At 32.9% G+C, this 115343-nt stretch carries 102 protein-coding genes, 3 tRNA genes, 1 other RNA gene and 2 other annotated features (2 of these 108 cut by a window edge); of the genes, 91 read left to right on the top strand and 15 right to left on the bottom strand.

The annotated features are described in order from the left end of the window. From ACY2U7_RS05325 to ACY2U7_RS05240, 18 genes are all read left to right on the top strand, one after another. Positions 1-93, top strand: the 3' portion of a protein-coding gene (locus ACY2U7_RS05325) for a PHP domain-containing protein (protein ID WP_461816005.1). Its footprint begins 747 nt before the window's first position; the window shows 93 of its 840 coding nt (coding positions 748-840); its start codon lies beyond the left edge, outside the window; the stop codon is at positions 91-93. Between the two features lie 51 nt (positions 94-144). Next, positions 145-576 (top strand): prepilin peptidase, encoded by a 432-nt coding sequence (locus ACY2U7_RS05320; protein WP_461812166.1) that lies wholly within the window; start codon positions 145-147, stop codon positions 574-576. Between the two features lie 91 nt (positions 577-667). Then, positions 668-1882: a carboxylate--amine ligase gene (locus ACY2U7_RS05315; protein WP_461812167.1), complete on the top strand. Its 1215-nt coding sequence runs from the start codon at positions 668-670 to the stop codon at positions 1880-1882. 131 nt (positions 1883-2013) lie between these two features. Then, positions 2014-2802: a putative ABC transporter permease gene (locus ACY2U7_RS05310; RefSeq protein ID WP_461816004.1), complete on the top strand. Its 789-nt coding sequence runs from the start codon at positions 2014-2016 to the stop codon at positions 2800-2802. A gap of 19 nt (positions 2803-2821) precedes the next feature. Next, a complete protein-coding gene (locus ACY2U7_RS05305) occupies positions 2822-4210 on the top strand; it encodes a VanZ family protein (RefSeq protein ID WP_461816003.1) in 1389 nt (462 codons plus the stop codon). Between the two features lie 269 nt (positions 4211-4479). Further along, positions 4480-6411, top strand: coding sequence for a SpaA isopeptide-forming pilin-related protein (locus tag ACY2U7_RS05300; RefSeq protein WP_461816020.1), 1932 nt, complete (start codon positions 4480-4482; stop codon positions 6409-6411). Positions 6412-6485: 74 nt separating this feature from the next. Next, positions 6486-7475: an ornithine cyclodeaminase family protein gene (locus ACY2U7_RS05295; protein ID WP_461811650.1), complete on the top strand. Its 990-nt coding sequence runs from the start codon at positions 6486-6488 to the stop codon at positions 7473-7475. A 21-nt stretch (positions 7476-7496) separates the two neighbouring features. Continuing rightward, on the top strand, positions 7497-9143 hold the full coding sequence (gene ilvD, locus ACY2U7_RS05290; RefSeq protein WP_461816002.1) for a dihydroxy-acid dehydratase: 1647 nt from the start codon (positions 7497-7499) through the stop codon (positions 9141-9143). Further along, a complete protein-coding gene (locus tag ACY2U7_RS05285; protein ID WP_461811652.1) occupies positions 9137-9934 on the top strand; it encodes a TrmB family transcriptional regulator in 798 nt (265 codons plus the stop codon). Before ilvD ends, ACY2U7_RS05285 begins: the two co-directional genes overlap by 7 nt. Positions 9935-10090: 156 nt before the next feature. Then, positions 10091-11404 (top strand): Na+/H+ antiporter NhaC family protein, encoded by a 1314-nt coding sequence (locus tag ACY2U7_RS05280; RefSeq protein ID WP_461816001.1) that lies wholly within the window; start codon positions 10091-10093, stop codon positions 11402-11404. Positions 11405-11759: 355 nt separating this feature from the next. Then, on the top strand, positions 11760-13448 hold the full coding sequence (locus tag ACY2U7_RS05275) for a phosphoenolpyruvate carboxykinase (ATP) (RefSeq protein ID WP_461811654.1): 1689 nt from the start codon (positions 11760-11762) through the stop codon (positions 13446-13448). Between the two features lie 92 nt (positions 13449-13540). Beyond that, positions 13541-14488, top strand: coding sequence for an AAA family ATPase (locus ACY2U7_RS05270; RefSeq protein WP_461816000.1), 948 nt, complete (start codon positions 13541-13543; stop codon positions 14486-14488). A 3-nt stretch (positions 14489-14491) separates the two neighbouring features. Beyond that, complete coding sequence (locus tag ACY2U7_RS05265) at positions 14492-15580, top strand: DUF58 domain-containing protein (protein WP_461811656.1); 1089 nt, start codon at positions 14492-14494, stop codon at positions 15578-15580. 42 nt (positions 15581-15622) lie between these two features. After that, positions 15623-17698 (top strand): transglutaminase-like domain-containing protein, encoded by a 2076-nt coding sequence (locus tag ACY2U7_RS05260; protein ID WP_461868091.1) that lies wholly within the window; start codon positions 15623-15625, stop codon positions 17696-17698. 18 nt (positions 17699-17716) lie between these two features. Then, positions 17717-17899, top strand: a non-coding RNA gene (ssrS, locus tag ACY2U7_RS05255) — 6S RNA. Positions 17900-18272: 373 nt separating this feature from the next. Next, a complete protein-coding gene (locus ACY2U7_RS05250; RefSeq protein ID WP_461811658.1) occupies positions 18273-19562 on the top strand; it encodes a SpoIID/LytB domain-containing protein in 1290 nt (429 codons plus the stop codon). A gap of 115 nt (positions 19563-19677) precedes the next feature. Continuing rightward, positions 19678-20496, top strand: a complete 819-nt coding sequence (locus ACY2U7_RS05245) for a YihY/virulence factor BrkB family protein (protein ID WP_461811659.1) — start codon at positions 19678-19680, stop codon at positions 20494-20496. Position 20497: 1 nt separating this feature from the next. Further along, positions 20498-20968, top strand: coding sequence for an NUDIX hydrolase (locus ACY2U7_RS05240; protein ID WP_461815998.1), 471 nt, complete (start codon positions 20498-20500; stop codon positions 20966-20968). Positions 20969-21138: 170 nt separating this feature from the next. Here the strand turns inward: ACY2U7_RS05240 and ACY2U7_RS05235 are convergent, their stop codons facing one another. From ACY2U7_RS05235 to ACY2U7_RS05220, 4 genes are all read right to left on the bottom strand, one after another. Continuing rightward, positions 21139-22695: an ABC-F family ATP-binding cassette domain-containing protein gene (locus tag ACY2U7_RS05235; protein ID WP_461815997.1), complete on the bottom strand. Its 1557-nt coding sequence runs from the start codon at positions 22693-22695 to the stop codon at positions 21139-21141. A 107-nt stretch (positions 22696-22802) separates the two neighbouring features. Then, positions 22803-23060 (bottom strand): spore coat protein, encoded by a 258-nt coding sequence (locus tag ACY2U7_RS05230; protein ID WP_461811662.1) that lies wholly within the window; start codon positions 23058-23060, stop codon positions 22803-22805. Positions 23061-23070: 10 nt separating this feature from the next. Beyond that, positions 23071-23253, bottom strand: a complete 183-nt coding sequence (locus tag ACY2U7_RS05225) for a hypothetical protein (protein WP_461811663.1) — start codon at positions 23251-23253, stop codon at positions 23071-23073. A 63-nt stretch (positions 23254-23316) separates the two neighbouring features. After that, positions 23317-24024: a gamma-glutamyl-gamma-aminobutyrate hydrolase family protein gene (locus ACY2U7_RS05220; RefSeq protein ID WP_461811664.1), complete on the bottom strand. Its 708-nt coding sequence runs from the start codon at positions 24022-24024 to the stop codon at positions 23317-23319. 66 nt (positions 24025-24090) lie between these two features. Between ACY2U7_RS05220 and ACY2U7_RS05215 the strand changes: the two genes are divergently transcribed. The 31 genes from ACY2U7_RS05215 (at position 24091) to ACY2U7_RS05065 (ending at position 59141) form a co-directional block, all read left to right on the top strand. Next, complete coding sequence (locus tag ACY2U7_RS05215; RefSeq protein WP_461815996.1) at positions 24091-25056, top strand: dipeptidase; 966 nt, start codon at positions 24091-24093, stop codon at positions 25054-25056. 108 nt (positions 25057-25164) lie between these two features. Beyond that, positions 25165-25539: a GntR family transcriptional regulator gene (locus tag ACY2U7_RS05210; RefSeq protein ID WP_461811666.1), complete on the top strand. Its 375-nt coding sequence runs from the start codon at positions 25165-25167 to the stop codon at positions 25537-25539. Continuing rightward, positions 25536-26438: an ABC transporter ATP-binding protein gene (locus ACY2U7_RS05205; protein WP_461811667.1), complete on the top strand. Its 903-nt coding sequence runs from the start codon at positions 25536-25538 to the stop codon at positions 26436-26438. Before ACY2U7_RS05210 ends, ACY2U7_RS05205 begins: the two co-directional genes overlap by 4 nt. Then, positions 26413-28413 (top strand): DUF6449 domain-containing protein, encoded by a 2001-nt coding sequence (locus ACY2U7_RS05200; protein ID WP_461815995.1) that lies wholly within the window; start codon positions 26413-26415, stop codon positions 28411-28413. The genes ACY2U7_RS05205 and ACY2U7_RS05200 overlap by 26 nt, the downstream gene beginning before the upstream one ends. A 35-nt stretch (positions 28414-28448) precedes the next feature. Further along, positions 28449-29720 (top strand): polysaccharide deacetylase family protein, encoded by a 1272-nt coding sequence (locus ACY2U7_RS05195; protein ID WP_461815994.1) that lies wholly within the window; start codon positions 28449-28451, stop codon positions 29718-29720. 145 nt (positions 29721-29865) lie between these two features. Continuing rightward, positions 29866-30423, top strand: coding sequence for a LemA family protein (locus ACY2U7_RS05190; RefSeq protein ID WP_461815993.1), 558 nt, complete (start codon positions 29866-29868; stop codon positions 30421-30423). Next, positions 30420-32267: a DUF2207 domain-containing protein gene (locus ACY2U7_RS05185; protein ID WP_461811671.1), complete on the top strand. Its 1848-nt coding sequence runs from the start codon at positions 30420-30422 to the stop codon at positions 32265-32267. The genes ACY2U7_RS05190 and ACY2U7_RS05185 overlap by 4 nt, the downstream gene beginning before the upstream one ends. Continuing rightward, complete coding sequence (locus tag ACY2U7_RS05180; RefSeq protein WP_461811672.1) at positions 32243-33253, top strand: radical SAM protein; 1011 nt, start codon at positions 32243-32245, stop codon at positions 33251-33253. Before ACY2U7_RS05185 ends, ACY2U7_RS05180 begins: the two co-directional genes overlap by 25 nt. Positions 33254-33448: 195 nt before the next feature. Then, a complete protein-coding gene (locus ACY2U7_RS05175) occupies positions 33449-33880 on the top strand; it encodes a DMT family transporter (RefSeq protein WP_461811673.1) in 432 nt (143 codons plus the stop codon). An 89-nt stretch (positions 33881-33969) separates the two neighbouring features. Next, a complete protein-coding gene (locus ACY2U7_RS05170; RefSeq protein WP_461811674.1) occupies positions 33970-34527 on the top strand; it encodes a helix-hairpin-helix domain-containing protein in 558 nt (185 codons plus the stop codon). Positions 34528-34538: 11 nt separating this feature from the next. Continuing rightward, complete coding sequence (locus ACY2U7_RS05165; RefSeq protein ID WP_461811675.1) at positions 34539-35228, top strand: response regulator transcription factor; 690 nt, start codon at positions 34539-34541, stop codon at positions 35226-35228. After that, a complete protein-coding gene (locus ACY2U7_RS05160; RefSeq protein ID WP_461811676.1) occupies positions 35185-36645 on the top strand; it encodes a sensor histidine kinase in 1461 nt (486 codons plus the stop codon). The genes ACY2U7_RS05165 and ACY2U7_RS05160 overlap by 44 nt, the downstream gene beginning before the upstream one ends. 14 nt (positions 36646-36659) lie before the next feature. Next, positions 36660-37580 (top strand): GerMN domain-containing protein, encoded by a 921-nt coding sequence (locus ACY2U7_RS05155; protein ID WP_461815992.1) that lies wholly within the window; start codon positions 36660-36662, stop codon positions 37578-37580. Continuing rightward, positions 37580-39778 (top strand): DNA internalization-related competence protein ComEC/Rec2, encoded by a 2199-nt coding sequence (locus tag ACY2U7_RS05150; protein ID WP_461811678.1) that lies wholly within the window; start codon positions 37580-37582, stop codon positions 39776-39778. The genes ACY2U7_RS05155 and ACY2U7_RS05150 overlap by 1 nt, the downstream gene beginning before the upstream one ends. Positions 39779-39821: 43 nt before the next feature. Next, on the top strand, positions 39822-40808 hold the full coding sequence (gene holA, locus ACY2U7_RS05145) for a DNA polymerase III subunit delta (RefSeq protein WP_461811679.1): 987 nt from the start codon (positions 39822-39824) through the stop codon (positions 40806-40808). Between the two features lie 35 nt (positions 40809-40843). Continuing rightward, entirely contained in the window at positions 40844-42658 is a 1815-nt protein-coding gene (gene lepA, locus ACY2U7_RS05140; RefSeq protein WP_461811680.1) for a translation elongation factor 4, read from the top strand. Between the two features lie 69 nt (positions 42659-42727). Beyond that, positions 42728-43852 (top strand): radical SAM family heme chaperone HemW, encoded by a 1125-nt coding sequence (gene hemW, locus ACY2U7_RS05135; protein ID WP_461815991.1) that lies wholly within the window; start codon positions 42728-42730, stop codon positions 43850-43852. A 42-nt stretch (positions 43853-43894) separates the two neighbouring features. Then, positions 43895-44914: an alpha-hydroxy-acid oxidizing protein gene (locus tag ACY2U7_RS05130; protein WP_461811682.1), complete on the top strand. Its 1020-nt coding sequence runs from the start codon at positions 43895-43897 to the stop codon at positions 44912-44914. Positions 44915-45199: 285 nt separating this feature from the next. Beyond that, on the top strand, positions 45200-46243 hold the full coding sequence (gene hrcA / locus ACY2U7_RS05125) for a heat-inducible transcriptional repressor HrcA (protein ID WP_461811683.1): 1044 nt from the start codon (positions 45200-45202) through the stop codon (positions 46241-46243). A 27-nt stretch (positions 46244-46270) separates the two neighbouring features. Beyond that, on the top strand, positions 46271-46882 hold the full coding sequence (grpE, locus tag ACY2U7_RS05120) for a nucleotide exchange factor GrpE (RefSeq protein ID WP_461811697.1): 612 nt from the start codon (positions 46271-46273) through the stop codon (positions 46880-46882). A gap of 59 nt (positions 46883-46941) precedes the next feature. After that, positions 46942-48810, top strand: coding sequence for a molecular chaperone DnaK (gene dnaK, locus ACY2U7_RS05115; protein ID WP_461811684.1), 1869 nt, complete (start codon positions 46942-46944; stop codon positions 48808-48810). A gap of 98 nt (positions 48811-48908) precedes the next feature. Next, the gene (dnaJ, locus tag ACY2U7_RS05110; RefSeq protein ID WP_461815990.1) at positions 48909-50099 is read left to right on the top strand and encodes a molecular chaperone DnaJ; all 1191 of its coding nucleotides are present in this window, start codon (positions 48909-48911) and stop codon (positions 50097-50099) included. 1 nt (position 50100) lies between these two features. Further along, complete coding sequence (locus ACY2U7_RS05105) at positions 50101-50628, top strand: GNAT family N-acetyltransferase (RefSeq protein ID WP_461815989.1); 528 nt, start codon at positions 50101-50103, stop codon at positions 50626-50628. A 109-nt stretch (positions 50629-50737) separates the two neighbouring features. Further along, a complete protein-coding gene (locus ACY2U7_RS05100) occupies positions 50738-51493 on the top strand; it encodes a prolipoprotein diacylglyceryl transferase (RefSeq protein ID WP_461811687.1) in 756 nt (251 codons plus the stop codon). 11 nt (positions 51494-51504) lie between these two features. After that, complete coding sequence (locus ACY2U7_RS05095) at positions 51505-52914, top strand: MATE family efflux transporter (protein ID WP_461811688.1); 1410 nt, start codon at positions 51505-51507, stop codon at positions 52912-52914. A 43-nt stretch (positions 52915-52957) separates the two neighbouring features. Next, positions 52958-53335, top strand: a complete 378-nt coding sequence (locus ACY2U7_RS05090) for a Rid family detoxifying hydrolase (protein WP_461811689.1) — start codon at positions 52958-52960, stop codon at positions 53333-53335. 12 nt (positions 53336-53347) lie between these two features. Next, positions 53348-54184, top strand: a complete 837-nt coding sequence (locus ACY2U7_RS05085; protein WP_461811690.1) for a P-loop NTPase — start codon at positions 53348-53350, stop codon at positions 54182-54184. A 112-nt stretch (positions 54185-54296) separates the two neighbouring features. Then, on the top strand, positions 54297-55631 hold the full coding sequence (locus tag ACY2U7_RS05080) for a putative DNA modification/repair radical SAM protein (protein WP_461815988.1): 1335 nt from the start codon (positions 54297-54299) through the stop codon (positions 55629-55631). Next, positions 55609-56376 carry a TIGR03915 family putative DNA repair protein gene (locus ACY2U7_RS05075; RefSeq protein WP_461811692.1) on the top strand — a complete coding sequence of 256 codons (768 nt, stop codon included), beginning with the start codon at positions 55609-55611 and terminating at the stop codon, positions 56374-56376. Before ACY2U7_RS05080 ends, ACY2U7_RS05075 begins: the two co-directional genes overlap by 23 nt. 134 nt (positions 56377-56510) lie before the next feature. Then, on the top strand, positions 56511-56741 hold the full coding sequence (locus ACY2U7_RS05070; RefSeq protein ID WP_461815987.1) for an HPr family phosphocarrier protein: 231 nt from the start codon (positions 56511-56513) through the stop codon (positions 56739-56741). A gap of 60 nt (positions 56742-56801) precedes the next feature. Further along, positions 56802-59141, top strand: a complete 2340-nt coding sequence (locus ACY2U7_RS05065) for an ATP-dependent DNA helicase (RefSeq protein WP_461815986.1) — start codon at positions 56802-56804, stop codon at positions 59139-59141. A 41-nt stretch (positions 59142-59182) separates the two neighbouring features. Here ACY2U7_RS05065 and ACY2U7_RS05060 read toward each other — a convergent pair whose 3' ends face one another. Beyond that, a complete protein-coding gene (locus tag ACY2U7_RS05060; protein WP_461815985.1) occupies positions 59183-60055 on the bottom strand; it encodes a LysR family transcriptional regulator in 873 nt (290 codons plus the stop codon). 147 nt (positions 60056-60202) lie between these two features. On the opposite strand from ACY2U7_RS05060, the gene ACY2U7_RS05055 reads away from it, so the two are divergent. The 3 genes from ACY2U7_RS05055 (at position 60203) to ACY2U7_RS05045 (ending at position 65596) form a co-directional block, all read left to right on the top strand. Continuing rightward, positions 60203-60904, top strand: coding sequence for a TIGR01906 family membrane protein (locus ACY2U7_RS05055; protein ID WP_461815984.1), 702 nt, complete (start codon positions 60203-60205; stop codon positions 60902-60904). Positions 60905-60992: 88 nt separating this feature from the next. Next, positions 60993-64751, top strand: coding sequence for a phosphoribosylformylglycinamidine synthase (locus ACY2U7_RS05050; RefSeq protein WP_461815983.1), 3759 nt, complete (start codon positions 60993-60995; stop codon positions 64749-64751). Between the two features lie 137 nt (positions 64752-64888). Continuing rightward, a complete protein-coding gene (locus ACY2U7_RS05045) occupies positions 64889-65596 on the top strand; it encodes a response regulator (protein WP_461812525.1) in 708 nt (235 codons plus the stop codon). Here the strand turns inward: ACY2U7_RS05045 and ACY2U7_RS05040 are convergent. Together ACY2U7_RS05040 and ACY2U7_RS05035 are read right to left on the bottom strand one after the other, a co-directional pair. Continuing rightward, positions 65586-66230, bottom strand: coding sequence for a potassium channel family protein (locus ACY2U7_RS05040; RefSeq protein ID WP_461812524.1), 645 nt, complete (start codon positions 66228-66230; stop codon positions 65586-65588). The genes ACY2U7_RS05045 and ACY2U7_RS05040 overlap by 11 nt on opposite strands. Before the next feature lie 15 nt (positions 66231-66245). Next, on the bottom strand, positions 66246-67607 hold the full coding sequence (locus tag ACY2U7_RS05035) for a TrkH family potassium uptake protein (protein ID WP_461815982.1): 1362 nt from the start codon (positions 67605-67607) through the stop codon (positions 66246-66248). Between the two features lie 219 nt (positions 67608-67826). Between ACY2U7_RS05035 and gdhA the strand changes: the two genes are divergently transcribed. Both gdhA and ACY2U7_RS05025 read left to right on the top strand, forming a co-directional pair. Next, positions 67827-69161, top strand: coding sequence for an NADP-specific glutamate dehydrogenase (gdhA, locus tag ACY2U7_RS05030; protein WP_461815981.1), 1335 nt, complete (start codon positions 67827-67829; stop codon positions 69159-69161). A gap of 162 nt (positions 69162-69323) precedes the next feature. Continuing rightward, positions 69324-69397, top strand: a tRNA-Met gene (locus ACY2U7_RS05025). Positions 69398-69434: 37 nt separating this feature from the next. On the opposite strand, the gene ACY2U7_RS05020 is transcribed toward ACY2U7_RS05025, so the two are convergent. Further along, entirely contained in the window at positions 69435-69626 is a 192-nt protein-coding gene (locus ACY2U7_RS05020; RefSeq protein WP_461812521.1) for a hypothetical protein, read from the bottom strand. A gap of 211 nt (positions 69627-69837) precedes the next feature. On the opposite strand from ACY2U7_RS05020, the gene ACY2U7_RS05015 reads away from it, so the two are divergent. The 13 genes from ACY2U7_RS05015 to pdxR all read left to right on the top strand — a co-directional run bounded on the left by ACY2U7_RS05015 (position 69838) and on the right by pdxR (position 86402). Next, on the top strand, positions 69838-75267 hold the full coding sequence (locus tag ACY2U7_RS05015) for a glycoside hydrolase domain-containing protein (protein WP_461815980.1): 5430 nt from the start codon (positions 69838-69840) through the stop codon (positions 75265-75267). A gap of 126 nt (positions 75268-75393) precedes the next feature. After that, positions 75394-75939, top strand: a complete 546-nt coding sequence (gene ispF / locus ACY2U7_RS05010; protein ID WP_461812519.1) for a 2-C-methyl-D-erythritol 2,4-cyclodiphosphate synthase — start codon at positions 75394-75396, stop codon at positions 75937-75939. Then, complete coding sequence (locus ACY2U7_RS05005; RefSeq protein WP_461815979.1) at positions 75940-77022, top strand: GNAT family N-acetyltransferase; 1083 nt, start codon at positions 75940-75942, stop codon at positions 77020-77022. A 19-nt stretch (positions 77023-77041) separates the two neighbouring features. Continuing rightward, positions 77042-78049, top strand: a complete 1008-nt coding sequence (locus ACY2U7_RS05000; protein WP_461815978.1) for a M20/M25/M40 family metallo-hydrolase — start codon at positions 77042-77044, stop codon at positions 78047-78049. Positions 78050-78100: 51 nt separating this feature from the next. Further along, positions 78101-78318 (top strand) — a binding site (T-box leader). 45 nt (positions 78319-78363) lie between these two features. Further along, positions 78364-79056 carry a serine O-acetyltransferase EpsC gene (epsC, locus tag ACY2U7_RS04995; RefSeq protein WP_461815977.1) on the top strand — a complete coding sequence of 231 codons (693 nt, stop codon included), beginning with the start codon at positions 78364-78366 and terminating at the stop codon, positions 79054-79056. Continuing rightward, entirely contained in the window at positions 79043-80449 is a 1407-nt protein-coding gene (gene cysS, locus ACY2U7_RS04990) for a cysteine--tRNA ligase (RefSeq protein ID WP_461815976.1), read from the top strand. The genes epsC and cysS overlap by 14 nt, the downstream gene beginning before the upstream one ends. Further along, complete coding sequence (locus ACY2U7_RS04985) at positions 80434-80883, top strand: Mini-ribonuclease 3 (RefSeq protein ID WP_461815975.1); 450 nt, start codon at positions 80434-80436, stop codon at positions 80881-80883. The genes cysS and ACY2U7_RS04985 overlap by 16 nt, the downstream gene beginning before the upstream one ends. A 9-nt stretch (positions 80884-80892) precedes the next feature. Next, on the top strand, positions 80893-81636 hold the full coding sequence (rlmB, locus tag ACY2U7_RS04980) for a 23S rRNA (guanosine(2251)-2'-O)-methyltransferase RlmB (RefSeq protein WP_461812513.1): 744 nt from the start codon (positions 80893-80895) through the stop codon (positions 81634-81636). A 23-nt stretch (positions 81637-81659) separates the two neighbouring features. After that, positions 81660-82268 carry an RNA polymerase sporulation sigma factor SigH gene (sigH, locus tag ACY2U7_RS04975; RefSeq protein ID WP_461812512.1) on the top strand — a complete coding sequence of 203 codons (609 nt, stop codon included), beginning with the start codon at positions 81660-81662 and terminating at the stop codon, positions 82266-82268. A gap of 58 nt (positions 82269-82326) precedes the next feature. Continuing rightward, positions 82327-82399 (top strand) — tRNA-Thr (locus tag ACY2U7_RS04970). A 357-nt stretch (positions 82400-82756) separates the two neighbouring features. Next, positions 82757-84424, top strand: a complete 1668-nt coding sequence (locus ACY2U7_RS04965; protein WP_461812511.1) for a glutamine--tRNA ligase/YqeY domain fusion protein — start codon at positions 82757-82759, stop codon at positions 84422-84424. Between the two features lie 60 nt (positions 84425-84484). Next, positions 84485-85003 (top strand): GrpB family protein, encoded by a 519-nt coding sequence (locus ACY2U7_RS04960; RefSeq protein ID WP_461812510.1) that lies wholly within the window; start codon positions 84485-84487, stop codon positions 85001-85003. After that, positions 84996-86402, top strand: coding sequence for a MocR-like pyridoxine biosynthesis transcription factor PdxR (pdxR, locus tag ACY2U7_RS04955; protein ID WP_461812509.1), 1407 nt, complete (start codon positions 84996-84998; stop codon positions 86400-86402). Before ACY2U7_RS04960 ends, pdxR begins: the two co-directional genes overlap by 8 nt. 46 nt (positions 86403-86448) lie before the next feature. Here pdxR and ACY2U7_RS04950 read toward each other — a convergent pair whose 3' ends face one another. Further along, positions 86449-86736, bottom strand: a complete 288-nt coding sequence (locus ACY2U7_RS04950; protein WP_461812508.1) for a hypothetical protein — start codon at positions 86734-86736, stop codon at positions 86449-86451. Between the two features lie 135 nt (positions 86737-86871). Here ACY2U7_RS04950 and cls point away from each other — a divergent pair, with 135 nt between their 5' ends. Both cls and ACY2U7_RS04940 read left to right on the top strand, forming a co-directional pair. Then, the gene (gene cls, locus ACY2U7_RS04945; RefSeq protein ID WP_461812507.1) at positions 86872-88422 is read left to right on the top strand and encodes a cardiolipin synthase; all 1551 of its coding nucleotides are present in this window, start codon (positions 86872-86874) and stop codon (positions 88420-88422) included. A 148-nt stretch (positions 88423-88570) separates the two neighbouring features. Next, positions 88571-89851 carry an adenylosuccinate synthase gene (locus tag ACY2U7_RS04940; RefSeq protein WP_461812506.1) on the top strand — a complete coding sequence of 427 codons (1281 nt, stop codon included), beginning with the start codon at positions 88571-88573 and terminating at the stop codon, positions 89849-89851. A gap of 48 nt (positions 89852-89899) precedes the next feature. Here the strand turns inward: ACY2U7_RS04940 and asnA are convergent, their stop codons facing one another. After that, positions 89900-90910 carry an aspartate--ammonia ligase gene (gene asnA, locus ACY2U7_RS04935; protein WP_461812505.1) on the bottom strand — a complete coding sequence of 337 codons (1011 nt, stop codon included), beginning with the start codon at positions 90908-90910 and terminating at the stop codon, positions 89900-89902. 157 nt (positions 90911-91067) lie between these two features. On the opposite strand from asnA, the gene ACY2U7_RS04930 reads away from it, so the two are divergent. Further along, the gene (locus ACY2U7_RS04930; RefSeq protein ID WP_461812504.1) at positions 91068-91235 is read left to right on the top strand and encodes a hypothetical protein; all 168 of its coding nucleotides are present in this window, start codon (positions 91068-91070) and stop codon (positions 91233-91235) included. Positions 91236-91237: 2 nt separating this feature from the next. Here the strand turns inward: ACY2U7_RS04930 and ACY2U7_RS04925 are convergent, their stop codons facing one another. Further along, on the bottom strand, positions 91238-91453 hold the full coding sequence (locus ACY2U7_RS04925) for a hypothetical protein (protein ID WP_461812503.1): 216 nt from the start codon (positions 91451-91453) through the stop codon (positions 91238-91240). A gap of 157 nt (positions 91454-91610) precedes the next feature. On the opposite strand from ACY2U7_RS04925, the gene ACY2U7_RS04920 reads away from it, so the two are divergent. The 6 genes from ACY2U7_RS04920 to ACY2U7_RS04895 all read left to right on the top strand — a co-directional run bounded on the left by ACY2U7_RS04920 (position 91611) and on the right by ACY2U7_RS04895 (position 96691). Then, positions 91611-92111, top strand: a complete 501-nt coding sequence (locus tag ACY2U7_RS04920; RefSeq protein WP_461812502.1) for an SEC-C metal-binding domain-containing protein — start codon at positions 91611-91613, stop codon at positions 92109-92111. A gap of 70 nt (positions 92112-92181) precedes the next feature. Further along, on the top strand, positions 92182-92907 hold the full coding sequence (locus ACY2U7_RS04915; RefSeq protein WP_461812501.1) for a YdcF family protein: 726 nt from the start codon (positions 92182-92184) through the stop codon (positions 92905-92907). A 46-nt stretch (positions 92908-92953) separates the two neighbouring features. After that, positions 92954-93568: a uridine kinase gene (gene udk, locus ACY2U7_RS04910; RefSeq protein WP_461812500.1), complete on the top strand. Its 615-nt coding sequence runs from the start codon at positions 92954-92956 to the stop codon at positions 93566-93568. Between the two features lie 30 nt (positions 93569-93598). Next, positions 93599-93805, top strand: a binding site (T-box leader). A 93-nt stretch (positions 93806-93898) separates the two neighbouring features. Continuing rightward, positions 93899-94348, top strand: a complete 450-nt coding sequence (locus ACY2U7_RS04905) for an acyl-CoA thioesterase (RefSeq protein WP_461812499.1) — start codon at positions 93899-93901, stop codon at positions 94346-94348. Continuing rightward, positions 94348-96309, top strand: coding sequence for a threonine--tRNA ligase (thrS, locus tag ACY2U7_RS04900; protein WP_461815974.1), 1962 nt, complete (start codon positions 94348-94350; stop codon positions 96307-96309). Before ACY2U7_RS04905 ends, thrS begins: the two co-directional genes overlap by 1 nt. 52 nt (positions 96310-96361) lie before the next feature. Continuing rightward, a complete protein-coding gene (locus ACY2U7_RS04895) occupies positions 96362-96691 on the top strand; it encodes a DUF1540 domain-containing protein (RefSeq protein WP_461812497.1) in 330 nt (109 codons plus the stop codon). A gap of 53 nt (positions 96692-96744) precedes the next feature. On the opposite strand, the gene ACY2U7_RS04890 is transcribed toward ACY2U7_RS04895, so the two are convergent. Further along, positions 96745-97560 (bottom strand): putative manganese transporter, encoded by an 816-nt coding sequence (locus ACY2U7_RS04890; protein WP_461812496.1) that lies wholly within the window; start codon positions 97558-97560, stop codon positions 96745-96747. Between the two features lie 124 nt (positions 97561-97684). Between ACY2U7_RS04890 and ACY2U7_RS04885 the strand changes: the two genes are divergently transcribed. Genes ACY2U7_RS04885 through ACY2U7_RS04875 form a run of 3 tightly spaced genes read left to right on the top strand, consistent with a single transcriptional unit; the run spans position 97685 to position 100349 of the window. Continuing rightward, complete coding sequence (locus ACY2U7_RS04885; protein ID WP_461812495.1) at positions 97685-98935, top strand: AI-2E family transporter; 1251 nt, start codon at positions 97685-97687, stop codon at positions 98933-98935. 5 nt (positions 98936-98940) lie between these two features. Then, entirely contained in the window at positions 98941-99879 is a 939-nt protein-coding gene (gene metA, locus ACY2U7_RS04880) for a homoserine O-acetyltransferase MetA (protein ID WP_461812494.1), read from the top strand. A 29-nt stretch (positions 99880-99908) separates the two neighbouring features. After that, entirely contained in the window at positions 99909-100349 is a 441-nt protein-coding gene (locus ACY2U7_RS04875; protein ID WP_461815973.1) for an ASCH domain-containing protein, read from the top strand. A 462-nt stretch (positions 100350-100811) separates the two neighbouring features. Here ACY2U7_RS04875 and ACY2U7_RS04870 read toward each other — a convergent pair whose 3' ends face one another. Next, positions 100812-101222, bottom strand: a complete 411-nt coding sequence (locus ACY2U7_RS04870) for a hypothetical protein (RefSeq protein WP_461815972.1) — start codon at positions 101220-101222, stop codon at positions 100812-100814. Positions 101223-101610: 388 nt separating this feature from the next. Between ACY2U7_RS04870 and ACY2U7_RS04865 the strand changes: the two genes are divergently transcribed. The 7 genes from ACY2U7_RS04865 (at position 101611) to ACY2U7_RS04835 (ending at position 110839) form a co-directional block, all read left to right on the top strand. Then, positions 101611-103851, top strand: coding sequence for a purple acid phosphatase family protein (locus tag ACY2U7_RS04865; RefSeq protein WP_461815971.1), 2241 nt, complete (start codon positions 101611-101613; stop codon positions 103849-103851). Between the two features lie 52 nt (positions 103852-103903). Continuing rightward, positions 103904-105073 carry a YibE/F family protein gene (locus tag ACY2U7_RS04860; RefSeq protein WP_461811845.1) on the top strand — a complete coding sequence of 390 codons (1170 nt, stop codon included), beginning with the start codon at positions 103904-103906 and terminating at the stop codon, positions 105071-105073. A gap of 224 nt (positions 105074-105297) precedes the next feature. After that, the gene (nrdD, locus tag ACY2U7_RS04855) at positions 105298-107418 is read left to right on the top strand and encodes an anaerobic ribonucleoside-triphosphate reductase (protein WP_461811844.1); all 2121 of its coding nucleotides are present in this window, start codon (positions 105298-105300) and stop codon (positions 107416-107418) included. After that, entirely contained in the window at positions 107418-107906 is a 489-nt protein-coding gene (gene nrdG / locus ACY2U7_RS04850) for an anaerobic ribonucleoside-triphosphate reductase activating protein (RefSeq protein ID WP_461811843.1), read from the top strand. The genes nrdD and nrdG overlap by 1 nt, the downstream gene beginning before the upstream one ends. A gap of 13 nt (positions 107907-107919) precedes the next feature. Beyond that, positions 107920-108432, top strand: a complete 513-nt coding sequence (locus tag ACY2U7_RS04845) for a dCTP deaminase/dUTPase family protein (protein ID WP_461811842.1) — start codon at positions 107920-107922, stop codon at positions 108430-108432. A 110-nt stretch (positions 108433-108542) separates the two neighbouring features. After that, positions 108543-109913 (top strand): spore germination protein, encoded by a 1371-nt coding sequence (locus tag ACY2U7_RS04840; protein ID WP_461811841.1) that lies wholly within the window; start codon positions 108543-108545, stop codon positions 109911-109913. Between the two features lie 62 nt (positions 109914-109975). Further along, entirely contained in the window at positions 109976-110839 is an 864-nt protein-coding gene (locus tag ACY2U7_RS04835) for a DegV family protein (RefSeq protein ID WP_461815970.1), read from the top strand. A 49-nt stretch (positions 110840-110888) separates the two neighbouring features. Here the strand turns inward: ACY2U7_RS04835 and ACY2U7_RS04830 are convergent, their stop codons facing one another. After that, entirely contained in the window at positions 110889-112244 is a 1356-nt protein-coding gene (locus tag ACY2U7_RS04830) for a sodium-dependent transporter (RefSeq protein ID WP_461811839.1), read from the bottom strand. A gap of 332 nt (positions 112245-112576) precedes the next feature. On the opposite strand from ACY2U7_RS04830, the gene infC reads away from it, so the two are divergent. The 4 genes from infC (at position 112577) to ACY2U7_RS04810 (ending at position 113928) form a co-directional block, all read left to right on the top strand. Further along, positions 112577-113071 (top strand): translation initiation factor IF-3, encoded by a 495-nt coding sequence (gene infC, locus ACY2U7_RS04825; RefSeq protein ID WP_461811504.1) that lies wholly within the window; start codon positions 112577-112579, stop codon positions 113069-113071. A gap of 56 nt (positions 113072-113127) precedes the next feature. Beyond that, complete coding sequence (gene rpmI, locus ACY2U7_RS04820; protein WP_009460876.1) at positions 113128-113325, top strand: 50S ribosomal protein L35; 198 nt, start codon at positions 113128-113130, stop codon at positions 113323-113325. A gap of 31 nt (positions 113326-113356) precedes the next feature. After that, entirely contained in the window at positions 113357-113710 is a 354-nt protein-coding gene (rplT, locus tag ACY2U7_RS04815; RefSeq protein ID WP_461811838.1) for a 50S ribosomal protein L20, read from the top strand. 133 nt (positions 113711-113843) lie between these two features. Continuing rightward, a tRNA-Leu gene (locus ACY2U7_RS04810) sits at positions 113844-113928 on the top strand. A gap of 34 nt (positions 113929-113962) precedes the next feature. Here ACY2U7_RS04810 and ACY2U7_RS04805 read toward each other — a convergent pair. Next, on the bottom strand, positions 113963-114376 hold the full coding sequence (locus tag ACY2U7_RS04805; protein WP_461811837.1) for a hypothetical protein: 414 nt from the start codon (positions 114374-114376) through the stop codon (positions 113963-113965). Between the two features lie 154 nt (positions 114377-114530). On the opposite strand from ACY2U7_RS04805, the gene ACY2U7_RS04800 reads away from it, so the two are divergent. Then, positions 114531-115343: the 5' portion of a deoxyguanosinetriphosphate triphosphohydrolase gene (locus tag ACY2U7_RS04800; RefSeq protein WP_461811850.1), read on the top strand. The gene runs 195 nt beyond the window's last position; the window shows 813 of its 1008 coding nt (coding positions 1-813); the start codon lies at positions 114531-114533; its stop codon lies beyond the right edge, outside the window.

The following is a 115343-nucleotide window of genomic DNA, read 5'->3' as shown; positions in this document are numbered from 1 at the left end:
AAAGGAAAAGAAAAAGAAGAAAATCCCGTAGATGCAATAGATCCGATTGAAGTAGAACTTTTAGCAAAAAAGAAATTTAAAAATATATCATAAAAAGCAAAGAAGGTATGTCTTTTGGCATATCTTCTTTTATACATTAGAAGTATGAATAGGTATAAAGAAGGTGAAGATATAATATTAGATGGAATATGGATGGGTGTGCTACTTATTATCTCTATACAAGATATACGATATAAAAAAATAGAAAATAAATGGATTTTGGTTTTATTAATTTGTGATCTTTTTAAAGGGTTTTCTATGGAAGGGGTTGTCGGTGCATTGTTAGCTGGAATAATTTTTTTCATTATACTCGTGTTCGCACCATCAAGTTTTGGTGGAGGAGATGTAAAATTAAGTGTAGTAGCAGGATATTATTTAGGGGCAGAAAAATGGTTTTATAGTTTTGCAATAGCAGTGTTTTTGGCAGGAATGGTTATTTTTAGAAAATATATTTTAAGGAAAATAAATAAAAAAGAAGAAATTGCATTTGGACCCTATCTTTGCTTGGGGATAGTGATAATGAAAGTTTTTGCTTAAATAATAGTGACAGAATGATAGCAAATTGATATAATTATTAAGATTAGGCCATTTGGGTGTTTAATGCAAATAGGAGTAAGGAGATAGAATAATGGAAAAAGTAGAATTTTTACCTGTGTTGTTAGCCAGCGATATTAATGTATATAGTATGGCAAGAGCATTTCATGAAGAATATGGAATTAAATCATTAGTGGTAGCAAGAAGTTCCAGTAATATCATTGCAAACAGTAAAATTCTTGTATATAGAGAAAGAGCAGGATTGGACAAGACAGATATTTTTCTTAAAGAAATGAATGCTATATATAACAAGTATGGAAAGGAAAAGAAACTTATTCTTATTGGATGTGCAGATCATTATGTACGTTTGATTGTGGAAAATAAAGAGAAGTTAAAAGATAAATTTATTTTACCTTATACAGATAAAGAAGTATTAGATAATATTGTTTTAAAAGAAACATTTTACGAATTATGTGAGAAATATAATTTGGATTATGCCAAAACATTTATTTATAAGCCGGAAATGCAGTTTGAATTTGATTTAAAAGATATGTTGTTTCCAGTAGTATTAAAAGCGTCCGATAGTGTGAAATTTCATCGAAATAAATTTGAAGGATTTCACAAAGCATACTTTATTGATACAAAAGAGGAGTTAGTAGATACATTAAAATTGATTTATAAAAATGGTTATGATGATAATATGATTATTCAGGAGAAAGTTCCTGGGGAAGATGCAGCGATGTATGATTTGCAAATTTATGTTGGAAGTGACCATAAAGTCAAAATGATGAATCTTGGAAATGTTGTATTGGAAGAGCATACGCCTACTGCAATTGGTAATAATGCAGCGACAATTACTATGTCAGATTATAATGAAGAACTGATGAAAAAAATACAGTTTTTGATGGAAGATATAGGATATGAAGGCTTGGCGGATTGTGATTTAAAATATGATTATCGAGATGGCAAATATAAAATGTTTGAAATCAATATTAGACAAGGAAGAAGTCATTATCGTGTAACAGGTGGCGGCTATAATTTGGCAAAATATATCGTGGACGATTATGTATATCATAAAGAAATTCCAACGACATATGTAAAAGATGAATATTTTTGGCATGTTGTTCCATTAGGAGTCGTTTATAAGTATGTAAAGGATAAAGAAAAGATTGCCAAAATTAAAGAATTAGTAAAACAAGGAAAAGTTTGTGATTCGTTTTATTATAAAAAAGACATGTGTTTGAAGAGAAAAATCATGTATTGGCTTAGATGTATGAATCATTATAAAAAATATAAAAAATACTTTTAGAAAATATAGAAAATAAAAAAAGCACCAAACTTTGATGAAGTCCACAAAGTTTGGTATTTTTATTAGATATTTTATTGGGAAAGAAAAAATGATGTTATAATGTCTATAAATAATTGAAAGGAGAGAAGCGAATGAATGGGTACGAAATAATATTATGTTTTTTTATATATGGTTTTTTGGGTTGGTGTACAGAGGTTGCCTTTGCAGCGGTAAAGGAAAGACGATTTGTCAATAGAGGGTTTTTGAATGGTCCGATTTGTCCAATTTATGGTGTGGGTGTTGTCATGGTCGTACAACTTTTAATGCCATATAAGTCTAATTTGCTTTTATTGTATGTGACATCTGTAATTGTAGTGACTGCGTTGGAATGGTTGACTGGATTTGCACTTGATAAAATATTTCATAATAAATGGTGGGATTATTCAGGAATGCCATTGAATTTAAATGGATATGTATGTTTATTGTTTTCACTTATTTGGGGAATTGCTTGCGTAGCAATTGTGAAATGGATTCATCCATTTATTTATAAAGGAGTTACAGTTATCCCAGGATGGATTAGAACTACAGTCGATCTTATTTTAGGTATAGTTATTTTATTGGATCTTTATGTAACTGTTTCTAAAATTTTGAAAGTCAATAAACATCTAGAAAAAATGGAAGAGATTGCCAGAGAACTTCGTCGTATTTCAGATGAAATTGGAGAAAATATTTCAAAAGATGTTTTGGGAGTTATTGAAAGAAGAGAAGACATTTCTGAAGAAATGGCAGAGAAGATCACAGAGTTAAAGCAGAAATACAGAGAACTAGCTGTACGCAATGCTAAAAATATGAAACGACTTATGAAGGCGTTTCCTCGCATGACACCGAGAAAACATGAAGAGATTATTGAAGAATTGAAAAACTATTTAAAAAAGAAATAAATAAAAAAGGAAAGTGAATATGAGAATAGCAAGTTTAATTTCAATGGCAGAAGAATATTTTGTTTTAGGAGCAATTGGAATTTCAGTTCTTTTAGCACTTGTGTTGGTGGTATATAAATTTTTGCTTAAGGGGAATAAGAAATTGAAATTCAGTAGAATTTTTGGATGGATTTTATTGGGGAGTTACACAATAATTGTACTTGGAGCAACAATATTTAGTAGAGCAAGTATAACGAATAACCGAAGTATATTACCATTATTTTATTCTTATCGTGATGCATGGATAAATTTTTCTTTAACCGCATGGAGAAATATTATTTTAAATGTGTGTATGTTTGTACCTTTTGGAATCTTACTACCATTTATGATTAAATTTTTTAGAAATTTTTGGAAAACTTATTTGGCAGGATTTTTATTTACATTATGCATAGAAGCAGTTCAATTGTTTCAAAAAAGAGGAATTTTTGAATTGGATGATATACTACACAATACAGTAGGAATGATGATCGGTTATGGTATTTATGCGTTTATTGGTATGGTGCTCAAGAAATATAAAAAGGAAAAAGTTTCGTGGAAAAAAGTTGCAATTTTACAGTTGCCATTGATAATTTGTGTGGTTGGTTTTTCGGTTATTTTTATTTCGTATCATAATAAGGAGCTTGGAAATGTAGGAGGACAATATATTGTGACTTATGATGCGGATAAGTTACAAGTAAAGTCAAACAATAAATATAGTAAAGAGGTAAAAAAAGTTCCAGTATATCAATTTAAAAGATGGAGTAATGAAGATGCAGCTGATTTTGCAGAAAATCTTTTTCAAAAATTAGGTATTCAACTAGATAAAGATAGAAATGATTTTTATGAAGATATGGCCATTTTTTATGGAGAGAATCAGACGAGTCTTTGGATATATTATGCGGATGGAACATATAATTTAAGCTGTTTGTTTGATGAAAATGATGAAATAAAAACAAAGTTTTCCGAAGAAGAAATTCGAAAAGTATTTGAAAAATATAATATTATTATTCCAGAGAAGGCGACGTTTAGTGAAGAGGATGGAATATATACTTTTAATATAGATCCAGTAATGGGAAATAATAATCTGACAGAAGGGGAAATCAGTGTCAAGGTTAGTGAAGAAAAGGAAATAATAGAACTAAATTACGGGTTAAAACAATGTAAAATGTATAAAAAATTTGAAGGAATAAGTGAGCAGGAAGCATTTGAGCAAATTTGTTCGGGACAATTTTACTATCCGTATGGAAGGGCAGATAAATTGTCTATTGTAGTTAAAGAGTGCAAAATGCGGTATGTGATAGATTCGAAAGGATATTATCAACCGGTATATTTGTTTGCTTGTGAAATAAATGGAGAGAAAAATGAAATAAAAATACCTGTAGTGCAATAAAAACATAAGATGGGAAAGATAGTAAGAACTGTCCTTCCTATCTTATGTTTTTAATCAAAAAATTTAAGAACTATTGACAAATGAAAAAAATTGACATATGATTTATTTGCTCGTCTAATTACATATCAAATATTCAGAGGGATAATCTTCCCAAGTATTCAAAACGAGAACAATTTTATATCAGAAAGGAGGCTTAATTAATTTTATTTTAAATTTATTTAACAATAAAACAGTTTATTAAACAAGGAGGTTTATATTCATTGCAAAAAGTGAAAAAAGAGGTAACAAGTGTAGTACTATTGTTTTGTATGATGATTTCTTTTCTGTCATATCAAAAAGTTGCTCATGCACAGGATAAAGGGAAAGTATCTATTCCTAAGATGATTAGAATTACAACAAGTCCGTATAAGATTACGCAGTATGGAAAAGAAAGTCGAGGAACATTTGGAGTTATGTTTTTTGTTCAAGAAGGTGGTTTAAAAAGAATAGGGTATTGTATGGATTTCGGAAAGAAACTTCCAGTAAATAAACCGCTACAAGTCTTATCAGAAAAACAGAATGAGCAATTAAAGGCCGCAATCGAATTTGGTTATCAAACAGTAACGGAGACACCAACAGATAAACAAAAAGCACAATATGCAGCAACACAAGTAACGGTTTGGAATATTGTAGAGGGCGTTCATGGAACAGCAAAAGCGCGTAAAGCTATGGAAGAGTATAGTCATTCCTTAAAAAAGGCATCAGATGGTTTAGCATTTTACGATGAATTGAATCGTAAAATTAGTAATGTGGGGAAATTGCCAAGCTTTTTGAGTAATAAAAAAGAAAATATGGAAACCCATACATTAGCATGGAATATAGAAAAGAAACGTTACGAGATATTTTTAACAGATGAAAACAACGTGGATTGTAAATTACAAATTGTAGGAAATTCTTCATTGAAATTAGAAAGTGTTGATTCAGAAAAGAAGGAATACTGTTTATTTACAGAAAAGGATTTATTTAGCCAACAAGAAGTTGAAATAAAACGGGTAGATGAACAGAGAGGTACACGACCGTATTTAATTTATGGTGCAGGAGGTGCAGAATATCAAAAAGCAATTGCATATAATCCACAAGGGGTGAAAAGTTCGGTAGAAGGGTGGTTAAAAGTAAAAACAGAAAAAGGGCAGATAGAAATTATCAAAACGGATGCAGAAACGCAATTACCAAATAGTGTTTTTTTGGGAGCTGAATATGAATTGTTATCAGAATCAATGGAAAAAATACAATTACTGAAAATAAATGAAGAAGGACGCGCATTTTCAAAGGAATTACCTGCGGGAACATATTATGTGCGTGAAATAAAAGCTCCTGAAGGGTATAATCTTGATGAAGTGTTACATACAGTGACGATTCCTTCTGAGGATAATACGCTTTATGCAAAAGTAAATTCAAAAGAAAGCATTATTCGAGGCGATGTAGAAATTAGGAAAGTTAGTGAAGGAAGACCAATGCCGGATGTGGAATTTACATTAACGAATAAAAAAACTGGAGAACAAACAATTATTAAAACGGACGAGAAAGGTTTTGCGACGACGAAAAGTGAGAGCAGTGTTAGAGGGAACCTTGTCTATGGAATATATACACTAGAAGAAACCAAATATCCAGATGGATATATTCCGATTTCTCCGTTTGATATAGCTATTCATCAAGAAAATGTAACTTTGACATATACATTGGAAAATGAGATGATTAAAGGAAAAATTCGAATTGAAAAAAAGGATAAAGAAACGAAAAAGTTATTGGATGGAGCCGTTTTTGAAATTATTGCGAAAGAAGAAATACAAGCAGCAGATGGCAGTGTGTTGATAAAAAAAGGAGAAACCGTTGATAAAATAGAAACCCAAAACGGTATTGCTGAAAGTAAAGAATTATATCTTGGAACATATCTTGTAAAAGAAGTCAAAGCACCGGATGGATATATACTTCCGGACAAGTCTTATGAAATACATTTAAAATCTCAAGGGAAACAAAATCCTATCATTACGGAGAATCTTTCCGTAGAAAATCAAAAAGAGCAAACAGTAATTAAACCAAAAGAAGTAAAGACAGGAGATGATAGCAAATTAGGAATGTATAGCGTGATTCTTCTTTTTGCAATAGCAAGTCTACTAAATAGCTATCGGTTGTATAAACGAAAAAAGAATAATTTAGTCTAAGGAGATTGACAAAGCGATGACAGAAATAATATAATAGTTACCAAAAGGAACTACTATTTTAAAGGAGGAAAAGTATGTTATTGCTTTCAAAAGAAGATATTCGAAAAGTATTTACAATGCAAGAGGCCATTGAAGCGGATAAAGAAGCGTTTTCCATTTTTTCAGAAGGGAAAAGCGTGGTGCCTCTTCGTACAAATATTGGAGCGCCAAAACATGAAGGAGCGTTTTTATTTATGCCTTCTTATGTAGAAGACTTAGAGTGTTCTGCTATTAAAATTGTAAATGTATTTCCTAAAAATATAGAAAAAGGAATACCAACAACTCCAGCACAAGTATTGTTGATTGACGGAACAACGGGAGTGGTTATTTCTGTTTTAGACGGAACATATGTAACACAACTTCGTACAGGAGCAGCATCAGGAGCAGCGTTTGACATTTTAGCAAATAAATCTGCAAAAAAAGGAGCGTTGATTGGAACAGGCGGACAGGCAGCAACACAGTTAGAAGCTATGCTTGCAGTAAGAAAGTTAGAAGAAGTAAAAGTATATGATATTAATTTGCAAAGGACAGAAGATTTTGTGAATAGAATGAACAAAGAACTTGCATCGTATGGAACAACGATTCTTGCAGCAAAGAGTTCTGATGAAGCAATTGAAGATGCGGATATGATTGTAACAGTCACACCATCTTCTAAACCTGTGTTTGATGGGAAAAAGGTAAAAAAGGGAGCAACAGTAAGCTGTGTTGGTTCTTATCAACCACATATGCAAGAAATGGATCCTTCTATTTTACAAAGAGCAGGAAAAATTTATTTTGACTCAGAAGAAGCTGTTTTATCAGAAGCAGGAGATATTCTTATTCCATTAGAAGATGGACTAATCACGAAAGAAGATTTCACTGGAGATTTAGGGGATGTTCTTCTTGGAAAAGTAGTTGGACGAGAATCAGAAGAAGAAATCATTGTATTTAAAACTGTAGGAATAGGAACACAAGATCTTGTTACGGCAAAACGTATTTATGATAAGGCGGTTGAACAAAAGATTGGAACAGAGTGGAACTCGTAACATATAAGGAGGAAGAAAAAAATGAGTCAAGAATATTGGAATGGTGCAGAGGCAGCGCATAGAAGAGTAATGATGAAAGCGGCAGGATATTCGGATGAGGATATTCGTAAAAAACCACATATTGGAGTACCAAATTCATTTATGGAAGGATCTCCAGGAAGTGCACATTTAAGACAAATTGCTGAGGCAGTAAAACAAGGAATTTGGGAAGCTGGTGGTGTTCCAGTGGAATTTGGTATTCCTGCAACTTGTGGAAATATCGCAAATGGTGCAGAAGAGTTGAAATACGAGCAAGTAGGACGTGATATTGTTGCTATGTCAGTAGAATTTGTTACAAAAGTGCATAATTTCGATGGATTAGTAATGATAGCTTCTTGTGATAATATTATTGCAGGATGTTATCTTGCAGCAGCAAGACTTGATATTCCATCTATGGTTGTTACAGGAGGTTCTATGCAACCAGGACATCATTGTGGAAAAGCCATTGTAGAAGCGGATTTAGATGTGGCAAGATTTTCAGGAGCAGGAGAAGAATATTTAGATGAATTAGAAGAAGCAGTTTGTCCATCATTTGGTGCATGTCCATCTATGGGGACAGCTAATACAATGCAGATGTTAGGAGAAGTGTTTAATCTTGTTATGCCAGGAACAGCAACGGTTCCAGCTTCTGATAATAAGAAACTTCGTCAAGCAAGAATGGCAGGAAAATATGCGGTAGAATTAGTAAAAGCAGGAAGAAAACCTTCAAACTTGATTACAAAAGAAGTTTTATTAAATGCCATTATGTTTGATATGGCAGTAGCTGGTTCGACAAATGCGGTGTTACATATTTTAACAATGGCATATGAATTAGGTCTTGATGTTACATTGGAAGATTTTGAAAAATATGCAAAAGAAATTCCATGTATTAATGCAGTTATTCCTAGTGGTCCGTTTACGGTTGTAGATTTTCATTATGCAGGAGGAGTTCCAAATGTATTGAAAATGCTTGAATCTAAATTATATAAAGATGTTCCAATGATGACGGGAATTACTTTAGGAGAATTTTTAAGTCATTTAACTGCGAAACCAAATGAAGTTATTCATAGTTTTGAAAAACCGTTGTTTAATGAACCAGGATTGAAAGTGTTACGTGGAAATATTGCTCCAAATGGTGCCATTGTTAGACCAACAGGAGTTCCAAAAGAAGTAAAATATATCAAGGGTAAAGCAAAGGTATTTGACGGAGATAGAATGGCATTTGAAGCAATTGAAAGTGGTAAAATTGTTGCTGGAGATATTATTGTTATTCGTTATGAAGGATGCAAGGGAGCTCCAGGAATGAAAGAACTTATGTTAAGTATTGATGCGCTTATAGGTTTAGGTTTACATACAAGTGTAGGGCTTATTACAGATGCAAGATTTTCAGGTTTTAATTATGGTGCAATTGTAGGTCATGTTTCTCCAGAAGCATATGATGGAGGAGTGATTGCTCTTGTAGAAGATGGTGACGAAATTATTTTAGATACGATAAATGGAGAAGCAACATTATGTGTATCTGATGAAGAACTAAAGATACGAAGAGAAAAATGGGTATGCCCACCACTAAAAGAACAAAAAGGTTGTTTGAATTTATTTGCAAGAAACTGCCGTCCAGCAGAAGAGGGTGGTGCAATGCAACCGTGGTAAATGTAATTCCCTTATTAAATAAAATTGGTTTAACGGAAGCAGAGAGTAAAGCGTATTTATCTTTATTACGATATGGATGTTCATCAGGATATGAAGTGAGCAAAGTGTCAGGAGTTCCTCGCTCCAAAATTTATAATATTTTGGAAACCCTTGTGACCAAAGGATTTGTTCGATTCAGTGAGGGGGAGGGGACAAATCAATATTTAGCAGTTCCGATAGAAGAAGTATCTGAGAAAATACAAAAAGAAACGAAAGATACATTAGAAGAATTGTCTTTGCAACTAAAAAAATATCAAACTTCTACAGATTTAGAATATATTTGGCACATTCGAGAGTATAAAAATGTATTTGCGAAATGCAGAAATATCATTCAACATACAGAAGAAGAACTTCTTGTTCAAATTTGGGAAGAAGATTTACCGCAAGTTGAAGAAGAATTGAAAGAACTTGAAAAAAAAGGAGTGCGAATTGCGATTGTCTACTTTAGTGAAGATGAAAATTCAACTATCCCATTTAAACATTACAGCAGACACGGTATGCTCTCTGAAAAGAGAAGGGAAATGGGTGGAAGATTTATTACGCTAGTTTCCGATGAGAAGGAAGTTGTTTTTGGGCAAATTATTAATGAAACCGTTGCTGAAGTTATTTGGACAAAATCAAAGCCAATGATAGCGATGTCGGCTGAATGTGTACGTCATGATATGTATTTCTATAAAAATGTAGGGAAATTTAAAGAAGAAATGCAGGAAGAATTCGGAAAAGATTATATTAAAATTAGAGATATTTTTTAAAAATAAGAAACTTTAGTTGTATGTAGTATGACTAAAGTTTCTTTTTGTTTGATATAAAAAAATATTGACTTTTTATATCAGTATGAATTACGATAGTGCGTATAATTTTTTTGTATGACAAGAAAAATTTATTTTATGAAATAAGGAGGGAAATATATGGAAAAAAACAAAGGAAGAGCAAAAGCATTATTACCAATTGTTGTGTTTTTAATTATTTTTTTAGGATCGGGGGTCATAACAGGTGATTTTTACACTATGCCAGCAATTGTAGCATTTTTAATTGCATTATTAGTAGCGTTTTTGCAGAACAGAAAACTCACATTTGGGGAAAAAATGCAAGTAATATCGAAAGGTGTGGGAGACGAGAATATTATCACAATGAGTTTGATTTTTCTTTGCGCAGGTGGATTTTCAGGTGCGGTTACAGCGGCAGGTGGCGCGGAAAGCACAGTGAATTTTGGATTATCAATTTTACCATCTAATATTGCAGTAGTAGGATTGTTTGTTATTGGGTGTTTTATTTCGGTGTCCATGGGGACCTCTATGGGAACAATTGCAACACTAGCTCCTATTGCAGTTAATATTAGTGAAAAAACTGGATTTTCGATGGCAATTTGTATAGGTGCTGTTGTGTGTGGTGCAATGTTTGGGGATAATCTTTCTATGATTTCGGATACAACGATTGCAGCGGTAAAGACACAGGGGTGTGAGATGAAAGATAAATTTAAAGCAAATTTCTTTATTGTGCTTCCAGCGGCAATTATCACAATTGCAATCTTCTTTTTTATGACAAAACAGGGAGAATTCACTTTGGCTAAAGAATTGCCATATAATGCATGGAAAATACTTCCGTATATTGTTGTACTTGTGGGAGCATTAATAGGAATAAATGTTTTCGTTGTACTGATTACTGGAACAATACTTTCTTTGATTGTAGGCGTGGTAACAGGAAGTATTGCTTTGGGTGATGTTTTTGTAGCTGTTTCAGGGGGAACGATAGGGGATAAAACTATTAGTGGTGTAACGGGAATGTATGATATTACAATTATCTCGATTGTAGTTGCATGTATTGTATCTTTAGTAAAAGAATATGGTGGAATAGAGTTTGTTTTAAATCTAATCAAGAAAAAAATAAAAGGGAGACGAGGAGGAGAGTTGGGAATTGCGGGACTTGCACTATTAGTTGATGTATGTACAGCTAATAATACTGTTGCGATAGTTATGGCAGGACCAATAGCAAAAGAAATTTGTGAAGAATATCATATTAGTCCAAAACGATCAGCCTCACTTTTAGATATATTTACATCGGTAGGCCAGGGAATGATACCATATGGGGCGCAATTACTTTCAGCAGCAACATTGACAAAGTTGACACCATTTGAAATTATGCCATATTTATACTATCCGATTTTAATGGCAATTAGTGCAGTTTTATTTATTTTCTTTCGCAGTGAAAGGGTGAAGGAATAATTCACAAAAAGATGTTTGTACGCATGTCTTGATTTGGTTAGGTATGGGACGACAAAGGAAACAAAAGAATATTTTTAAGAATAAACTAAATAAAAAATGATAGTGAATTTTTTAACAAAGGAATTGCAAAAAAACTTTTTCAAGAATGGAAAAATAAGGGGAAAAGGATTAAAAAAACCAATAAATGCAGGATTTTAAAATAAATCCTGCATTTTTCTATGTTTAGCATTCAATTAATGCATTTTAAAACTTTTAAATGAAGTGTAAAAATAATAAACTTTCAGGAAAAATATTGACTTTTGGAAATAGAAATGAGATAATAAGACAAATTTGGAATTTCAAGGAGGAACATAATATGTCAACAAAAGCTTATTATCCACTTAGCGAAATCGGTGCTGGAAAAACAGGTTTTTCTAAAACTCGTTCTATCATCGAAGCAGCATTTTATGGAAACAATGTAGTAAAAGTGAGTACATTAAGAGAGGCATATGAATTAGCAAAAAATTCACCAGGAACAATCGTAACAGATATGCCTGTATATAGAGGAGAAGAATTTGGTCTTGATAAAGATGCAAAAGTTCTTTTATTTAATGATGGAGCAGTAACAGGACGTTATGCAGCAGCACGTCGTATCAAAGGAGAACCAGGTGTAGATGCAGCGAAACTTGATAAAGTAACAATGGATGCTGTTTATGAATCACGTTGGAAAACAATGTATCATGCAGAAGTTTATGTTGGTCTTGATCCAGAATTTATGGTAAAAGCACACCTTCTCATTCCTGAAGGAGAAGAAAATATTATGTATAACTGGATGTTAAACTTCCAGTATATGTCTGACGAATATGTAAAAATGTATAAAAACTCAAAAGCAGTTGGAGATGGAAAAGAACCAGATATTTATATTTTCTCTGATCCACAGTGGATTCCACAAGAGAGACCGGATGTTGACTATAGCTGTTTAAGCGATCCTCTTACATTATGTTATTTTGATACAGCAGAGAACTGTGCTTGTATTCTTGGAATGAGATATTTTGGAGAACACAAAAAAGGAACACTTACTATGGCATGGGCAATTGCTAACAGAAATGGATATGCTTCATGTCACGGTGGACAGAAAGAATACACATTAGCTGATGGTTCTAAATATGTAGCATCTGTATTTGGTTTATCAGGATCAGGTAAATCAACATTAACTCATGCTAAACACAATGGAAAATATCCAATTACTGTTCTTCATGATGATGCATTTATCATTAATACAGATACTTGTTCATCTGTAGCATTAGAACCTACATACTTTGATAAAACAGCAGATTATCCAACAGGATGCCCTGATAATAAGTTCTTATTATCAGCACAGAACTGTTCAGCAACTTTAGATGAAGATGGAAAAGTTCAGTTAGTAACAGAAGATATTAGAAATGGTAATGGACGTGCATTGAAGTCTAAATTATGGTCACCAAACCGTGTGGATAAGATTGACGCACCAGTAAATGCTATTTTCTGGATTATGAAAGACCCTACAATTCCACCAGTAGTAAAATTAAAAGGTGCTGCATTAGCATCAGTTATGGGTGCAACACTTGCAACAAAAACATCTACAGCAGAACGTGTTGCTGCAGGAACAGATTTAAATGCTCTTCGTATTGTTCCTTATGCAAACCCATTTAGAACATATCCATTAGTAAATGACTATGAAAAATTCAAAAAATTAGTGGAAGAAAAGAACGTAGATTGCTATATCATCAATACAGGTGATTTCATGGGCAAAAAAGTTCAGCCAAAAGATACATTAGGAATTTTGGAAACAATTGTAGAAAACAAAGCAGAATTTAAACAGTGGGGTAATTTTGAAGATATCGAAATCATGGAATGGGAAGGATTTGTTCCAGACTTAAATGATGAAGATTACAAGGCGCAGTTAAAGAATGCTATGCAGAACCGTGTAAATGCAGTAGAAGGATTTGCGACAAAGAAAGACGGATATGATAAACTTCCAGAAGAAGCTTTAGAAGCACTTCAGAAATTAGTAGAAGAAGTTTAATAAAAAAATTAATGAGAAATAGAATGTGCATCGCACATTCTATTTTTTGTGTTATAATAAAATGAAAAATAAACAATTAATAGGGAGTTAATATGGATAAATATATGGAAATTGCTCAAAACATAGTGGAAGAAGTTAAAAAAGTTGTTATAGGAAAAGACGACTGCATTCGAAAAGTTATGGCAGGAATTTTGTCTGGAGGACATATTTTGATCGAAGATATCCCAGGGGTAGGAAAGACAACGCTAGCATTGGCATTTGCGAAAAGCATGGGAATGAATTGGAATCGTATACAATTTACTCCAGATGTACTTCCTACGGATATTACTGGATTTTCTATGTATGATAAATATATAGGAGAATTTCGTTATCAAGAAGGAGCGGTTATGTGTAATTTTCTGTTGGCAGATGAAATTAATAGGACTTCTCCGAAAACACAATCAGCATTACTTGAGGTAATGGAAGAAGGAACAGTTACAGTTGATAAAGTGACAAGAAAAGTTCCGAATCCATTTGTTGTTATTGCTACAGAAAATCCAAGTGGTTCAGCTGGTACGCAAATGCTTCCTGAATCGCAGTTGGATCGTTTTTTCATTTCATTGACAATAGGATATCCAGAAATCGAGCATGAAATTGAAATTATAAAAGGAAATCTAGAAAGAAATTTGTTGAAAAATGTTCAACCAATCATTAGTGCAGAAATGCTAATTTCGATTCAAAAAGAAGTAGAAAATGTTTATATACATGATGTAATCTATAAATATATTGCTGCACTTATTACAATGACAAGAAATCATCCAATGATCGAATTGGGAATTAGTCCAAGGGGAACAATTGCGCTGACCAAGATAACAAAAGCGATAGCATATTTGTCAGGTAGAGATTATTGTATCCCAAGTGATGTAAAAGAAATATTCTACAATGTTGCAAGACATCGTATTCAATTGAATTTCAAAGCAAGAACAAATCATATACAAGTAGAGGATGTTGTAGAAGAAATTTTGAATAAGGTGGAAGAACCCACACCGAAGAGGAAATAGAGAATGAAAAAAATAATCTATTTTATAATAATGGGAATAACAATTTATTTGAACATATTGTACGAGTGGAAAGAAGGAGCATTAGTTCTTTCAGCAGAAATAGTGTTCTTCATTTTATGTTTATTAGAGAGTTATTTTGTACAATTAAAATCGACTGCAAGAATAATAATTGATAGAGAAATAATTGAACAAGGAGAAGAAATTTCAGTTTGCGTGGAGATACAAAATAAAAGTGTTTTCCCAACAGAAATTCAAGGAAGATTCTTTGTTCAATATGGGGAAGAAAAAAAGAAGAAACAACAAATATTGAAAAATTATATGCGGGGAAGAAAAGAAGAAAAAATTACTAAATATATTTCAGCAGAAAAATGTGGGAAAATGATAGTTGGACTTCCACAAATACGTGTTTCGGATTGGTGGGGAGGATTTTCTTTTCCAAAGAAAATAAAAGCGCGTGAAGAAATTCTAGTTATGCCAAACTTATGTCAAGTGAACTTGATTGTAAGTTATGGGACTAGATGGTTTTTGAGTGAAGCTGAGGAATATGCGAAAGATAAAAGCGGTGACGACAATACAGAAATTTATGAAATTAGAGAGTATAGAAATGGAGATCGTATGCAGAAAGTGCATTGGAAAATTAGTGCAAACCAAGAAGAATTATATGTTAAGGAGTATAGTTATCCTTTAGGAGCTGGAGTGATTTTTTTCTTGGTAGGCGGAACAGTAGAAAAATATAAGCGGCAAAATATTTCAATATTTTTACAAGGAGTTGCTTCGATTTCTATGGCAATGCTTGATAAAAAATGTGTCCATTATATAGCTTGGAAAATGAAAGGAGACGCATTTGTTTGTAGAAGATTGATAAAAGATGAGGAAACTTTTTATCAATTTATGTTAGAATTCTTGGAATTGCAGATAGATCAACTAGAGGAAAATGTAGTTGATCAATATTGTTATCAATATAGAAATGAGGCACATTCTAGTAAAATTTCTTTTACCAATACATTGGAATTACAGGTGAATCGGCAAGAAACATTGCAAATAAATCAAGAATTGCAGCAGTTTTTTGAAAACGTAGAAATTGTTGTTTAATAGGGGAAAAGGATGAAAAAAATAAATATAAGGGAACAAATAATGCAATTAATTTATATAATTATTGCGCAATTTGGTGTTTTGTTTTCTGTTACGGAAACATTTAGGATACGATATAATCAAGTGATAGTGTATATTTGTATTGTGGTGCTTTCTCTTCTTTTATATGCTCTGCTACAAAATAAAAAATATGGGAAAATTTTGTTTGTAGGAAGCCTTATTTTATCAGAAAGTATACTCTTTTTTTTAAAAAGGAAAAGTTTGTTTAAAGAAGTAGATAACATTGGAAACCTTATAAAAACACATATGAAAAGTTATGTAGAAAGAGGAGAAATTATACATCTATATGAGGATCAAAAATTTACAGTGGGATTATTGTGCGTTTTGATTTTAGTAGCAGGGATAATTACTTTTACTATTGTGAAAACAAAGCGATCATTAGGGGTAATGGTAATTAGTTTGGTTATTTTTTGTATACCATTTATGGCAGGAGAAGAACCAAATGGAAAAACACTCGCTTGTATAGGCATTGTTTTAGTAACAATAGGACTTTCAAGGGGAAAAGGAATTGCAGAAGCAGATAGGCATCTAGTAAGATGTTTAGGAATTGGAATGGGGGTACTATCTGTTATTATAGGATCAATATTATTTCAAACATCTATTCAAAAAGGTGTGAATTATACAAAAAAATATCAGGCAAGTATTATAAAATTTTGGAAGGATAGGACTTCGGATATTTTCAAAGAAAAGTCTGGTGTAGGAGGAGTGAACGGAGGTGAACTTGGAAAAGTTGATAGATTAGAAGATGATGATAAAATACATTTGAAAATAACTGTCGAAAAAAAAGTGAAAGACAGAATGTATCTGCAGGGATTTATTGGAGAAACTTATATAGAAAATAAATGGGAAGAAATAAAAGGATATGAAGATACTGGAATGATATACAGTATGTTGAGAAATCGAGAGGAATTCTCTTCCTCTTTAGATACAATAGAGATTGAGTATGTTGATGCAAATAAAGCGTATTATTATCAACCATATGGAAGTTCGCTGTATGGTGGGAATCGTAAGGAGTTTGGTGATAAACAGATATTAGAATATTACCCATATGATATTGTAAAAGCATTTCCAGCTTCAAATGAACTTAAAAATTTTGAAGAGATATATGGGAATAGTTATAATGATAAATATAAAAGAGTCAGTGAAAAAGTGGTTGAAAACTTTTCAAAAGAAGTTGGAAAATCTATACGTGGAACAAATGTGGATTTGGTTGCTGAAGAGATAAGAGAAGTATTGCGAAGACAAACGGAGTATTCGTTGCATCCTGGAAAAACACCGAAAGACAAAGATTTTGCAAAATATTTCTTTTTTGAAAATAGGAAAGGCTACTGTACACATTATGCAACGACAGCAACTTTGTTTTTTCGTATAAAAGGAATTCCGTCACGATATGTTTCTGGATATTTAGTTGAACCAGAAGAATTTAAAAAACAAAAAGATGGAAAATATACTGCGGTAATTACAGGAAGAAATGCTCATGCATGGGCAGAAGTCTATTATTCTGGGGGAGGGTGGCTTCCAGTGGAAACAACACCAGGTTATACAAGGAGTAAAAAAAGTTCCATGGGAAAAGAGCAGGTTCATAAAAAGATAGAAACCACAACACCAAAAACGAATGAAAAATTACCACAGACAGAAGAAAATAATAAACAGAAAGAAAAGAAAAAAGAGGAACACAAAGAAAAAACTCCAGAGATGTTTCAAATTATTATATGCATCCTAGTATGTGCAGGAGTTTTTGGGAGCAGTGGAACTATTTATTTATTGCAAAAGAAAAAAAGAAAGAAAAATCCAATGCTTAGCAATAATGAAAAAATTCAACAACTGTTTCATCAAATTTATCAAAATCTTTTGAAGAAGAAAAAGATAAGTGGAAAAGAAGAATTAAATCAGGAATTTTTGGAAAAGATATGTTATGCATATCCAGCAATTTCAAGAAAAAATGGAGAAAAGATGCTTGATCTTGTATATCGTGCGAATTATGGAAAAGAGCAATTAAAGAAAGAAGATTATTTATTATTAAAAAGCATCTTGTCAATACTTGAAAAAGAAAAATAGATGATTTATAATGTACTCATAGACCTGAAATGTTCGATAACTTCTGTTATTTTGAACCTACAATACTTTAAACGGGATTCCTATATCTCTGTAATATGTCAAGCCTCCATTCTTGCAGTGGAAGACAGAAAAGCAGATGCGGTTGCCCACCTAGCAGACTGCTAGGAGTCAAAATACAGAAACCGGCATTTTGGGGAACACAAAAGATAAGCACAGTCGTAATAAAGCCCTGTATTTATAAGGTAGTATTTTCAAACGCAATAGTTACAGGCATTACAAGATTGATTAGGCACTATTCGGAAGGATGGTGCCTTTTGTATTAAGAAAACCACGCAATAGTCGCGTGGTTTTTTCACCGAAATAGCGAAGGAAAGTATTCTTTAATGAAAACTAGAGAAGACATAAAAGATATCCTATGCACACAAACGAAAATATTTTTATAGGACGATATAGCTAATAGCATCGCTATTAAAACTTGTGGATAACTGTAAAATTGCATTTTTTAAATAGTAAGAAATGAGAATGAAGGAGAAAATGGAAACATACATATAGAAAAAAGGACAAGAGGTATAATGTGAAAAAGTGGATGTATAGTTGGGGAATTTTTTTATGTGTGTGTTTAAGTGTTGGTTTGTTAAGTTTACTTGTGGATAAAGAACGGAAGGAAAGAAAGGAACCGTATCCAATAAAAGCAATAGAAGAGAAGAAAAACGATGACGAAAAGATGATCCGTGTAATACTTAAAACAAATGGATTTAGAGAAGTGGAACATAAAGAAATTGTCTTGAAAGCAACATCAGGAATAATTTTGCAATTTGATGGGAAAGAAAAAGAATGTAATGCAAATGAAGAAGTGAGAATTTTACCTGATGATAAAATGTTTCAAAAGGGAGAAATAAAGGTATCGGCTAAAGATAAGGGAGATAAAATAACGATTGTTTCCCTAAAAAGAGGAGATGGGATACCATCCTATAGAGGAAAATTGGAATTATATAGTTCGTCAAAAGGGATAACAATTGTAAATGAATTACCTTTGGAGCAATATTTATATGCGGTTGTACCAAGTGAAATGCCAGCTTCTTATTGTATTGAGGCTTTAAAAGTACAAGCGGTTTGTGCAAGAAGTTATGCAGAAAAGCAAACAAGAGGATTTGGATATCCAAAGTATAAGGCGAATGTAGACGATAGTACAGAGTATCAAGTATATGGAAATTCAAATGAGCAGGAAAGCGCTATACAAGCAGTAAATGAAACTAAACAGGAAAAAGTTTGGTATAAAGGTGAGGTTGCCACGACATATTACTTTTCTACATCTTGTGGCAAGACGACAACAGCCGAGGCGTGGGGAAGTCAAAAAACAAAACAAAACGAATATTTATGTTCTGTTGATATAGCAGAAAATGGAAATGCATATGAGAAAAACTTACCGTGGTATCGGTGGTCAGCAAAAATACCAGAAAAAGTATTGGAGAAGTTGATTGAAAAAAGTACAAAAATGGATATAGGAAAATTGTGTAGTGTTGCAGTGACAAAAAGAGGAGATGGAAATGTTGCGCTTCAACTTGTTGCTATTGGAGATAAAAAGAAAGTTACAATAAATACAGAAAATAAAATTCGAAGGGCATTAGGCGGGGAGGGATATTTTCTTCAACGGCAAGATGGGAAAAAGGTAAAAAGTATGGAACTTTTGCCAAGTGCTTTCTTTGAAATAAAGAAAATAGGAAAAGTATATAACCTAACTGGAGGAGGATATGGACATGGAATTGGAATGAGTCAAACAGGAGCCAATGAAATGGCAAAGAAAGGGAAAAACTATAAAGAAATTTTAAAAATATTTTATAAAGATATTGAAGTAAGAAAATAGAGTTTACGTAATCTTGAAGAAAAAATGAAAGTGTGTTATTATTTCTTTCATAGTAATGAGAGCCAACATCAAATGTGTTGGCTTTGATTTTCATAAAAGAGAGTGAGGAATAGAAGTGAAGAAATGGTTGAAAAGAATAAATCAGTTGCTAGCAGCCGATGAGAATGACCATACAAGTGCATACGCTGCAATGTCAGCGTTTTTTTTCGTGCTTTCATTAATTCCGATTATTTTGTTACTTTTAACTCTAGTACAATATACTTCATTAACAAAAGTAGATGTGATGTCTGCGGTTGCACAGGTTGTACCAGATTCTATTACACCTACGATTTTAGCAATTGTTAATCAGGTGTACAACCAATCTATAGCAGTTATTCCTATTACTATTCTTGTAGCAATGTGGTCTGCAGGCAGAGGGGTTTTAGCTGTAACTTCGGGACTGAATTGGATTTATGATAGCCGTGAAACAAGAAATTATTTCTATTTACGGATACGAGCAACATTTTATACGGTTTTATTTATTGTTGTTATTGTGCTAACACTTGTTGTACTTGGATTTGGGAATAGCATCAGTGTGTTTGTGGAGAAACATATTCCTTTAGCATCGCAGATTACAAAATTTATGATTGAAATTAGAACAGTAGCTGCATTTTTTGCCTTATTACTTTTTTCTCTATGTATTTATAAATTTTTGCCAAATAGAAAAGATAAACTTTTAGAACAACTTCCAGGGGCGCTGTTTACCTCAGTAGGATGGTTATTGACATCGTTCTTTGTATCAAAGTATATGGAAATATTTAAAGGATTTGAAGATATGTATGGGAGTTTAACAACAATTGTTTTAATTATGTTATGGTTATATTTTTCTATGTACATTATGTTATTGGGCGGGAAAGTGAATGTGTATTTTCAGCAGAAAGAAATGGGTGAATAATATGGAATTGACGACACTTTGTTATATTGAAAAGGATGATAGTTACTTAATGTTACATCGTGTTAGCAAGAAAAATGATGTGAATAAAGATAAGTGGATTGGAGTAGGAGGGCATTTTGAATCGGGAGAAAGTCCTGAAGATTGTTTGTTGCGAGAGGTAAAAGAGGAAACGGGATTGACGCTTACATCGTACCGATTTAGGGGGATTTTAACATTTTTATTCAATGAAAATGAGGCGGAATATATTTGTCTTTACACTGCAGACGGTTTTGAGGGAGAAATACAATCTTGCGATGAGGGGACGCTTGAGTGGGTTCCCAAAAGTAGAATTCCGGAATTGAATCTATGGGAAGGGGATAAACTTTTCTTCGATTTGTTGGATAGAAATGCCCCTTTTTTCTCTATGAAATTAGTATATCAGGGAGATACATTAATTGATTGTGAAGTGAATGGAAATGCATACGCTTTGTAATACTAAACTTAGTAGTATCTGTAGTAATTTTCTTCTATTATTTGATCGAAATGTTTCCTTAAACTTAAAACTATATGTTGTCATAAAAATACCGACCTCCAATCGTTAGATCTTTAAGTCTAACTTTCGGTGGGCGGTATAATGATTTTGTTGGAAGATGTCTTTTATTATTAGAAAATTTTTGTAGTCCATTTTGTACAATCCCAAACTTCAGTGACAACATCACGATAAAATTCAGGTTCATGACAAATTAAGAGGATACTTCCACGATATTCTTGTAATGCTCGTTTTAATTCTTCTTTTGCATCTATATCTAAATGGTTTGTTGGTTCATCTAAAAGTAATATGTTTGTTTCACGATTGATTAACTTACAAAGACGAACTTTTGCTTGTTCACCACCACTTAGAACACGCACTTGGCTTTCAATATGTTTTGTTGTTAAACCACATTTTGCAAGGGCAGATCGGACTTCATACTGTGTGAAAGAAGGAAATTCTTTCCAAATTTCTTCGATACAAGTTGTTGTGTTATTTTGCGCAGTTTCTTGTTCAAAGTAACCGATTTGTAGATTCTCTCCCAATTCAACAGAACCATTGAGTGAAGGGATAAGCCCAAGAATACTTTTTAAGAGAGTTGTTTTACCAATTCCATTTGCACCAACAAGAGCAATTTTATTTCCTCGTTCCATAGATAACGTAAGGGGACTAGACAGTGGTTCGTCATAGCCGATGACAAGGTCTTTTGTCTCGAAAATATATTTGCTTGGAGTGCGTCCAGTTTTAAAATGAAATTCTGGTTTTGGACGTTCGGCAGCAAGTTCGATAATATCCATTTTATCTAATTTTTTCTGGCGAGACATGGCCATATTTCTCGTGGAAACACGCGCTTTGTTTCGAGCAACAAAATCTTTTAACTCATTGATCTCTTGTTGTTGGCGTTTGTAAGCGGATTCTAGTTGCGCTTTTTTGACTTCATAGACTTCTTGAAAATGTTCGTAATCTCCAACATATCTATTCAATTCTTGATTTTCCATATGATAAACAATATTGATAACATCATTTAAAAAAGGTATGTCGTGGGAGATTAGAATAAATGCATTTTCATAATCAATGAGATAACGCTTCAGCCATACGATATGTTCTTCGTCTAAATAGTTTGTAGGTTCATCTAACAGAAGAATATCAGGCTTTTCTAATAAAAGCTTGGCAAGAAGGACTTTTGTTCGTTGTCCACCACTCAAATCTGTTACATCTCTTTCTAAACCTATATCTAATATACCTAGAGCCCGGGCGACTTCTTCAATCTTGGCATCAATAACATAAAAGTCATGTAGAGTTAGAGTGTCCTGAATGCTGCCAAGTTCATCCATTAATAATAACATTTCTTCTTCGTCAGCATTTCCAAGAGAGTCACAAATAGTATTCATTTTTTGTTCTAATTGAAAAAGATAAGAAAAGGCAGATTTCAATACATCGCGGATTGTCATTCCTTTTTCTAAAACAGTATGTTGATCTAAATAGCCTACATGGACATTTTTTGCCCATTCAATTTTTGCTTCGTCGGGTTGCAATTTTCCTGTTACGATATTTAAAAAAGTTGATTTTCCTTCGCCGTTTGCACCGACAAGACCAATATGCTCGCCTTTTAATAAACGGAAAGAAACATCTTCAAAAATAGCACGGTCACCAAAACCGTGAGATAAATGTTCAACGTTTAATATACTCATAGATAACTCCTTAATGTACATTCATTTTCTTTCCTATTTTACATGATAAACATCTTTTTGTCATTAGAAATTATGTAAATAAGGACACCCAAAGGTGTCCTTCAAAGTTATTTCATTGTTCCTTGTGTTAAAATAGATTTTACATGTTGCTTTTCTTCAGGTGTTGCTTTTGCAGCAGGTATATAATAATTTTTTTTACGAGCAATGTGATAGAGTTTTTCTTGTGACATTTCACATTCGTTACGTAACTGTTTTAAGCACGCTTTTAATTCTTTATTTTCTGTTTGTGGAATCATTTCTCCAAACATTTTTAATTCACCATTTATACTTACAAGAGTATCAGATACCATTGTTTTTTCGTCCATAATTACCCTCCTATAAGAATTTTAACAATTCTTCTTTGTTTTTCATTGCACTATCGGCACTATCTTGAAAAAAATTTTTGACTTCTGAATCTTCTGAAAAAGATGCATAGTCAGTCATTTTACAATAAGTTGTAGAATAGCCACCAATAAGATGGCGAAGATTTTGTAAATCCAATATAGAAATTTCCTCCATTATATTTTCCTCCTTAATATATTCAGTATGCAACAATGATAGTATGTCTTGTATAGAAAAAAATTATTCGGAAATAAGACTAGACATATAAATAAAAGAAAGAAATAATTTACGCATAGAAGGTGTTGAATGGTACATTGCCTCAGGATGCCATTGTACACCGATTGCGAAAGAATAATTAATTAATTCGATTCCTTCGATGATTCCATCAGAAGTGGTAGCAGAGGAAATGAGTCCTTTTCCTAATTGATCTATGGCTTGATGGTGAAAACTATTTGTATAGGCTGTTTTCCCAATAAGTTTATGTAATAGCGTTCCGGATTTTGTGGTAACTTTGTGACTGATATCTTTTCGGGAAGAATGTTGCATATGGCTAATACAATCGCTTCCTTTTAAAGAGATATCTTGATAAAGTGTTCCATTACAAGCGATGTTAAGAAGTTGCATTCCTCTACAAATAGACAAAATTGGTTTGCCACTTAACATGACATATCGCATAAATTGAAGTTGAAAATAGTCAAGGGTAATATTGGTTTCTCCTAGTTTTTCTAAAGGTTCTTTTCCAAAAAGAAGGGGGGTAATATCTCCTCCACCACAAAATAAAAAACCATCACAAAGAGAAATATATTCCTGAAGAACAATATTTGATTTAACTAATGGAATGATAATAGGAAGTCCACCGGAATAATGGATGGATTGAATATAAGAGTTTGTTACAAACTGTCTGTTTTCTGAAAAACCACAGATGATAATAGCAATTTTAGGTTTCATGTTGTTTATTTTTCCTTTTTGTATAGTATATACTATACAAAGAAAAAGATACCGGAGGTAAGGATAATGACAGGATTAATTGATTTACATTGTGATACAATTTGGAAATTAATGGATGCAAAAAAGAATGCGAATTTAGAAAAAAATGATTTTTGCGTAAGCATAGAAAAGATGAAACAAGCAGATACAATGGTACAATTTTTTGCTTGTTTTGTAGATGTTGGTGCATTTCCTAAAAAAGAACAGTATGAAAAAGGGTACATATATGTAAAAAAAATGATAGAACGAATGAAAAAAGAAGTAAAAAATTATTCTGGAAAGATTGCATTTGCAAAAAATGGAGAGGAAATAGAAAAGAATAGACAAGACGGAAAAATCTCTTCTATTCTTACATTAGAAGAAGGGGGAGTATTTAATGAGAAAAAGGAACGAATAGATGAATTTTGGAAAGAGGGAATTCGTTTAACAACAATTTTATGGAATTATGAAAACTGTATTGGTTATCCGAATAGTAAAAAACAAGAAATTATGTGTAAAGGATTAAAACCATTCGGATTTGAAGTTGTGGAAAAGATGAATGATTTAGGGATGATTATTGATGTGTCGCATTTATCAGATGGAGGTTTTTGGGATGTAATAGAAAAAAGCAAGAGTCCGATTGTGGCGTCGCATTCTAATGCAAGGGAAATTTGCTTACATCCAAGAAATTTGACAGATGAGATGATACGAGCATTGGCAGAAAAAGGAGGTGTGATCGGGGTAAATTTTTATCCTAAATTTCTTAAGAAAAATGGAAAGGCAGGAGTTGATGATATTGTTTTACATCTTAAACATATAATCAATGTAGGCGGAATAGATTGTGCCTGTATTGGAACAGATTTTGATGGATTTTCAGGAGAAAGTACGGAAATAAAACAAATGGGACAAATGGATTTGCTTTATGAGGCATTACAGAGAAATGGGATTAAAGAAAAGGATATTGAAAAAATTTGGAGAGAAAATGCAATGAGGGTTATTAAAGAAGTGATATAATTGTAATATAAATGTAACAAAAAGTGTGTTGACAGTGCAATCCCCTTTTATTAAAATATTAGTGTACTAACAGTGATAGTACACAATAAACGGTAGAAAGGAGAAAATATGATTGCAATTGATTATCAGAATAGGAAGCCGATTTATGAGCAGATAGTAGAGAAGTTTCAAAAGTTAATTTTAAAAGAAATTTTGCCTTCGGGAAGTCAAATGCCGTCTGTGCGTTCTTTGGCAGTAGAACTTTCTATCAATCCCAATACCATTCAAAAGGCTTATATGACCTTAGAGCAGAATGGATACATATATTCTATTAAAGGACGAGGAACTTTTGTCGCGGAAAGCACTGAATTGAAGGAACAGAAAAAACAGTCTTTTCTAAAAAAAATAAAGGAACTTGTCATAGAGGCAAAAGAATTGGAAGTTTTGGAAGAAGAATGTATGAATATGTTTAAGAACTGTTGGAAGGAGGAAAATAGTTCATGATTGAAGTGCGGAATGTCTGCAAAACATTTGATGGAATTAAGGCTGTTGCTCATGCTAATACAAAAATTATGGAAGGCCAGATTTTTGGACTAGTTGGAAGTAATGGGGCAGGGAAAAGTACTTTTCTTAGAATGTTGAGTGGAGTTTTGAAGGCAGATGAAGGGGAAATACTGATAGATGGAAAATCTGTTTATGAGAATATAGAGGTAAAAGAAAATATTTGCTTTTTGTCTGATGTGGCATATTTCCCAGCTAATGCAACAGGAAAAACAATGCGAGATTACTATGCAATGTTTTATAAGAACTTTAATTCTTCTCAGTTTAATACATTGGCGGAGAAGTTCCAATTAGATATTTGCCGAAAGATCAGTACATTTTCAAAAGGAATGCAAAAACAGATGTCTATGTTGTTGGGAGTGTGTACAAATACAAAATATTTATTATGTGATGAAACATTTGATGGGCTTGATCCAGTTATGCGTCAAGCAGTAAAAGGATTGTTTGCGGCAGAAGTAATGAATAGGGAATTTACACCGATTATTGCCTCTCATAATTTAAGAGAATTAGAAGATATTTGTGATAGTATAGGGCTTGTACATCAAGGTGGAATTTTGTTTACAAAAGATTTGGAAAATATGAAATTTCATATTCATAAAGTACAGTGTGTGATTCCAAATCAAGTACAGGAAGAAAGACTTCTTGCCGAGTTAGATGTGCTTTACCATGAAAAGCAAGGCTCCATATTAAGTTTCATTTCTAGAGGAACAAGAGAAGAAATTATAGAAAGAGTTGAGGAAAGAGATCCTATATTTGTGGAAACGGTTCCATTATCTCTTGAAGAAATATTTATCAGTGAAATGGAGGTGGAAGGATATGATGTCAAAAATTTCCTACTTTAAACTGATAAAAGAAGATATAAAGAAAAGAGCATGGCTTTTGCTATTATCGATTACAATTTTCGTTGTGATTATTCCTATATTAAGTGCGATTAAAATAGAAGGGGCATTGCCAGGAGGGGTGAGTAGTTCTTACGCAAATTGGAAAGAAGTTAAAAATTGGTTTGTTATGGAAATGGGGTTTTTTAATAAATATTTATGGTTTTCCATTATTGTGGGTGGAATATTAAGTGGAATAACTTCCTTTTCTTACTTATACTCAAAAAGACAAATTGATTTTTATCACAGTCTTCCAATAAAAAGAGAAACGTGGTACTTCGTAAACTGTATAAGTGGAATTATTCAGATTGTTGTTCCATACATAATAGGATATATTTTTATGCTAATTATTGGTGCAATGAAAGGTGTTGCAAGCCAAAAACTTTTTCAACAAAGTGGTTCTGTAATGGGAGTTACGATACTTATATTTTTGTTGATATATGGAATAACCGTTTTGGTAATAATACTTACAGGAAAATTGCTTGTAGGAGTATTAGGAATAATAATATTTTTAACATGGGGTTCTGTTATTGTAGCATTAAAAAATTATATTATGTTGCAAATTTTTGATAATTATATGGTAGAGGAAAGTATATCAGGGTTCGTTGACAACATGATTGGAAGAGGAGCATGGTATTCCCCTATATTAATTTCTAGGAAAATCGAAGAGTATAATCAATTAGGCAAACCAATGTTTCCGATTATTATTACAATGATTATTATGATTATTCTCATTTTTACTGTAGGTTTATTGGCATTTAAAAATAGAAGATTAGAAAATGCTGGGAAAGCGGTTGCTTTTTCAAAAGTTGAATCTATAGTACAGAGTATTATTACGATAACAGCAGGAATGTTTTTTGCGGTTATTGTAAGTAGTCAAAATCAAGTAAAAGGAATGAAAATTGGTTGGATGTATGGAATAGCGATTATTTCTGTAGTAATTGTTTATGGAATTATTTCTTTTATTTATTATGGAGATATTAAAATGATATTCCAGAGAAAAACTCTGTTTTCTATTTGTGTTGGAGTAACATTGATTTTTCTTACAATTATTAGATTTGATGTTTTTAAATATGACAAATATATTCCTAATAGAGAAAAAATAGAGTCGATGTCAATAGATTCTTATGATGCAAATTATTTGTTAGATTATAGAAGTCGGTGGAAAGGGGAAAATTATAAACAAAATTTAGAAAAATTAAAAATAACAGATTTTAATGAAATATATTCTCTAATAGAGGAAACTCTTCGAAAAAATGAAAAAAATGATGAAGAAAAATCAGTTATTAATGTGGGATATTACTTAAAAAATGGAAGAAAAATCTATAGAAGTTATCATGTTGATAGGAAAAAGTTGTTTCGTTGTATGGATAGGATGATGTTAGAAGAAGGGTATAAAAGAGAGGTTTTAAAAGGTGGAGAAATAGAAGCTTCAAAAATAAATACAATTAATTTTGAGAATATACGAGCAGAAAATATTTCTATTAAATTAAACGAAAAGGAAAAAGAACTTTTACTTGAAACCTATTATAAGGATATGGAAAAATATCCACTATCAGAAGTTTTTGATGGAGAAATTGTGGGAAAATTATATTGTACAGGAAAAGGGACAGAATATATGTTATATGTTTTTGAAGAGTATAAAAGTGTTATTAGTAATCTGAAAAAATATTGTGATGTTCCTGGCAAAATTTTGCAATCAGAAGTACAGTATATTACCGTAGAAGATTATAGAAAGCCACATAAAATGAGAAATATCATTATTCAATCTGAGGACAAAGAAAAAATTCAAAAATTATTAGGGTGTTTAACTTATACAGAAATAGGAATTTTTAATACAGAAGTAGAACCAAATATAAATGTAACAATTTCAACTGATCGGGGGTCAATTAGTGCATTGATAAAGAAAAACAAAGTGCCAGATTTTTTAAATAAGTAGATAAAATAATAAAACGAAAGAAAAGGTGAGTATAAATGAAAAAGACAAGGAGAATAAATAGTAGAAATAGACGCAATAGAAGACGAGCAATACTAATTAGTAAAATATGTATGTGTGTGTTGGCTTGTATAGCGGTAATATTTGGATTAAGGACTGCTGCAAAAATGGTTTTTCAAGAAGAAACACAAATTACTTTGAAACCATCCGTAGTTAAAATTCGTGAAGGAGAGCAACTTCCAGAAATTAAAGCATTCATCACAGTGCAAGGCGAAACAGACACAGTTCTAGATAAAAAAACGGGGAAAACGGTGAAAGATTTAGTGGCTGAGTTAAAAAGGGGAGAAAATTATACAGTTAATTGTAAGGCAGATGGAAAAAATGAAGGAAAGTTTCCAGTAGAGATTGTTTTGCAAAAAGAGATAAAAGAGAAATTAGATAACGAATGGAAAGGAAAAGTGTCTATTCAGACAAATAAATCGACGCTTCTTGTGAAAAACGCTTTGGGTGATTGGGAAGGAAATAAATTCAAAAAAGTAGATGGACAGTATGCGAAAAATGAATTCATCAAAATGAAAAAAGGAACATATTATTTTGATGAAAAGGGAGAAAAAGTAACAGGAGAAAAAAAGATAGGGATTAAACAGTGTGTATTTTCTTCTGATGGGAAATTAGAATCAGAGAAATTTATAGGATTAGATCCGACAAAACCGATGATAGCGTTAACATTTGATGATGGGCCAGGGCCGGAAGCGGGAAGAATTTTAGATGTATTAGAAAAATATAATGCAAGAGCAACGTTTTTCATGGTAGGACCATTGGTAAACAAATATCCAGAAACAGTGAAGAGAATCTCAGATTTAAATTGTGAATTAGGGAATCATTCTACAACTCACAAAGACTTAAGGAAGTTAGGGGTTGCAGGGATTAGGAAGGAGATACAGACAACTTCAGATGCGATCGTGAAAGCGACAGGTGGAAAAGGTCCTACAGTAATGCGACCACCGTATGGTGGAGTTAATCCGACTGTAAAGCAAACCGTTGGACTTCCGATTATCATGTGGTCTGTAGATACAATGGATTGGAAAACAAGAAATACACAAAAGACAATAGATAGTGTGATGACATATGCAAAAGATGGAAGTATTGTTTTGATGCATGATATTCATAAAGCTTCCGTAGATGCTGCGGTTCAAATTATTCCTAAATTGATTGAAAAAGGGTATCAATTAGTAACTGTAAGCGAATTGGCAGAAGCTAGAGGTGTTCATTTGGAAAATGGAGTGAAATATTCTCAATTTAATCGATAGAAAAAAGATAAAAAATGTAATTTAATTTTATTCCCTCCTAAGTAGGTAAGATGTATAATCATAATCTATTTAGGAGGATTTTTATAAAATTATGTAGAAAGACAAATACAAAAAAGGTATAATAGGAAAAAAAGGAGAGTGTTTTATGAGTAGTTTTTGGGTGATTGGAATAGGTGTTATTGCAGTGATTTTCATTTATGTTTTAATTGCGTATAACGGATTTGTGAAATCAAAAAATTCTATTGAAGAAGCATTTAGTACAATGGATGTGTATTTAAAGAAACGATGGGATTTAGTGCCTAATTTAGTTGAAACAGTGAAAGGGTATGTAGAACATGAACAAAGTACACTTAAAGAAATTGTTGAATTAAGAAATTGTTCATACGAGAAAATGCCAATTAATGACAAGATAAATCAAAATAATTTACTTAGCAAAGAAATAAATCAACTAATGGCTTTGGTTGAAGCTTATCCAGATTTAAAAGCAAATACAACTTTTATGGAATTGCAGTTAGAATTGTCAAAAATTGAAAATGATATTGTGCAATCTAGAAAATATTTTAATGCAGTTGTGAAAGAGTATAATAACAAAGTAGAAATGTTTCCTAGCAATGTGGTTGCAAGGATTATGCATTTCACAAAAAAGGAACTATTTGTAGTAAATGAGGAAGAAAGAGAAAATGTAAAGGTAAATTTTAAATGAAAAAAGCAGTAAGTTCTTTTATTAAAATTATAAAATATATTTTTTATGGTTCTGTAGCCATTGTGTTGCTTGTTAATATGTTAAGGGGTGTTGATGATTACTTTGGTACAGATGATAAACAAGTTAAAGTAGCGGATGGATTTACAATTGAAAATTATCAAATTATTTTGGACGTTAAGCAGGATAACAAGGTAGATGTAAACGAAAATATAACTGTTAATTGGAATGAAGAATATCATCATGGGCTTGTGAAATTTATTCCACGATGGTTGGAATATACAGGGAAAGATAAAAAAACAATTAAGAGAAAATCAAATGTGTTAGATTTAAAATCTACAAGCGATCCGTATAAATTAGATGTTATGAAAAAAAAGGATCGAATTCGTCTAGGCAAAGAAGATGAGTATGTGCCATTAGGAAATAAAAAATATGAAATTCAATACACCTATGATATGGGGAAAGATCCATTTAAAAATTTTGATGAATTTATATTTCATGCATACGGTGATTATTGGGGAACAGAAATAAAAAATGCATCGGTAAAAATAATCATGCCTAAGAAATTGGAGAAGTATAACATTCATTTTTTTACTGATAAATATCGTGTTAACGATGTTACGAAATTTGTAGATTATACAATAGAGGGAAATGTAATTGAGGCTAAATTTAACCAAGAAAAATATGCAAAATATCAAAAAGAGCAATATTGTAAAATTAATGGACATAGAGAAAATGAAGAATGTAAAGTGTCTGAGGACTCAATGTATAATGGAAACTTGGAACGTTCGTTGACAGTTGATATTGAATTGCCTGATGATTATTTTGTGGGAGGTAGTTGGACATATGGATGGGGATCTTTTGGTATTAGTATAGTTGTCATTTTGTTAACTATTTACACTATTTATACGTGGTACAAATATGGGAAAGATTTTCCGAAACGAGCAGTAACAGTAGAATATTATCCAATGGACAACTTAAATGCGGCAGAAATCGGATATATTTACGGAAATCATTCAATGAATAAATTGACTATTGCTTTAATGATTCAACTTGCCGCTAAAGGATACATAAAAATTGATGAATTGAAAAAGAGAAAAATTCAAATTACTAATTTGTGTTCTACTCCATGGAATGAACATCAAAAACAAATAGTTGCATCAAAACCATTGAGCGCATTGGAGAAGATTGTATATAATCAATTATTCCTTAAAGAAAATGTTATTATTGTTAGTGAGCATAAAACACTTTACAAAGCATTTGAAAAAGTAGAAAAAAAATTAACATCAAAAATAAAAAATCTAGTAATTGATCGTGTAGCTACAAAGAAAATGTATACTTCGATTGCTATTACAATTCTTACGGTTATATTGAATTATATTAGTTACTTTGTTGTTGAAGATATGAATCCGAGTTGGAGCATTTTATATTGGATTTCAATGGGGTGTATAGTTGTTAATCTTGTGTTTACGATTTTTATGAAAAGAAAAACAAAGTATGGAGAAGAAATCAGTGCAAGAATTAAAGGATTTAAAAATTTTTTAGAAAAAGTTGAAAAACCAAAATTAGAAGAATTGGTTATGGAAAATCCTAGTTATTTTTATGATATTTTGCCATACACGTATGTATTAAATATTTCAAAAAAATGGATTAATAAATTTGAAGATATTCAAATTCCTAAACAAGATATGGGAACACTTAATTATTATAACGATCGCTCCTATTATTGGATTTATAACAATGTTGAATATCCAGAAAGCTCTAAAAGTAGTTGGTCATCAGGTGGAGGTGGTGGATCTTCAAGAGGTGGAGGTTGTTCATCATGTGGAGGTGGTGGTTCTTGGTAGAAAGATTTGTTATGCAGTGGCATTTGAGTGAAACTTGTAATTTAAAGTGTGCTCATTGTTATCAAGAAGATCACGTACCAGTACAATTATCCTTTGAAAAGCTAGAAATTATTTACAAACAATACAAACGTTTATTAAGTAAGTTAAATATGAAAGGGCATATTAATATTACAGGTGGAGAACCGTTATGCAATCCTTATTTGTTCAAAGTTTTGGATTTGATAAAAAAAGATAAAGAGAATATTTCGTTTTCCATATTAACGAATGGAACATTAATTACAGATGAAATTGCTAGAAAAATTAAAAGTTATAATCCGTATTATGTTCAAGTTAGTTTGGAAGGTGGGAAAAAAACAAATGATGCAATACGTGGAAAAGGAACTTATAAAAAAATCGCAAAAGGTATTCATTATTTAAAAAAATATGATATTTATACTTCCATTTCTTTTACTGCAAGTAAAATGAATTACAAAGAATTTCCCAAAGTTGTTTGGTATGGAAGAAAACATCATGTAAATAATGTGTGGTCAGATCGTTATATCCCGTTGGGGGATGGAGAAAATCGAGAAAATGTATTAAGTTTAAATGAAACACAAGAATATTTAAAAAGTATGTATAAAGAAAAAATGAAATTGAGAAAACAACATAGCCATACAAATATTTCAATGAATCGAGCGTTACAGTTTTTGATGACAAATGATTTTGCATATGGATGCACGGCAGGAGATTCGTTACTAACAGTGATGGAGAATGGGGATTTAGTTCCGTGTCGTAGAATGCCCATATACATAGGAAATGTATTACGAGAAGATATGTATGAATTGTATACGCACAATTTGATTTTACAAGAATTACGCATTCAAAAAGTTCCGGATGAATGTCAAAAATGTGAACATTCTTATATGTGCCATGGAGGGTTGAAATGTTTATCTTATGCACTTTATAATGATTTTCATTGTAAGGATGTAGGATGTAACGTACAATAATAAAGCAAAATATTTTTAAGAGTTCGAAACCATTAATGGAGTGAGATTAGTAAAATCTCGCTCCATTAATGGTTTTAGAACGTTATTTGCTATGAGATAAATACATTTTTATTAAACAAAATTTTTCATGGTAGAATAAAAAGCTATGCTATAGGACACAATATGTTAAAAATCAGTATTGTGGAGGAATAATGTATGATTGGATTTTTAATTGCACTGTTGTCTGGGGCATTGATGAGTGTGCAGGGAGTTTTTAATACACAGGTTACCAAGGTGACAGGAATGTGGGTGTCAAACGCTTGGGTGCAATTGTCTGCATTTTTATTTTGTTTAGTAGCGTGGATATTTTCTGGACGAGATAGTGTAGTTACTATTGCTAAAGTTGAACCAAAGTATATGTTACTTGGAGGAGTGATTGGGGCAGGTATTACGTGGACGGTTATTAAAAGTATGGAAAAATTAGGGCCAGCGAAGGCAGTATTAATTATTGTTATTTCACAATTGCTTATCGCATATGTTATAGAAGTTTTGGGATTGTTTGGAGTAGAAAAACAACCGTTTGAGTGGAGAAAAGTGATTGGTATGATAATTGCTTTAATTGGAGTGGGAATTTTCCAGTGGAAGTAGTTGCATTTGAAATTGAAATTCGTTACAATATGAATGTCTAAGCATAGAGGGGTATTGTAGTTTTGATGAAGAATTACAAGGAGGATTTTATGCGTAGAAAGCTGTATTATTGTTTGGGAATTTGTATAATGATTTGTATATTTGCTAGTTGTCAAAAGAAGGAAACAGTTCAACTTGAAGAAGTGAAGAAGAATGAAGCACCGCAAAAGAAAGAGAAAGATGTAGAGAAGATACAGGTTGTGTATGTTTGTGGGGCAGTACAAAAGCCAGGAGTTTATAGAATGCCTGCAGGGAGCAGAATCTATGAAGCTATTGAAATGGCTGGAGGAATGACGGAGCAAGCTGATGAAGCAGCTTTAAATCAAGCTGAAAAAGTGAAAGATGCGGAGCAAATTTATGTTCCTGAGAAGGTGAATGAGAAAGCTGAAGAAGAAAAATTGCAAAAAGAGGATGGTAAAATCAATTTGAATACAGCGACAGAAGAAGAACTAATGAGTTTACCTGGAATTGGACAGTCAAAGGCAAAAAGTATTATACAATATAGAGAGAAAAAAGGAAGATTCCAATCAGTTGAGGAAATTATGCAAATTGAAGGAATCAAAAGTGGAGTGTTTAATAAAATAAAAGAACAGATTGTAGTGAGATAAGGGAGAAAATTATGGGAAAAAAAGTTTTGGTTGTGGATGACGAAAAACTTATTGTAAAGGGAATACGTTTTAGTCTAGAACAAGATGGGATGGAAGTGGATTGTGCATACGATGGTGAAGAAGCATTGGAGAAAGCCAAAGAGAATGAATATGATTTAATTCTATTAGATGTGATGCTTCCAAAGTATACAGGATTTGAAGTGTGTCAGATGATAAGAGAGTTTTCAGATGTTCCCGTTGTTATGTTGACAGCAAAAGGCGATGATATGGATAAGATTTTAGGATTAGAATATGGAGCGGATGATTACATAACAAAACCATTTAATATATTAGAAGTAAAGGCGCGTATTAAGGCGATTATGCGTCGTACGAGTAAAAATGTAAAAGAGAAAGAAGATAAAAATATTATTGTGAAAAATGATATGAAAGTGGACCGACAAAGCAGGAGAGTATATGTTGGAAATGCAGAAATCAATTTAACAGCAAAAGAGTTTGATTTACTTGAACTTTTGGCAACAAATCCAGATAAAGTCTACAGCAGAGAAGAGCTACTTAATATTGTTTGGGGATATGAATATCCAGGTGATGCAAGAACAGTTGATGTTCATGTTAGACGACTTCGGGAGAAGATAGAGCCAAATCCGAGTGAGCCGAAATATGTGTATACAAAGTGGGGAGTTGGTTACTATTTTAGGGGTTAAAGAGAAAATGAAAAACAAGTTTTTCAAAAGTTTGCGATTTCGCATTCTTTTGTTACTTGTTGTTTTTGGAATTGTTCCATGTACGATTTTAAAATCTACAATTTTAAATAATTATATGGAAAAAATGGTGTTTGTAAGAACAGCGGAAATTCAGAATCAATGTACAATTCTATCAAATCAGTTCAAAAGTTATAATTATTTGATCGATGCCAAGTCTGAAGTGGTTAATGCGGAATTAACACAACTTTCCAATATTTATAATGGACGTATTTTAGTAATTAATGATGAATTTCGGATTGTAAAAGATACATATGAATTGGAAGAGGGGAAAACTGTTGTTTCGGAAGATGTTTTAAAATGTTATCAAGGAAAAGGAACAATTTATCATGATCAAAAAAATCACTACGCTGAGGTGACGATACCTGTTAAAGATGGGAAAAAGGTGGTAGGTGTTATTTTGATGAGTGTTTCTACAGATGCTATTTTAAACAATCAAGCAGAAGTGGAAACGAAAGCAACAATTATTGTTATTACAATAGCGTTAATTATTTTGCTTTTATCGTTTGTTTTGTCTGCACTTATGGTAAGACCTTTTGCAAGAATTACAAAATCTATCGAAGATGTAAATGAAGGATATGATTCAGATAATCTTCATGAGGATGCTTATACAGAAACAACGCTGATTTCAGATGCGTTTAATAAAATGCTTGGAAGGTTGAAAATAGTTGATGATTCAAGACAAGAATTTGTGTCTAACGTATCACACGAGTTAAAAACACCGCTTACTTCTATGAAGGTGCTTGCGGACTCCCTACTTGCACAAGAAGATGTTCCGGTAGAATTATATCAAGAATTTATGGGTGATATTGCAGAAGAAATAGAAAGAGAGAATAAGATTATTAATGATTTACTTTCTCTTGTGAAAATGGATAAAACAACAATGAATTTGACTGTACAATCAGAAAATATTAATGAACTAGTGGAGCGTATTTTAAAACGTCTTCGTCCAATAGCAGCACAACGCAATATTGAACTTGTATTTGAATCTTTTCGTCCAGTAACTGCAGAGGTTGATGAAGTAAAATTAACTTTAGCGTTGTCGAATCTTGTTGAGAATGCTATTAAGTATAATAAGGATGATGGATGGGTACATGTTTCTTTAAATGCGGATCATAAATATTTTTATGTAAAAGTGGCAGATTCGGGAATTGGAATTGCAAAAGAAGATACAGAACATATATTTGAAAGATTTTATCGAGTTGATAAGTCTCATTCAAGAGAAATCGGTGGAACAGGACTTGGACTTGCAATAACGCGAAATGCAATAGTTATGCATAGAGGTGCAGTGAAAGTGTATAGTGAAGAAGGTGAAGGAACAACGTTTACTGTGCGTGTTCCGTTGACGTATATTGTCTAAAAGAGGTGAGCTATATGAAGAAGCAAAAAAGAATACTAATAATAGGTTTATTACTCCTTGTGCTTTTTTCAGGGTGTCAAACAAAAGAGAAAGAAAGTCAAAAAGGTCCATTTCTTTATTATGCAAATATGGAAGAGACTGCACTAGAAAAAGAAACTTATAAAATAAAGGAAAAAAAGACTGACAAAGCAGTTGCTAAAATGCTTGAAAGTTTGGCGAAGACGCCAGAAAATATTGAATTAAAGGCATCTATTCCTTCAAAAGTGAAGATTAAAAAAGTAAATCTAAAAGCAAATGAAGTTCACATTTATATGAATGAGAAATATGCGGAATTGGGAGAAGTAGAAGAAATTCTTTGTCGTGCTTCTATTGTGCAATCATTAACACAAATAGAGGGAATTGAAAAAGTGGCGTTTTATATTGGGGAGGAACCACTTAAGAGCAAAAGTGGTGAAGTTATAGGTTTTATGAAAGCAGATTCTTTTGTGCGGGATACAAAAAGTGCTTTGAAATCTAGTCAACAAACAACTTTAACGTTATTTTTCCCAAATGAGAAAGGGAATGGGCTTCTCTCCGAAAAAGTAAATGTAAGATATGCAGGCGATACGTCTATTGAAAAACTAGTTATCGAACAGTTGATGAAAGGACCAGAAATGAATGGGAGAAAACAACTATTATCTCCACAAGTAAAGGTGTTAAATGTTTCGGTAAAGGACGGGATATGTTATGTGAATTTTGACAAGCAATTTTTAGAACAGAAATATGACGTTGAACCGAAAGTGATTATTTATGGTATTGTTAATTCGTTAATTAGTAATGGAAAAGCAAGTCGTGTGCAAATTGCGGTGGAAGGGAAAACATCGATAAAATTTCAAGAAACAGTTTATTTAAATGAACTTCTTGATAGAAATATGGAATTAGTAGAGCAAAAGTAATGAGAAAAAGACCATTTTGTTTGGTTTGTGTTGGAATTATTACGATGCAAATTTTTTTACTTGTGGCGGGAATAAGGAAAATGGTTCCTGCCACAGATACTTTTAACAGTTTGGAAGAAAAACAAGTTCATGCATTAGGGTGTATTTATAAAAAGGAAACAAGTTCTAATGGACAAATCTTATATCTGAAAGATGTACATATTCAACATCAAAATCACAAATTAGAAAATATAAGAATAATAGTATATAACAAGCAAAAAAGGAAGTTTGCTCTTGGAAACAAAATTTTTGTTTCTGGAAAACTTCGTTTTTTTGATGAACCTAGAAATTTTGGAAATTATAATTCTAAATTTTATTATGAAAAACAAGGAATACTTATCTCAATATCTTCGACAAAAATTAAAATTGTATCAAGAAATGTTTGGTTGGTTCGAAATTGGTTAGAAACTCTGAGAGAAAAATGTGATCAAAGTATATGTGAAGTCTTAGGGAAGGAAAAAGGAAAAATAATTAGTGCAATCTTATTAGGAGAAAAAAGGGAAATAAGTTCAAAATGGAAAGAATTATACCAAGTGAATGGAATAGGGCATATTCTAGCAATTTCCGGTTTGCATTTATCATTTATAGGAACCCTTTTTTATAGTAGTTTTCGGAAGATGGGCTGGTCCTATAAAAGTGCGGGAGGTATAGTTATTGTATTGATGACGCTGTATGTGCTAATGACGGGAGCAGCGGTGTCTACTTTAAGGGCATTGATTATGTTGGCTATAAAAATTGGTGCAGATATTACAGGACGAGTATATGATTTGGCAACAAGTCTTAGTATATCGGCAATAATAGTAATTTGTTGGCGACCACAATATCTTTTTGATTCGGGATTTTTATTTTCTTTTGGTGCCGTTTTGGGCATTCTTTTGTTAAAACCAATTTTGGAAATGTTGTTTCCTAGTAAGAAAAAATGGGTGCAATCGATTTATGCTAGCTTAGCAATTCAATTATTTTTAATTCCAATTACGCTATATTTCTTTTTTGAAATTCCAACATACGCGTTTTTCTTAAATATGGTTATTATTCCTGTTATGTCATTGTTATTGGGAATGGCGGTTGTGGGGATGTTGTTAATATATATTTGGAAACCTTTTGGTACATTCGTTTTAAAAGGAAGTGGCATTTTTGTGACAATATATAATTATTTATGTGAATGGATATTAGAATTACCAAAACCAAGAATTGTTTTAGGAAAACCGGAATGGTGGCAAGTGGTATTATTTTACTTCACTTTGATTATTTATATTTTGTATATGCAAAGGAAAGGGGAAAAAGAGGATAAAACATATAGAAAAAGAATCCTTTTTTTCAGTATTTTTATGATAGTTATTCCGCATCATTTTTCAAGTGGGAAGTTAGAAATAGACATGTTAGATGTGGGACAAGGAGATGGGATTTTTCTGTGTGGACCTCAAAAAAACACTTATTTTATTGATGGTGGTAGTAGTGATGTGAAACAAGTTGGGAAATATAGAATCGAACCTTTTTTAAAAGCAAAAGGGGTGAAAACTTTAAACTATGTTTTTATTTCACATGGAGATTTGGACCATTTAAGTGGAATTGATGAAATGTTAGAGAGACAGAAAATAGGAGTAGCTATTGAAAATCTTGTTCTTCCAGTAAAAGAAGTGTGGGATGAAACACTGACAAAATTGGCAAATAAGGCATTGCGTTATGGAACTAAAGTATTTGTGTTAGGAAAGGGAGAAAGATTAAAGGAGGGAGAAATGGAACTAGAGTGTGTCTTTCCAGATTGCACATATAATGGAAAAGTGGGGAATGAAAGTTCGATGGTACTTTCTTTACAATATAGAAAGTTTGATGCATTATTTACAGGAGATATTGAAGGAGAAGGGGAGGAAGAGTTACAAAATGAGATAAAGCAAACATATGATGTGTTAAAAGTAGCACATCACGGTTCAAAGCATTCAACAAAAAAAGAAGTTTTAGATAAAGTAGGAGTGAAAATAGCAATTATTTCTAGTGGAAGAAAAAATTCTTATGGACATCCGCACAAAGAATTATTAAAAAGGCTTGAGGAAAAGAAGATAAAAGTATATGCTACAAAAGAAAAAGGATGCATAACGATCAATACCGACGGAAAGAAAATGGAGTTAGAGTGTTATTTATTTCCCTTGCAGAAAAATTGAGATTTGATTATACTGAAAAGAGAATACATGTGAGGTAAAAATAATGAAAAGTCTGAATGAAGATTTAAAGACGAGAAAATTCAAGCAGATTTATCTTCTGTTTGGAGAAGAAAATTATTTAAAGAAACAATATAAAGACAAATTGAGCAAGGCAATTATTTCTGCTGATGATACAATGAATTATGCTTATTACGAAGGGAAGGGAATTGATGTAAAAGAAATCATTGATTTGGCAGAGACGATGCCATTTTTTAGTACTTGTAGATTGATTGTTATTGAAAATTCTGGTTTTTTTAAAAATGCAACACCAGAACTTGCTGAATATATAAAAAATATTCCTGAAACAACGTACTTTATTTTTGTGGAAAAGGAATTGGATAAGAGAGGAAAATTATATAAAGCAGTAAAAGATAAGGGCCGAATTGTAGAACTTGCTAAACAAGATGAAAAAACATTGGTGCGTTGGATTTATGGAAATGTGAAAAAAGAAGGAAAGCAGATTACAGAGTCAACCATTCGTTATTTATTAGCAAAGTGTGGGACAGATATGGAAAATTTACAAAAAGAAATGGAAAAATTGTTTTGTTATACTTTAGATAAAGAAGTTATTGAGTTGAAGGATATAGATACAATTTGTACTACACAGATTACGAACGAGATTTTTGATATGGTAAATGCAGTTGCAGAGAAAAAACAGAAGAGAGCACTGGATAGATATTATGATTTACTGGCTTTGAAAGAACCTGCAATGCGCATTTTATATTTACTTTCCAGACAGTTTCGCCTATTGATGGAAGTAAAAGAAATGGTAGAACAAGGGTATGGTAAAAAAGAAATTGCCTCCAAAGCAGGTCTACATCCTTTTGCAGTAGGGAAATATATAGAGCAGTCAAAAAGATTTTCGCAAAAAGAACTGAGAAGTATTTTGGAAGAAAGTGTAGATATAGAAGAACGGGTAAAGACTGGAAGATTAGGAGATGTGTTGGCGGTAGAACTTTTCATTGTCAAATACTCTTCAAATAGTGTATAATAATCAATTAGATTAGAATAATTGGAGGAACAAACGTGGCAGGAATAGAACAAAGTAAAATACGAAATTTTTGCATTATTGCACATATAGATCATGGTAAGTCAACTTTAGCTGACCGCATTATCGAAAAAACAGGATTATTAACTAGTAGAGAAATGCAGTCACAAGTTCTTGATAATATGGAATTAGAAAGAGAACGTGGAATTACAATTAAAGCACAGACAGTTCGTACTGTATATCGTGCGAAAAATGGTGAAGAATATATTTTTAATTTGATTGATACACCAGGGCATGTGGATTTTAATTATGAGGTATCTAGAAGTCTTGCTGCTTGCGACGGTGCAATACTTGTAGTTGATGCTGCACAAGGGGTAGAGGCACAGACATTAGCTAATGTTTATTTGGCATTAGATCACGATTTAGATGTTATGCCAGTTATTAATAAAGTGGATTTACCGAGTGCAGAACCTGAGCGTGTTATCGAGGAAATTGAAGATGTGATTGGAATTGAGGCAGAAGATGCACCACGTATTTCAGCAAAAACAGGATTGAATGTAGATGAAGTATTAGAACAGATTGTACAGAAAATTCCTGCGCCTACAGGAGATGCAGATGCTCCTTTACAAGCATTGATTTTTGATTCTGTATATGATTCATACAAAGGTGTTATTGTATTTTGTAGAATTAAAGAAGGAAGAGTGAAAAAAGGCACGACCATTCAGATGATGGCGACAGGTGCAAAGGCTGAAGTAGTAGAGGTTGGATATTTTGGCGCAGGACAGTTTATTCCTTGTGATGAATTAAATGCCGGAATGGTTGGATATATTACAGCAAGCCTTAAAAATGTAAAAGATACACGCGTAGGTGATACGATTACAAATGCAGCAAATCCTTGTAAAGAAGCACTTCCAGGATATAAGAAAGTACAGCCAATGGTGTATTGTGGTATGTATCCTGCAGATGGAGCGAAATATCAAGATTTGAGAGATGCTTTGGAAAAGTTGCAGTTAAATGATGCTGCACTTCAATTTGAGCCAGAAACTTCTATTGCATTAGGGTTTGGTTTCCGTTGTGGATTTTTAGGTCTTCTTCACTTGGAAATTATCCAAGAACGTTTAGAGAGAGAATATAATTTGGATTTGGTAACAACAGCGCCGGGGGTTATTTACAAAGTACATAAAACAAATGGGGAAGTTATTGATTTGACAAATCCATCAAATCTTCCAGATCCTGCTGAAATAGATTACATGGAAGAACCTATGGTAAAAGCAGAAATTATGGTTACTTCTGAATTCATTGGGGCGATAATGGATCTTTGTCAAGAAAGACGAGGAGTGTATCAAGGAATGGAATATATTGAAGAAACAAGAGCGGTTCTGCAGTATCATCTACCATTAAACGAGATTATTTATGACTTCTTCGATGCATTAAAATCACGTTCGAGAGGGTATGCTTCTTTTGATTATGAAATGCTTGGTTACGAAAAATCAGAATTGGTTAAATTAGATATTCTTATTAATAAAGAAGAAGTAGATGCACTATCTTTCATTGTATTCAGCGGAAGTGCTTATGAACGTGGAAGAAAAATGTGTGAAAAGTTGAAGGAAGAAATACCAAGACAGTTGTTTGAAATACCAATACAAGCTGCAGTAGGAAGTAAAATCATTGCAAGAGAAACGGTAAAAGCAATGCGCAAAGACGTACTTGCAAAATGTTACGGAGGAGATATTTCCCGTAAAAGAAAATTATTAGAAAAACAAAAAGAAGGAAAGAAAAGAATGCGTCAGGTGGGAAATGTAGAAATTCCACAGAAAGCATTTATGAGTGTATTGAAATTAGATGATAAATAACTTTAATTGGGGACGTAGTAAAATTGAGAAATGCTATGTCCCCAATTAAAGTTAATCGAGAGGATGAAGATGAAAAAAGATTTAGAATTATATATTCATATTCCGTTTTGTGTTAAAAAGTGTGCATATTGTGATTTTTTATCAGGAACAGCAAATCAAGAAACAATAGAAGAGTATGTACAAGCTCTTATTCGTGAAATAGAGTCATTTGAAGATATGAAAAAGAGATATCAAGTAGTCACGGTTTTTGTGGGTGGTGGTACACCATCTGTTTTAGATGGTCAGCAAATAGAGAGAGTTTTTAGAGCATTAGGAGAAAAGTTTGCAATGGAAAGTGTAACCGAGGCGACAATTGAGGTAAATCCAGGAACAATTTCAAGAGAAAAACTAAGATCATATAAACGTGCTGGTATAAATCGAATTAGTTTTGGCTTACAGTCAGCAAATAACGAGGAATTAAAGCAGTTAGGTAGAATACATACATATGAAGAATTTTTAGAAAGTTATATGTTAGCTAGAGAAGAAGGGTTTGATAATATTAATGTTGATTTAATTTCTGCTATACCCAACCAGACGATAGAAAGTTGGAAAAGTACAGTGGATAAGGTTTTGGAATTGAAACCAGAACATATTTCGGCATATAGTTTGATTGTAGAAGAAGGAACACCTTTTGAAAAAATGTATGGTGAAGATGGTTGTAGGAAAGAAGAACTTCCAGATGAAGATGAGGAACGTATGATTTACCAAAAAACGAAAGAGTGGTTTAAGGAAGCGGGATATGAACGGTACGAAATTTCTAACTATGCAAAGAAAGGGTATGCTTGTAGACATAATCTTGGCTATTGGGAAAGAAAAGAGTATTTAGGTTTAGGACTTGGGGCATCTTCTCTTTTAGGAAATGTACGTTTTCAGAATACGATAGAAATGAATAAATATTTAGAAACCTCAGCTGATGTAGAAAAGAGAAAACAGAATGAGGAGATATTGACAAAAGAGGAAGAGTTGGAGGAAATAATTTTTTTGGGCTTACGAAAAATGGAAGGTATTTTAAAAAAGGACGTAGAAACTTTTTGTGGAAAGCAAATAGAAAAGATGATTTCTCAAGGATTTTTGGAGGAGATAAAAGGGAGAGTCCGTTTGACAGATAAAGGAATTGATATAAGTAACTATGTATTTGCAGAACTATTATTGTAAATATATGTGGAAATAGCTGATAAGTAAAAAGGAGAGAGAAACATGGTATATAACGAAGTGTTAGAAAAAGCTAGACAGGAAGTGGGGCCGTATTGTAAGGCTTGTCCAGTATGTAATGGGAAAGCGTGTAAAAATCAGATGCCAGGACCAGGAGCAAAAGGAATAGGAGATACAGCTATACGTAATTATGAAAAATGGAAAGAAATTCGTTTGCAAATGGATACAATTGGAAAAAATCAAAAAGCAGATACAACTTTTCATATTTTTGGGAAAACTTTTCGCTATCCACTATTTGCGGGGCCGGTAGGTGCAGTTAATTTACATTACGGGAAAAAATATAATGATGAATCTTACAATAACATTTTAGTTTCAGCTTGTGCAGAAGCGGGAATTGCTGCTATGACAGGGGATGGTGTAAATGATAATGTTATGAAGGTTGCTACAGAAGCAATAAGAAAAGCCAATGGAATCGGAATACCGACAGTCAAACCATGGGATATGGAGAAAGTAAAAGAAAAAATGCAATTGGCAGATGCGTCCGGGGCGTTTGCAGTGGCAATGGACATAGATGCAGCAGGGTTACCATTTTTACAGGCGGAAAAATCAGGTGCAGGAAGAAAATCAGTAGAAGAGTTACATCGTATTGCGAAAAGCACATATGCTCCATTTATTGTAAAAGGAGTAATGACTGTTCGAGGAGCATTAAAGGCAGAGGCTGCGGGAGCGGATGCGATTGTAGTTTCAAATCATGGTGGAAGAGTGTTGGATCAATGTCCAGCGACAGCTGAAGTGCTTGAAGAAATTGCAAATGCAGTTAAAGGAAAGATGAAAATATTTGTAGATGGCGGTATTCGTTCGGGAGCAGATGTATTTAAGGCAATTGCCTTAGGTGCAGACGGAGTAATTATTTGTAGGCCTTTTGTAACTGCGTTATATGGTGGTGGAGAAGAAGGAGTAAAATTATATATAAATAAGATAGGACAGGAACTTACAGATGCAATGGAAATGTGTGGTGCAAATTCTCTGAAAGACATTACGAAAGAAATGATTTGGCGTTCTTAAAAAAGATATGTGGAATTGTATTATGAATATTAAAAAATGTTTTAACAATGTACCGACCCCTAAAAGTTTGACATAAAAAATCTAACTTTTGGGGGTCGCCTCATATTCCAACATTTATTTTATGTATTTAGAAAATAGAGTTCTAAGTCAATAGTTATAATCCTAAAAACTATAAAAAATATATAAACACTGTTGACAAACGAAAAACATAGTGCTATCTTAATATTCGTAAGGTGTTAGCACTCGAAAGTTATGAGTGCTAATAAAAAGAAAAGGAGGTAAAAGATGAAGTCAAATCAGGAACTAGATGCGAGAAAGATGAAGATTCTCCAAACAATCATCAAAACGTATTTAGAAACAGGTGAACCGGTTGGCTCAAGAACAATTTCAAAGTATACAGACTTGAATTTGAGTTCTGCGACGATAAGAAATGAAATGGCTGATTTGGAAGATTTGGGCTACATTATTCAACCTCATACATCAGCAGGGAGAATTCCTTCGGACAAAGGATATCGACTTTATGTTGATATGCTGATGGAAGAAAAAGAGCAGGAAGTCACCGGTATGAAAGAACAGATGCTTGAAAAAGCAGATAAGATGGATCAATTATTAAAACAGGTGGCTAAGGTGTTAGCAAATAGCACTAATTATGCAACGATGATTTCTGCTCCAACTTATAATAGGAATAAATTAAAATTCATTCAGCTATCACAAGTAGATGAAAATCAGATTATTGCTGTTATCGTAATGGAAGGAAATATCATAAAAAATAAGATTGTGACCGTATCAGAGTGTTTAGGAAATGAAACATTATTGAAATTAAATATGTTGCTAAATACAAATTTGAACGGAATGTCTATTGAAGAAATCAATCTAGGGATGATAGCAAGATTAAAAGAACAAGCAGGTATTCACAGCAAAGTCATTAGTGAAGTGTTAGATGCAGTTGCTGAAGCAATACAGATAGATAATGATTTGGAAATTTACACAAGTGGGGCAACCAATATTTTTAAATATCCTGAATTAAGTGATAATCAAAGTGCACAAGAAATTATTAGTGCATTTGAGGAAAAACAACAATTAGCAAGTCTTGTGACAGAAACACTTTCTAGCGAAGATAATAAAGGGATTCAGGTATATATAGGAAATGAAACACCTGTACGCACGATGAAAGATTGTAGTGTTGTAACAGCAACATATGAATTAGGAGAAGGTATGCAGGGAACGATAGGAATTATTGGTCCTAAAAGAATGGATTATGAAAATGTAATGAGGACGCTAAAGACACTGATGGCAGAGTTGGATGCGATATTTCATAAAGAACATTAGAAAGGTGGAATACCGGTGGAAAAAAAGATGAGTAATGAAGAAATGGTGAAAGAGGCTGTGGAAGAGGCAAAGAAAAATGCTCAGACAGAAAGTGAAGAAACAGATGAAACTGTTGAAGAAGTAGAGGCAGAGGTAGAAGAAACAGAATCGACTGAAGAGGATAAAAAAGATAAAAAATTATTTAAACGTAAGCCAAAGAAAGATAAGAAAGATGAGCAAATTGAAGATTTAACAGATAAGCTTACAAGACAAATGGCTGAGTTTGATAATTATCGTAAACGTACAGAAAAAGAAAAAACAGCGATGTACGAAATTGGAGCAAAAGAAGTAGTTGAAAAAATCTTACCGGTCGTAGATAACTTTGAAAGAGGTTTGACAGCAGTTCCAGACGAGCAAAAAGAAGATTCTTTTGTAGCTGGAATGGAAATGATTTATAAACAAATTATGACTACATTGGAAGAAATTGGGGTAAAACCAATTGAAGCCGTAGGGAAAGAGTTTAATCCTGATTTTCATAATGCGGTAATGCATGTTGAAGATGAAGAACTTGGAGAAAATATTGTGGCGGAAGAATTTCAAAAAGGATATATGTATAAAGAAAGTGTAGTACGCCATAGTATGGTAAAGGTAGCTAACTAAGCAATTAGAAAAGTATAGAACTTTATAAATAGTATATAGTAATTTAGGAGGAATTAATCATGGGAAAAATTATTGGTATTGACTTAGGAACAACAAACAGTTGTGTAGCAGTTATGGAAGGTGGACAGCCTACAGTAATTGCAAATACAGAGGGAGCAAGAACAACACCATCTGTTGTTGCATTTACAAAAACAGGAGAACGTTTAGTTGGAGAACCTGCAAAACGTCAGGCTGTAACAAACGCAGATAAAACAATTTCATCTATTAAAAGAGAAATGGGTACAGATTATAAAGTAGCAATTGATGATAAAAAATATTCTCCACAAGAAATTTCAGCTATGGTACTTCAGAAATTAAAAGCAGATGCTGAAAGTTACTTAGGAGAAAAAGTTTCAGAAGCAGTTATTACAGTTCCTGCTTACTTTAACGATGCTCAGCGTCAGGCAACAAAAGATGCAGGTAAGATTGCTGGACTTGATGTAAAACGTATTATCAACGAACCAACAGCTGCAGCACTTGCATATGGTCTTGATAATGAAAAAGAACAGAAAATCATGGTATATGACCTTGGTGGTGGTACATTTGACGTTTCTATTATCGAAATTGGTGATGGAGTTATCGAAGTATTATCGACAGCAGGAGATAACAAACTTGGTGGAGATGATTTCGACCAGAAAATTACAGATTATATGTTAGCTGAATTTAAACGTATGGAAGGTGTTGACTTATCTAGTGATAAAATGGCACTTCAGAGATTAAAAGAAGCAGCAGAAAAAGCGAAAAAAGAACTTTCTTCAGCAACAACAACAAATATTAACTTACCATTTATTACAGCAACAGCAGAAGGTCCAAAACATTTTGATATGAATCTTACAAGAGCTAAATTTGATGAATTAACACATGATTTAGTTGAAAGAACAGCTGAACCTGTAACAAGAGCATTATCAGATGCAGGATTAGTAGCATCTGAATTAGGCCAAGTATTATTAGTAGGTGGTTCTACACGTATTCCAGCTGTTCAAGACAAAGTAAAACAGTTAACAGGAAAAGAACCAAGTAAAACATTAAACCCAGATGAATGTGTTGCTTTAGGAGCATCTGTTCAAGGTGGTAAATTAGCAGGAGATGCTGGTGCAGGCGATATTTTATTACTTGATGTAACTCCACTTTCATTATCTATTGAAACAATGGGTGGTATTGCAACAAGATTAATTGAAAGAAATACAACAATTCCAACAAAGAAAAGTCAAATCTTCTCTACAGCAGCAGATAATCAATCAGCAGTAGATATCAATGTTGTACAAGGTGAAAGACAGTTTGCAAGAGATAACAAATCACTTGGACAATTTAGACTTGATGGAATTGCTCCAGCACCACGTGGAATCCCTCAGATTGAAGTTACATTTGACATTGATGCAAATGGTATTGTAAATGTATCTGCAAAAGATTTAGGAACAGGAAAAGAACAACATATTACAATTACAGCAGGATCTAATATGTCAGATAGCGATATTGAAAAGGCTGTAAAAGAAGCAGCAGAATTTGAAGCACAAGATAAAAAACGTAAAGAAGCAATTGATGCAAGAAACGATGCTGATGCAATGATTTTCCAAACAGAAAAAGCATTAAGTGAAGTTGGAGATAAAATTGATGCAAACGAAAAAGCAACAGTTGAAGCAGATATTCAAGCATTAAAAGATATTTTAGCAAAATCAACACCTGAAAATATTACAGATGCACAGGTTGAAGAAATTAAAGCTGGAAAAGAAAAATTAATGGCAAGTGCACAACAGCTATTTACAAAGATGTATGAACAAGCAGGTGCAGGCGCACAACAGGCAGGTCCAGCACCAGAGCAACAAGCAGGTCCAGCACCAGAAGGATTTAATGGTGATGATGTAGTTGACGGAGATTATAAAGAAGTTTAATTTCAATAAGAAATAAATGAAAAGTTGTTCTGCGGAATTTGAGGAAGTTCAAATTTCGCAGAACTTCCTTGTAAATAAATATGAAAGGTAGATAAAAAATGGCTGAAACAAAAAGAGATTATTATGAAGTGTTGGGGGTTGACAGAAATGCTGATGATGCAACACTGAAAAAAGCATATAGAGTATTAGCCAAAAAATATCATCCTGATATGAATCCGGGAGATGCGGAAGCTGAGAAGAAATTTAAAGAGGCGTCAGAAGCATATGCCGTGTTAAGTGATGCGGAAAAACGTCGACAATATGACCAATTTGGCCATGCTGCATTTGAAGGAGGCGGTGCTGGAGGAGCTGGAGGTTTCGGCGGATTTAGCAGTGCTGATTTTGGAGATATTTTTGGAGATATTTTTGGAGATTTCTTTGGCGGAGGTGGACGCCGTTCAGGGCGTGCAAACAATGGACCAATGAAAGGTGCGAATGTTCGCAAAGGAGTTCGTATTACATTTGAAGAGGCAGTTTTTGGCTGTGAAAAGGAATTAGAAGTTATTTTGAAAGAGCCTTGTAAAACATGTAACGGAACAGGAGCTAAGCCAGGAACAAGTCCTGAAACTTGTTCGAAATGTGGTGGAAAAGGGCAAGTTGTTTATACACAGCAATCTTTCTTTGGAACAGTCCAAAATGTACAGACTTGTCCAGATTGTCATGGAAGTGGAAAAATTATTAGAGAAAAATGTTCGGATTGTGGTGGAACAGGTTATATTTCTGTTAAAAAGACAATTCAGGTATCAATCCCTGCGGGAATTGACAATGGTCAAAGTGTAAGAATTCGTGATAAAGGAGAACCGGGAGTAAATGGAGGTCCTAGAGGAGATTTACTTGTGGAAGTTACAGTATCCAGACATCCTATTTTCCAAAGACAAGATGTACATATTTTTTCAACAGCACCAATTACATTTGCCCAAGCAGCTTTAGGTGGAGATGTTCGTATTAAAACAGTTGATGGAGATGTACTTTATACTGTAAAACCAGGCACTAAGACAGATACAAAAGTGCGATTAAAAGGAAAAGGGGTTCCTTCTCTTCGTAACCCACAATTGCGTGGCGACCACTATGTAACGTTAGTGATTCAAACACCAGAAAAACTAAGTGCAGAAGCAAAAGAGGCACTTCGTAAATTTGATGCATTAACAGGAAATTCTTTACATCAAGAAGAAACAATGGTGGAAGAGGAAAAGAAAAAGCCAAAGAAAAAAGGGTTTATGGATAAATTAAAAGAAACTTTTGAGGATTAAAATGAAAAAACAAATTGTGTGTCGTCAGGCAGAAGTATCTGATTTGGCAAGAATAATGGAAATCATTGAAGAAGCAAGAGTATTTATGCGAAAGTTTGATATGGATCAATGGCAGAATGGTTATCCAACGGAAGAGGTATTCAGGAAGGATATTTCTTTAGAGGAATGTTATGTAGCAGTTTGTGATACGGAAATAGTAGGTGTTATGGTTGTGTCAATTGTTCCAGAAGTGTGTTATGAGGAAATAAAGGGACAAGGTTGGTTGACAGATAAACAAGAATATATGACTATTCATCGTATGGCTGTAGCTGAAAAGTATCGAAGAAAAAAAGTTGCGAAAAAACTGATTTCTTTTGCTGAAAAAATATGTATAGAACAAAATCGGACAAGCCTTAGAATAGATACTCATGAGAAAAATTTGGCTATGAAGAACTTTTTAGAAAAGCAAGGTTTTTCTTATTGTGGAATAGTAGATTATAAAAATACGGTGGGAGATACTTTGCGTGTAGCATATGAAAAGTTAAATTAAAAATTTCCTAAATGTCAGGTGTAATTGTGGCATTTAGGAAATTTTTATGTAAAGGGAATAGATTTTTTGATTTCTTTCATGTAGAATAAGAAACAAGTGAGGTGAAAAGATGAAATATAAATTATTAGAAATAGGACCAATTACAGTGTATAGTTATGGGTTGATGATTGCGATTGGAATAGTTTTGGCATTTTTAGTTGCTGAATCTACAGCGAAAAAACAAGGATTAAAAGAAGATCATATATATGGTTTAGGAATTTTAGGGCTTGTTGGAGGAGTAATTGGGGCAAAATTATTATTTTTCCTTACAGAACTTGACAGTATTTTGAAAAACCCAAAGATGATATTGAGTTTTTCGGAAGGATTTGTTGTTTATGGAGGAATACTTGGAGGGATACTTGGAGCATATATTTACTGCAAATGGAAAAAACTTCCGGTGTGTAAATATTTTGATGTGGCAGTTCCATCTTTAGCTCTTGCACAAGGATTTGGAAGAATTGGTTGTTTTTTGGCAGGGTGTTGCTATGGAAGAGAAACGAATGCATGGTATGGCATTGTTTTTCATGACTCGCCGTTTGCACCAAATGGAGTATCTTTAATACCAACACAATTATTATCTAGTGGGGCAGACTTTTTGCATTTTTTCTTATTGATATATATTGCAAAAAAGAAAAAAAGAGATGGAATTGTTGTTGTTTCCTATATGATTTTTTATAGTGTAGGAAGATTTTTAATCGAATGTTTGCGAAACGATCCCCGTGGAAATGTGAGTGTGCTTTCTACTTCACAATTTATTTCTATTTTTATTCTTGGAGGAGGATTAATTTTATTAGCGTTATTGAAAAAGAAGAAACAGGATAATTAGAGGAGAAAGTTATGTTTACTAGAAGGAGAGAACGACAGGCTAAAAATGGATTACATATTAATTGGAAACAATTTTATAAAAGTGTAATTTTGCTTGTTATTCCAATGGCATTGCAAAACTTGATTAATGTGGGTGTAACGGCAGCGGATATTATGATGCTTGGTGCTGTTAGTGAAGATGTACTTTCTGGTGCTTCTTTGGCTGGACAAATTCAATTTATTATGACATTGATTTTTATGGGGATTACATCGGGGGCAACTGTTTTAACAGCACAATATTGGGGAAAAGGTGATACGAGAACAATTGAGAAAATATTGGGAATGGGACTGCGGTTCGGATGCGTTGTTGCTCTTATTTTTGGTATGGGTGCTTTATTTTTTCCTGAAATATTAATGAGAATATATACAAATGAACCTTCTGTAATTGCGGAAGGTGTAAAATATTTACGTATAGTAGGTTGTTCGTATATTTTTATGGCGTTTACACAAGTATATTTGAATATTATGCGAAGTATTGAGCGAGTTGTGATTGCAACGGTTGTATATATGTTATCGCTTTGTGTGAATGTTACAATTAATGCGATTTTAATTTATGGATTGTTAGGATTTCCAGTGTTAGGTGTGCGTGGTGCAGCTATTGGAACTTTGTTATCAAGAATTTTGGAATTTATTATTGTTATGTGCTATGCACATTTTAAAAATAAAGTCGTAAAAATTAGACTATATGATTTGTGGCATACAGACAAAATATTGTTAAAAGATTATCTTGTATATTCTCTACCGGTTGTATTAAATGAATTGATGTGGGGAATGGGAAGTTCGGCAAACACAGCAATTATTGGACATTTAGGAAGCGCAGCAGTGGCTGCTAATTCAGTGGCACAGGTGATTAGACAATTGGCGCAAGTTGTTGTGTTTGGGGTATCGAATGCGACAGCAATTTATCTAGGAAAAACAATTGGAGAGAAAAAATTGGAACATGCTAAAGCATATGGAAAAAGATTTACATTAGTGAGTCTAATTTTAGGGATTATGGGTGCGGCAATGATTTTAATTTCTATACCAATAGCCAATACAACAATGGCTTTATCAAAAGAAGCAGAAGGTTATCTTGCATTTATGTTTTTTGTTATGTCTTATTTCGCTATAGCACAAGCAGTTAACTGTACACTTGTAGTGGGAGTTTTTCGTTCTGGCGGAGATACAAAATTTGGCTTAGCATTAGATGTTGGAACAATGTGGGGATGTTCGATCCTTCTAGGTGCTATAGCAGCATTTATATTCCATTGTAGTGTACCGGTAGTTTATGTTATACTAATGAGTGATGAAATTATTAAATTGCCATTTACAATTAAACGGTTCTTCAGTTATAAATGGCTGAAAGATGTTACCCGTGATGATTTGGCAGATGCTTCATACTGAAATGCAGTAGCATTTTAAATTTATAATAAAGGAGATTTTAAGAATGAAAGTAGTATCAACAGAAAAGGCACCAAAAGCGTTAGGACCATATTCACAAGGATATGTGCATAACGGAATTTTTTATTCTGCAGGTCAAATAGCAATTAATCCAGAAACAGATGCTGTTGAAGCAGAAGATATTATAGGACAAACTGAACAGGTTTGTAAAAATGCTGGCGAAGTATTAAAAGCGGCAGGAAGTTCATTTGATCAAGTGTTGAAAACAACTTGCTTCTTAAGCGATATGGCAGATTTTGCAGCATTTAATGAGGTTTATGCAAAATATTTTACATCTAAACCAGCAAGAAGTTGTGTTGCGGTAAAAACTTTGCCTAAAAATGTACTTTGTGAAGTAGAAATGATTGCAGTAGTAGAAGAATAGGAAGTGAAAGAAATGGAAGAAAAGGAAAAGACAAGTTCATGTTCAGCAGAAAGTTGTTCGTCTTGTGAACATGCTAGTTCTTGTCCAAGTAAAATGGATTTAAAAGTTCCAGCAAATGAATATACACATGTTAAAAAAGTAATAGGGGTTGTCAGTGGTAAAGGCGGTGTCGGAAAGTCTATGGTCACAGCGTCTCTTGCAAGAATGATGAGAGAACAGGGGTATTCAGTAGGTATTCTTGATGCAGACATTACAGGACCATCTATTCCAAAAATGTATGGAATTCATGAGCATGCAGTGGGAAATGAATTAGGTATGTTTCCATGTATAGCAAAAGATGAAACGAGAATTATGTCGGTAAATCTTTTGTTAGACTCAGAAGATACACCTGTTATTTGGAGAGGACCGATTATTGCAGGAGTAGTAAAACAGTTTTGGAATGAAGTACTTTGGGGAGATTTAGATTATTTGTTTGTAGATATGCCTCCTGGAACAGGAGATGTTCCTCTTACAGTATTCCAATCGCTTCCTGTTGATAGTGTTGTGATTGTATCTTCTCCACAAGATTTAGTTCAAATGATTGTGAAAAAAGCTTATTACATGGCAAAACAGATGGATATACCTATTTTAGGAATTGTGGAAAATTTCAGTTATTTGGAATGCCCGGACTGTAAAAAGAAAATTTCGGTATTTGGAGAGAGCCGAGTAGATGAGATTGCGAAAGAATTGAACATGGATGTACTTGGGAAAATGCCAATCGATCCAAAATTAGCAGAAATGGTAGAACAGGAAAAATTTTACGAAGTGCATCATGAGTATTTAAAGGATGCTATTGAAAAATTAATATAGTTTTTATAAAAGGGATGCATGAAATAAAATGCATCCTTTTTATGTGAAAAGAATTGCAAACATACGTTCTGTATGGTAAAATAAGAAAAAAGAACATATATTCGAGGGAATAATGAAAATTGCAGAGAAGATGACTATAGAAGAAAAACTGAATATATTAACGGATGCAGCAAAATATGATGTAGCATGCACCTCTAGTGGTGTGAGTAGAATGAATGATGGAACGGGAATTGGGAATTGTGTGAAATCTGGAATATGTCACAGTTTTTCTGCGGATGGACGTTGCATTTCATTGTTGAAAATTTTATTTACAAATGAGTGTATTTTTGATTGTAAATATTGCGTGAATCGTTCTTCGAATGATATCCTAAGAACTTCTTTTACACCAGGAGAAGTATGTGATTTAACTATGGAGTTTTATCGAAGGAATTATATCGAGGGTTTATTTTTGAGTTCAGGAGTGATAAGAAATCCCAATTATACTATGGAACTTTTATATCAAACACTTTATAAATTGCGGACAGAATATAAATTTCAAGGATATATTCATGTGAAAGCAATTCCAGGTGCGAGTCAGGAGTTGATACAGAAGACAGGATTTTTGGCAGATAGAATGAGTGTGAATTTAGAATTGCCTACTGCTGAGGGGTTACGTCTTCTTGCACCACATAAGACAAGAGAGAATATATTGAAACCAATGCGATTTGTTCAAAATATTATGAATGAGAATAGACAGGAGATAGTTTTATATAAAGAAGCACCTAAGTTTGTTCCAGCTGGACAAAGTACACAAATGATTATAGGAGCAACACAAGAAACAGATTTTCAAATTATGCAAGTGACAGAATCTTTGTATAAAGGATTTGGACTAAAGCGAGTTTTTTATTCTGCATTTGTCAAAGTGAATGATGATTGTAATTTACCAGGAAAATTACTTGAAACTCCTCCACTTTTACGAGAACATAGGCTGTATCAGGCGGATTGGTTGCTTCGGTATTATGGATTTGAAGCGAAAGAATTGCTTTCTGAAGAAAATCCGAATTTTAATATTTTACTTGATCCAAAATGTGATTGGGCATTGAAACATTTGGAGTGTTTTCCTGTAGAGATAAATACAGCAGATTATTATACTCTTTTACGTGTTCCGGGAATAGCACATAAATCAGCGACTAGAATTATAAAAGCGAGGAAAATGACAAGTCTTACTTTTGAAGATTTAAAGAAAATGGGTGTGGTTTTAAAGAGAGCACTATATTTTCTGACTTGTAATGGGAAAATGATGTATCCGACTAAGATGGATGAAGATTATATCATGAGAAATTTGTTAAATGCTCAAGGGAAAATGCCAAATCATATTCAAGAAATGACGTATAGACAGTTGTCTTTATTTGATGATGTGAATTTTAGAAAGGAACAAGTTTTCGATGAAAAAAATATTTGTTTGTGAAAATACAGTGGAAGGGATTTATTCCGGAATTTATGATGCATGGAAAACAAAGATGAATAGAGAAGAATTGGGGATTGTGCTAAAAGGAAATATAGAACAAGAATTATTTTGTGAATATGAAGAAAGTGAAGCAAAATATTATAAATCGATTGCTATAGAAAGAATGATTTTAAAACATTTAGGAGTGGATGCATACAAAAAAATTTATCATGCTATTCTTTCACAGGATGCTGGAAGAGGAGATGCTATATTAGGAATGATGATTGAGGCAAGACATATTTCTGATAGTAGAAAAATAAGTGATCAGTTAGGAAATAGAGACGTATATAAGGTGTTTGAATTGAGCAGAAGAGTATTAAATGAAGCACATTTTTTTAAAGAAATTTTGCGATTTAAGGAACTTTCCGGTGGAGTATTGTTTGCCAAAATAGAACCGGAAAACCAAATACTTGTATGCATTGCAGACCATTTTGCAAATCGTCTTCCTTTAGAAAATTGGCTGATTTATGACAGTGTACATTGTACAACTGTTGTACATCAAAAAAATAAAAAATGGTTTTTGGTTGTTGATGAAACGCCAGATTATGTAAAAACTAAGACGTGTTCTAAAAAGGAAAAGCAAATGGAAAATTTATGGAAAGAAACTTGTAAAAGTATTTCTATTCAAGAAAGAGAAAATTATAAATTGCAAAGAAAACATTTGCCATTAAAATATAGAAAAAATATGATAGAGTTTATAGAGTAAGCGAATTCAAATTGAAATTCGTTCATAAAGTACATTCGATTGAATAAACTCTTGACGATTTGATTTAAATGTGAGATAATATCAGATGGCTCAAATAAACAAAGTTTGATATAAAATAGAAAGAGGGTCTATAAATGAAACGAGAATATAAAATTAGACTGTCTGAAACATCAGAAGTGAAAGATTTTGTGACTTCAGCAGAAAAATGCGATTTTGATATTGATATATCTTACAACAGGTTTATTATTGATGCAAAATCTATTCTTGGTGTATTGAGTTTAGACTTAACAAAAGTATTGACGGTAAAATGTGCGAAGAAAAATGTGGAATTTGAGAAAATGATACAAAAATATTGTGTGGCATAAAATCGAAAAAGAAGGAGGAGAGAACTAAGGTTCCCTCCTCTTTTGGTTATGGGGGAGATTATGGAGAGAGAATTAATAAAAATTTCTGTAAGAAATCTTGTGGAATTTATTTTGCGAAAAGGTGATATAGATAATCGTATATCAAAAGTTGTAGAAAAAGAAGCTATGCAACTAGGAAGTAAAATACACCGTAAAATCCAAAAGAAAATGAGTTCCTCTTATCATGCGGAAGTGCCATTAAAAATACTACTGCATATGGAAAAATATGATTTACAGTTAGAAGGACGAGCGGATGGAATTATAAAGGAAGAAGAAATTACAATAGATGAAATCAAAGGAGTTTTTTGTGCGTTGGAACAGATAGAAAAGCCCAAAATAGTACATCTTGCACAGGCGAAATGTTATGCGTACATATATGGAAAACAGAAAACTTTAGAAAAAATCTCTGTACAGATGACCTATTGTAATTTGGAAACAGAAGAGATAAAAAGGTTCAAAGAGACTTATCAATTGAAAGAATTAGAAATATGGTTCAATCATTTGATCGACGAGTACAAGAAATGGGCTGATTTTCAAACGGATTGGAAAAAGAAAAGAAATACATCCATAAAAGAAGTGGATTTTCCATATACATATCGGAAAGGACAGAAAGAACTTGCTATATCGGTATATAAAACCATACTACGGAAAAAGAAGTTGTTTATTCAAGCTCCAACAGGAGTAGGAAAGACAATGGCAACAGTATTTCCTTCGGTAAAAGCTGTAGGAGAAGAATTAGGTGAAAAAATTTTTTATTTGACAGCAAAAACAACTACGAGAACGGTTGCCGAACAAGGATTTCAATTATTAAAAAAACGTGGATTGAAATGTAAAGTTATTACGTTAACAGCAAAAGAAAAGATTTGTTTTTGTGAAGAGAAAGAATGTAATCCAGAAAAATGTATGTATGCAAAAGAACATTATGATAGGGTGAATGATGCTGTTTATGATATGATTACAACGACAAATGATATGAGTAGAGAAAATATAGAATTGTATGCTCAAAAACATAAAGTTTGTCCATTTGAAATGTCTCTAGATGTAGCATTGTGGGTTGATGTGGTTATTTGTGATTATAATTATGTTTTTGATCCAAATGCACATCTGCGTCGTTTTTTTTCAGATGAAGTAAAAGGAAAATATATATTTCTTATTGATGAAGCACATAATCTTGTTGAACGTGGGCGAGAAATGTATAGTGCTACTATATTTAAAGAGGAATTTTTGGAAGCAAAGCAAATTGTAAAAAATTTAGATAAAAAATTGGAAAGAAAACTGGATATTTGTAATCGTGAACTTTTGGAATTTAAAAGAACGTGTGAGAAATGTAAAATATATAAATCGCTAGGACAATTTTCTATTAGTATGATAAATCTTTTTATGGAATTAGAAAGATTTATGGAGGAATGTGAAAAAAGCGAGGTGAAAGAGAAACTGTTAGAGTTCTTTTTTCATGTTCGCACATTTTTAAATGTATATGATATTTTGGATGAAAACTATACGATTTATGCAGAGTTAGATGCGGATGGAAAATTTAAACTTAAACTGTTTTGCGTGAATCCAGCAGCAAATTTGCAAAAATGTTTAGAAAAAGGAAGCAGTACCATTTTCTTTTCTGCAACATTTCTTCCAATCCATTATTATAAGCAGTTGCTTAGTGTAGAAAAAGAGGATTATGCTATTTATGTTAGTTCTCCGTTTGAACAAAAAAACAGAGAAATTATAATAGGGAGTGATGTAAGTAGTAAATACATTTTTAGAAATGAGCAAATGTACAAAAAAATTGCTTTATATATTATGAAAATGTTAGAAGTAAAAAAAGGAAATTACATTGCATTTTTTCCATCATATCAGTTTATGGAGAATGTATATAAAGTATTAGAAGAAAATAGATTAGATAAAACTAAATATTTATTACAAGAAAAAATGATGTCAGAAGAAAAAAGAGAAGAGTTTTTGGGAGAATTTTCAAAAAAGCGAAATGGAAATTTACTTGGCTTATGTGTTATGGGAGGAGTGTTTTCCGAAGGAATTGATTTAACAGAAGAAAGATTGGTTGGAGTATTTGTGGTGGGTACAGGAATTCCACAAATTTGTCATGAGCGTGAAATTTTAAGAAAATATTTTGAGGAAAAAAATGGGAAAGGTTTTGAATACGCATATGTTTATCCGGGAATGAACAAAGTTTTACAATCTGCAGGAAGGGTTATTCGGACAGAGAAAGACAGAGGAATTATTTTATTATTAGATGAGCGTTTTTTACAAAGAAAATGTCAAGAGATTTTTCCGAAGGAATGGACAGATGTAAAAACAAGTGATTTGGATAGCGTAAGTAAATATATAGAGGAATTTTGGAAATAAAATAAAACGGGATACGCTCTATAAGGCATCCCATTTTATCATTATTCAAAATATTTTAAAAATTCCAAAGTGGCTTTAGAAGTTGGTACATGTTCATTATGTGCAACAACTAATTGACGTTTTGGTAATTCGTATTCTGTATCCACAACAAATAGATTTTTCGATTTTGGAACACAAAAATCAGGGATAAATGCAATTCCAAGTCCGATTCGTGCAAGATCGATTAAAAGATCGTTACTGCTTAATTCGATTTCTGGAACAAGATCGAGCTGTTGTTGTTGAAAAAGACTATGAAGAAATTCACTGGTTGTACTTTTTCGATCAAGCATAAGAATAGGATGATTTAATAATTCTTTAAAAGAAAGTTTGCGTCCTTTTAATTCTTTAAAGTCATTATTTGCAATAAATACATCTTTAAATTCTTTGATTTTTTTAACTGTAGTTAAATTTCCCAAATTTGTATTAGGATAATTGGTAACAATTAAATCAACCTGACCAGACTCAAGCAAATCCACACATTTTAAAGAAGTTTGATTTGTGACTTTGATATGTATACTAGGAAAATCCTTATGAAATCTTTCAAGGTAAGGAACTAAAAAGTAACGGCATATAGTGTCACTTGCCCCAATACGAATTTGCCCTCCGGTAGATACAGAGTCCATTATTTGAGCTTCTCCTCGTTTAATCAAGTTCATTGCTGGTTCGACATGTCGAAGTAAAATTTCTCCTTCGGGTGTGAGTTGTACTCTTTTCGTGCTTCGGATAAATAGCGTTTGTTCTAATTTTTTTTCTAAAGCTTTAATGGATTGGCTGACAGCGGATTGTGAAATAAAAAGCTGCTTTGATGCCTCTGAGAAGCTTAAAGTGGTTGCCACATAGTAAAAAACTTTATATAACTCATAATTGATATCCATTATTAGTCCTCCTTATAAAACTAAAAGTATTATAAGATATAATGGAGAGAATTACAAGACAAAAAAGAATGACTATATGATAAGAGGATGATATAATAAATTTACAAGAAAATAAAGTTTTTGATTTTTTATGACGAAAGGGAGAAAATGAGAATAACACATAAAATAATTGCATGTTTAACTGCATTTTCGATGATTGTTTTTCTACTTATTGTTTCGGTAGAGATGGCAATTTACACAGATTTTCGCTTTTATGAAAAAGAATATAAGAAGTATCAAGTGTTGGATGATTTAGAGATGAAAATGAAAGATGTGATGTTTGTTACACATGAAATGATGGATTATTTACATGGGAAACGAACAGATTTGATTGTAAACACAACAGTGGATGGCAAAAAACGAGAATTTTTTAATGACAGAGAAAAACAACATATGGAAGATGTGCGGAATATATTTTGGGGAGGAATAAAGTCGAGAAATATTGCGTCTATTATTGTGATAGTAGGAGTAATAATTTTAATGTATTCAAAAGCAAAGTGGAAAATCCTGTTAGCTAAATGGTATATGGGAATTACTAGTATAATGATTCTGGTCGGAGTCGGAATTGGGTATATATTTTCAAAGGATTTTAGTAAATATTTTGTGAAGTTCCATGAAGTTTTTTTTGATAATGATTTGTGGCTTTTAGATCCAGATACAGACTTAATGATTCGTATGTTACCAGAAGGATTTTTTGTAGATTTTTCTGTGAGAATAGGAATTTTCGTAACGATAGCATTAGTAGTAAGTTTTATGGCGAGTTTTTTTGTTTATCGAAGTCAAAGAAATAAAATAAGTGAAACTTATTAATAAATTAAGATATATTAATTTCTTTAATGAAATAAAATGTGTTAAAATGCAACTAGAAGCAAATGTACCTATTAAGATGGAGGAAATTATGAGTAGTGTAAAACGCGTATATGTAGAAAAAAAACCAGAATTTGCAGTACATGCAAAAGAGTTACGCCAGGAAGTGGAAAACTATTTAGGAATTAAAACAATTACAAATGTAAGAGTACTAAATCGTTATGATATAGAAAATCTTTCTGAAGAAACATTTGAAAGAGCATGTAATGGAGTGTTTGCAGAACCTCCTGTAGATGTATTGTATCAGGAAACATTTGATGTAGCTGAGGGGAGTCGAGTGTTTTCAGTAGAATACCTACCAGGACAGTTTGATCAGCGTGCAGATTCAGCAGTTCAGTGTGTACAATTTATTAAAGAAGATGAACAACCAGTAATTAAAACTGCTACTACTTATGTGATAGAAGGAAATATTTCGGACGAAGAATTTGAGGCAGTGAAAACACATTGTATTAATCCAGTGGATTCGCGAGAAGCGGATGCAGAAAAGCCAGAAACACTGTTGACTACATTTGAAGAACCAGAAGATGTAAAGATTTTTATTGGTTTTAAAAATATGGAAGAAGCAGAATTGAAAGAATTATATAATTCCTTAGGACTTGCTATGACGTTCAAAGACTTTTTGCATATTCAAGGATACTTTAAAGGAGAAGAAGATAGAGATCCTTCTATGACAGAAATCCGTGTATTAGATACATATTGGTCTGACCATTGTCGTCATACAACGTTTTCAACAGAATTAAAAGAAGTAACATTTGGAGAAGGTGATTACAAAGAACCGATTGTCAATTCATATAAACAATATTTATCAGACCATAGTGAGATTTTTAAAGGACGAGAAGATAAATTCGTATGTCTTATGGATTTAGCTCTTATGGCAATGCGCAAATTAAAAAGAGATGGTAAATTAACAGATCAAGAAGAATCAGAAGAAATTAATGCTTGTAGTATTGTTGTTCCTGTTACTGTAGATGGAGTGGAAGAAGAATGGCTTGTGAATTTTAAAAACGAGACACATAATCATCCAACTGAAATTGAACCATTTGGTGGTGCTGCTACGTGTTTGGGTGGTGCAATTAGAGATCCACTTTCAGGACGTACTTATGTTTATCAGGCGATGCGTGTGACAGGAGCCGCAGATCCTACAGTTTCTGTTAAGGAGACAATGAAAGGAAAACTTCCACAGAAAAAGTTAGTAACAGGAGCTGCGCATGGATATAGTTCGTATGGAAATCAGATTGGACTTGCAACAGGAGCAGTAAAAGAAATTTATCATCCTGATTATGTAGCGAAACGTATGGAAATTGGTGCGGTTTTAGGTGCTGCTCCAAGAAGAGCGGTAATTAGAGAAACTTCAGATCCTGGTGATATCATTATCTTATTAGGTGGACGTACAGGACGTGATGGCTGTGGAGGAGCAACAGGTTCATCTAAAGTACATACAGAAGAATCTATTGAAACATGTGGAGCAGAAGTGCAAAAAGGGAATCCACCAACAGAACGTAAAATTCAACGTTTATTCAGAAGAGAAGAAGTAAGTAAATTGATTAAAAAATGTAATGACTTTGGTGCAGGTGGAGTTTCTGTAGCAATTGGAGAACTTGCAGCTGGATTAAAAGTGGATTTGGATAAAGTTCCTAAAAAATATGCAGGACTTGACGGAACAGAGATTGCTATTTCTGAATCTCAGGAACGTATGGCTGTTGTTGTAGATCCAAAAGATGTAGAGAAATTTTTAGGATATGCAAAAGAAGAAAATCTTGAAGCTATTGAAGTTGCTGTTGTAACAGAAAGCCCTAGACTTGTATTAAGTTGGAGAGGAAAAGAAATTGTAAATATTTCAAGAGCATTTCTTGATACAAATGGAGCGCATCAAGAAACAACAGTTAAAGTAGATGTGCCAAATAGAGAAGATAGTGTTCTTGTTCGCTCAAAAGTAGATGATGTTAAAGAAAAGTGGTTAAATACATTACAAGACTTAAATGTATGTTCGCAAAAAGGTCTTGTAGAAATGTTTGATGGTTCGATTGGTGCGGGTTCTGTCTTTATGCCACATGGTGGAAAATATCAGATGACAGAAACACAATCAATGGTTGCTAAATTGCCAGTGTTAAAAGGAAAATGTGATACAGTAACAATGATGAGCTATGGATTTGATCCATACTTGTCTAGTTGGAGTCCATATCATGGTGCAGTGTATGCAGTCCTTGAATCTGTAGCGAAAATTGTTGCTAATGGTGGAGATTATAAGAAAATTCACTTGACGTTCCAAGAATATTTCCGTCGTATGACAGAAGATCCAAGTAGATGGAGTCAACCGTTTGCGGCATTGTTAGGAGCGTATAGCGTTCAATTAGGGTTAGGACTTGCATCAATAGGTGGTAAAGATAGTATGTCAGGTACATTCCAAGATATTGATGTTCCTCCTACATTAGTATCATTTGCAGTAGATGTTGCGGAACAAAAAGATATTATTACACCAGAATTAAAAACGGCAGGGAATAAGTTGGTATGGCTTCATATTGATACAGATAAATATGATTTACCAGTATATGAAAGTGTTATGGAACAGTATGGTAAATTTAGAGATGATGTACAAGATGGAAAAATTGTATCTGCTTATGCATTAGACCGTCATGGAATCGCCGCTGCTGTAAGTAAAATGGCTTTTGGTAATGGAATGGGTGTAGAAATTTATCCAACTGTAGAAAAAGAGGATTTATTTGCTTGTTATTTTGGAGATATGATTGCAGAAGTTCCAGCAAATGAAGTTGATAATCTTACAATTTCTCATACAGTTATTGGAGAAGTGAATGATAATGGTGCAATTACATATGGAGATATGAACATAGAATTGGATGAAGCTGTGGCAACATGGAAAGCACCACTTGAAAAAGTATTCCCTTCTGTATCAGGAGAAAATAAAGAAAAAACTCAAATTGAAAACAAATTATACGATACTTCAAATATTTATGTATGTAAAAATAAAGTTGCAAAACCTACAGTATTTATTCCGGTATTCCCAGGAACAAACTGTGAATATGACAGTGCGAAAGCATTTGAACGTGCAGGAGCTAATGTTGTTACAAAAATTTTCCGTAATTTAGATGCAGCAGATATTCGTGATTCAGTTGCTGAATTTGAAAAAATTATTGGACAATCTCAAATGATTATGTTCCCAGGCGGATTTAGTGCAGGGGATGAACCAGATGGTTCTGCTAAATTCTTTGCAACTGCATTCCAGAATGCTAAGTTAAAAGAGGCGGTAGAAAAATTAATTAATGAAAGAGATGGTCTTGTACTTGGAATTTGTAATGGATTCCAAACGTTGATTAAATTAGGATTAGTACCTTATGGAAAAATTTGTGGTCAAACAGAAAATGCGCCAACATTGACATATAACACAATCGGACGTCATATTTCTAAAATGGTTTATACAAAAGTGGTAACAAATAAATCACCATGGCTACAAGGAGCGGAACTAGGAGGGGTTTATACGAACCCGGCTTCGCATGGAGAAGGACGTTTTGTAGCATCAGAGGATGTGTTAAAAGAACTATTTGCCAATGGTCAAGTAGCAACACAATATTGTGATTTAGATGGTAATATTACTATGGATGAAGAATGGAACCCAAATGGTTCATATAAAGCTATTGAAGGTATTACAAGTCCAGATGGTCGTGTGCTTGGAAAAATGGCTCATTCTGAAAGAAGAGGAGATGGAGTTGCAATCAATATTTTTGGCGAACAAGATATGAAAATATTTGAATCTGGTGTAAAATATTTTAAATAGAAGCATACATGGAAAACGGAGGAGTGTAGACTCCCCGTTTTTTGTGTGAAAAAATTTGTCATAATAAAGGTTGATGAAAAAATATGTTGTGTTATAATGGCGATATATGAAATGGCAGATAAGAGGAGAAAAAGATGATGAATAAACCATTGATATTAGTTGTGGATGATGATAAAGCGATTCGCAGTTTAATTACGACAATACTGGAAGCACAGGAATATCGTTTTCATGCTGTATCTAATGGAATGCAAGGACTTTTAGAAGTGGCATCACAAAAACCAGATGTATTACTACTTGACTTGGGACTTCCAGATATAGATGGAATAGAAGTAATACAGAAAGTGCGTTCTTGGTCGAATGTACCAATTATTGTAATTAGTTCAAGAAGTGAAGATAAAGATAAAATATTGGCTTTGGATTCAGGTGCAGATGATTATTTGACAAAACCTTTTTCGGTTGATGAATTGTTGGCGAGAATACGCGTAGTATTACGAAGAGAAAACTGTAAAGTTTATTCAAATCTTGAACAAACAGAATTTATTAATGGTGAATTGCGAATTAATTATGTATCAGGATGTGCTTATGTAAAAGAACGAGAATTACATTTAACACCTATAGAATATAAATTACTTGTTTTACTATCAAAAAATGTTGGGAAAGTCATGACGCATACTTATTTGACGAGAGAAATTTGGGGAAATTCATGGGAAAGTGATGTGGCATCCTTACGAGTTTTCATGGCAACCCTCCGAAAGAAGATTGAAGAAAACCCGCAAAATCCACAGTACATACAGACTCATGTTGGAGTAGGTTATAGAATGATACGTGTACCAATTAGTAAGTAAATGAATGAATTACTTTTTTGTGCCCCATAATAATTAAAGTTTCACCTTTAGTGAAAATATGTTCAGGATGAGGAAGAGGGAATATTTCACCCTCTTTTTTTGTTGCAAGGATGCTGATGTTATAACGATTTCGGATTGCTTTTTCAACGATGCTTTTACCAATCCAGTTTGCTGGGACAGCTATTTCACATATGGCTGTATCTGGTGTGAGTTCAATGTAGTCGAAAATATTTTTGGAACCATATTTTATTGCAAGACGTTCAGCCATTTCTCGTTCGGCGTAAACAACATGGTCAGCTCCGTTTCTAAGTAATAGTTTACGATGCACATCACGACAAGCACGTGCTAGAATGTATTTTGCTCCAAAATCTTTCAAAAGAACTGTGATTTCCAAAGCACTTTGAAAATTATCACCGATGGCAACAACACATAAATCAAAGTTATTTATGCCTAAAGATTTAATAAAAGATTCGTTTGTAGCATCTGCAATTTGAATATCATTTAAAATATCAATAGCGTTATCTGCACGTTCTTCATTCTTTTCGATAGCAAGGACAGAGTTTCCTTCCTCAATAAATTTTTTTGTCATATGGCGACCAAAACGCCCAAGTCCAATAACTAAAATAGATTTCATAATATATTCACTCCATTATCCAATTTGAATTTTCTCCAACGGCGATGTTGAAGGTGCTTGTTTTTTTGTAAATGAAAATGCTAAAAGCATTGTTAATGAGCCAACTCTTCCGAATATCATTAAAAAGGCAAGTAGGCTGTGAGAAAGAGTACTCAATCCAGGAGTTATTCCTGTTGTTAAACCTACTGTTGCAATAGCAGATACGCTTTCAAAAAGAGAATCTAGCAAATTTATTCCTTCTATACGGGAAATGAACATTCCTATCGATAGAGAAAGGGTAATGTATAAAATAAACACACAAGTAGCTTTTCTTGTAATACAATCCTCCAAACGTCTTCCGAAAATCTCCGTAGATTTGCGATTACGAAACGTAGTAAGAACAGAAAGGAAAAGTACAGCAAAAGTAGTTGTTTTAATTCCACCAGCAGTTGATCCAGGTGAACCACCCACAAGCATGAGGAGAATCATAATAAATCGTCCTGTTTGTGTGAGGCTAGCAAGATCAATGGTATTAAATCCTGCAGTTCTTGAACTAACAGATTGAAAACTTGAAGCAGCCAATTGTTCTGATAAAGAGAGTTTTTCAAACATTGGAGTACCTTGCTCGCAAACAAATAGGAGTAAACCACCTCCTATAATTAAGAAAATACTTACAGACAATACAAGTTTTGTATGTAAATGCATTTTATGAAAATGCCATTTTGTTGTAAGAATATCATGCCATACAAAGAAACCGAGTCCTCCGATGATAATAAGTAACATTATAATAATATTTACATACCAATTTCCAACCTCTCCGGTTAAAGAAGAGAATGGTTGTACAGTTCCCATTAAATCAAATCCAGCATTACAAAAAGCTGAAATGCTGTGAAATATAGAATACCAAATCCCTTTTTTTAGTCCAAACAATGAACAAAAATGGAAAGAAAGTAAAATTGCACCAATCCCTTCAATAAGGAATGTACCTATTATAATAAAACGTGTCATTTTAACAATTCCACCAATTTGTGGTGCGGATACAGAATTTTGCATCAATGAACGAGATACAAGGCCAATTTTTCTTTTAGTAATGGTCATAATGGAAATGCAAAGCGTCATAAAGCCAATTCCACCTACTTGTATTAGACCAAGAATAACAACTTGTCCAAAAAAAGACCAATGTGTATACGTATCAACTTTAATTAACCCTGTTACGCAAGTTGCCGAAGTTGCGGTAAAAAATCCTGTAAAGAAATTTGCATCTTGTGGCTGACGTACAGCAATAGGGAGGCTTAAAAGGCAGGAACCAATTAAGATAATCGTACAATACCCAAATAAAAGAATCTTCATCGGAGAAAGATGAAGAAAATAATTTTGAACTTTATGTATAGTTGACATAATAAATTACCTCTTTACTAAAAATAGTCAAATCATATAAATAATAAGAGTTTAATAATTAAAAGAGTATAAAGAAAAACAGTATGGTATAAAGATTTCATTAAAAAAATAATTCTTGAATTTCACAAGATAATACATTATACTAATAAAGTGCTAAAAACCCAAAAGCCGTACAGAATACAGTCTGCACGGCTGATTTTGAATTAGGAGGTAGAAGTTATGTCATATGTAGATGAGGTAATCGAATTAGTAGTAAAGAAAAATCCGGCAGAACCGGAGTTTCATCAGGCAGTAAAAGAAGTATTGGAATCTTTGCGTGTTGTTGTAGAGGCAAATGAGGAACAATATAGAAGAGATGCTTTATTAGAGAGAATGGTAGAACCGGAAAGACAGTTTAAATTTCGCATACCTTGGGTAGATGATAATGGTCAAGTTCATGTTAATACAGGATACCGCGTTCAGTTTAACAGTGCAATTGGTCCTTACAAAGGAGGATTACGTTTACACCCTTCTGTAAATTTAGGGATTATCAAATTCTTAGGATTTGAGCAAGTGTTTAAAAATTCATTGACAGGACTTCCAATCGGTGGTGGAAAAGGTGGAAGTGACTTTGATCCTAAAGGAAAATCAGATAGAGAGATTATGAGATTTTGTCAAAGTTTTATGACAGAGTTATGTAAATATATTGGTGCCGATACAGATGTTCCAGCAGGGGATATTGGAACAGGAGCAAGAGAAATTGGATTTTTATTTGGTCAGTATAAGCGTATCCGTGGAGTATATGAAGGAGTTCTTACAGGAAAAGGATTAAGTTATGGTGGTTCGCTAGCGAGAAAAGAAGCAACAGGGTATGGACTTTTATATTTAACAGAAGAAATGTTAAAATTGAATGGAATTGAACTTTCGGGAAAAACGGTTGCTGTTTCAGGTGCTGGTAATGTGGCAATTTATGCTACAGAAAAGGCACAACAGTTAGGAGCGAAAGTTGTAACAGTAAGTGACTCTACAGGATGGGTTTACGATTCTGAAGGAATAGATGTAGAAGCGTTAAAAGAAATCAAAGAAGTAAAACGTGAAAGATTAACAGAATATATAAAATATAGACCGAATGCAGAGTATCATGAAGGAACAGGTGTGTGGTCTGTTAAAGTTGATATTGCTCTTCCATGTGCAACACAGAATGAATTGAATTTGGAAGATGCGAAAGCGTTAGTTGCGAATGGAGTTATTGCAGTTGCGGAAGGTGCAAATATGCCTACCACATTGGAAGCGACAGAATATTTCCAGAAAAATGGTGTATTATTTGCTCCAGGTAAAGCAGCAAATGCAGGAGGAGTAGCTACATCCGCATTGGAAATGTCACAAAATAGTGAAAGATTGAGCTGGAGTTTTGAAGAAGTGGATGGAAAATTGAAAGATATTATGGTAAATATTTGTCATAACATGATAGAAGCTGCTGAAAAATATAATATGAAGGGCGATTATGTTGCGGGAGCAAATATTGCAGGTTTTGAAAAAGTAGCTGAAGCAATGATAGCACAAGGCGTGGTATAATATAGTTTCTGTAAGATAAAGGATTTGCCAAAACAATTCGAATAGTCGAGTTTGTTTTGGCAAATCTCATTAAAAATAAAAAAAGTAAAAAAAAGTGTTGACAATTCTATAAATATAATAGTATAATAGCGAAGCAGGTTTGAGTTGCAAACAATAAAATATGGCGGGATAGCTCAGTTGGCTAGAGCATACGGTTCATACCCGTAGTGTCGCTGGTTCGAATCCAGTTCCCGCTATCAAAGAGATTGTACAGTTGTGCAATCTCTTTTTTTGTTATTTCTTTTTCGGAGATTTTTTAATAGGAACCTTTGGTGGAGTAAATTGGTAGACATCTTCATAAGATTCTAGTTGACTCTTGGAAATAGGTGCGGAGGGAATTAATCCAGTACAATCATTGGTTGACGCAGAATTTCCTAAATAATCGTAGGAATCAATAATTTTTTCATTTTTTATATTTTTTTTCATACACATAATCCTTTCTTTTGTTATTTCTTTTATCGTTTGCAAAATATAAAAAAGTATGCAAATTAGTAAAAAATAACAAAAAATACACTGCAATACATGAAAAATAATTCAAAATCATGATAAATAACTTGAAGTAATTGTTAAAAACGTATAAAATATATACTATATATAAAAATGTAATGTGAAAAATACAAAAAGAAAGGGAAAGAAAATGAAAAAAGTGAAAAAAGCGATGGCATTTTTTCTTACCGTGTGTATGTTAGTTCAAATCGGTGGAATGTCAGTATCTGCAGAAGGAAAAGTGAAAAAGAAAAAGGAATATACGACGGTGATTCCCTATACCAAGCAAAGTGGAGATACCAATTTTTTTACATTTGCACAAGGGAAGTGGGATCAAGGAGATGGTGTACACACATGGTCGAATGCTGTTGACAAACAAAATCCAAATGCCACTTATTATGAAGTGAAGTTTATCGGACACAAAATTGATGTATACGCTGGGAAGAATCACCCAATGGGAAAAGTAAAATATACTATTGATGGAGTAGAGAAAGGTACATATAGTCTTTATAATCCATCGAATCAACAGGAAGTAAAAATAGATACTTTTGATGGATTATCTGAAACAGAACATATTCTAAAGGCAGTTGCAATTGGAGAGAAAGAAGAAAAAGCAAGTGATTGTAAAATTGACGCTGGAAAAGTAGTTGTATATCATGATCGTTATAAAGTGACATCAATTGAACCAAAGAAGAAAGAGTATACGTTAGCAGAAGGAAGAGAGAGCGTACTTGAGTTTGATGTAAAACCTTCTTATGCAGACAGGAAAAATATCGCTTTTTCTTCTAGCGATGAAAAAGTAGTTAGTGTGACGAAGGACGGAAAGATGATAGCTGAAGGTGTTGGAGAAGCTACAGTAACTTTAGAGTCAAAAGAGGATCAGCAGAAATCTACTGTAAAGGTAAAAGTAACAGAAGGAATTACAGAATTGGATGGAACAATTGTAGATAGTAATCAACAATACACTACAGAAGATAAATACGATACAGTAAGCAAAATGAATAAAGTCGTAAGTGGAGATCTCTCAGCATGGAAAAATGACAAGGCAGTATCTCAAATTTCTTTATACACGAAAGATGCACAGGTAAAGAATGTATCTGTATCGGTAAGTGATTTTGTATCTACAAATGGAACTAAAATAGATAAAAAAAATATAGAAGCATCCTTTATTAAGTCTGTACAAGCCTATACGGGGATGAGTGGATATGGAGATCCAAATCGTCCACTTCCAGCAGGAAATCGGAAAGAAGCAAGTGAGGTACTTTATCAGACAACACCAATTACAGTTCCGTCTAAGACTTTGCAGAATGTTTGGTTATCTGTAAATGTTCCAAAGGATGTAAAAGCTGGGGATTACACAGGAACAGTAACTGTAAAAGGAGATAAAGTAAATACTCCACTTACATTTACATATACATTGCATGTGGCAGATGCTACATTAAAAGATGCCACGGAATTTAAAGAAGGGTTTGATATTGAATTATGGCAAAACCCATATCGTGTAGCTGAATATTATGGAGTAGAACCATTTTCTCAAAAACATTTTGAAATTTTGAAACCACATATGGAAAAATATAAATCTATAGGAGGACATGCAATTACAACAACAATTGTAGATGATGCATGGGCTGGGCAAACATATGGAGAAAAATCAGTAAAATTTCCTTCTATGATTAAGTGGACAAAAAAGGAAAATGGACAATTTTCATTTAATTATGCGGATTTTGATAAATGGATTTCATTTAATAAGAAACTGAATATTGGAGATAAAATCGTATGTTATAGCATTATACCGTGGAATCATAAGGTGACATATTATGATGAGAAGAAAAAGGAAAATGTTACAGTAACGTTAGAGACAGGTTCATCTGAATGGACAAATATGTGGACAGCATTTTTGAAAAATCTGATGAATCATATGGAAGAAAAAGGGTGGAAAGAAGAAACGTATATCGGAATTGATGAGCGTGGATTTGATATGCGAGCCTTTGATCTTATTGATAAAATTGTAGGAAAAGATGGAGAACCATTTAAGACAGCAGGTGCTATGGATGGATTTGTAGAGAAAAAAGCAATGGCAATGCGTGTTGATGACTTGAATGTTGGTTCGATTGCTGTAAAACAACATCCTGCAGAGTTTGAAAAATTAAGACAGGAAAGAGAAGAGGCAGGACTTAGAACAACAATCTATACTTGTACAGGACATATTCCAGGTAATTTTTCTTTGAGTGCTCCAGGGGAAAGTTATTGGACAATGCTGTATTCATATTCTGTTGGTGGAGAAGGGTATCTTCGTTGGGCCTATGATTCATGGGTGAAAGACCCGCTTCGAGATACGACACATAATGCATTTGAAGCAGGGGATTGTTTCCTTATTTTCCCAGATGAAAAAGATTCCCAAAATCCAGTGTCAAAATCTAGCCTTCGATTAGAAAAAATGGCAGAAGGTGTTAGAGATGTAAACAAGTTAATGCAGATGAAAAACGAAGTAACTGCAATGGGAACAAAAGTAGATGCCTTATTAAAAACAGTTAAACCTAAGTATGATGCGAAACAATATTATTTGACAAAAGCAGGGAAAAATGCTCTTGCAGATGATATGAAAACAATTAAGTCAAAAATTACTGAATTAACAAAAGAATATGAAGCATTAAAGAAAAAAGGTACAACAAAAGTGGAATCTCTTGCGATTAAAGAAGGTTCTTCTCAGAATGTAACTGTAGGAAAAACATTACAGCTTCATGCAGAATTAAAACCAGATAATTTATTAAATAAGCAAGTGAAATGGACAACATCTTCAAATAAAATAGCAAACGTTTCCAAAGATGGTTTAGTAACAGGAAAGAAAACAGGAACAGTAACAATTACAGCGACTTCTCTTCAAGATACGAAAAAAACAGCTAAAATTAATATCAATGTAAAACCAATTGAAATTGATAAAGCAACGCAAGTATCGTATTACTCATTTGAAAAAGATGTGAATGATAAATGGGGAAATCGGAATGGTACAAATCAGGGCGCTCAATTTGTAGAAGGAAAAGAAGGAAAAGCAATAGCAATTAAAAAAGGGAATACAGTTTCTTTTGAGGAAAATAAAAATTTGAATCATGATTGGACAGTAGGTTACTGGGTATATGATGAAGGTGAACAAGGGGGAAGAAACTCTGTTTTAACAAGCAAAGGTAAAGAACGCTCTTTTGATAATAAAATTGCAGTAGGAAATTTAAAAGCAGGTGTACATGTAAATGCTACAGCAGGAGGAGTTTTGACATTTCCATCTGAAGTGCCAGTAAAACAATGGGTACATCTTACATGGACAAATGATAAGAACAATGGATTGTGCCTTTATATCAACGGAAAATTGATTGCCACAAATCAGTGGACAAAATCAAATGATTTTTATGCACCGATTGATGTTATTGGAGGAGAAGGTTTTGAAGGGAAAGTGGATGATTTAAAAATATATAATCGTGCACTAACACAAGAAGAAGTAAAAGAATCATTAAAAACAAAAGGATTAAACCTTTCTGTCACAGAAATTACGTTAACAGAGGGACAACAGTATGAAATTGAAACAGACTTAGTATCAGATTCCGATGACAAAACAATTACGTTCACATCTTCAAATGACAAGGTGGCAAGTGTGAATACAGATGGCGTAGTTATGTCACACAAAAAAGGTGTAGCAAAGATTATCGTAGAAAATAAAGCTGGAGGATACAAAGAGAATGTAACGGTTCATGTAAAGAAGGATTTAAAATTACACTATACAATTCCACAGTTTGTTTTACCAGAGGAAAATCAAAGTGATATTGACAAACCAACTGATAAAAACAATCAGTATCTTGGTCAACCAGATATGGTTATGTTAAAGGATAATAAAACATTGATTACTGCTTATCCGAAAGGACATGGTTGTGGTCCACTTGTAATGAAAATAAGTGAAGATGCTGGAGAAACATGGGTAGAAAAAACAACTATACCAGAAAGTTGGAAAAATTCACTGGAAACTCCAACGATGTATCGTTTAGATATGACAGATGGATCAGAAAAGATTGTACTAATCACAGGACGACCTGAATGGCATGGAAATACAATGGGTGGATGGGATATGTCTGTTTCTAATAATGGTGGAAAAACATGGACAGAATCTAAGACATATTGTCCAACAAGAAAAGATGGAAGTAAAAACTTTTCAACTGTTGCAATGGCAAGTCTTGTACAGTTGAAAGATGAATCAGGTAAATTTATCGATAAATGGATGGGTGTTTACCATGATAGTAAAACATTTGTAAACTACAAAACATATTTAACTTTTGATGAACATGGTGAGCCACAATGGTCAACACCAGAAGAATATTTAAAACAATATCGTTCGATTGAGCAATCGGCGCAAATTTGCGAAGTGGGGATGTTCCGTTCGCCTAATGGAAAAAGAATCGTTGCATTAGCGAGAACACAGTCACATCAACATCGTTCATTAATGTTTTATTCAGATGATGAAGGGGAAACATGGAGTGAACCAGAAGAATTACAAGGAGCACTTCAAGGAGAACGTCACAAAGCAATATATGATCCAATTAGTAATCGACTTGTTGTAACATTCCGTGAAATTATACTAGATTATAATAATAACGAAAAGATTGAGAATAATGATTGGATGGCTGGGGATTGGATTGCTTGGGTTGGTACTTATGAAGACTTAATGGAACAAAACGAAGGACAATTTAGAATATTGTTGGATGAGGATTGGACAAATAATGCAAAATCAGGAGATACAGGATATACCGGTCTTACTGTACAACCAAACGGAACATTTGTTATGGATTCATATGGACATTGGGATAAAGAATATTCATTGAATTATGTTGATCCGAATACTGGCAGATACAATGCAACAACAGATTTGTGTTATATTCGTCAAGCGAAATTTACACTAGGTGAAATTGAACAGAAAGCGGGAATGGTAGATAAAAGCAGATTGCAACAGTTAGTAGATAGCTGTAAAGATATCTCTTCGGCAGGATATGACAAAGATTCTTTTGAAAAATTTGCTAAAGCACTCAAAGAAGCTCAAGAAGTCCTTGCGAGTTTAAAAGTGCAACAGATTGAAGTGGATAATGCAAAAGTAATTTTAGAAAAAGCATATAAAGGCCTTGTAAAAGAAGAAAATTTAGGTGGATTGAGAAAACAATTGGAGAAAAAATTAGAAGAGGCAAAGAGAAAAAACACAGATGATTGTACGGAAGAATCTGTGAATGCATTAAAAAAATCAATTGAAAATGCAGAGTTGATTTTAAAAAATGAAAATGCAACAAAAGAAGAACTGTTTGCAGCAATCAACGGATTGGATAAGGCGATAGAAGGTTTGGTGAAAAAACCAAATCAAGAAAAGCCAAATAACAAACCAGATGAGAAGCCAAATAATTCATCAAATCATAAACCGAATAATACACAAGGGACACAAAACAACACAGTAAAAACAGGAGATTTGAACCATATAGGAATGTGGGCAAGTTTTGGAATTTTTGCATTGGCAATTGGTGCTGTTGTGATTAGAAGAAGAAAAATGAATAAATAAGAGGTGAAATGGGCTATATGTTAAGCATATAGCCTATTTGCTTTGACTAGGCAAGATATAGAAAATATGATAAAATAAGCGTTAATATTAAATTAATAATGCTAGAATTAAAATGGAGGGAAAACTATGCGAGTTGGAATGGGTTATGACGTACATCGTCTTGTAGAAGAAAGAGAACTGATTTTGGGTGGAGTGAAAATACCTTATGAAAAAGGTCTTTTAGGTCATTCTGATGCAGATGTTCTTCTTCATGCAATCATGGATGCTCTTTTAGGAGCTGCAGGACTTGGTGATATTGGTACACATTTTCCGGATACAGATGAAAAATATAAAGGAATTTCTAGTGTTCTTCTTTTGGGACATGTTGGAAAGTTACTAGAAGAACATGCATATATAATTGAGAATATTGATGCTACGATTATTGCACAAAAACCAAAAATGAAGCCTTATATTGAGCAAATGAAAAAAAATATTGCAGCTACTTTACAAATTGAAGAAAATCAAATTAATGTGAAAGCTACAACAGAAGAAGGTCTTGGATTTACAGGAGTAGGGGAAGGAATATCTTCACAAGCAATTTGTGCATTGGAGAAAATGACAAACTATAGTTATAAAGTGGCGGATGATGAAAATGATTGTTCGAGTTGCTGTGGATGCGGAAGGAATAAGTAGATGAAAGTTCGCAAATTACAAAAAGAAGAACATAGTAGAACAAGAAAACTATGGGAAGAAGTGTTTTCCGAGGATACAAAAAATTTTTTAGACTATTATTATTCGGTAAAAGTGAAAGAGAATGAAATCTATGTAGTGGAAAAAGAGGGACACATATGTGCTATGCTTCATCTTAATCCATATACGATGGAAGTTGCAGGAGAAAGTTTTGCGACCCATTATATTGTTGCGGTGGCAACAGAAGAAAAATATAGACATCAAGGAATGATGAAAATGTTATTAAAAGAGGCTCTTTCTGCCATGAAAGCGAATCAAGAGCCATTCACTTTTTTAATGCCGGCAGCAGAACAGATTTATTATCCCCATGGGTTTAGATATATCTATCGACAACTGCAAGGGAAAATGAATAGAGCTACAGAGGATAAAGGATCATGGGAAATTACCAATGCAACGAAAGAAGATTGTAAGGAAATTGCAAAATTCTCCAATAATATTTTACAGAGTAGATATGAAGTTTTTACAAAAAGGGATAAGAAGTATTATGAGGTGCTTTTAGAAGAAGAAAAAAGTGAGAGGGGCGGTATCCTTATTGTAAAAGAGAATCAAAAGATAATAGGTGTATTTCCTTATGCGTTAGGAGAAGAATATGAAATTCGCGAACCATTGTTTGAGGGAAATGCGGATGAAATTTTGTCGTGTATATTTCTACATCTTGGTGGGAAAAAACAGATAAAGTTTTTGGGATATGGCGATGTGGAAAAGTCGATAATTATGGCAAAAATTTTAGATGTAAAAAGAATGTTTTCTTGTATGAAAATAAAAGAAACTATTGAATTGAAGTTAAATATATGGGATACATTAATGGATGCAAGTATAGGGTGTTATTTTTTGAAAGGAAGTAATACAATAGATGTAGAGAAAATAGATGAAACAGAAGAATGTGTATGTATAGATGTTGGAGATTTGACAAGCATACTGTTTGGAATGATGGATCTAGAGGAACTTCAAGTTCCTCTAAAAGCAAAAAAGGAATTATCGAAAATTATTCCACTTACAAAAGTGTATATAAATGAAATCGTGTGATTATGAAGGAGAAGAAAAAATGAGAGAAAATTTGTTGCAAACTTTGTTGGAAGTTCCTTCTGTTTCAGGAGATGAATTTTCTGTAAGAAAAGTATTAAAAGAGTACATGGGAGATTCTTTTGAAGAGAATACTGACAGTATAGGTGATAGTATATATTTTTTAGATGGTTTTGGAGAAAAAAGAATTTTAATGACGGCTCATATAGATGAGATTGGACTTTTGGTTACAGGAGCTACAGAGAACGGATTTTTGAAAGTAACAAATGCTGGAGGATTTAATGCAAAACTATATGTAGGACATGGGGTTAAGATTTGTACAGCAAATGGAGAAGTGTATGGTAGTGTGGTTGTTCACTCTAATATGTTGAAAAATAATGAGTTTACAGCAACGGATATATTGATTGATATAGGTGCAAAAACGAAAGAGGAGGCTTTTTCCAAGGTACAATTAGGAAATGCTGTTGTTTTTGACACACACATTCGACAATTAATGAATGACCGTGTGTCAGCAAGAGGGTTAGATGATAAATCAGGTGTGTATGTTGTTATGGAAACATTAAAACGTATGAGAGAGAAACAACATAAGGCGACTATTATCGGGGCTGGAACAGTTGGAGAAGAAACAAGTCAGCATGGTGCTGTTTGGGTAGCGAATCGAGTAAAACCGACAGAAGCTATTGTGGTAGATGTAACATACACCAGTGATTATGAAGGAATGACAAATGCAAAATGGGGGGAAGTAGAATTGGGGAAAGGTCCAGTACTTTGTATTAACCCGATTTGTGACAAGAAAATCAATCAAAAACTTATGGAATTGGCAAAAGAAAAGGGAATCCCATATCAAGTGGAAGTTAGTGGTGAAAGAAGTTGTACAGATGCAGATGAAATTCATATCGTAGGAAAAGGAGTTCCTGTTGTATTAGTTTCTATTCCATTGCGCTATATGCATAGTCCGGCAGAGGTGGTAGACAAAAAAGATTTAGAATATACAGTGGAATTGTTAACAGCTTATTTAGAAAATGCTTAAGTATTTACAGTTGACAAACAAGATATTTTTGCATACACTATAACATATATTGTAAATGCAAAGAACGAAAAGAGTAACATTTTGGAAACTAACAGAGAGGAATTGTCATCGGCTGAAAGCAATCCAAGTGAAAGAAATGTGAAGTGCATTCGGGAGCAGATACGGTGAATAACAAAGTAGCTGTATACGGTAGCACACGTTACGTGTTTTGAGTGAAGGGGGATATCCCTTTATGAGAGTGGAATCGCGGATAAAACTTCGTCTCTTAGTGAGGCGAAGTTTTTTGTTTCTTTGCTAGAAAGGGTTGTAAAATCATGAATTTGATTGCTTATATAAAAGAAGAATTGCAAGTCATTAAAGAACGTGATCCAGCGATAAAAAGCAATATGGAAATATTTCTGTATCCAAGTTTTAAAGTAATGCTAAAGTATCGTTTAGCACATAAATTATATTTGAAAAAACATTATTTTTTAGCACGTTGGATTTCACAGCGTGCAGCAAGAAAAACAGGAATTGAAATTCATCCGGGAGCAGTCATTGGTAAAGGTTTTTTTATCGATCATGGGAACGGAGTGATTATAGGTGAAACAACTGTTATTGGAAATAATGTAACTTTATATCAGGGAGTAACACTTGGAGGAACTGGGAAAGAGAAAGGGAAAAGACATCCAACACTTGAGGATAATGTAATGGTTTCTGCAGGGGCGAAAATATTAGGTTCATTTACCATTGGTAAAAATGCAAAAATAGGTGCAGGATCTGTTGTTTTGGAAGCAGTACCACCAAATTGTACCGTTGTAGGAGTCCCAGGGAGAATTGTTCGTATGGGAGATCAAAAGATACCCCGTATGGATTTAGATCAGATTCATTTGCCTGATCCAGTACGAAATGATATCAAAGAACTACAGAATAGAAATATTCAGTTGCAACAGGAACTGAAAGAAATGGAAAAAGATATGCGATGTAGGAAGCATAAAAAACAGGAGGGAAAAGATGAAAGTATATAATACATTGACAAGAAAAAAAGAAGAATTTATACCATTAGAGGAAGGCAAAGTAAAGATGTACGTTTGTGGTCCTACAGTATATAATTTAATACATATCGGAAATGCAAGACCGATGATTGTATTTGATACAGTAAGAAGATATTTTGAATATAAGGGATATGAAGTGAATTTTGTGTCAAATTTTACAGATGTAGATGATAAGATTATTAAGAAAGCGATTGAAGAAGGTGTTTCTGCCAATGAAATTTCACAACGTTATATAGCAGAATGCAAGAAAGATATGGAGGGGATGAATGTAAAACCAGCCACAAAACATCCTCTTGCAACAGAAGAAATATGTGGAATGATTGAAATGATTTCAGATTTAATTGAGAAAGGATATGCTTATGAAAAAAATGGAACTGTTTATTTCCGAACAAGAAAATTCAAAGATTATGGAAAACTTTCTCATAAGAATTTAGATGATTTGCAATCGGGAGGACGTTCTCTTTTAGTAACAGGAGAAGATGAGAAAGAAGATCCATTGGATTTTGTTCTTTGGAAACCTAAAAAAGAAGGAGAGCCTGCTTGGGAATCACCATGGTGTGATGGACGCCCAGGTTGGCATATTGAATGCTCGGTAATGTCTAAAAAATATTTAGGTGAGCAAATAGATATTCATGCCGGGGGAGAAGACTTGGTTTTTCCACACCATGAAAATGAAATAGCGCAAAGCGAAGCAACAAATGGAAAAGAATTTGCTAAATATTGGTTGCATAATGCTTTTTTAAATATCGATAATCACAAAATGTCAAAATCACTTGGAAATTTCCGTACAGTGAGAGAAATTGGAGAAAAATACGATTTACAAGTCCTTCGTTTCTTTATGTTAAGTGCCCATTATAGAAGTCCTTTGAATTTCAGTGCTTCTTTAATGGAAGCATCTTCTAATGGTTTAGAACGTATATTAACCGCAGTGGCAAATTTAAAACATTTACTTGGAGTTGCTTCTGTAGAAGATATGACAGTAGAAGAAAGAGAGAAAGTAAAAGAAACAGAAGAGTTTGTGAAATCCTATGAAGCTGCCATGGAAGATGATTTTAATACAGCGGATGCGATTGCTTCTATTTTTGAATTAGTAAAATTTGCTAATACAACAGCTTCTGCACAATCTTCAAAAGAATATTTACAAAAAATATATGATTTAATTGTAAAATTATCAGATGTGTTAGGTTTAATTGTAGAAAAAGAAGAGGAAATGCTAGCAGAAGATATTGAAGCGTTGATTGAAGAACGTCAAGCAGCAAGAAAAGAAAGAAATTTCAAAAGAGCAGATGAAATTCGTGATGAGTTATTGAAAAAGGGTATTCTTTTAGAAGATACTCGTGAAGGTGTAAAATGGAAAAAAGCATAGAAATAAATTTTAATGAGTATATGAAAAAAATATTTTCCATGCAGGAGGTGGATATAAGAGAATATTCGCCTCTTACATTGGCGTATATTGGTGATAGTATTTATGATTTGATTATTAAAAGTTTAGTGATCAATAGAGGGAATAAGCAAGTACAAAAACTACATAAAGAAACGAGCAGTCTTGTGCAAGCATCAGCACAATCGAAGATGATGAGAGCTATGCAAGATGAATTGACAGATGAAGAACGAGCAGTATATAAACGTGGAAGAAATGCAAAATCAGTCTCACCTGCAAAAAATCAGTCGATTACAGATTATCGTAGAGCGACAGGATTTGAGGCGTTGCTAGGCTATCTTTATTTGAAAGAAGATTGGAAGAGAATGCTTGATTTAGTGAAAATAGGGTTGGATAGTATAGAAAAAGAGGAAGTATAGGAGAAAACTATGGCTGAAGAAAGTTTAATAATTGAAGGACGCAATGCAGTGATAGAGGCGTTTCGTTCAGGAAAAACAATTGATAAAGTGTTTGTTTTAGATGGGTGTCAAGATGGACCGATTCGCACAATTATAAGAGAAGCTAAGAAACACGACACCATTTTACAATTTGTTTCAAAAGAAAGATTAGATCAATTATCTGAAACAGGAAAGCACCAAGGCGTGCTTGCACATGCTGCTGCGTATGAATATGCAGAAGTAGAAGATATACTCGAATTAGCAAGAAAAAAGGGAGAAGATCCATTTATCTTTATTTTGGATAATATTGAAGATCCACATAATTTGGGAGCAATTATTCGTACGGCTAATCTTGCTGGTGCCCATGGTGTGATTATTCCAAAACGTCGTGCAGTTGGATTGACAGCGACAGTTGCTAAAACTTCAGCGGGAGCATTAAATTATACACCAGTTGCTAAGGTGACTAATATTGTAAAAACAATGGAAGAATTGAAAGAACAAGGACTTTGGTTTGTTTGTGCAGATATGGGTGGAGAGACAATGTATCGTTTGAATTTAAAAGGCCCTATTGGTTTAGTGATTGGAAATGAAGGGGCGGGTGTTGGACGTCTCGTAAAAGAAAAGTGTGACTTTGTTGCTTCTATTCCAATGAAGGGAGATATTGATTCTTTGAATGCATCTGTGGCAGCTGGAGTATTAGCGTATGAAATTGTAAGACAGAGATTAAATTCATAACGGTGTGAATACCGGAGGTGCATATGTGCAGATACAGCGAGATGACGGATGAAGAATTGATAAAGTGTTTGCGAAATGGAAAAAAAGAGATAACGGATTATATTATTAATAAGTATAAGAATCTTGTTAGAAAAAAAGCAAAAGCGATGTTTTTGCTTGGGGGAGAAAATGATGATTTGATTCAAGAAGGGATGATTGGTCTGTTTAAAGCAATAAGAGATTACGATGAAAAGCAGGAAACTTCTTTTTATCATTTTGCTGACCTATGTATTTCAAGACAGATGTATACGGCCATTGAAGCGTCAAAAAGGCAAAAGCATATCCCGCTGAATTCGTATGTATCCATTTATGAGGATAAGGATGAACAGCCGTTGATAGACACGATTCAAGCTGTTAAAGAAAATAATCCAGAAGCATTGTTCTTAGATAAAGAATACTTACAAATACTTGAAGTAGAGTTAAAAAGAAGTCTTAGTGAATTTGAAAATACAGTATTGTATTTGCATTTATATGGAATGGATTATCAAAAAATAGCAAAAGTTTTGAAGAAAACTCCAAAATCCATTGATAATGCATTACAAAGAATAAAAGCAAAGACAGAGAAGATAGTTAAAGAAAAAACAGGGCGGTAAAAATGCATTGACAAACAGCAAGTATATATTGTATATTAAATACGTTGTATACAGATATGCTGTTGTGGCACAGTCGGTAGCGCGTCGCCTTGGTAAGGCGGAGGTCACGGGTTCAAGTCCCGCCAACAGCTTAAAAACATCGGATTCTTAGTAATAAGAAGGCCGATGTTTTTTTATCAAAAAATATAAAAGATAACTAAAATGAGGAAAAGCCGGTCGCTGACCGGCTTGGTTATGAAAAAGAAAAGTTAATGAAAAAAGTTTTATTAACTTTACAAGTAAGATTATATTTTAGAAGTGTGATAAAAAAATGATGATTTTGTGAAAATTTTTTGAACAGTATATTTTAAATACGAACATATTAAGAAAAACATTGCTTAGAATAAAACGGAAAAAAGTTGTTTGCTATTATAATTTGTGGTAATATATAAAGATACTGATGATATTTTGTGTAAACAAAAGGAAATATAGGAGAGCTGGAGGATAATATGGAAAACGAAGTAGTTTCAAAAAACTTTATTGAACAAGAAATTGATAAAGATTTAAGAGAAGGTGTATACGATACTGTATGTACAAGATTTCCACCTGAACCGAATGGATATCTTCATATTGGACATGCAAAGTCAATTTTATTAAATTATGGATTGGCACAAAAATATAATGGAACATTTCATATGCGTTTTGATGATACAAACCCAACAAAAGAGAAAGTTGAATTTGTAGAGTCAATTAAAGAAGATATCAAGTGGCTTGGTGCAGATTGGAAAGAGAATTTGTTTTTTGCATCAGATTATTTTGAGGCAATGTATGAATGTGCAGTTAAATTAATCAAAAAAGGAAAAGCATATGTATGTGATTTAACTCCTGAAGAAATTCGAGAATATCGAGGAACTCTTAAAGAACCTGGGAAAAACAGTCCGTATAGAGATAGAACGGTGGAAGAAAACCTTGAATTATTTGAAGCGATGAAAAATGGAGAGTTTGAGGATGGAGAAAGAGTGCTTCGTGCAAAAATTGATATGGCATCTCCTAATATCAATATGCGTGATCCAATTATCTATCGTGTAGCTCATATGACACATCATAATACCGGTGATAAATGGTGTATTTATCCGATGTATGATTTTGCTCATCCAATTGAAGATGCAATTGAGAAGATTACCCATTCTATTTGTACATTGGAATTTGAGGATCATAGACCACTTTATGATTGGGTAGTAAGAGAGTGCGAGTTTAATCCAGCTCCAAGACAGATAGAATTTTCAAAATTGTATTTGACAAATGTTGTAACAGGAAAACGTTATATTAAAAAATTAGTAGAAGATGGTATTGTAGATGGATGGGATGATCCAAGACTTGTTTCTATTGCAGCATTAAGAAGAAGAGGATTTACACCAGAATCAATTAAAATGTTTGTAGATTTATGTGGTATATCTAAGAGTAACGGTTCTGTGGATTATGCGATGCTTGAATACTGCATTCGTGAAGATTTAAAAATGAAAAAACCACGAATGATGGCAGTATTAGATCCGATTAAATTAATTATTGATAATTATCCAGAAGGACAAGTTGAATATTTAGATGTAGCGAATAATTTGGAGAATGAAGAACTAGGATTTAGAAAAGTACCATTTTGTCGTGAACTTTATATTGATCGTGAGGACTTTATGGAAGAACCACCAAAGAAATATTTCAGATTGTTCCCAGGTAATGAAGTACGCTTGATGCATGCATATTTTGTGAAATGCGAAAGTTTTGTAAAAGATGAAAATGGAAAAATCGTAGAAATTCATTGTACATATGATCCTGAAACAAAGTGTGGAACAGGATTTACAGGCCGAAAAGTCAAAGGAACAATTCACTGGGTTCCAGCCCCATACGCAACAAAAGCGGAAGTACGTTTATATGAAAATATTGTAGATGAAGAAAAGGGCGTATACAACAAAGAAGATGGTTCTTTGAATTTAAATCCAAATTCATTGACAATTTTGAAAGAGTGTTATTTAGAACCAAGTTTTGCTGACGCAAAAGCATATGATAGTTTCCAATTTGTAAGACAAGGATATTTCTGTGTTGATGCAAAAGATTCAAAACCAGATGCACTTGTTTTTAACAGAATTGTATCATTAAAAAGTTCATTTAAATTACCAAAATAAACATGATAAGAGCGGAAAAATCCGCTCTTATTTTATACTGTTAGAAGGAAGTGATAGAAGGTGGCACGAAAAATAGAAGTTGTTTCATACCGAGCGGAATGGGAAAAAATGTTTATTAATGAGGCAGAAAATATTAGAAAAATATTAGGAGAAAATGTAGTTGAAATTCATCATATTGGTTCCACTTCGGTGAAAAATCTTTGGGCAAAACCAGTTATTGATATTATGCCTGTTGTCAAAAAAATTAGTTTGGTTGATAAACATAATAAGGAGTTTGAGCAGATTGGTTATGAGTGTAAAGGCGAGTTTGGAATAACTGGACGGCGTTTTTTTATGAAAGGTGGAGATAACCGAACACATCATATTCATATTTTTGAGAAAAGTAATCAGACAGAGATACAGCGTCATCTTGCGGTTCGTGACTACTTGCGTGAAAATCCGAAGAAAGCAGAAGAATATAGTTTGTTAAAGCAGAAATTAGCCATAAAATTTACATTTGATAGTGAAGGGTACTGCAATGGAAAAGATCCATTTGTAAAAACTATGGAAAGACAGGCGTTGGAGTGGAAAAATGAATGAGTTGACAATCCGTTTAGAAACTAAATCTCAAATTCCTTTATATGAGCAGATTTATATTTATATAAAAAATGATATTCAATCTAGAAAAATTAAATGTGGAGATAAGTTACCGTCAACAAGAGCGTTGGCAAAGCATTTGGATATTAGTAGAAGCACTGTGGAATTAGCTTACGAACAACTGGTAGCAGAAGGGTATGTAGAGGCACGGGCATATAAAGGATTTTTTGTAACAAAAATTGATGATTTATATCAGTGGAAACAAGCAGAAGAAACAGTTTTGATAAAAGAAGAAAAAAAGGAAATAGAGTATGCGTATGATTTTACACCTAACGGAATTGATTTAAATAGTTTTCCATATCGGGTGTGGAGGAAATTAGCTAAAGATGTGTTGGCTGATGATAAGGCAACATTTTTTAAAGCGGGGAATTCGCAAGGGGAATATGAATTAAGGGATACTCTTTGCCACTATCTTTATCAATCAAGAGGAGTGAATTGCGAGGCGGAACAAATTATTGTGGGAGCAGGAAATGACTATCTTTTAATGCTATTACAAATGATTTTAAAAGGAAAACATCGAATTGCATTTGAAAATCCAACATACCGACAGGCGTATCGTTTATTTCAACAATTAGATTATGAAACTAGAACGGTAGAAATGGATGAAAAAGGGATGCGAGTAGATGAACTAAGAAAAGTACAAGCCGATATAGCTTATGTCATGCCATCACATCAGTATCCACTTGGAATTATCATGCCGATACAACGACGAATGGAACTATTGCGATGGGCAGCAGAAAAAGACGGCAGATATATTATTGAAGATGATTATGACAGTGAATTTCGATATAAGGGAAAACCGATTCCTGCCTTGCAAGGTTATGATCGTAATGATAAAGTCATTTATATAGGAACATTTTCTAAGTCGATAGCTCCGGCTATTCGTGTGAGTTATCTTGTTTTGCCCAAACCCTTATTAAAGGTTTATAAAGAAAAAGGGAGATTTCTTAATTCTACAGTTTCAAGAGTAGATCAGCAGATTATTCATCAGTTTATTCAGCAAGGGTATTATGAACGCCATTTGAATAAAATGAGGGGAGTGTATAAAAGTCGTCATGATGTCATGATTAATAGTTTAAAACCATTATTGAAAAAATGTAAAATATCAGGAGAAAATGCTGGAGTGCATTTATTGCTTACGTTTCCATCTCAAGTAGCAGAAATAGAATTAATAGAACGTGCTAAAAGTATAGGAATTAAAGTATATGGATTGTCTGCCTATGATGTGTGTACAGAAAAAAAATTAAATCCTACGATTTTACTTGGATATGCTAATATGCAAGAGGAAGAAATAAAAGAGGGTGTGCAACAATTAATTTCTGCATGGCGTGAATTGTTTTAAAGAAAAAGGGAAATTTGATATGTGTTATCAAATTTCCCTTTGAGTATTATTCGTTGTCAGATTCTAGTGGTTCTTCAGATTGAACTTCCTCGGAAGAAGATAAAGGTGCTTCAGCATCAGAAGAAGTATCAGGAGTTAAAGATACATATTCTCTAGATGTAGCCTCTTTTAAGTCTTCGTCTAAATCAAAGTCTTCATTTTCAAAATCATCTGAGAACTCATCTTCATTATTGCAACGGTGATTCTTTTTACTGAAATAAGCAACTGTTCCACCAATAGTAGCGCCAATAGCAACCAATCCGAAAAGTCTTTTTCCCCATTTATTATTTGCCATGTTAGTATACTCCTTTCATTACTATTAATGTAGTATTACTATTGTAATCCATTTTATGTAAAAAGAAAAGGCTTATTGAGAATAAAATATAAGTATGTTAGAATATTTGCTATAGGAAGGAAGAGAAGTGGTAGAATGAAAGCGAAGAAAGCAAAAAGTGGGATTTTTAAAATTATATTTAGTAGAACTGCTTTGGTAGCGGCATTATTATTGTTTCAAATTGGGTTAATGATAGCAACCATTACTAGTATCGAGCAATATGCCTTTTCAGTATATGTAGGATTTATTATTCTTAGTATGATTGTTATTATTTATATTATTAATAGAAAAGAAAACCCAGCATTCAAAATGTCCTGGATTTTGTTTGTAACGTTTATTCCGATTGTTGGGACGGTGTTTTATATTTTTATGCAGATTCAGCCAGGTACAAGATATATAGGAAAAAGATTGTCTGTATTAGGAAATAAAACAAAGCCGTATATGACTCAAAATGATACAATTATTGAGGAATTACGAATTTCAAAGCCAGCAAATGCAAATTTGGCGCACTATCTTTCAAAGCAAGTTGGTTTTCCAGTGCATAGAAATACAAAAGTGACTTACTTTAAAATAGGAGAAGAAAAATTTGAAGAATTAAAATGCCAGTTGGAATTAGCAAAACATTATATTTTTATGGAGTATTTCATTGTAGAAGAAGGGGTTATGTGGGATTCTATTTTGGAAATTTTGAAGAGAAAAGTGGAAGAGGGCGTTGAAGTCCGTTTTATGTATGATGGGATGTGTAGTATTGTCCTTCTTCCTTATCAATATCCTAAAGAACTAGAAGCAGTGGGAATTCGTTGCAAAATGTTTAGTCCGATTAAACCAGTATTATCTACACATCAGAATAATAGAGATCACAGAAAAATCTGTGTTATTGATGGACAAGTTGCATTCACAGGAGGGATTAATTTAGCTGATGAGTATATCAATGAGAAAGAACGTTTTGGGCATTGGAAAGATACAGCGGTTATGTTGCAAGGAGAAGCAGTACAAAACTTTACAATGATGTTTTTACAGATGTGGAATGTAACTGAGAAAAAAGAAGAAAATTTTGAAAAATATCTCACTCCAAAATCAAAAGAGTTTAGACGAGAATTGGGATATGTTTTACCGTATGGAGATAGTCCATATGACAATGAAAATATTGGCGAACAAGTATATTTTCATATTTTAAATCATGCTAAAAAATATGTGCATATTATGACACCATATCTTATTTTGGATAATGAAATGGTAACAAATTTAACGTATGCGGCAAAATGTGGAATTGAAGTAATTATTATTATGCCGCATATTCCAGATAAATGGTATGCGTTTGTATTGGCGAAAACATATTATGAAGAGCTAATCAATGCAGGAGTACATATTTATGAATATACACCGGGATTTGTTCATGCAAAAGTTTTTGTATCAGATGATGATACAGCAACTGTTGGTACAATTAATTTAGATTACCGAAGTCTGTATTTACATTTTGAATGTGGTACATTTATCTATAATAATCAAGTTGTTCGAGATATTGAAAAAGATTTTCAAGAGACGTTGAAAAAATGTCAGAAAGTTACAATTACAGATTTGCGTATGCGAGGAGTAATAGAAACGGTAACAGGACGTGTGTTACGGCTTATTGCTCCATTAATGTAATAGTAAGTCCAACCAAGAAAGGGAAAAATTGGTTGGACTTGTTTATATTAAATTAAAAAAATTTATTGTGTTTCTTAATAAAAGAGAGTATAATCGTGAGGTAAAAAAGCAAACTTATATGTAATTGAGATTTATAGGAGGATATAGAATGGTTAAAGCAGTAGTAGGTGCTAACTGGGGTGATGAAGGTAAAGGGAAAATTACAGATATGCTTGGAGAAAAAGCGGATATCATCGTTCGCTTTCAAGGAGGAGCAAATGCAGGCCATACAATTATTAATGAATATGGAAAATTTGCTTTGCATACTTTACCATCTGGAGTATTCTATGAACATACAACAAGCATTATTGGAAATGGAGTAGCGTTAAACATTCCAGTATTATTTGAAGAAATTCAAATGATAATTGACCAAGGTGTTCCGATGCCGAAAATTCTTGTGTCTGATAGAGCACAGATAGTTATGTCATATCACATTTTGTTTGATCAATATGAAGAAGAAAGACTAGGTGGAAAATCATTTGGGTCTACGAAATCGGGTATCGCTCCATTTTATTCAGATAAATTTGCAAAAATTGGTTTTCAAGTAAGTGAGTTGTTTGATGACGAATTGTTAAAAGAAAAAGTTGTCCGCGTATGCGAACAAAAAAATGTATTATTAGAATATTTATATCACAAACCATTATTAAAATCTGAAGAATTGTATACAGAATTAAAAGAATATAAAAGAATGATTGAGCCGTATGTATGTGATGTGTCTTTGTTTTTACATGAGGCAATCAAGGAGGGAAAAGAAATTCTTTTAGAAGGTCAACTTGGTTCATTAAAAGATACAGATCATGGTATTTATCCAATGGTAACTTCTTCTTCTACATTGGCTGCATATGGTGCAATTGGAGCAGGTATTCCTCCGTATGAAATAAAACAGATTATTACTGTTTGTAAAGCGTATTCAAGCGCGGTCGGAGCAGGAGCCTTTGTGAGTGAAATTTTTGGAGAAGAAGCGGATGAATTGAGACGCAGAGGTGGTGATGGTGGTGAGTTTGGTGCGACAACAGGACGTCCAAGACGTATGGGATGGTTTGATGTGGTGGCATCAAAATACGGTTGTAGAATGCAAGGAGCGACGGATGTTGCGTTTACAGTGTTAGATGTACTTGGATATCTTGATGAGATTCCAGTTTGTGTTGCTTATGATATAGATGGAGAAATCACAACGAATTTCCCAACAACACATCTTTTAGAAAAAGCAAAACCAGTATTAGAAATTCTTCCTGGATGGAAATCAGATATTAGAGGAATTAAGAAATATGAAGATCTTCCAGAAAATTGTAGAAAATACATTGAATTTATTGAAGACAAGTTGGGGTATCCGATTACAATGATTTCAAATGGGCCGGGAAGAGACGAAATTATATATAGAAATAAATAGAAAAACAACACTTCATTAAAGATTAAATCTAAAATGAAGTGTTGTTTTTTATAATAGTTGGATATTACATTCTTCTGCTTTTTTGGAAATGGGTTCAGGCCATATAGAAGATTGCACTTCTCCGATATGAGCTTTTCTCAAATAAAACATACAGATACGAGATTGTCCGATTCCTCCACCTACAGTGTAAGGGAGTTCTCCGTGTAGAAGAGAGTTTTGGAAAGTTAACTTAGCCCGATCTTCGCAGTTTGCAAGTTTCAATTGGTGTTTTAAAGAAGTTTCATCCACCCGTACACCCATAGAAGAGAGTTCTAAGGCAATATCAAGAACTGGGTAGTAAACAATGATATCCCCGTTTAATTCCCAATCATCATAGTCTGGAGCACGTCCGTCATGTTTTTCGCCGGATGATAATACTTTCCCGATTTGAGAAATAAAGACTGCGCCTTTTGCTTTTGCAATGTGATACTCTCTTTCTTTCGGAGTACAATCAGGATACATATTTTCTAGTTCTTGGGATGTAATGAAAAAAATTTCATCAGGTAAAATTGTATCAATATAATTATAACGTTTAGAGATATGTTGTTCTGTTTCCTTTAATGCGCTATAGACATGCCGTACATTATGCTCTAATGTTGCAGTGTTTCGCTCTTCTTTGGAAATTACTTTTTCCCAATCCCATTGATCTACATAGAGGGAATGAATATTATCCGTATACTCATCTCTGCGAATAGCAGTCATATCTGTATAAAGTCCTTCCCCAGAATGAAAACCGTAGCGTTTTAATGCATATCGTTTCCACTTTGCAAGAGAGTGAACAATTTCAACGGCGGTATCATTTTGTTCTTTGATTCCAAAAGAAACAGGACGTTCAATGCCATTTAGATTATCATTTAACCCGCTTTCGGGCTTTACAAAAAGAGGGGCGGAAACACGAGTTAAATGGAGCGATTTAGCTAATGCCCGTTCAAAATGGTCTTTAATCTCTTTAATGGCAACTTCTGTCTCGCGAATAGACAGAGGGGAATAATAGCCTTCTGGTATTGTTAATTGTTGCATCGTTTTAAATCCTTTCTAAAGTGTCAAATTATGTTCAGTGTGATACATCTCTATGAGAATGTCAAGAAAATCTTAAGAAATAAACAGAAAAGATTTATAAATAATACATATATTTATCACAGGAATTGCATATACTATATGGATAGGAGGTAATGATATGCAACAAAAAGACAACAAAAAAAATCAAGAAATTATCTCTATTGAAGAGTATTTATATAAAAGAAAAAAGATTAAAGAGCAAGAACAAAACCAAAGAACTACTTATAAAATGGTAACAAAAGAACAAAAAAGTTCTGCATTAATGTTAGCAGAACTTTATATGTAAAACTAGTTTTCTTCATCGTTATTTTGTTTTTTGGTGAGCTTGTATATTAGAGAGTAGGCATACAGAAGCACAGGTACTAATATTGTTAAAGCAATAGAGGCTTTAAATAAACCTAAGGATTTGCTTGTATCAATAAAAGCAAATAAAAGTGTACTTCCGTAAAGAGCAATAAGAAGAATTACTCCAATAATGGCTAAAATACGTTTTGTTTTTTTCATATTCTTGTCCGTCCTTTATACATGAATTATATTTTAAAAGTGTTATCTGTATTTATTATAACAAAGAAATAAGAAAATTTGTAAAAGTTTTTGAAAAACATACGGATATGGTATATAATAGGTATATTAAAATGAAGAACAAAAGGAGAACATAGAAATGAGCTTATTAGAACAATGGAGAGATACTGCTTATTCAAAAGAAATGGATAAAGCAGAATTACAACAGTTTTGGGGAACATATTTCCAAATTGAAAAAGAAATTTATGAGAAATTATTGGGGAATCCTGATGAAGAAGTAAAAGGAACAGTGAAAGAATTAGCTGAAAAATATGGAATTGAAGTATTTACAATGACAGGATTTCTTGATGGAATTAATGATAGTTTGAAAGAAGCGAATCCAATTGAAGAAATGGAAGAGGATACAGTTGTAAGTCTTGCATTTGATAAAGAAAAATTATATAAAAATATGGTAGATGCAAAAGCAGACTGGTTATATGAACTTCCACAGTGGGATAATATTTTTACTCCAGAAAAAAAGAAAGAATTATACAGAGAACAAAAACAGTCAGGAACAATTCGTAAAGAGAAAAAAATTGGAAGAAATGATCCATGTCCATGTGGAAGTGGTAAAAAATATAAAAAATGTTGTGGTAAATAATTAATGGATAAGTAAAGGGTGTAAGAATATATGGTTCTGACACCCTTTGCTGTTATATGGAGGAATGTATATGTCGAAAGCTTTTTTTAGTATGGGAATATTGTGTATATTATATTATTTGCTTATTGTTTTACATACACGCAACTGGAAAGCTACATTTTCAAGATTTTGGGTTGTTTTTGGCTTGCTACAGTTTATTTTGGGTTTGGGTGTGAATAATATGAAAAAGAAGATGTATCTTCCCGTTCAGATAGGATTTACGACATTATTTTTAATTTTTTTAGTTGTAATTATTGTAATTTTGAGTGCTATGGTTCCGACTGGATTGGAAGAAGTATCTGTGCTCATTATTTTAGGCGCTTGTGTAAGAGGAAAAATTATTACTGGTTCTTTGCAAAAGAGGCTAGATAAAGGTGTAGAGTATCTTCGTTCTCATGAAAATACAAACGTAATTGTATCGGGGGGAAAAGGAATCGGTGAAGAAGTGACAGAAGCATTTGCTATGAAAGAATATTTAATTGGTAAAGGGATAAATCCAGAAAGAATTGTTGTGGAAGAATTATCGCATTCTACAGAGGAAAATTTAAAATATAGTTTGAATTATATCAAAAAAGCGAATGAAAAAGTGGGAATTGTAACAAATAATTTTCATATTTATAGAAGTGTGAAATTAGCAAAACAAATAGGATATAAGGACGTTGTTGGTATTGGAGCAGGAACAGATCCAGTGTTGTTTTTAAATTATTTAGTTAGAGAATTTTTTGCAGTTGTTTATCTTGTACTTTTTCATAAGTAAATGCTATAATAAAAAGAGTTTAATTTTGGAAAGGATTTTACAATAGATGAAAACAGTAATTATAGGAATTGCAGGAGGTTCTGGTTCAGGAAAATCAACATTTACGAATAGGTTAAAAGCTACATTTAAAAATCAATTAACTGTGATTTATCACGACAACTATTATAGAAGCAATGATGGTGTTCCGTTTGAAGAAAGAAAGAAAACAAATTACGATCATCCGGATGCATTGGATACAAAACTTTTGATAAAGCATTTACGAGCATTAAAGAATGGAGAAACAATCGAAGGACCGACATATGATTATGCAAAACATAATAGAGCGAAAGAGAAAGTAACATTACACCCAACAAAAATTATTCTTGTTGAAGGTATTCTTGTTTTGGAGAATAAAGAATTGAGAGATTTGTTGGACATCAAAATCTTTGTGGAAGCAGATGCAGATGAGCGTATTTTGAGAAGAGTAATTCGAGATGTGCGTGAAAGAGGGCGTTATGTCGAAGATATTGCACAACAGTATTTAACAACGGTTAAACCTATGCACTATATTTATGTAGAACCAACTAAAGCGATGGCAGATGTTGTTATTAATAGTGGAATGAATGATGTTGCCTTTGATTTAGTTAAGACAAAGATAGAAACTTTGCTCATTGACAAATAAAGCGATAATGTTATAATAATATGTATATATGAAAACACGTTGATGAGAAGAGTAGAATGTGAAAGGATACAGAGAGAGAAGTCATTGGCTGGAAGCTTCTTATTTCGGAAACATTTGAAAACTACCTCTAAGTGATAGAAAACTGTCCGGTGATTCCGTTATCATCAATAGAAGTGGTTCTGACATTGTCAGTACAATTAGGGTGGAACCGCGAGTGAATGTACGCTCGTCCCTTGCAGTGAATTAGTTCATTGCAAGGGATTTTTTGTTACTATCTATATAGAGAATGTTATTGAACATTTTAGTGATAAAGTGAGGAGAGAAAATAGGATGAAGGCATATAAGCATAAAGTACAGTATTATGAAACAGATCAAATGGGAATTGTTCATCATTCAAATTATATTCGGTGGTTTGAAGAAGCGAGAACCGATTTTATGGAACAATTGGGAATGGGATATGATGAAATGGAAAAAGAAGGTATTTTAAGCCCAGTTTTAGAAGTAGAAGCCACATATCTTCGTATGGTTCGTTTTGGTGATACTGTTACAATTACAACAAGAATTAAAGAATATAATGGGATTAAATTAACCGTTGCCTATGAGATTCATAATGATAAAACAGGAATGATACATTGTAAAGGTGTTACAAAACACTGCTTCTTAACCAAGATGGGAAAACCAATTTCGTTAAAAAAAGAGTTAATTGAGTTCCACAATATGTTTACAAAAGGAATAGAGGATTCACAAAATAATAAAAATGAAGAAGAAGGAGAGAAATAATGAAAATTACATTAAAAGATGGATCAGTAAAAGAATATGAAGAAATAAAATCAGTATATGATATTGCATTAGATATTAGTGAAGGATTGGCAAGAGCAGCTTGTGCAGGAGAGATTAATGGAAAAGTAGTTGATTTAAGAACAATGGTAGAAGAGGATTGTTCTTTGAATATTTTAACAGCAAATGATCAAGAAGGGCTTTCGGCACTTCGTCATACAGCATCCCATGTACTAGCAGAAGCTGTAAAAAGATTATATCCAGAGGCTAAACTTGCCATAGGACCATCAATTGATACAGGATATTATTATGATTTTGAACACGCACCATTTTCAAATGAAGATTTGAACGCCATTGAAAAGGAAATGAAAAAGATTATTAAAGAGGGTGCAAAGATAGAACGCTTTGAACTTCCTAGAGAAGAGGCAATTGCGTACATGGAAGAAAAAGGAGAACCGTATAAAGTAGAATTGATTCAGGATTTACCTGAAGATGCTGTGATTTCATTTTATAAACAAGGAGAATTTGTAGATTTATGTGCAGGACCACATTTGATGAGCACAAAAGGTGTAAAAGCATTTAAATTAATTTCATCTTCAGGAGCTTACTGGAGAGGTGATGAAAAAAATAAAATGTTAACTCGTGTTTATGGTACTGCATATGCAAAAAAAGATGAATTAAAAGCACACATGGAACATTTAGAAGAAATTAAAAAGCGTGATCATAACAAGTTGGGACGTGAAATGGAATTATTTACAACTGTAGATGTTATCGGTCAAGGTCTTCCATTATTAATGCCAAAGGGTGCTGCAATTATTCAAACAATGCAGCGTTGGATCGAGGATGAAGAAGAAAAACGTGGATACATGAGAACGAAAACACCTCTTATGGCAAAAAAAGATTTGTATGTAATTTCTGATCATTGGGGACATTATAAAGAAGGAATGTTTGTTCTTGGAGATGAGGAAAAAGAGGGAGAAGAGGTATTTGCGCTCCGTCCAATGACTTGTCCATTCCAATATTATGTGTATAAACAAAGCCAGAAAAGTTATCGAGATCTTCCTTGCCGTTATGGTGAAACTTCTACTTTGTTTAGAAACGAAGATTCAGGAGAGATGCATGGTTTGACTCGTGTAAGACAATTTACAATCTCAGAAGGACATCTTATTATCACACCTGAACAAGTTGAAGATGAATTTAAAGGGTGTGTTGATTTAGCAAAATATTGTTTAACAACACTTGGTGTAGAAGAGGATGTAACATATCGTTTATCTCTTGCGGATCCAGATAATATGGATAAATATCTTGGAACAAGAGAAATGTGGGATGAAGTTGAAGATGTTATGCGTAAAATGTTAGATCATCTTGAAATTAACTATACAGAAGAAACAGGCGAAGCAGCATTTTATGGACCTAAATTAGATATTCAGGCAAAAAATGTATACGGTAAAGAAGATACAATGATTACAATTCAGTTAGATATGTTCTTAGCAGAAAGATTTGATATGACATTTGTCGATAAAGATGGAGAAAAGAAACGTCCATACATTATTCATCGTACAGCAATGGGATGTTATGAAAGAACATTGGCATGGTTAATTGAAAAATATGCTGGCTTGTTCCCAACATGGCTTTGCCCTGAACAAGTACGTGTTCTTCCAATATCTGAAAAATATCATGATTATGCACATGAAGTATTGGAAAAACTTCGTGAAAATGGAATTAAATGTACAGTAGACGATCGTGCAGAAAAAATAGGATATAAAATTCGTGAAACACGATTAGATAAAGTTCCATATATGCTTGTTGTTGGAGCAAAAGAAGAAGAAGATAAAGTTGTGTCTGTACGAAGCAGATTCTTAGGAGATGAAGGACAAAAATCATTAGATACATTTATTGACGAGATTTGTAAAGAAATTCGTACAAAAGAAATTCGTAAAATTGAAGTAGAAGAGAATAAATAAAAAGGATTTGGCAATGCTATCTCTGAAGAAAAAAAGATAAGGAGGTAGCAAAATGCCAGAATTGAAATGTTCAGTGCAGACTTGCGTGCATAACAAACAATTTTTATGTGATTTAGATGCAATTAAGGTAGGTGGAAATTCTGCTAAAAATGCAGAAGATACTTGTTGTGATAGTTTTCAAGAAAGGAAAGAAGATAATTACAGCAATAGTTACAATGATGTTACAGAAAGTAGAGCCTCTGATCGAAGTGAAATTGATTGTAAAGCTACAGAATGTATGTACAATGAAAAATGTCACTGTCATGCAGGAAAAATTAGTGTAGAGGGAAGCAACGCCTGTGATTGCGGGGGGACAGAATGTGCAACGTTTAGTTGTAAATAAATAAAAATGAAGCTGTCACATTAAGAAATTAGTGTACAGCTTCTATTTTTGTTTTAGAAAAATATAGAAAGAATAATACCAGAAAGTGCTGAAGTGAGATAAAGAAAACTTATAATTTTACTCACTTCTTTTTTGTTTATTTTCGTTTTTAATAGTACAAGAATTCCTACACCACAGGCAGAACAAAGTCCAGAAACAAGCGAAGAAAATCCGATGAGATTATCAAGATAAAGTTCGCATAGAAGTAAGGAAGCGGCACAGTTTGGAATTAATCCAATGAATGCAGTTAAAAGTGGCTGTAAAATAGAGCCTCCAAGTAAAATATGAGTTAAAGTATCAATACCTATTGATTCAAGAAGCAATCCAAGTCCCAAAGAACATATAAATAAATAGGAGAATAATTCTGCCGTATGTCTTAAAGCAGCCAGAAAAATTCCGTGAGAATGTTGACAGCCATGACATTCGCAGATGGTTGCTTGTTTTGGCGGAGTGAATTTATCTTTCAAGAAAAAGTTAATTAGGTATCCAGCAATGACACTAATAATAAATTTTGTGATAAGAAGAGGAATAAAAATCTCCTGGCCTTTAGGGTCTTTAAATAAAATTAAAGTTGATTCGTCTGTAGAGGAGATCAACAACGTCAATAGAGAACCAGTAGATAGAATTCCACCTGAATATAAATTTACTGCAAGAACAGGAATGGCACATTGTGGAATGCAACCAAGAAGTCCAGCTAAAAAAGGATTTAAAGAAATATGTATTTTTTTAGATTGGTGCGAAACCCATTCTAAAAGAAGGAATGCAAGAAATATAAATGGAAGAATATGTATACTATCCAGTGTAGTATCTTTTAAAATATCAATTATCATAAAAATCACCTCTAGTTCAGTATTATCTCACGTATTAGTGTATGATGCAAGTATAGAAAACTTGACGTGTTTTATTTTTAAAGGTTATAATAAAAAGGTCAAAAAATGAGGAAGGGAAAAACAAATGGAAGAAAAAAATAAACAGAAAAACATAGCACCAAGAACACAAATGAAAATAAAACAATACTTTATGCGAGGATTAACTTCGTTTTTGGTTGTAGTGGCATGTATAGCCTGCTATTTTGCTTTTTTAAGAGTAGATGATATTGCAGAATTTCTTGGAAAGATAGGCGGTATTTTGCAACCTATTATATTAGGACTTGTATTTGCTTATTTATTAAATCCGCTTGTAACTCGAATAGAAAATATAATTATAAAAACGTTTGAGAAAAAAGCAAAAAGCAAACAGAAATTACAAAAATTTTCAAGAAGTATAGGGATTATCGGGGCGTTGCTCTTAGCTTTTGCAGTTGTTATTTTATTATTGAATATGATCATTCCTGAATTGTATAGAAGTATAAGAGATATGATTATGAGTCTACCTATGCAAATTAATAATGCCATAGATTTTTTGGAGAGTGAACGGATAAATGATACAGCTTTTTCTGCAACGGTAAAAAGTGTTTTGGAAAATGGGGCAGAGTCAATTCAATTATGGTTAAAAACAGATTTACTTACACGGATTAACCAAATGATGTCGTTTGTAACAGTAGGTGTGTTTAGTTTTTTTGAAACAATGTTTGATATTGCTGTAGGTGTTATTGTTTCGGTTTATGTTTTGAATAGTAAAGAAAAATTCACAAGTCAGTGTAAGAAGATTACATATGCCTTATTATCAAGAGAGCGAGCAAACTTGGTATTACAAGTAACAAGAAAAAGCCACGAAATTTTTGGTGGATTTGTCATCGGAAAAATTATTGATTCAATTATCATTGGAATTTTATGCTTTATCGGTTTGAGTATTTTGGATATGCCATATACACTTTTAGTTAGTGTTATTGTGGGGGTGACAAATGTTGTTCCGTTTTTTGGTCCGTATATTGGTGCAATTCCAAGTACAATATTAATTTTATTATCTGATCCAGTTAAAGGAGGCTACTTTATTATTTTCATTCTTGTTTTACAACAATTTGATGGAAATATTTTGGGACCTAAAATTTTAGGGGATTCTACAGGATTGAGTGCGTTTTGGGTAGTGTTTTCTATTTTGTTAGGTGGAGGATTATTTGGATTTGTGGGAATGATTATGGGAGTTCCAACATTTGCAGTTCTTTATTATTTGTTTGGTATGTATATTGAAAAAAAATTAGAAAAGAAGAAATTACCAAAAGAATCGAAAGAATATGAAAAAATCCAATCTATAGAAGAGGAGTAGAAAATATGCCAATTTGCGTACAAAATGACTTACCTGCAAAGGAAATCTTGGAAAAAGAAAATATATTTGTTATGGATGAACAACGTGCAGTTCATCAAGATATTCGTTCAATTCGGATAGGTATTTTAAATCTAATGCCACTAAAAGAGGATACTGAATTACAGTTATTGCGTTCGTTATCGAATACACCATTGCAAGTGGATGTTGTATTTGTTCACGTAGTAAGTCACAAATCAAAAAATACAAAAACAAGCCATTTAAATAAGTTTTACATTACTTTTGAAGAAATCAAAAATCAAAAATTTGATGGTTTTATTATCACGGGAGCGCCAGTAGAACAACTGCCATTTGAAGAAGTTGATTATTGGGAAGAATTGAAAATGATAATGGAATGGACAAAAACGAATGTGACCTCTACTCTTCATTTATGTTGGGGGGCACAGGCAGGAATTTATTATCATTATGGGATAGATAAAGAACCGTTGGAAGAAAAGTTATTTGGAGTGTTTTGGCATAAAGTGTTAAATAGAAAGATTCCGCTTGTGAGAGGATTTGATGATGTATTTTTAGCACCACATTCGCGATATACAAATGTGCCAACAAACAAAATAAGACAGGATAGTAGATTACATATTTTAGCAGAATCAGAAAAAGCGGGAGCGTTTCTTGTCATGGCTGAGGAAGGACGTCAGATTTTTGTTATGGGACATCCAGAATATGATAGATTGACTTTGGATCAAGAATATAAAAGAGATAAAGCTAAAAATATACCAATCGCTATTCCTAAAAATTATTATGAAAATGATGATGAAACAAAAAAGCCGCTTTTGACATGGAGAGCAGCTGCGAATAATTTATATACAAATTGGTTGAATTATTACGTATATCAGGCGACACCGTATGATATGGTAGGAACGCCGTTTAAGGATGTATGTAAATATTAAAAAATTAGGAATACGTGAGGAGAATTCTTATGACAGCTAAAGAGATGTGGAACAACTTTGTTAGCAAAACTAACATAGATAACGAAAAATATGTAGATTGGTCTTTCGGTGTAGAGGCTGATTTACTTGCAAAATTAGTTGAAACTGGAGAAAAAACCGCTACTGCTTCCGCTTATCAATTATATGAGTTGGAAAATGAACCATTACCTATAGTTGGGGAATATAACATAATTTTAAATTCTAAAAATGAAGCAATCTGCATTATTCAAACAAAGAAAGTATATGTTACAGCTTTTAAAGATGTAACAGCTGAACATGCATATAAAGAAGGAGAAGGAGATAAATCTTTACAGTTTTGGAGACAAGTGCATGAAGAATTTTTTGCTAAATGTTTGGAACAAGTTGGATTTAAATTTTCGGTTGACATGAAAGTAGTGTGTGAAGAATTTGAAGTTGTTTATAAAAAATAAATTATAGAGATTATATTGAATTTTATATCTGATTTTCAATTATTCGTATAAACACTATACTTTCAAGGATTTGAAATATAGGAAAATATATATTTTACCACGATTGAATGAGCCTTGATATGACACAAAAAATAACATGGGAGATAGCACAAACATCTGTGTATCTCCCGTTTTTTATTCATGCAATATGATTACTTCATTTTGATTTCAAGATTGCTTTAATTCTTTTCTCTCTTATGCTTTGAAAATAACGTAATAAAATTATATCACGCTCTTTATTCGACAAATTTTGCAAAGCAACAGCAAGTTTCTTAGTTGATACTTGAATTAATAACAGTCATCATCAAAGAATTAAACTGTATTCTAATGATATATTCGAAAGAAGAGCAAGAAAAAAACTCGCACAAAACACAATGCTTGTACGAGTTAAAATATTGATAAATTTAATTTTATGCGGAACTTTTAAAGAGTAACATTATTATTTATATTATCAGATATTATTGACTCTTTAATCTCATGAAATTTTTTCTTTATGTAACTTTTACCACTTTTTTGATATTTGTACCATGTAATTAAACTACCAACCATTAAAATGATGAGTGTTAAAGAAATTGAGTATTTGAAATCAAAAAATCTAAATAGCAAAAACATCACGCAAGAAGATAAAACAGTAGATATTATATAAATGATTCGTGTGTACTTATATACAAAATCATCGTGCAAAGATAAAAAATATTTGTCCCATTCAGATGCTGATTTATGTAATTGTTTACCTTTGAATATGAATGACAATATAATACACACTAATGCCATACATTTGGATATTAAAACTTTTATAAGTACAATTACTGCTAGTAATAATAATTTCATCATTAAAATTTCACTCCTTATATCTTGATACAAAAAGTATAAACTATACACTAACTGTAAAGTCAAGAGTTTTCATTAATCTTAATCATAATTTTGGTAATATAATCGACTTCATTTTTATTTGTATATTAGATTTATTATAGAATTTATAACGTAGCCGAGTATTTGGAGGGAAAGAAACTTTGTGAGTATTCGGCTTTGATTTTATCTTTATTGATTGTAGATTAAAAATAGATTTCTTGGAAGAAGATATTTAAAAGAGAGGTTTGAGGAAAGAAAAGGCTGTGTAAAACATTGTTAAGACTATGTAAAGTGTATTGAAACCAAAGAAAAAAGAGATAATAATTAGGTTTGCAAAACAAAAACCAAAAATAAAAAGGAGAATAAGATAATGATTCAGAAAACAAAGAAAAGTGTATTATTATCATTGGCAGTAGCAACAACAGTTTCTATGGTTGGAAATACACAGGCATTTGCATTTGGGGAATATACTCAAGAAGATGGTACAAAAAAATTAAATAGTGGGTTGATAGCAACACAGGATTACAAAACGTGGTATGACACAAAATGGAATCAACAACAAACTGGAGAGATGGATTCGGGAAAAGTTGTATTGACACCAGGAAAAAATGAGAAAAGTTTAAATTTTGCATGGTATTCAAAAGAAAAAGGAAATCCACAGATTCGTATTTCTGAAAATCAAGATATGAGTCAGGCAAAAATATTTACTGGAACAGTAAAACAAATTGAAAAAAATAATTTATTTAATACATATACAGCGAGTAATAAAGTAGTTGTAGAAAATTATTTAGAAGAAAATAAAATGTATTATTATCAGTATTCTATAGATGGACAAAATTGGAGTGAAGCTAAAAAATATCAAACCCACTCATTTAGTGATTATCAAGCAATTTTGGTGGGAGATCCTCAAATTGGAGCTTCGGGAAGTAATGGACAAGGAACAAAGGAAGATACAGATATTGCAGTAAATACTTATGCATGGAATAAAACTCTAAATAGTGCTCTTGGGGAGAATGGAATTGCTAAAAATGCAAGTTTTATTTTATCTGCAGGAGATCAGATTGATTATTCAGATGCAAACAATTACGCTGTAAGAGAACAGGAATATGCAGGATATCTTTATCCAGAAGTTTTAAGAAATGTTCCAGTTTCAACAACAATAGGAAATCATGAGTCAAAAGGAGATGACTATTCTTATCATTATAATAATCCAAATTCATCAAAACTTGGTGCTACGGAATCAGGAGGAGATTATTATTATAGTTATGGTGATGCGCTGTATATTGTATTAAATAGTAATAACCGCAATGTAGAGGAACATCGTCACTTGATGGCACAGGCAGTAAAAAGCCACGAAGATGCAAAATGGAAAATTGTAATGTTCCATCATGATATTTACGGATCCGGTTCGCCCCATTCTGATGTCGATGGAGCCAATCTAAGAATTTTATTTGCTCCATTAATGGACGAATTTAATATTGATATGTGTTTAACTGGGCATGATCATTCTTATGCTCGTACATATCAAATTTTAGATGGAAAAGTAATAGAAACAGAAGGTGTAGGAGAAGGTGTAAGCAATGCAGTAAATCCAGAAGGAACTTTATATATTGCAGCAGGTTCTGCTACAGGAAGTAAATTTTATACTTTAAATACAACTAAGCAATATTATCTTGCAGAACGATCAAATACACCTGTACCAACATTTTCTACTCTTGATGTTTCGTCAAATGAATTGACATTAAAAACATATGATTATGAAGGAAATAAATATGCAAATGATGTATCAATTAGAAAAACAGATGGAGCAACGTCTATTATAGAAGAAAAAGATGCAGTAAAAAAAATGGATTTAAGTGTTATGACAAGTGGATCAAAAATGAGAATTCAAGATGCATTGAAAAATGTTGATGTTATATTAGATACAAGAGATGATAGAGACGCTGTAAATGAGTTGACTAATAAATACAATACGGATGAAGATCCTGTAAATTATTATGGATATGCACAGAATGGTTATGGTGGCGAATTGAATAGCCAAGCGTTGAAAAAGGGATATTCAACTTTATTAGATAAAACATTATATGAAAATAATACAAATGCACCTGTGTCTGCAGATGCGCTTACAAACGCTTATGCAAATCTTACATATGCACAAAAAGAAGTGGTGACTACAACTGAATTTACAGAACTTGAAAATCAATTTGTGGATGCGGAAAAAGCATTAATGACCGCGATTGTTGGAAATAAAAAAGGCGAATATAAAAAGGAAACTGTAGATGCATTTAAAAAGACGTTAGAAAATTTAAAAGGACAAGCAGATGAAGCAAAAATAACAAAAAGTGAATTGACACAATTGAGTACAAAACTTGCAGATGAAAGAAATAAATTTGCTCAAAGTGCGAATGAAAAAGATTCCGAAGTACGTCCAGAACAACAACAGAAACCAAATGTATCGCATACACCGAACACAAATGTTTCAAATAATGGAACATCTGCAAAACCATCTAATTTGGTAAAGACAGGGGATGATGAACCAATTGGTTTGTTTGGAGTAACAGGAATTACAGCATTAGCAATTGCGTGGTTTTTAAAAAGAAGAAATAAATAGTATAAATGGACAGGACAGAATTTTCTGTCCTGTCTGATATATGGAGGAAATTGTGAAAAAAGGCATAGAAATGTTTAGAAAACTGAGCAAAAAAGAAAAGATGAAGCATATTTGTGTGTGGGTAGCAATTCTTTTGTTTTTTGTTTTTTTGTATTTTTTTAATCAATCAATAGAGAAAAAAGAGTTATTGGAAGAAAATGGGAATCAATTTGAAAAAGCAGAAGTAGTAGAGATAATTTCTGGAAAAAGAAATGAAGATGGAAGTCAACAAGGGACGCAAGAGATAAAGGTGCGTTTGAAAAGTGGCGAATTTAAAGGAGAGATTGTAGAAGCAACAAATATAGATAGTTATCTTTATGGAGCAGATTGCCAAGTGGGAACTTCTGTTATTGTGCAGGTAAGCGAATATAACGGGAAAGTAAGTGCTAGTGTATATAATTATAATCGAACAACAATTTTATTTATTATGATAGGTATTTTCTTTTTAACATTAGTTATAATTGGAAGAAGCAAAGGGTTTACATCTGCTCTAGGATTAATCTTTACATTTATTTGTATATTGTATTTATATTTACCTATGATGTATTTAGGATTTTCTCCGTTTTTAAGCGCTGCCATTGTAACGATTTTAACTACGTTTGTTACAATGTATTTTATTGGTGGTTTTTCGAAGAAAACAGCATGTGCGATTATAGGAACAGTAAGTGGTGTCATTATAGCTGGAATTTCGGCAAGTTTATTTGGAAAATTAGGTCGTATTACAGGGTATAATGTAAATAATATTGAAACATTGTTATATATAGGGCAAAATAGTAAATTACAGATTGGTGGGCTTTTGTTCTCGGGAATTTTGATTGCATCTTTGGGAGCTGTTATGGATGTAGCCATGTCAATATCTACTACGATTGAAGAACTACATTATCATAATCCACAATTGACGAGACGTGAATTGTTTAAAAGCGGAATCAAAATAGGAGGAGATATGATGGGGACAATGGCAAATACGTTGATTCTTGCATTTTCGGGTGGTTCTTTAAGTACGTTTATGGTTTTTTATGCATATGATATGCCATTTTTACAAATGATGAATTCTTATGAAATGGGAATAGAAATTATACAAGGAATAGCAGGGTCAATAGGTGTGATTTTAACAGTGCCGTTGGTATCAGTAGTAGCAGCAATGTATATGGGGGAAAAACATTACAATATTGAAAGAACATAATAATAAAGAAAATGGGTTGTCAAGCACAGACAACTTATTTTTTTAAACAAAAATATAGGAGTTGAAGGTTAAAAATTTTGTATATTATTTCGAATTAGATTTTGTTGACGATGTATTGAGCAAGTGGTACTATAGATAAGACACAGCAAAACAATATATAGTGATTATATTTGAATGTTAATACTAAATATAGAATTAAAGAGGTAAAAGGAAGGAGAGTATCTGTGATAAAAGTAATTAAAAAAGATGGAACAAGAGAAGAATTTAATGTACAAAAAGTCATTGTTGCAGTTAATAAATCGGCGTATCGTGCATTAATTAAATTTACGCAAGAAGATTTGGATTTTATTTGCAAATTTGTTGAAGAAGAAGTACATAAAATGGGGATAAACGAAATTAGGATTGCTCAGATGCATAATGTCGTAGAAGGTGCTTTGGAAAAAGTGAATCCCATGGTGGCGAAAAGTTATCGTGACTATAGAAATTATAAACAAGATTTTGTCCAGATGCTAGATGAAGTGTACAAGAAAAGCCAGTCAATTATGTATATAGGTGATAAGGAAAACAGTAATACAGATAGTGCCCTTGTATCTACAAAGAGAAGTTTGATTTTTAATGAATTGAATAAAGAATTATATAAGAAGTTTTTCCTTACAATTGAAGAGATACAAGCAATTCGAGAGGGGTATATTTATATTCATGATATGTCAGCGCGAAGAGATACGATGAACTGTTGCTTGTTTGATGTAAAGAACGTATTGCTTGGTGGATTTGAGATGGGAAATCTTTGGTATAATGAACCGAAATCTTTAGATACGGCATTTGATGTTATTGGAGATATTGTGTTAAGTGCAGCAAGTCAGCAGTATGGTGGATTTACAGTTCCAAGTGTTGATGATATATTGGAACCGTTTGCTGAAAAATCTCATAAAGCTTTGTTGGAAAAATATCAAAGTTTAGGTCTTTCGGAAGAAAAAGCTCATGAAGTTGCATGGGCAGATTTGGAAAAAGAAATGGAACAAGGATTTCAAGGTTGGGAATATAAGTTTAATTCTGTATCTTCAAGTCGTGGAGACTATCCATTTATCACAGTAACTTCTGGTACAAATACAAGTATTTATGGAAAATTGGCCACGATTAAAATGTTAGAAGTACGCAAGAATGGTCAAGGAAAAGAGGGACATAAAAAACCTGTACTATTTCCTAAAATTGTTTTTCTTTATGATGAAAATCTACATGGACCAGGAAAACCTTTGGAGGACGTTTTTGAGGCGGGGATTGAGTGCTCGAGAAAGACGATGTATCCAGACTGGTTAAGTTTAACTGGAAAAGGTTATGTCCCAAGCATGTATAAGCGATACGGTAAAATTGTTAGTCCTATGGGATGTCGTGCGTTTTTGTCTCCTTGGTATGAAAAAGGTGGAATGAATCCAGCAGATGAAAATGATAAGCCGGTATTTGTGGGAAGATTTAATATTGGTGCAGTGAGCCTTCATCTTCCGATGATTTATGCGAAAGCAAAACAAGAGAATAGAGAATTTTTTGAGGTACTAGATTATTATTTAGAACTTATTCGACAACTTCACATTCGTACTTATGAATATTTGGGAGAGATGAAAGCGTCTACAAATCCATTAGCATATTGTGAAGGCGGATTTTATGGTGGAAATTTAGGATTGTATGATAAAATCAAACCATTATTAAAATCAGCAACAGCTTCTTTTGGAATTACAGCAATCAATGAATTGCAGCAACTCTACAATAAGAAATCATTAGTGGAAGACGGAGAGTTTGCAATTAAAACACTAGAATATATTAATAAGCGTGTAAACGAATTTAAGAAAGAAGATGGATATTTATATGCGATTTATGGAACACCTGCTGAAAATTTGTGTGGTGTTCAAGTACAACAGTTCCGTAAGAAATATGGTATTGTGGAAAATGTTTCTGATCGCGAATATGTAAGTAATAGTTTTCATTGTCATGTAACAGAGGATATTACCCCAATAGAGAAGCAAGATTTGGAATTCCGTTTTTGGGATTTATGCAATGGTGGAAAAATTCAATATGTAAAATATCCAATTAACTATAATACAGAAGCGATTAAAGCTTTAGTTAGAAGAGCGATGGAAATGGGATTTTACGAAGGTGTAAATTTATCTTTAGCATATTGTGATGATTGTGGACATGAGGAACTCTCTATGGATGTTTGTCCGAAGTGTGGAAGTACAAATTTGACTAAAATTGATAGAATGAACGGTTATCTTTCTTATTCAAGGGTAAAAGGCGATACACGTTTAAATGATGCAAAAATGGCTGAAATCGCGGAAAGGAAGAGTATGTAATGCGATATCATAATATAACAAAAGATGATATGTTAAATGGAGATGGGCTGCGTGTGGTTTTGTGGGTGTCAGGATGCAATCATTGTTGTAAAGAGTGCCATAATCCAATTACTTGGGACCCAAATGGAGGACTAGAATTTGATGATGCGGCAAAGGAAGAACTTTTCGTAGAATTAGGAAAAAGTTATACTAGTGGAATTACGTTTAGTGGAGGAGATCCATTACATATTAACAACGTTTATGAAATTACAGATTTAGCAAAAGAAATCCGTGGGAAATTTCCGCAAAAAACAACTTGGCTTTATACAGGTGCATTGTGGGAAAATATTAAAGAAATGGAACTTATGAAATATATAGATGTTCTTGTTGATGGAGAGTTTGAATGCGACAAGAAAGATGCTAATTTGCATTGGAAAGGAAGTTCTAATCAGCGAGTGATTGATGTGCAAGAAACGTTAAAACAAGATAAAGTAATATTATATAACTAAGGTGGAAGAGATAATGAAAAGAATAGCAAAATTTCATAAAGTAAGTTATGAACAGTTTGAAGAAGGATGGAAAGATACATTTCCAAATACAAAAAAAGAAGAAATACAAAAAATTTATGAGGAAATAAAATTACCTAAAAGAGCAACAGCAGGGTCGGCAGGATATGATTTTTATGCGCCGATGACATTTTCTTTATCTCCTGGTGAAACAGTGAAAATTCCGACAGGAATTCGCGTGGAAATGGAAGAAAATTGGGTGTTGAAATGTTATCCAAGAAGTAGCCTTGGGTTTAAATATCGTTTGCAATTAAATAATACGGTTGGTATTATCGATAGCGATTATTTTTATTCGGATAATGAAGGACATATTTTTGCGAAAATTACAAATGATACAAATGAAAATAAAAAAGCGGAAATTTTAGCGGGAACTGGGTTTATGCAAGGGATTTTTGTGGAATATGGTATTACTTTCGATGATAATGTGACAAGTGTAAGAAATGGAGGACTTGGAAGTACAACGAAATAGTTTTGGAAATTTATTAAAAGAAAACGCAACATCTTTACTGCGTTTTCTTTTTTGTATATTTTTATTATATTTTGTCCATAATGATTTAAGAAGTGAATATGGAGGGAAATATGGTAGAAAAAATAACAACGAGAAAAGTAAGTGATTCACTTGTGGAAAATATTGATTATATGAATACAGTTTTGCCGGTGAATGAAAGTTTTGATTTGATTAGAAGAGATATTGTCATAGGGGAAAAGGAAAGTTCGTTCTATTTTATAGATGGTTTTACTAAAGATGATACGATGCAGAAATTGATGACTTCTTTTTTAGGGGTGAATAAATATGATATGCCGGAGGATGCTACAACATTTTCGAGAAAATTTATTCCCTATGTGGAGGTGGATGTTCTTACAGAATTTGATGATATTTTACGAAATGTTTTATCAGGAGTATCTTGTTTTTTTATTGATGGATATTCTGCTTGTCTTGCTATCGATTGTCGCACATATCCAGCAAGAAGTGTAGAAGAACCTTATAAAGATAAATCTTTGAGAGGGTCAAGAGATGGATTTGTAGAAACAATTGTGTTTAATACGGCATTAATGAGAAGAAGAATTCGTGATCCACATCTTATTATGCAAATGATGGATATTGGAGATAGTTCTAGAACAGATGTAGTTGTTGCGTATATGGAAGATAGAGTGGATAAAGAACTTTTGAAAAATTTAACAAATAGATTAGACAAAATGAAAGTGGATGACTTGCGAATGAATCAGCAAAGTTTGGCAGAACAGTTGTTTAAAAGAAAATGGTTTAATCCTTTTCCTAAATTTAAATTTACAGAACGGCCAGATACTGCAGCTGCTTGTCTTTTAGAAGGGAAGATTGTAATTTTAGTAGATAATTCCCCTTCGGCAATGATTTTACCGACATCAATTCTAGATATGATAGAGGAAGCAAATGATTATTATTTTCCGACAGTAACAAACGTGTATTTAAAAGTATCGAGAGCGATTATTACGGTTGCTACAGTATTTGTTACTCCGCTGTTTCTTTTATTTATGCAAAATCCAGAATGGTTACCGAAGACATTTGAATTTATTTTGATTAGAGATGTACAAAATATACCTATTTTGTATCAGTTACTGCTGCTAGAGCTTGCTATTGATGGTCTGCGTTTAGCAGCAATGAATACCCCGAGTATGTTGAGTACGCCTCTGAGTGTAATTGCAGGTATTGTTATGGGGGAATTTTCGGTAAAGTCGGGGTGGTTTAATAGTGAAGTAATGTTATATATGTCTTTTGTTGCTGTGGCCAATTATACACAACCAAATTTTGAATTAGGATATGCTTTGAAGTTTATGAGATTAATTTTACTTGTATTGACAGCATGGTTTGATTGGTTTGGATTTGTTGTGGGTTGCCTTATAGTTATTATTTCGGTTGTTTGTAATAAAACATTGTCAGGAAGAAATTATTTAAATATAAAATTAAATTAAAGTATTTTAATGATAGAGAAAAGATGGTATGATATATTCTATATAGACAGGAGGTATCGGCCATGAGAGAATTTATTATAGCAACGGACAGTACAGTCGATTTACAAAAGGCATTTTTGGAGGAAAATGATGTACTAACTATTTCTTTATCTTATATTATGGATGGGATTACTTATAAAGATTTGGAAGGACTGTCACATGAAGAATTTTTTGAAAAATTAAAAAATGGTTCGCTTCCAACTACTTCTCAGATTAATCCGGAAGAAGCGAGAAAAGCGCTGGAACCTGTTTTGCAAGAGGAAAAAGATATTTTATATATTGGATTTTCATCAGGACTGAGTGGGAGTTATAATAGCGTAAGGATGGCTGCGGAAGACTTGAGTGAGGAGTATCCAGAGTCAAAAATTATTGTTATAGATAGTTTGTGTGCGTCTATGGGGGAAGGATTATTACTTTATAAAGCATTGCAGTTAAAAGAACAGAAGAAAAGTCTTGAGGAAATTGCAAAGTGGATAGAAGAGAACAAGTTGCATATTTGTCATAATGTTACAGTGGATGATTTGAATCACCTACATCGAGGGGGGAGGATTTCTAAGACAACGGCAATTTTAGGGACAATGGTTAAAATTAAACCGATTATTCATATGGATAATGAAGGAAAATTAGTTGTTATTGGGAAAGAACGAGGAAGAAAGAAATCTTTGATTACCCTTTTAGATAGAATGGAAAGCCAAATGCAAGGATATGAAAATGATGTAGTTATGATTACTCATGGAAATTGTATTGAAGATGCAAAATATTTGGAAGAACAGATAAAGAACCGTTTTGGTATCAAAAAGATTATTATTAATGGAATTGGTTCTGTAATCGGAAGTCACACAGGTGCAGGAGTTGTAGCAGTATTTTTTATGGGAAATGAAAGATAGGAATAAAAAAGCCTTTCTGTTATGAGACAGAGAGGCTTTTCTTTATGATTTATAATACAATAATTCCTAAGGTGTTTAAAATAGAACTAATTAGAATTGCAACAAGACATACTGGAGCAATCCATTTAATCATAATAGAGTATAATTTTTCACCTTTAAATTTTGGATTTCCTATTTTGACTTCATTAGAAATTGTTTTAGGTTTGATAATAAATCCAACAAAAATACAAGTGAAAAATGCAAGGATAGGCATTAATACATTGTTGCTAATAAAATCAAAAGTGTCTAAAATAGATAATCCGATGAATTTAATGTGCGTCCATGGACCAAATCCAAGTGAGGATGGGATACCCATAAGAAGCGTAATAATAGTAACAAGACCACAGGTGAATTTTCTCTTCCAATGGAACTTGTCTCTGAAAATAGATACAATCGTTTCCATTAAAGAAATTGCTGATGTTAAGGCTGCGAAAAATACAAGTAAGAAAAACAATGTTCCAATAATGTTTCCAATAGGCATACTATTAAACATTTTTGGTAGAGTAACAAACATAAGTCCAGGTCCTTGATTAAGACTTTCAGCAGTTCCACCAGAGAATGCAAACACACCAGGAATAATCATAAGCCCTGAAAGGAATGCGATTCCTGTATCAAAGATTTCGATTTGTCTTACAGAAGATTCTAAATTGCTATCTTTCTTTAAATAAGATCCATAGGTTATCATAATACCCATGGAAAGCGACATAGAATAAAAAAGTTGTCCCATGGCAGCAAGGATTGTCTTAATAGAAAAATTTTCTAAACTTGGTTTTAAGTAGTAGATTAATCCGTCTAGAGCTCCGTCTACAGTTAATCCATAAAAAGCGATACCTACGGAAAGAATAACAAGAATAGGCATCATAAATTTACTGACAGTTTCAATTCCTTTTTGTACGCCAAATAAAACAACGATAGCTGTAAAAGCAATGAAAAGAAAAAACCAACCAATAGGTTCTACAGTGGAAGAAATAAAACTGTTAAAATAAGTGTCGGCAGCAGCTTTTGAACTTTGACCAGAAACAAACACAGAAAAATACTTAAGTACCCATCCACCAATTACACTATAATAAGGAAAGATAATAATTGGAATGATTGCAGAAAGTATGCCTAGAAATCCAAAACGGTGATCTAGTTTTTTGAAAGCACCAATTGCACTTAAGCCAGTTTTACGCCCGATTGCAATTTCTGTTATCATTAAAGTGAATCCAAAAGTAACAGCAAGAATTAGATATACAAATAAAAAACTTCCTCCCCCATATTGAGCTGCAAGATATGGAAAACGCCAAATGTTACCAAGACCTACTGCTGAACCAGCTGCTGCTAGTACAAATCCGATTTTGCTTGAAAAATTGCTACGTTGTGACATAATAAAAACCTCCTATTCCTTTAAGATTGTTTATGATTATTACATAAGAAAAGTATAAAATCAATAGAAAAATAAAAAAGAAAAAAATTGTTGACAGTACGTTGAAAGTGTGGTAGATTAATAGAAGCGGAAAGCAAAAAATAAAGTAGAGTGTCCACTCTCACCTTAGCACGAGGTAGTGACTAATGGTTTGATATTGAGCATAAATATATCATTTTCCTTGAAAAAAGGTGTATTATGTAAAATTTTAAGTGGATAGTTTGTGCTATTCATTTTTTTGCGTTCAAAAGGATTTATATTTATGATGGAGGTGCAAGACAATTAGCGATTTAATGATTAACGAACAAATCAGAGATAAAGAGGTACGTCTGATAGGAGAAGATGGAGAACAATTAGGAATTATGTCTTCAAGAGAGGCAATGAAACTTGCGCAGGAAGCAGATTTGGATTTAGTTAAAATTGCTCCAACAGCAAAACCACCAGTTTGTAAAATTATCGATTATGGTAAATACAGATATGAGATGGCAAGAAAAGAAAAAGAAGCAAAGAAAAAACAGAAAACTGTTGATGTGAAAGAGGTACGTCTGTCACCAAATATTGAATCAAATGATTTGAATACAAAGGTAAATAACGCAAAGAAATTTATCGAAAAAGGTAATAAAGTAAAAGTAACATTACGTTTTAGAGGAAGAGAAATGGCACATGTTCAGACGAGCAAACATATCTTAGATGATTTTGCAGACATGCTGAAAGATGTTGCTTCTGTTGAAAAACAACCTAAATTAGAAGGAAGAAGCATGAGTATGGTTTTAACGGAAAAACGTTAAACATAAAATAAAATATGGGTTAAAATCCACAGTAAACATTAAGGAGGAAGTTTATTATGCCAAAAATTAAAACAAATAGAGCTGCTGCAAAGCGCTTCAAAAAAACAGCAACAGGGAAATTAAAAAGAAATAAAGCTTATAAAAGCCATATCTTAACTAAGAAATCTACAAAGAGAAAAAGAAATCTTAGACAGGCAACAATCACAGATGCCAGCAACGTAAAGAATATGAAGAAAGTATTACCATATCTATAAGATTTAGATAAGATTGAAGGAGGACTAAGAAATGGCAAGAATTAAAGGCGGAATGAACGCTAAGAAGAAACATAACAGAACATTAAAACTAGCTAAAGGTTATAGAGGAGCTAGAAGTAAACAATATAGAGTAGCAAAACAGTCTGTAATGAGAGCTTTAACATCTTCATACGCAGGTAGAAAACAACGCAAACGTCAGATGAGACAATTGTGGATTGCTCGTATTAATGCTGCAGCAAGAATGAATGGTTTATCATACAGCAAATTTATGTATGGATTAAAAGTTGCTGGAGTAGAAATGAACAGAAAAATTTTAGCAGATATGGCTATCAATGATGCAGCTGGATTTGCAACATTAGCAGAAGTAGCTAAAAAAGCAAACTAATTAAACTATAAAAACTATTCAGTCTTATGGATTTTCCTTGACTGAATAGTTTTTGAAAAAAGTTAAAAAAATTGTTGACAAAGAGATATAAATATAGTATTATATTTCTCGAAGCGAAAATCATATAAAGTGTGCAGGAGTGTCGGAATTGGCAGACGAGCAAGACTAAGGATCTTGTAAGCAATGCGCTTGTGTGGGTTCAAGTCCCATCTCCTGCAGGTAAAATAGGAACATAGTAATATGTTCCTATTTTTATATATGGATAAAGTTTGAAGTGGAAACTTGTTTTATCCAATAGGAAGGAAAAGAAAGAGCACTTTCTGTTTCTAGATAAAGAAGACATTGAAGATAAAATAGTATTTCCCATTCTAACAATGACATAGAAAAATTTTTTGCAATACACATAAATTTTTGCAAGAGTAAAAGAATATCTTGATTTATGTATTTTATTTTTTGAGAAATGTCTAAAGAAATTGGCGCATTAAATACATTTTTATTACTGATGTCTAGTATTTTAGAAATTAATGTTTTATATTTTTTTTCGAATTCTGAAAAGGAAGTACTGTCAGTTGTAGAAACTAGTGGAGAAATCTGTTTGAGAAGTATCTGCCCTAAAAATAAATGGAGTTCAATAGATTTTGTTGTATAGCATTCGCGTTCTGTCATAAAAACCTCTTAGTGGTATTGTTATACATAGTATATGCAATAAGATAAAAAAAGTTAGTTAAAAAAATTGCCGAAAAAAAGGAAATAGAGTGATAGCACAGAATATTTATAATAAGATACCCGAAAATATTTTAATAGAAAGTTAGGGATGTTTATGACAATTCGTGAACAATTGGAATTGAGGGAAGTAGAATATTTAAGTCCATTTGCTGCATTAAGTAGTAAGACAAGAGGAAGAGAAAGAGAAGAAGAACAATGTGATGTTAGACCAGTGTTTCAACGAGATAGAGATAGAATTTTGCATTGCAAGGCGTTTCGCAGAATGAAACAGAAAACACAAGTGTTTCTTCAACCTAAGGGAGATCACTATCGGACTAGACTAACCCATACTTTAGAAGTTTCACAAAATGCTAGAACAATTGCAAAAGCGTTGCGATTGAACGAAGATTTGGTAGAAGCAATTGCGTTAGGGCATGATTTGGGACACACTCCATTTGGACATGCCGGTGAAAGAGCGCTTAATGAAGTGTGTCCGAAGGGTTTCAAACATAATGAACAAAGCGTTCGCATTGTAGAGTGTTTGGAAAAACAGGGACAAGGACTTAATTTGACGTGGGAAGTGCGTGACGGTATTTTGAATCATAAAACGAGCGGAAAACCGTCCACATTAGAAGGACAAATTGTGCGACTTTCGGATAAGATCGCGTATATTAACCATGATATTGATGATGCTATTCGAGGAGGCGTATTAAGGCAAGAAGATATTCCGAAAGAATATTTGGAGATATTGGGAGAAACAACAGGAATGCGATTAAACACGATGGTTCACAATGTGATTATCAATAGCATGGATAAACCATATATTACTATGTCAAAAGAAATCGAAAAAGCAACCGTTGGATTGAGAAAATTTATGTTTGAACACGTTTATCTGAATCCAGCAGCGAAGAGTGAGGAAACAAAAGCG

The sequence above is a fragment of the Faecalimonas sp. genome (assembly GCA_029264305.1).
Taxonomy (GTDB): domain Bacteria; phylum Bacillota; class Clostridia; order Lachnospirales; family Lachnospiraceae; genus Faecalimonas.
Note: the sequence above shows the minus strand (reverse complement) of the source record. Positions and strands in the feature narration are given on the sequence as shown.

Coding starts and splice junctions, on each gene's coding strand:
- ACY2U7_RS05155 (WP_461815992.1), top strand. CDS start 36,660: ATGAAGAAGCAAAAAAGAATACTAATAATAGGTTTATTACTCCTTGTG.
- asnA (WP_461812505.1), bottom strand. CDS start 90,910: ATGCAACAATTAACAATACCAGAAGGCTATTATTCCCCTCTGTCTATT.
- ACY2U7_RS05315 (WP_461812167.1), top strand. CDS start 668: ATGGAAAAAGTAGAATTTTTACCTGTGTTGTTAGCCAGCGATATTAAT.
- ACY2U7_RS04895 (WP_461812497.1), top strand. CDS start 96,362: ATGCCAGAATTGAAATGTTCAGTGCAGACTTGCGTGCATAACAAACAA.
- pdxR (WP_461812509.1), top strand. CDS start 84,996: ATGAATGAGTTGACAATCCGTTTAGAAACTAAATCTCAAATTCCTTTA.
- ispF (WP_461812519.1), top strand. CDS start 75,394: ATGCGAGTTGGAATGGGTTATGACGTACATCGTCTTGTAGAAGAAAGA.
- ACY2U7_RS05275 (WP_461811654.1), top strand. CDS start 11,760: ATGTCAACAAAAGCTTATTATCCACTTAGCGAAATCGGTGCTGGAAAA.
- ACY2U7_RS05235 (WP_461815997.1), bottom strand. CDS start 22,695: ATGAGTATATTAAACGTTGAACATTTATCTCACGGTTTTGGTGACCGT.
- ACY2U7_RS05305 (WP_461816003.1), top strand. CDS start 2,822: ATGAGAATAGCAAGTTTAATTTCAATGGCAGAAGAATATTTTGTTTTA.
- metA (WP_461812494.1), top strand. CDS start 98,941: ATGCCAATTTGCGTACAAAATGACTTACCTGCAAAGGAAATCTTGGAA.
- epsC (WP_461815977.1), top strand. CDS start 78,364: ATGAATTTGATTGCTTATATAAAAGAAGAATTGCAAGTCATTAAAGAA.
- hemW (WP_461815991.1), top strand. CDS start 42,728: ATGAAAAAAGATTTAGAATTATATATTCATATTCCGTTTTGTGTTAAA.
- ACY2U7_RS05165 (WP_461811675.1), top strand. CDS start 34,539: ATGGGAAAAAAAGTTTTGGTTGTGGATGACGAAAAACTTATTGTAAAG.
- ACY2U7_RS05265 (WP_461811656.1), top strand. CDS start 14,492: ATGAAAAAAATAATCTATTTTATAATAATGGGAATAACAATTTATTTG.
- ACY2U7_RS05240 (WP_461815998.1), top strand. CDS start 20,498: ATGGAATTGACGACACTTTGTTATATTGAAAAGGATGATAGTTACTTA.
- ilvD (WP_461816002.1), top strand. CDS start 7,497: ATGAGTCAAGAATATTGGAATGGTGCAGAGGCAGCGCATAGAAGAGTA.
- ACY2U7_RS05085 (WP_461811690.1), top strand. CDS start 53,348: ATGGAAGAAAAGGAAAAGACAAGTTCATGTTCAGCAGAAAGTTGTTCG.
- ACY2U7_RS05310 (WP_461816004.1), top strand. CDS start 2,014: ATGAATGGGTACGAAATAATATTATGTTTTTTTATATATGGTTTTTTG.
- ACY2U7_RS05185 (WP_461811671.1), top strand. CDS start 30,420: ATGAAAAAAGCAGTAAGTTCTTTTATTAAAATTATAAAATATATTTTT.
- cls (WP_461812507.1), top strand. CDS start 86,872: ATGAAAGCGAAGAAAGCAAAAAGTGGGATTTTTAAAATTATATTTAGT.
- ACY2U7_RS05320 (WP_461812166.1), top strand. CDS start 145: ATGAATAGGTATAAAGAAGGTGAAGATATAATATTAGATGGAATATGG.
- ACY2U7_RS05195 (WP_461815994.1), top strand. CDS start 28,449: ATGAAAAAGACAAGGAGAATAAATAGTAGAAATAGACGCAATAGAAGA.
- ACY2U7_RS05190 (WP_461815993.1), top strand. CDS start 29,866: ATGAGTAGTTTTTGGGTGATTGGAATAGGTGTTATTGCAGTGATTTTC.
- ACY2U7_RS05210 (WP_461811666.1), top strand. CDS start 25,165: ATGATTGCAATTGATTATCAGAATAGGAAGCCGATTTATGAGCAGATA.
- ACY2U7_RS05065 (WP_461815986.1), top strand. CDS start 56,802: ATGGAGAGAGAATTAATAAAAATTTCTGTAAGAAATCTTGTGGAATTT.
- ACY2U7_RS05215 (WP_461815996.1), top strand. CDS start 24,091: ATGACAGGATTAATTGATTTACATTGTGATACAATTTGGAAATTAATG.
- ACY2U7_RS05205 (WP_461811667.1), top strand. CDS start 25,536: ATGATTGAAGTGCGGAATGTCTGCAAAACATTTGATGGAATTAAGGCT.
- hrcA (WP_461811683.1), top strand. CDS start 45,200: ATGAAGTCAAATCAGGAACTAGATGCGAGAAAGATGAAGATTCTCCAA.
- ACY2U7_RS05280 (WP_461816001.1), top strand. CDS start 10,091: ATGGAAAAAAACAAAGGAAGAGCAAAAGCATTATTACCAATTGTTGTG.
- ACY2U7_RS05035 (WP_461815982.1), bottom strand. CDS start 67,607: ATGTCAACTATACATAAAGTTCAAAATTATTTTCTTCATCTTTCTCCG.
- ACY2U7_RS04905 (WP_461812499.1), top strand. CDS start 93,899: ATGAAGGCATATAAGCATAAAGTACAGTATTATGAAACAGATCAAATG.
- ACY2U7_RS05200 (WP_461815995.1), top strand. CDS start 26,413: ATGATGTCAAAAATTTCCTACTTTAAACTGATAAAAGAAGATATAAAG.
- ACY2U7_RS05070 (WP_461815987.1), top strand. CDS start 56,511: ATGAAACGAGAATATAAAATTAGACTGTCTGAAACATCAGAAGTGAAA.
- dnaK (WP_461811684.1), top strand. CDS start 46,942: ATGGGAAAAATTATTGGTATTGACTTAGGAACAACAAACAGTTGTGTA.
- ACY2U7_RS04915 (WP_461812501.1), top strand. CDS start 92,182: ATGTCGAAAGCTTTTTTTAGTATGGGAATATTGTGTATATTATATTAT.
- ACY2U7_RS04985 (WP_461815975.1), top strand. CDS start 80,434: ATGGAAAAAAGCATAGAAATAAATTTTAATGAGTATATGAAAAAAATA.
- ACY2U7_RS04925 (WP_461812503.1), bottom strand. CDS start 91,453: ATGAAAAAAACAAAACGTATTTTAGCCATTATTGGAGTAATTCTTCTT.
- thrS (WP_461815974.1), top strand. CDS start 94,348: ATGAAAATTACATTAAAAGATGGATCAGTAAAAGAATATGAAGAAATA.
- ACY2U7_RS05160 (WP_461811676.1), top strand. CDS start 35,185: ATGTGTATACAAAGTGGGGAGTTGGTTACTATTTTAGGGGTTAAAGAG.
- ACY2U7_RS05220 (WP_461811664.1), bottom strand. CDS start 24,024: ATGAAACCTAAAATTGCTATTATCATCTGTGGTTTTTCAGAAAACAGA.
- ACY2U7_RS05170 (WP_461811674.1), top strand. CDS start 33,970: ATGCGTAGAAAGCTGTATTATTGTTTGGGAATTTGTATAATGATTTGT.
- ACY2U7_RS05295 (WP_461811650.1), top strand. CDS start 6,486: ATGTTATTGCTTTCAAAAGAAGATATTCGAAAAGTATTTACAATGCAA.
- ACY2U7_RS05015 (WP_461815980.1), top strand. CDS start 69,838: ATGAAAAAAGTGAAAAAAGCGATGGCATTTTTTCTTACCGTGTGTATG.
- ACY2U7_RS05260 (WP_461868091.1), top strand. CDS start 15,623: ATGCAATTAATTTATATAATTATTGCGCAATTTGGTGTTTTGTTTTCT.
- ACY2U7_RS05230 (WP_461811662.1), bottom strand. CDS start 23,060: ATGGACGAAAAAACAATGGTATCTGATACTCTTGTAAGTATAAATGGT.
- ACY2U7_RS05225 (WP_461811663.1), bottom strand. CDS start 23,253: ATGGAGGAAATTTCTATATTGGATTTACAAAATCTTCGCCATCTTATT.
- rpmI (WP_009460876.1), top strand. CDS start 113,128: ATGCCAAAAATTAAAACAAATAGAGCTGCTGCAAAGCGCTTCAAAAAA.
- ACY2U7_RS04875 (WP_461815973.1), top strand. CDS start 99,909: ATGACAGCTAAAGAGATGTGGAACAACTTTGTTAGCAAAACTAACATA.
- ACY2U7_RS05095 (WP_461811688.1), top strand. CDS start 51,505: ATGTTTACTAGAAGGAGAGAACGACAGGCTAAAAATGGATTACATATT.
- ACY2U7_RS04930 (WP_461812504.1), top strand. CDS start 91,068: ATGCAACAAAAAGACAACAAAAAAAATCAAGAAATTATCTCTATTGAA.
- ACY2U7_RS05055 (WP_461815984.1), top strand. CDS start 60,203: ATGAGAATAACACATAAAATAATTGCATGTTTAACTGCATTTTCGATG.
- sigH (WP_461812512.1), top strand. CDS start 81,660: ATGTGCAGATACAGCGAGATGACGGATGAAGAATTGATAAAGTGTTTG.
- ACY2U7_RS04920 (WP_461812502.1), top strand. CDS start 91,611: ATGAGCTTATTAGAACAATGGAGAGATACTGCTTATTCAAAAGAAATG.
- ACY2U7_RS04885 (WP_461812495.1), top strand. CDS start 97,685: ATGGAAGAAAAAAATAAACAGAAAAACATAGCACCAAGAACACAAATG.
- ACY2U7_RS05020 (WP_461812521.1), bottom strand. CDS start 69,626: ATGAAAAAAAATATAAAAAATGAAAAAATTATTGATTCCTACGATTAT.
- infC (WP_461811504.1), top strand. CDS start 112,577: ATGATTAACGAACAAATCAGAGATAAAGAGGTACGTCTGATAGGAGAA.
- dnaJ (WP_461815990.1), top strand. CDS start 48,909: ATGGCTGAAACAAAAAGAGATTATTATGAAGTGTTGGGGGTTGACAGA.
- ACY2U7_RS05075 (WP_461811692.1), top strand. CDS start 55,609: ATGAAAAAAATATTTGTTTGTGAAAATACAGTGGAAGGGATTTATTCC.
- ACY2U7_RS04965 (WP_461812511.1), top strand. CDS start 82,757: ATGGAAAACGAAGTAGTTTCAAAAAACTTTATTGAACAAGAAATTGAT.
- ACY2U7_RS04835 (WP_461815970.1), top strand. CDS start 109,976: ATGAGAGAATTTATTATAGCAACGGACAGTACAGTCGATTTACAAAAG.
- ACY2U7_RS04830 (WP_461811839.1), bottom strand. CDS start 112,244: ATGTCACAACGTAGCAATTTTTCAAGCAAAATCGGATTTGTACTAGCA.
- ACY2U7_RS05005 (WP_461815979.1), top strand. CDS start 75,940: ATGAAAGTTCGCAAATTACAAAAAGAAGAACATAGTAGAACAAGAAAA.
- ACY2U7_RS05180 (WP_461811672.1), top strand. CDS start 32,243: ATGTGGAGGTGGTGGTTCTTGGTAGAAAGATTTGTTATGCAGTGGCAT.
- ACY2U7_RS05270 (WP_461816000.1), top strand. CDS start 13,541: ATGGATAAATATATGGAAATTGCTCAAAACATAGTGGAAGAAGTTAAA.
- ACY2U7_RS05150 (WP_461811678.1), top strand. CDS start 37,580: ATGAGAAAAAGACCATTTTGTTTGGTTTGTGTTGGAATTATTACGATG.
- ACY2U7_RS04845 (WP_461811842.1), top strand. CDS start 107,920: ATGAAAAGAATAGCAAAATTTCATAAAGTAAGTTATGAACAGTTTGAA.
- ACY2U7_RS04805 (WP_461811837.1), bottom strand. CDS start 114,376: ATGACAGAACGCGAATGCTATACAACAAAATCTATTGAACTCCATTTA.
- grpE (WP_461811697.1), top strand. CDS start 46,271: ATGAGTAATGAAGAAATGGTGAAAGAGGCTGTGGAAGAGGCAAAGAAA.
- ACY2U7_RS05130 (WP_461811682.1), top strand. CDS start 43,895: ATGGTATATAACGAAGTGTTAGAAAAAGCTAGACAGGAAGTGGGGCCG.
- ACY2U7_RS04950 (WP_461812508.1), bottom strand. CDS start 86,736: ATGGCAAATAATAAATGGGGAAAAAGACTTTTCGGATTGGTTGCTATT.
- nrdG (WP_461811843.1), top strand. CDS start 107,418: ATGCGATATCATAATATAACAAAAGATGATATGTTAAATGGAGATGGG.
- ACY2U7_RS05060 (WP_461815985.1), bottom strand. CDS start 60,055: ATGGATATCAATTATGAGTTATATAAAGTTTTTTACTATGTGGCAACC.
- ACY2U7_RS05090 (WP_461811689.1), top strand. CDS start 52,958: ATGAAAGTAGTATCAACAGAAAAGGCACCAAAAGCGTTAGGACCATAT.
- rplT (WP_461811838.1), top strand. CDS start 113,357: ATGGCAAGAATTAAAGGCGGAATGAACGCTAAGAAGAAACATAACAGA.
- ACY2U7_RS04870 (WP_461815972.1), bottom strand. CDS start 101,222: ATGATGAAATTATTATTACTAGCAGTAATTGTACTTATAAAAGTTTTA.
- ACY2U7_RS05105 (WP_461815989.1), top strand. CDS start 50,101: ATGAAAAAACAAATTGTGTGTCGTCAGGCAGAAGTATCTGATTTGGCA.
- ACY2U7_RS05000 (WP_461815978.1), top strand. CDS start 77,042: ATGAGAGAAAATTTGTTGCAAACTTTGTTGGAAGTTCCTTCTGTTTCA.
- ACY2U7_RS04840 (WP_461811841.1), top strand. CDS start 108,543: ATGGTAGAAAAAATAACAACGAGAAAAGTAAGTGATTCACTTGTGGAA.
- ACY2U7_RS05080 (WP_461815988.1), top strand. CDS start 54,297: ATGAAAATTGCAGAGAAGATGACTATAGAAGAAAAACTGAATATATTA.
- ACY2U7_RS05050 (WP_461815983.1), top strand. CDS start 60,993: ATGAGTAGTGTAAAACGCGTATATGTAGAAAAAAAACCAGAATTTGCA.
- ACY2U7_RS04865 (WP_461815971.1), top strand. CDS start 101,611: ATGATTCAGAAAACAAAGAAAAGTGTATTATTATCATTGGCAGTAGCA.
- ACY2U7_RS05045 (WP_461812525.1), top strand. CDS start 64,889: ATGAATAAACCATTGATATTAGTTGTGGATGATGATAAAGCGATTCGC.
- rlmB (WP_461812513.1), top strand. CDS start 80,893: ATGGCTGAAGAAAGTTTAATAATTGAAGGACGCAATGCAGTGATAGAG.
- ACY2U7_RS04890 (WP_461812496.1), bottom strand. CDS start 97,560: ATGATAATTGATATTTTAAAAGATACTACACTGGATAGTATACATATT.
- ACY2U7_RS05100 (WP_461811687.1), top strand. CDS start 50,738: ATGAAATATAAATTATTAGAAATAGGACCAATTACAGTGTATAGTTAT.
- udk (WP_461812500.1), top strand. CDS start 92,954: ATGAAAACAGTAATTATAGGAATTGCAGGAGGTTCTGGTTCAGGAAAA.
- cysS (WP_461815976.1), top strand. CDS start 79,043: ATGAAAGTATATAATACATTGACAAGAAAAAAAGAAGAATTTATACCA.
- ACY2U7_RS05040 (WP_461812524.1), bottom strand. CDS start 66,230: ATGAAATCTATTTTAGTTATTGGACTTGGGCGTTTTGGTCGCCATATG.
- ACY2U7_RS04940 (WP_461812506.1), top strand. CDS start 88,571: ATGGTTAAAGCAGTAGTAGGTGCTAACTGGGGTGATGAAGGTAAAGGG.
- ACY2U7_RS05175 (WP_461811673.1), top strand. CDS start 33,449: ATGATTGGATTTTTAATTGCACTGTTGTCTGGGGCATTGATGAGTGTG.
- gdhA (WP_461815981.1), top strand. CDS start 67,827: ATGTCATATGTAGATGAGGTAATCGAATTAGTAGTAAAGAAAAATCCG.
- holA (WP_461811679.1), top strand. CDS start 39,822: ATGAAAAGTCTGAATGAAGATTTAAAGACGAGAAAATTCAAGCAGATT.